The organism is Marivivens niveibacter, assembly GCF_002150005.2.
Classification (GTDB): Bacteria; Pseudomonadota; Alphaproteobacteria; order Rhodobacterales; family Rhodobacteraceae; genus Marivivens; species Marivivens niveibacter.
Genome location: NZ_MSPP01000004.1, coordinates 115,343 through 226,179 on the forward strand (window position 1 = coordinate 115,343; position 110,837 = coordinate 226,179).

A 110,837-nucleotide genomic window follows, 5' to 3' on the forward strand; every position below is an offset into this window, starting at 1 on the left:
CAATGCCGAACAGGTTGATGATACCAACCAGCATGATCGCTGCCGATGCCATCATAATGCCCCATGCAACTGGCGACATTTTGCTGTCCATTTTGTCGGAGTCTTCGCCAAAGAACATGTAGTAAACGACGCGCAGGTAGTAGAACGCACCGATAACCGACGCGATACCAGCGGCAACCGTCAGCCAGACCAGACCAGCGTCCAGTGCAGCGCGGAACACGCCCAGTTTACCAAAGAAACCAACGAACGGTGGAACACCAGCAAGGCTGAAGAACAGCGCCAGCAGAGCGTAAGCTTTCAGCGGCTCGCGTTTCGACAGCATGCCCATCGAACGGATGTCGGTGACTGGCTTGCCGTCTTTTTCCATCGACAGGATGAACGCAAAGGTACCGATGTTCATGGTGACGTAGATTGCCATGTAGACCAGCATCGCTTCGACACCCAGAGCGGTGCCCGCTGCCAGACCCATCAGAGCAAAGCCCATGTGCGCGATCGACGAATAGGCCATCAGACGTTTGATGTTGGTCTGGCCAATAGCAGCGATTGCACCAACGAACATCGACAGGATCGCCAGCAATGCGATGATCTGTGTCCAGTCCGAGGTGATGCCGCCGAACGCGTCGAATGCAACGCGCGCGAACAAACCCATCGCAGCAACCTTTGGCGCGGTTGCAAACAGCGCGGTCACTGGGGTTGGCGAACCTTCATAAACGTCAGGCGTCCACATGTGGAAAGGCGCGGCCGATACTTTGAATGCGAAACCTGCGAACAGGAACACCAGACCGAACAGCAGACCGATCGAAATGTCGTGGCCAACAGCATCATAGATGCCCGAGAACAGCGTGGTGCCGGTGAAACCGTAGACCAGTGATGCGCCATACAGCATCAGACCAGACGACAGTGCGCCCAGAACGAAATACTTCAGGCCTGCTTCGGTCGATTTCACGCTGTCACGGCGCAGCGATGCCACGACGTATAGCGCCAGCGATTGCAGTTCCAGACCCATGTACAGCGCCATCAGGTCGCCAGCCGAAACCATGACCATCATGCCGACAACGGCCAGCACGACCAGCATTGGATATTCGAAACGCAGCAGATCGCGGCGCGACAGGAACTCTTGGCTTAGAACCAGAACAGCTGCGGTCGACAGCAGGATGGTCACTTTGGCGAAACGGGCGAACCCGTCGTTGGTGAACATGCCGTCAAATGCTGTCGCGTCCGAACCGCTTAGGCCGATCCAAGCAGCCAGTACGACGAACACCGCCGCAGTCACCCACATCAGCATCGGGGCCAGTTTATCTTTGCCGGTGTATACCGCGAACAGCAGGCCACCCATCGCATAGAGTGCGAGGATGATTTCCGGCAAGACGATTTGGATATCGTTCGAGATCATTAATCCGGCTCCTTAGTGTGCGGCAGCAGGTGCTGCGACAGCGACGGTCAGGTCGCTTGCGTCAACAGCGGTGTGGTAGTTTTCGACCAGCGCGGAAACGCTAGGCCCAATGATGTCGGTCACGACCGATGGGTAGATACCCAACAGCAGGGTCATGAATACCAGAGGTGCAAAGATCATCTTTTCGCGGCTGGTCATGTCGGTGATCGACTTCAGGCTTTCCTTGATCAGTTCGCCCATGACAACGCGGCGGTACAGCCACAGCGCATAAGCCGCCGAGAAGATAACGCCCAGAGCCGCAACAGCAGCAACCCAAGTGTTGACTTTGAACACGCCCATCAGGGTCAGGAATTCACCAACAAAGCCCGAGGTGCCAGGCAGACCAACGTTCGCCATCGTGAAGAACATAAAGATCAGCGCGTAACCCGGCATACGGTTCACCAGACCGCCATAAGCGTCGATGTCACGTGTGTGCATACGGTCGTAGATCACGCCAACGCAAAGGAACAATGCGCCAGAGATGAAGCCGTGCGAAATCATCTGGAAGATCGCACCGTCGATACCTTGCTGGTTCGCAGCAAAGATACCCATGGTAACGTAGCCCATGTGAGCAACCGACGAATAAGCGATCAGCTTTTTCATGTCTTCTTGGACCAGCGCGACCAACGATGTGTAGACGATCGCGATTGCGGACATCCACAGAACCAGATCGGTCAGAACCGCGGTGCCAACAGGGAACATCGGCAGCGAGAAACGCAAGAAGCCGTAGCCGCCCATTTTCAGCAGAATTGCAGCCAGAACAACCGAACCAGCGGTCGGCGCCTGAACGTGCGCGTCAGGCAACCAAGTGTGGACAGGCCACATTGGCATTTTCACTGCGAACGACCCAAAGAACGCCAGGAACAGCATGGTCTGCAAACCGCCAACCACTGTGATCCCCAGAACCGAGAACGACGAAGTCGAGAAGGTGTGGGTCATCAGGGTTGGAATATCGGTGGTGCCAGCGTCTGCATACATCAGAACCATGGCGACCAGCATCAGGACCGAACCCAAGAAGGTATAGAGGAAGAATTTGAACGACGCGTAGATGCGGTTCTTACCCCCCCAGATACCAATGATCAGGAACATCGGGATCAGGCCTGCTTCGAAGAAGATGTAGAACAGAACCAGATCCAGTGCCATGAACACGCCCAGCATCAGCGTTTCCAGCATCAGGAACGCGATCATGTATTCTTTGGTGCGGACTTTGACATCCCATGCCGACCAGATCACCAGCGGCATCAGGAATGTGGTCAGCATCACGAATAGGATCGAAATACCGTCGACGCCCATTTTGTAGTGCAGACCAAACAGCCATTCAGCGTCTTCGACGAACTGCATGTCTGTGTTTGATGCATCAAAGCCGAACAGGATGAACAGCGATACAAAGAAGGTTGCGACGGTGGCGATAATTGCCACCCATTTCGCGTTGCGCTGTGCACCTTCGTCATTTCCGCGCAGGAAAACAGCCAGAATGATAGCCGCAAGCGCAGGAATAAAGGTTACGATGGAAAGAAGGTTATCCATTAGTGCGATCCCCCGGTGAGCGTGACCCAGGTTAGGATGCCTACGATGCCCAGAACCATCGCGAAGGCGTAAGTAAAGACGTAGCCGGACTGGGCGCGGCCTGCGAGTTTGGTCAGGAAGGGTACAACACCCAGTGCCAGACCGTTGATCCCGCCATCGATTGTGTTTTCGTCACCGCGTTTCCAAAGGAAACGACCAATGGCCAGCGACGGACGGACGAAAATAGCGTCATAGAGTTCGTCAAAGTACCATTTGTTCAGCAGGAAGTTGTACAGCGGGCGCTGGTTCTCGGCCAGCTTGGCAGGGAACGCAGGGTTGCGGATGTACATGTACCATGCGGTGATGAAACCGATCAGCATTGCGATGAACGGGCTTGCCTTGACCCAAGCAGGGCTGTGGTGCGCGTCGTCCAAGATCTGTTCGGATTCTGCGGACATATAAATGGCACCGATTTCAGCTGCGTGATCGTCTGCCACAATGTGGCCTTCGTCTGCGGCAACAGCGTGGTCATCCATCGCAGCAACGTCGCCATGATCATCAGCCGCGCCGTGACCGTCAGCTTCTGCATGGCCATCAACCGATGCTTCGACGTGATGAGGCATGCCAAAGAAGTCGACCATTTTGTCGTGATCGCCAAAGAATGGTTTGTACCAGATCATACCGGCGAAAATCGCACCCAGAGCCAGGACACCCAAAGGTAGTGTCATGACCAGCGGGCTTTCGTGTGCGTGTTCGTGTGCGTGGTGATCACCGCGTTCCTCACCAAAGAAGGTCAGGAAAATCAGGCGCCACGAATAGAACGACGTGAACAGAGCCGCGATAACCAGCGCCCAGAAGGCAAAGCCATTACCAGATGCGAATGCGGATTCGATGATCGCGTCTTTGGACAAGAAGCCAGCGAAACCAAAGTAGGTCAGCGGAATACCAACGCCTGTGATCGCCAACGTACCGATGATCATCGCCCAGAATGTCAGAGGGATCTTCTTACGCAGACCGCCATAGTTACGCATGTCTTGTTCGTGGTGCATCGCGTGGATTACGGAACCCGCGCCCAAGAACAACATCGCCTTAAAGAAAGCGTGCGTGAACAGGTGGAACATCGCTGCGCCGTAGACGCCTGCACCAGCAGCAACGAACATATAGCCCAGCTGCGAACAGGTCGAATACGCGATCACGCGTTTGATGTCGTTCTGTACCAGACCAACGGTCGCCGCAAAGAATGCAGTCGCTGCGCCCAAGTACATGATGAAGTTTTTGGTTTCTGGCGCGTATTCGAACAGCGGCGACATACGGCAGACCAGGAAAACACCCGCGGTAACCATGGTCGCGGCGTGGATCAGAGCCGACACAGGTGTCGGGCCTTCCATCGCGTCAGGCAGCCATGTGTGCAGGATCAACTGTGCCGATTTACCCATAGCACCGACAAACAACAGGAATGCCAGCAAATTCGCCGCGTTCCATTCCGTCCATAGGAAATGCAGTTGGGTCTCAGCCAGATGCGATGCTTCGCCAAAGATCACGTCGAACTGGATGCTGTCGGTCAGCATGAACAGACCAAAGATACCCAGTGCGAAACCAAAGTCACCAACACGGTTCACAACGAATGCTTTCATCGCAGCCGCGTTCGCCGAAGGTTTTTTGTAGTAGAAACCGATCAGTAGGTAAGATGCGACACCTACGCCTTCCCAGCCAAAGAACATTTGAACCAGGTTGTCCGAGGTCACCAGCATCAACATCGCAAAAGTGAAGAACGACAGGTACGCAAAGAAACGTGCGCGGTAGCTTTCTTTTTCGGTCCAGTTTTCGTCATGTGCCATGTAGCCCATCGAATACAGGTGAACCAAAGCCGAAACCGAGGTCACTACGATCAGCATGATCGCGGTCAGACGGTCCAGACGGATACCCCACTGGGTTTCCAGAACGCCCGATTCAATCCAGTCCAGCAACGGAATGTATTGTGTGTGGCCGTCAAAGCTAAGGAATGTAATCCAGCTGAACAGCGCACAAACGAACAGGATGCCGGTGGTCAACCATTGCGCGGTTTTTTCACCGATCAGGCGCCAGCCAAAGCCGCCAATGATCGCGCCGACAAGCGGCGCAAGGAGGATGAACTTAACCATGTCGGATTAGCCTTTCATCACGTTGACGTCTTCAACGTCGATGGTACCGCGGTTGCGGAAGAAACATACGAGGATCGCCAGACCGATCGCCGCCTCTGCTGCTGCCACCGTCAGGACGAACAGGGTGAACACCTGACCGACCATGTCGTTCAGGAACGACGAGAAAGCGACGAAGTTGATGTTCACCGACAGCAAGATCAGTTCGATCGACATCAGCAGGATGATGATGTTCTTGCGGTTCAGGAACAGCCCGAAGATTCCGATGACGAACAGCGCTGCCGCCACCACGAGATAATGTTCAATTCCGATCATGTGTTCCGTCCCTCGCTATATTCTTTTGCGAATAGTGGCATTACAGACCCTGCCCCGGTTTAACGTCCTTAAGCTCCATTGCTTTGGCCGGATCGCGGTACATCTGTGCCAGAATGTCCTGGCGTTTGATGTTCTGGCGATGGCGAAGGGTCAGAACGATGGCACCAACCATCGCGACCAACAGAACCAGACCAGCCAATTGGAAGAGCATGATATATTTGTCGTAGATCAGATAACCCAGACCTTGTGTGTTGTGGATGCCGCCTTCGACTGGTGCGGCCAGACGGGCATCAACACCGTCCGAGAAGTTCCAAGCGCCATAAGCCATTGCCAATTGCAGCAGCAGAACCACACCGATCAGCAAGGCCAGCGGCATGTAGCGCGACATTTCCGCCTTAAGCTCGGCGAAATCGATGTCCAGCATCATAACAACGAACAGGAACAACACCGCGACCGCGCCGACGTAGACGATGATCAGCAGCATCGCGATGAATTCTGCGCCCAGCAGAACGAACAGGCCAGCCGACGACAGGAACGCCAAGATCAGCCAGAGTACAGAGTGTACCGGGTTGCGCCCGATTACGGTGAATAGACCACCCGCTACGGTCGTCAGTGCAAAGCAATAAAAGGCGATATCTGCTACACTCATACGTCGCTGTCCTTGTTGCTGTCCTCTTCCATAACCTCGTTTGCTAGGGTCATGGCTTTGGTCATTGCTGGGACGCCTCCGAACATTGCCGCTTGGGCGATGGTCTCGGCGACCTCTTGTTTCGTTGCCCCGGCTTCGCGTGCGTGGCGAACCGTTAGGCGGATCTGTGTTTCCGCCTGCGCGCCCATGATAGTCAAACCAGTCAGGGTCAGTAGCAGGCGGGTTTTGGCATCCAGACCTTCAGGATTAAAGGTCTTGCCCATTGTCGCTTCCATCATGTCGGCCGACAGGGTCGGCCACATGCCTTCGAACCCTTTGGGCATGAACGATTCCAGCGCAGGATTCATGGATTTGGCCCATTCCTGTCCGGCACGCATCATAGCGTCAAAAGGGTTCTTCGGATCGGTCATCGGTATGGTGCGTCCAGTTCAAGGTTACGCGCGATTTCAGCTTCCCAACGTTCGCCGTTCGAAAGCAGCTTTTCTTTGTTGTAGAAAAGCTCTTCGCGGGTTTCGGTCGAGAATTCGAAATTCGGCCCCTCGACAATCGCGTCTACTGGGCAGGCTTCTTGGCAGAAACCGCAGTAGATGCATTTGGTCATGTCGATGTCGTAACGCGTGGTGCGGCGCGAACCGTCCTCGCGTGGCTCTGCGTCGATGGTGATCGCCTGTGCAGGGCAGATCGCCTCGCACAGTTTACACGCGATGCAACGCTCTTCGCCGTTTGGATACCTACGCAGGGCGTGTTCACCACGGAAACGTGGGGACAGTGGGCCCTTTTCGTGCGGGTAGTTCAGCGTTGCTTTGGGCGCGAAGAAGTATTTCAGACCCAGCTGGAAACCTTTGATAAAGTCAGCCAGCAGGAAATATTTCGCGGCGCGGCCGTAATCGATCTGCGTCATGATCAGCCTCCAATTACCCAGCGAGCCCAGAAGCCGCCAAGCACTTCGAATTTAGCAAGGAACGATACCAATACGACCCAAGCCAGCGACAGTGGCAGGAAGACTTTCCAACCCAGACGCATCAGTTGGTCATAGCGGTAACGAGGGGTGATTGCTTTGACCATCGCGAAGATGAAGAAGCAGAACACCATTTTGATGAACATCCAGAAGAAACCATCCGGCAGGAATTCAACTGGCGACAGCCAACCGCCTAAGAACAGCAGCGATACCAGCGCGCACATCAGAACGACTGCGGTCAGTTCGCCGATCATAAACAACAGGAACGGTGTGGACGAATATTCAACCTGATAACCAGCAACCAGTTCGGATTCAGCTTCGGGCAAATCGAACGGAGGACGGTTGGTTTCAGCCAAGGCCGAGATGAAGAACAAGAACAACATCGGGAAGTGCGGCAGGAAATACCACGACAGGATGCCGTGACCATTTTGCGCAGCGACAATGTCACCAAAGTTCATCGAACCGGTCGAGATGATCACACCGATGATGATCAGACCGATAGATACTTCATACGAAATCATCTGAGCCGCCGAACGCAACGACCCAAGGAACGGGTATTTGGAGTTGGAAGCCCAACCGCCCATGATCACGCCGTATACTTCAAGCGAGGAGATCGCGAAGACATACAGGATGGCCACGTTGATGTCTGCCAGAACCCAGCCATCGTTGAACGGGATTACCGCCCAAGCGATCACAGCCATGATGAACGAAATCATCGGCGCCAGGAAAAACACGAATTTATCAGCACCGGCAGGTACAACGACCTCTTTTACGATGTATTTGATAAAGTCAGCAAAGGATTGCAGCAGGCCAAAAGCACCAACGATGTTTGGACCTTTGCGCATCTGGACCGCAGCCCAGACTTTGCGGTCAGCGTACATCAGAAATGCCAGTGCGACCAAAAGCGGAACCAGAACCAAAAGGCACTGCCCCAGCGTCAGCAGCAAGATCCCTAGGTTGGTTGTGGTGAAGAATTCAACCATATTCGTTCCCTCAAACCGTCGGTATGCCAGATACGCCGCAATCGGCGACCGTGACTTCGGCGTCTATTGTTCTTAGCCCACGCGGCAGCGCAGGCGAGATTGTGTAAACAGCATCCGCAGTCCAAACACCACCATTCTGGTCGGTCAGTGTGCGAATGTGCCTCGCGAACCCGTATCCACGGATCAGCGCGTATTGTGCTGCGGCGCATCGGGCGTAACGTTCAACGTCCTCTGCACTGCTGGCCCCTGTCATCGCGACCTTGAATCCAACAAGGTCACCATCCAACAGCCGTGTTTCGACCCCTAGGTATTCGGGGTTGCCCCCTGCCCCTGTTGTGGTCGGGGATGCCATGCACCCCGAAAGAGCCACCGCCAAGATAATGACGAAGGCTCTCATGGTTCTTACTCTGCCGCGACCTTGTTCGATTCGGCGCGTGCTTTGGCGTTAGCGGATAGTTCCGCCATCAAAGCCGAAGCGCGAGCGATCGGGTTGGTCAGGTAGAAATCGCGGAACGCAGGACGGAACGTCGCGTTGCCCATTTTTTCTGCCGGCAGCGGGGTCCATTCGTTCGATGGAACCTCGTCGATCTGTGCCAGATGCGGAACAGCTGCAACCAGTGCCTGACGCAGTTGGGCAAGGCTATCCCATGGCAGCGCGTTACCCAGTTCAGCCGACAGTGCACGCTGAACGGCCCAGTTTTCTTTCGCGTCACCTGGTGCGAATGCCGCACGCATCGCCAACTGAGGGCGACCTTCGGTGTTTACGAACAGACCGTTTTCTTCGGTGTAGGCTGCCGATGGCAGGATCACGTCAGCGCGCATTGCACCGCGGTCACCGTGCGAACCTTGGTAGATCACGAATGGGCCTTCGCCGATTTCGACTTCGTCCGCGCCTAGGTTATAGATGACCTCTGCGCCGTTGGTTGCTGCCTCTACCCCGCCTTCGGTGACTGCGTTTACGTCCAATGCGCCAACGCGGCCGGCTGCGGTGTGCAGAACCATGAATTTCGAATTCGAGTTTTCAGCCAATTGCATCGCGTGGCCCAGAACAGCCAGACCGTCAGCTTCGTTCAGCGCGCCCTGACCGATGATCACAACGGTTTTCAGGTCTTTCGCTTCGCCAATGGTTTTCGACGACAGTTCAGCCAGTGCCGCGCGGTCGGTGCCAACGTGTGCATAGTCGTATGTCAGATCAGCAGCTTCGCCGACCAGACCAACAGTCGCGCCGCGCAGCCAAGCTTTGCGGATACGAGCGTTCAGAACTGGCGCTTCGATGCGTGGGTTCGAACCGATGATTTGGATCATGTCCGCATCATCCAGATCTTCGATCGACGCGGTGCCAACATATGCCGAACGGTTGTCAGCTGGCAGACGCGATTTGTCGGTACGGCATTCAACGTTGCCGCCCAGACCTTCGATCAACTGTTTCAGGCTGAATGCCGATTCTACGTTGACCAAATCACCGATCAGACCAGCGACTTTTTTGCCTTTCATCGCTGCGGCAGCCGCGCTTAGCGCCTCGCCCCACGATGCTTTACGCAGTTTACCGTTTTCACGGATGTATGGAGTGTCCAGACGCTGGCGGCTTAGGCCGTCCCAAACGTAACGGGATTTATCGGAAATCCACTCTTCGTTCACGCCGTCGTGGTTGCGCGGCAGGATACGCATAACCTTGCGGCCTTTGGTGTCCACGCGGATGTTCGAACCCAGCGCGTCCATGACGTCGATGGTTTCGGTCTTGGTCAGTTCCCAAGGACGCGCAGTGAACGAGTAAGGTTTCGAAACCAGCGCACCAACTGGGCACAGGTCAACGATGTTACCTTGCAGGTTCGAATCAAGCGTTTCGTTCAGGTAGCTTGTGATCTCTGCATCTTCACCGCGGCCCGTTTGACCCATCTGAGTGATACCGGCGACTTCGGTGGTGAAACGAACACAGCGCGTGCAGCTAATGCAGCGGGTCATGTGGGTTTCAACCAACGGTCCTAGGTCCAGATCGTCTACAGCGCGCTTTGGTTCACGGAAACGGCTGAAGTCGACGCCATAGGCCATCGCTTGGTCTTGCAAGTCACATTCACCGCCCTGGTCGCAAATTGGGCAATCCAGCGGGTGGTTGATCAGCATGAATTCCATCACGCCTTCGCGTGCTTTTTTGACCATAGGCGAAGTGGTCTTTACGACAGGCGCCTGACCTTCTGGGCCAGGGCGAAGGTCTTTGACCTGCATCGCACAGGATGCGGCTGGCTTGGGCGGGCCACCTACGACTTCGACCAGACACATACGGCAGTTGCCTGCGATGGACAGTCGTTCGTGGTAACAGAAGCGAGGCACCTCGATTCCGGCTTCTTCACAAGCCTGAATCAGCGTCATGGCGCCGGGTACTTCCAGTTCAATCCCGTCGATGATGATTTTCTTAAGATCGGACATGGCCAGCCTTTTGGTTCTTGTCGCAACGACGTTTCGTTCCACGCAGATATAGCACGCAGTTACGTATAGTCGCGGGCGTTCTAACGCGGCTTTTCGTTTGATACCAGCGCGAACGACACCAAAAGTCACGGATTTTTCAGGTTTTAAACCTGACAGTTTTTGTCAAAAATATCAAACCCGCAAGATCCAAAAGATGACGGGCACCACAATGACAACCGGCATCAATGCGATGATCAGAACTGACGCAAATGGCGGAAAAGGCGCTATTTGTGCGTTAACAACGCATTTGTCACAGATTTCTTGCCCCTGCGACAACGCTCCACAGTCCGTGCAAATCGACTTTCCACCCGCTGTCATCTGAGTAACCGCCCAATTTCGGTATTCGCGGAAATTTCGGTCTGTCCGACAGCACAATATGAATCAGCATTCCCGACGACCGCACCCATTTGCGCAAGCTGCGCCCGAGCTAAACGCTCCAAGCGCTTCTTTTCATCGGAATCATGGATGTATTCGTCGATCTCAGTTTCCGAATATCCCATGGAAGCGGCTTTTTGTTCTAAGCTACGCAGATACAACGCCCCGCGGATCATACGTACGTCGACTGAATCGCACTGGGTTGCGATTTCAATGGCGATTCCTGCATTGATCAAACCACCCGAAATTTCAGGCTCGGACGCCAAATCACCCGCCGCGCTGGACGCGCCTGCAATCAGGACGGCAAAAGTTGTCATTCCGACAAAAGGATATTTCACGACCTGTTCCTTTGTTCTGCTCTGCCCCGCAGTTATGGCGGCGCGTTGGATCAGATGTGGAAAGTGTGGCGCCGTTATTCAATAACAACTAGGGGGAATTGCGGAAAATACGACGCGCCCAAGGCTATTACGACCTTGAGCGCGCAAAATGTGACCAAGTCGGGTTACAGCTGTTCATAGAGTGACAGCATTCCGTGAGTGGCGACCAAAGTCACATGAGGCGCACCAAACTTGGCAAGCCTATTTCAACTTCTGCCTAACACCGTCCAATGCGCTTTGGATATGGAAAAATGGACCATCAACGACCAATAGCCGCCTAATCGCCCAAAGGTTTATACAAAAAGACAGCCCCGAGGGGCTGCCTAATCAAAGTCAATTGTAAGGTAGAAACCTTACTCAGCCGCAATCGAACGCGATTTGATTCGTTCTTCGATTTCTGGGCGGAAGTTGCGGATCAGGCCCTGAATTGGCCATGCTGCCGCATCACCTAGTGCACAGATGGTGTGGCCTTCGACCTGTTTGGTCACATCCCACAGCATATCGATTTCTTCGACCGATGCGTTGCCCTGAACCAAACGATCCATCACGCGCATCATCCAGCCTGTACCTTCGCGGCAGGGCGTACACTGACCACAGGATTCGTGTTTGTAGAACTTCGACAGACGCCAGATCGCTTTGACGATATCGACAGATTTATCCATGACGATGACTGCCGCAGTACCCAGGCCGGAGCCCAGTTCACCGCGCAGGTAATCGAAGTCCATGATCGCGTCTTTCATCAGTTCACCGCGCACACATGGAACGGACGAACCGCCTGGGATAACAGCCAACAGATTGTCCCAACCGCCGCGAATACCGCCGCAATGTTTTTCAATCAGTTCTTCGAAGGAAATCGACATTTCTTCTTCGACGACGCACGGGTTGTTTACGTGACCCGAAATCGCGAACAGCTTGGTGCCCGCGTTGTTCTGGCGGCCGAAACCTGCAAACCACGATGCTCCGCGACGCAAGATGGTTGGAACAACAGCGATCGATTCGACGTTGTTCACGGTGGTCGGGCAGCCATACAAACCCGCGCCAGCAGGGAATGGCGGCTTCATGCGCGGCATACCCTTTTTGCCTTCTAGGCTTTCGATCAGTGCGGTTTCTTCGCCGCAGATATATGCGCCTGCACCGTGGTGCAGATACAGATCAAAATCCCAGCCCGAGCCAGCAGCGTTTTTGCCCAGCAGACCATTGTCATATGCTTCGTCAATTGCGGCCTGCAGCGCTTCGCGTTCGCGGATGTATTCGCCGCGCAGGTAGATATAGCAGGTGTGCGCATTCATAGCGAAAGACGCAATCAACGCACCTTCAATTAGCGTGTGCGGATCGTGGCGCATGATTTCGCGGTCTTTACAGGTACCTGGCTCCGATTCGTCGGCGTTGATAACCAGATAAGCCGGACGACCGTCCGATTCTTTTGGCATGAACGACCATTTCAGACCGGTGGGGAAACCCGCACCACCGCGTCCGCGTAGGCCCGAAGCCTTCATTTCATCAATGATCCAATCACGGCCCTTTTTGATGATATCGCCCGTGCCATCCCAGTGGCCGCGTGCCTTAGCGCCCGCAAGTGTGCGTTCGTGCATACCGTAAAGGTTGGTGAAAATCCGGTCCTGATCCTTGAGCATGGCTCACCTTTCATCATTCTGGCGTGACCGCCAGATGCCATAAGTCATCCATAAAGCCCAGCCAAAACCGGCAAGGGCGATTAGATCAAACAGGGCGCGGGTCCGCATGGACAGGCCCAGTTGACCTCCGATCCATGTCGCAACGACCCAAAACACACCAACACCAGCTAGGAACAGCGCAGGGCGCCGACCATCCGTTTGGCTATTTGGCTTTGGATCGTTGGTCATAGTATCTCTTATTTACCGCTGTTTTTGGCGCGTTCTGCGTAAACGTCAACGCCTACTTCAACGATTTCTTTAGCTTGGGCCACCCAATTATCACGGGTTACGCGGCCTTTAAAGCGTGGCAAATTGCTGTCCATCCACGCTACTTCATTTGCCCCCCAGCCGGCAATCTGATCGAAATGATAGATACCCAGCGAATGGCACAGTTCTTCTAGTTTTGGCCCGATCCCCTGAATGACCTTTAGATCATCAGGCTGTCCGCCACGTGCCGCAGCCATTGCGACGGGTTTTTCACCGCCTTCGACGGATGGCGCAACAGGCGCGGGCGCAGCTTCAACAGGCTTTTCTGGAGCTGGCTCTGCCACGGGTTCGGCTACTGCTGGTTCGGCCTCTTGCGCTACAGGTGTTTCGATCGGCTTTGCCGCAGGCTCCGTCACAATTGGCTCTGGCGCAGTAACTGGCGCAACGGCAGGCGCAGGATCAGTAGCAGGTGCCGCAGTAACGGTTTCGCTAACGTCCGCTTCTTTGCAAAAGAAATTCAGCAGGATTAGCCCCACCAAAACCGCAACGACAACGCCGCCCAAAACGGCCAAGAGCCACGCCCAATCCGCGCTAACGCCCAGAATAATCGCAGCTACTAGGCCAATAATACCAGCGGCCAACCATGATGTTTCGCGGCATCCCCAACCATCGTTTTTATTTGTCATAATCTTAACTCCTTCAATGTCCCGTGAAATTGTCCCTTTTTTACGCCAGAGACTTCACTGCCCTTCTGTGAGTTAGACTACAAAAAATTGTACCGATGGTGCGTTTTTCGTGGGTTCAGGGGCCAAATGCGCAAAAACAACGCAAGTTTTTGGCCCCTGTGGCGATTTGATTACGATTTTTTGGCCAATTCAGCAGCCTGAGCGATCCAACCGTCACGCTCGATACGGCCTTTGAATTTCAAACGCGCATCGACCCAAGCAACCTCTGCATCGGTCCATTTCGCGATTTGATCAAAGTGATAGAAGCCCAATTCGTTCAGAACACCTTCGAGTTTCGGACCGACGCCCGAAATCTGTTTCAGGTCGTCCGCGCCGCCATCACGTGCAGCGGTTAGAACTTCGGGTTGTTTCTCTTCAACAGCTGCTGCTGGTTCTTCCTTCGCAGCAGGTTTCGCGGCTGGCTCAGTCTTTGGCTTCGCCTTGGATACAGCTTTTGCGGCTTTGTCCTGCTGAACAGCAGACTTTGGACGTGCTTTTTCCGCTGGCGGCTTTGGCGCCGATGCGGACGCACCCGATTTCAACCATGGCGTCAGCAATGGCACTTCGGTGCCGTCAATGCGTTTGATGCTGTCGCCGATGTCGGTCGCCAGCTGAGCGCTTGCGTTGTACTGCTGCTTGCCGCTTTCATGATCGGTCAACGATGTCAGACCGGACAGAGGCTCGGCTGCGTAGCGGCCGTTTTGAGGGCCAGGTACAGGCACCTGCCCTGCTGCCATGTCAGCCAGCATTTTGCGCAGACCATCAGCGGTCAGGTCTTCGTAATAGTCTTTGCCGATTTGTGCCATTGGCGCGTTTGTACAAGCGCCCAGACATTCGACTTCTTCCCATGTGAATTTGCCGTCAGCCGACAGTTCAAATGGTTTTTCGTTAATCACGTCTTTGCAGACAGCAACCAGATCTTCGGCGCCGCAGATCATGCACGACAGGGTGCCACAAATCTGGATATGCGCAACAGAACCAGTCGGTTTCAGCTGGAACATGAAATAGAACGATGCAACCTCTAGAGCGCGAATGTAGGCCATGCCCAACATGTCAGCGACGGTTTCGATCGCAGGACGCGACAACCAACCCTCTTGTTCTTGCGCACGCCACAGCAGTGGAATGATCGCCGAAGCCTGACGGCCTTCGGGATATTTGGTGATCTGCGCTTCGGCCCAAGCCTGGTTTGCAGGCGTAAAGGCGAAGGATTCGGGCTGTTCGTGGTGCAAACGGCGCAGCATCGGCGTCAAGCTCCGGTCTTATGCGGCTGGGGTTTCCCTGGCCGAGGTTTCAATTCGTTTCGGCTTGCAAGCAAGCGTCGGTCTGGAGCGTCATGCTCCCGTCTGGTTCAAGAACGGCAAGCCCAGCCTCGTAAAGGGATTGCACTGCGGCAAACACCTCTTCTTCGGACAGACCCGAAGCGGCCAGAACGGCGTCGCCGTTTTCTGTGTCCACCACGCAACCCGCATCTTCGATGGCTTGGATCAGCGCAGCGTTTTGATCATGTGCATCGGCAAAAGCCGATACAGGAGAAAGTAAAAGAGCAACAAAACAACATACTCGAAAACGCATTACTTACTCCGTTACGTGCTTTAGCGGTCTACCTCGCCAAACACGATGTCCATGGTACCGATGATCGCGGCAACGTCAGCCAACTGGTGACCGCCTGCGACGTGATCCATCGCTTGCAAGTGCAGATAGCCAGGTGCGCGCAGTTTTGCACGGTATGGTTTGTTCGAACCGTCCGATTTCAGATACACGCCGAATTCACCTTTTGGTGCCTCAACAGCCGCGTAAACTTCGCCCTCAGGAACGTGGAAACCTTCGGTGTACAGTTTGAAGTGATGGATCAGCGATTCCATCGAGGTTTTCATGTCACCACGTTTCGGAGGCGTCAGTTTACCACGAGCCAGAACATCGCCGCCTTCTACGCGCAGCTTTGCAATCGCTTGTTTGATGATCGAAATCGATTGACGCATTTCTTCCATGCGGACCAGATAACGGTCGTAGCAGTCGCCGTTTTTGCCGACAGGAACTTGGAAATCAAATTCGTCGTAGCATTCGTACGGCTGCGCACGGCGCAGGTCCCATGCCAAACCGGAACCACGGACCATAACGCCCGAGAAACCGTACTTCTGAATGTCGTCTTCGGAAACAACGCCGATATCAACGTTACGCTGTTTAAAGATGCGGTTTTCGGTCAGCAGACCGTCACAGTCCTCTAGGAACTGCGGGAATTCGTTTGCCCACTGTTCGATATCGTCGATCAGCGCATCAGGCAGATCCTGGTGAACACCGCCTGGACGGAAATAGGCCGCGTGCAAACGTGCACCACATGCGCGTTCATAGAACACCATCAGCTTTTCACGCTCTTCAAAGCCCCACAGTGGCGGCGTCAGCGCGCCAACGTCCATCGCCTGAGTGGTAACGTTCAGCAGGTGGTTCAGAACACGGCCAATTTCCGAATACAGAACACGGATCAGCGATGCGCGGCGCGGGACCTCAACACCGGTTAGGCGTTCGATCGCCAGACACCAAGCGTGTTCTTGGTTCATCGGCGCAACGTAGTCCAGACGGTCAAAGTACGGCAGGTTTTGCAGATACGTACGCGATTCCATCAGCTTTTCGGTACCGCGGTGCAGCAGGCCGATGTGCGGGTCGCAGCGTTCCACAATTTCGCCGTCCAGTTCCAGAACCAGACGCAAAACGCCGTGGGCCGCAGGGTGCTGCGGGCCGAAGTTGATGTTAAAGTTGCGGATCTTTTGTTCGCCGGTCAGTGCGTCCTCGAACCCTTTGCCACCATCCATCATGCGTGTGCCCTCAATAGGTTAGCCTGCCATCTATCCGGCAGAGGGCCGACGTTTCCGGCGACCCAGTCGTATTGATCTTTCAAAAACCGAACGGCTTTCGCCGCTAGATCTTCGTCCATTTTGGCTTTGGCGCCTTCGTGGACTTTACGTTCGTCGTTGGCATCCTTGTGTTGGATACCCAGAAAAGCACAGATGCCTTTCCAACCGGCGGATGTCATCATCCGTTCGGTAAATTCGATCAACAGGTTCGCGGGCGCGATCACCTGTTGTAGTTTTTGCACAGCCGCACGGTAATCACCGCGCGGCAGAATGTTGCCACCACCCTGCCCCGACACGATCTGATCCAAACGCGCATTAGCGTTGGCCTCTAGATCGGCTTCGCCGCTTTCGCGGGCGACATCCATGCGGATGTGGCTCCATAGGCGGTCCAGCGGGTCGCGCATCAAATAGACCATTTTGGTCATAGGACGCAGTGCGGCCATGCGTTGCAGCAGATCAACATCCAACAGCGAATACGCCGGTGTCATCTCTGCCACCACTTTGGCGTCTGCGCTACCCTGCGACAGCCAGTTCCAATAGGCAACGTCGCCGGTGCGGTCAGACTTTAGCACATCAATCAGGCCAACCATATCATCAATCTGGCGTGTCAGATTGCCAACGCGGCGCTGATTTCCGTTCTGCAGTGCCTGTGCGCGTTGGCGAACCAGCGCGCTCAAGCGGTTTTCAAATGCGGTGACCTGACGATCACAACGCTTTGGGCCGAAGGTGTCCCAATAATGGGCCTCTTTCACCGCGCGGACGTGGCAGTCGTCATGATCATGCAACATACGATAAAGCCAGGACGTACCCGCCTTTGTCGCACCCACACAATACAAGAGCGTCTGCCCAGTCATCGCTTAGCCTTTGGCCTCTGCCTTGTCGTCACCAGGCAGGATGTATTCAGCACCTTCCCATGGGGACATGAAATCGAACTGACGGTATTCTTGGGTCAGTTTGACAGGCTCGTATACAACGCGCTTTTCGGCTTCGTCATAGCGGACTTCGGTGTAACCGGTGGTCGGGAAATCCTTGCGCAGCGGGTGACCACGGAAACCATAGTCAGTCAAAATGCGGCGCAGGTCTGGGTGACCCGAGAAGATGATGCCGAACATGTCGAACACTTCGCGTTCAAACCAGTTTGCCGATGGGTGAATTTCAATGATCGACGGGACCATTTCGTCTTCGCGTACAGCCACGCGCAGACGAATGCGGTGGTTTTGATACATCGACAGGAAATGGTACACGACGTCGAAACGTTTCGCGCGGCCTGGGTAATCGACGGCGGTCACATCAACCAGCGAAGAAAACTGGCAGGACTGATCGTTTTTCAGGAATTCAACGAACGACGCGATTTGCGGCAGCGCCACATCAACAGTCAGTTCGCCAAAAGCCACTTCGTAGCCCAGAACAGCGTCCGCTTGTTTCAGCTCTAGCAGAGCACCGAGTTCTTTGAGTGCGTCAGACATAAGGCCCCCTTAGCGAACGATTGTGCCGGTGCGGCGGATTTTACGCTGCAACTGTAGCAAACCGTATAGCAGCGCCTCAGCAGTTGGAGGGCAGCCCGGAATGTACACGTCCACAGGAACGATACGGTCACAACCACGCACAACCGAATAGGAATAGTGATAGTAACCACCACCGTTCGCGCAGGATCCCATCGAAATCACGTAACGAGGCTCTGGCATCTGGTCATAAACCTTGCGCAGCGCAGGTGCCATTTTGTTGGTCAGCGTGCCCGCAACGATCATCAGGTCAGACTGGCGCGGGGATGCACGTGGTGCAGTACCAAAACGTTCCACGTCGTAGCGCGGCATCGAGGTGTGCATCATCTCAACCGCGCAGCACGCCAGACCAAAGGTCATCCAGTGCAGCGAACCAGTACGCGCCCAGTTAATGATGTCCGCGGTCGAGGTCACAAGGAAACCCTTGTCCTGCAGTTCCGCGTTGATCGCTTGGGTTACGACTTCTTTATCAACACCAGCGGTGTTGGAACCGGTCATCATTCCCATTCCAGAGCGCCTTTCTTCCATTCGTATGCAAAGCCTGCGGTCAGAACCGCAAGGAACACCATCATCGACCAGAAACCGACCATGCTTAGGTCTTTGAATGCCACGGCCCATGGGAACAGGAACGCGACCTCAAGGTCGAAGATGATGAACAGGATCGACACCAGATAGAAACGCACATCAAATTTCATACGCGCATCGTCAAAGGCGTTAAAACCACATTCATATGCCGACACTTTTTCAGGGTCCGGGTTACGTACAGCGACGATCACCGCAGCCAGAACAAGAATCAGGCCCAGAACAATGGCCAATCCCAGAAAAACAATGATGGGGAGGTATTCGCGAAGCATTTCTTCCACGACAGTTCCTTTCCTACAGGACTCAACCGTCTTTGTGACAGGTCCGTTGGTTTGTCATGGCTTTACCCCTGCCACGTCAAAGGGTCAACCGAACGTAAGGTTTCCAGATGCGGTTTTTACGTTCAAATCAGCCAGACGGATGTGTTTTTTGCCCCAAGACGCTGAATGATGATGTGCACGGCGGCGTTTATCTGTCCAGCATTGGTTGGCAAACATACCCTTTCGGGTCTTAGTTTTCAGTTCTTTTCGCAAAACTACGGTAGCGATGACGATAGATCAGGTTCGGGCGATCCCCTTCGAACAAATAAAACAAAGATAACGCCGAAAAGATCAAGAAACCCAAAGTAAACAGAGAATCGGCAGGGCCGCTCACCGACAATGTTTTCATCGCGCCACCAGTGACCGTGAAAAATAGCGATAGCAGCAACTGACCGCCTGCAAAAAACAACGCAATCGGTGCGCGGATCAGCAAGGTCAAAGCGGTCAACAATTGCAACGCACCGCCGAGCAGCAGGGACAAGTAACCGAATTCCAGATACCCCCACACTTTCCAAATGCCTGTGGCCGCAAAAATCAATCCAATGACGATGATCGGAATGTTCACTTTGCCCTGCGGGTGCGCGCGTGCCATTTCAGGGGTCACATGAACCCATTGCGCGCCCGTCTGGCGATCCATTTTGCCGTATTCAAAACGGCCCTCTTTCGGCATTTGTGACAAAGTAGCCTCCGACGATCAGTGGTTTGGGCGCTAATTGCCTGCAACGCGCCCCTGCATGCAACCCATATAGGTCGGTTAATCGATACCGAATTGCGTCAAATCGACCATGCGAGCGTCTGCCCGTTCATCTTTGGTCAGGGGAAATTTTTTCAGCATCATGTCGTATTTCAAACGAACACGCGTCCCCCACCCTTCGTGGATTGCGGACATCAGACGAACGTGCGCATCCATCCAGGTTTTGCGCGAATAGTTATCCAGTCCAGCGCCATATTCACCTTTGGCGCGCAAACGGGTCAATAGTCCTGCTTTCTTGCGGGTACGGGTCTGTTTTTCCACCTGACGCGCCATCGCCATGGTCAGGTGTTCCATCGTCAAAAACACCAGCTCTGGCCCTTCGACGACCCGTTCATCATTCGTTTTACCGTCTATTCGGCGCAGCCATTTGAAATATGGGCCATCGCCTTCGACGAAGGGTAAGTTGTCGTTCTGAAATTCGATCGGCAAACGGAATTCAGGCTGCGGCACGCGCAACATGTCCAGTTTTTGACGAATCTCCTCCTCGACTTCGCCACGTGTCACGGATTTGCGGCCTCCTGCTGCCAAACGGCGCTAACTTCGGATTTGATGATACGAGCGATCAAATCGCAGTCTTCTAAGGTAAAAGTCAGCGGCAAACGCATATCCATGATTCCCGCCAAGATCCTATCAGTCGCAGGCATAGGGGGATGTTCGGCATACTGCCAACTGTCATATTTGGATGTGAACCCAACTGGTTCATCCGCGCCGAACCATTTCAGCTCGACCCCACGCGCTGCACATCTGGCAACGACGTCTTTGATCTGGCTTGGCGCCCAGTCCAACAACAAAAATTGGAAACTAGAGGCGACAAAGCCCTCTTCTTCGGGGCGATCAATCAGCGTCATGCCGGGCGTGTCGCGCAAACCAGCCTCGACCACGCGGTATCGCGCATTCCATTTTCCGCACTGTTCGGACAAGCGGGATAACTGCGGGCGCAAAATCGCCGCTCGCAGATTATCCATTCGGCCAGAGATATTGGGCGTTTCGTATTTGATACGCTTATACGTCGCCGCTGGTGGACCCGCGCGATGACGTTCGAACATCATATAGCTGCCCGACAACATCACGGAGCGCGCCATGATTTCATCGTCATCGGTGACCAGCAAACCGCCTTCGCCCGAATTCATGTGTTTGTATGTCTGCGTCGAATAACAGCCGACATGACCAAAGCGCCCCGAAGGAATCGTGTGCCACGTTGCACCCATGGTGTGTGCGCAGTCTTCGATCACGATGACACCCGCAGCACCGCAGATCCGCATCAATTCGTCCATGTCACAGATGTGGCCGCGCATGTGGGACAGTAGCAAAACCTTGGCCTGCTTCACCTTTGTGCGCAGATCGTTCAAGTCGATGACCAATCCTTCGGTCACGCCAACATAGATCGGCTTTGCGCCAACAGATGCAATCGCACCGGGCACAGGGGCCAATGTAAACGCGTTGGTCAAAACCGGATCACCGGGCTCGACCCCGACCGCCCGCAATGCCGTCGTAATCGCATATCCGCCGGACGCCACAGCAAGGCAGTATTTCGATCCAACGAATTTAGCGAACTCTTCTTCTAATAATGCCGCTTCGGCGATTTCATCACCGACAGTGTTATAACGGTGCAATCGCCCCGTTTGCATAATGCGCACGGCCGCATCGATCGCCTCTTCGGGGATCGGTTCCTGTTGCGTGAAAGAGCCTGTGAATTTATCGGTCATGGCAGGACGGTGAACGATCGGCGGTTTAACGTCAATGGGTTACCCCAATAACGAATGCGCAACATCGGGCAAGTCGTTGAAATGCTGAATGATTGCATCTGGTTGCAGGTCCGCCACAGCATTTCCAGCAGGTCCGAAACCAACCATCACAGATGGCACCCCCAACGCGCGGGACGTATTCAGGTCAGTGACACTATCCCCGACCAGCAGGCAACGTTCTGGATTTCCGCCCGCACGCAGCGCGGCCTGCACCAATGGCTCTGGATCAGGCTTGCGAACCGGCAGCGTATCCGCACCGATCAAAGACCCGAAAGCATCTAGAACACCCAACTGGCTCAACACCATCCGAGCCAGCTTTTCCGGCTTATTCGTGCAAATACCGACCGCAAACCCGTTGGTTTTCAACGTCTCCACAGCATCCATGGCGCCGTCGTACAAATAGGTATGCGTTGCCACATCCTGCTCGTAGGCAGACAACAGATGGGGATATTGTCGATCAATCTCTGCGGCATCTTCCCACCCGACGCGATCAAAGCCGGTGGTCAGCATCATTCGTCCGCCGCGCACAGCCACGGCCGCATCAGCAACAGGATCCAGCACTTCACCCAACCCCAGCGATCTGAAACAACTGTTGGCGGCGTTGATCAAATCGACGCTTGTATCTGCCAAAGTTCCATCCAGATCGAATATCACGGTGCGCATGGGGCCTCCAACTGCTTTTTTCCCCGTGTAACGAACCGAAAGGTAATGTGAACCCCTAAAACTTGAGTTATGACCCAGCCAACGACATACAGGCGCAAAAGTATTTAAGAGGCGTATATGAGTATTTCCCATATTATTTTGGCAGCCGGCATGGGCACTCGCATGAATTCGGACATGCCAAAAGTTCTGCATAAAATCGCAGGTGCGCCACTGGTTGTTCACGCGATGAAATCGGGCGAAGCTGTGGGCGTGGATAAATCTGTCGTTGTAGTTGGCCATGGCGGCGAAGCTGTTTCCAAAGCCGTGACCGACTGGAACCCTGATGCGACTGTCGTCACCCAAGAAGAACAGCTAGGCACCGGCCACGCCGCATTGCAGGCACGCGCCGCGTTGGCTGATGTCACAGGCGATGTGTTTGTCGCTTTCGGCGACACCCCGTTTATCCGGCCTGAAACGCTGGAAAAGATGCTGGATGCACGCAAAACGCACGACATTGTCGTGCTGGGTTTTGACGTATTTGATCCTACCGTTCGTTATGGTCGCCTGATAATGGAAGGTGACGACTTAACCGGTATCGTTGAATTCAAAGACGCCAGCGATGAACAGCGCGCGATTTCGTTGTGCAATTCTGGTGTGATATGCGCGGACGTTCAGGTTCTGTTTGAGCTACTGGATCAGGTCGGAAACGAAAACGCGTCTGGCGAATATTACCTGCCTGATATCGTCGCGATTGGCCGCGCGGTTGGCAAAACTGCAACCGTAGTGCGCTGCGACGAAGCTGAAACGCTGGGCGTGAATACTCGCGCCGAATTGGCCCGCGCTGAACAAATGTTCCAAAACGCGATGCGTGCTGAGGCACTGGACAACGGCGTCACGCTGTATGCGCCTGATACAGTCATTTTTGCGCATGACACCGTGATTGGCCGCGATGCGGTCATTGAACCAAACGTGGTGTTTGGCCCGAACGTGACCATCGAATCCGGCGTTACCGTCCGTGCCTTTTCGCACCTAGAAGGTTGCCACGTCAGCCGCGGCGCGACCGTTGGCCCATTCGCCCGTTTGCGCCCCGGCGCTGAACTGGCCGAGGATGTGCACATCGGCAACTTTGTCGAAATCAAAAACGCGACCATCGACGAAGGTGCCAAGGTCAACCACCTGTCTTACATCGGTGACGCCTCTGTGGGCAAAGCCACCAACATCGGTGCGGGCACCATCACCTGCAACTATGACGGCGTTTTCAAACATAAAACAACGATTGGCGCGAATGCCTTTATCGGGTCCAACACGATGCTGGTTGCCCCCGTCACTGTGGGCCACCGCGCCATGACAGCAACAGGCACGGTGGTGACAAAAGACATCGAAAACGATGCAATGGCCATTGGACGGACAAAGCAGGAAAACAAACCGGGCTTTGCGACCAAAATGTTCGAAATGTTAAAGGCTAAAAAGGCCAAACAGGCGAAAGGAGCCTGAAAATGTGCGGTATTGTAGGTGTATTGGGCAATCACGAAGCGGCGCCAATTCTGGTCGAAGCGTTAAAACGGCTGGAATATCGCGGATATGACTCTGCCGGTATTGCAACGGTAAACGATGGCGCGCTGGACCGCCGCCGCGCTGTTGGCAAATTGGTCAACCTGTCGGACCGTTTAGTGCATGAACCTTTGGCTGGTAAGGCTGGCATCGGCCATACCCGATGGGCGACCCACGGCGCAGCGACCGAAACGAACGCGCACCCCCACCGCGCGGGCAAAGTCGCAGTCGTTCACAACGGCATAATCGAAAATTTCCGCGAGCTGCGTCAATTCCTATCGGACAACGGAATTGAACATGTGACCGACACCGATACCGAAACCGTCGCGTTGCTGGCTGGTTACTACGTCGATCAAGGCATGGCTCCGCGTGAAGCCGCGCAAAAAACCATCGCGCAACTGCAGGGCGCTTATGCCCTGTGCCTGCTGTTTGAAGGCGAAGAAGACCTACTGATCGCAGCGCGCAAGGGATCGCCCTTGGCAATTGGTCACGGGCAAGGCGAAATGTTCGTGGGATCAGACGCGATCGCATTGGCACCGCTGACCAACACGATCACCTATCTGGACGAAGGCGACTGGGCCATCATCACCCGCAGCAGTCTGGAAATTCGCGATGAGGCTGGCGAACAAGTCAACCGTGACGTCAAAACCGTAAACATCGACGCGGCGCGCGTGGATAAAGGCGGCTATAAACACTTTATGGCTAAAGAAATCGCAGAACAGCCTGTCGTCATGACCGAAGTTCTGGGCCACTACGTCAAATCAGACGGCATTCAGTTCCCAAACCAAGACATTGATTTCAAATCAATCAATCGCTTGACCATGGTTGCCTGCGGCACGGCCTATTACGCGTGTTTCGTCGCGAAATATTGGTTTGAACAATTGGCAGGTCTGCCTGTCGAAATCGACGTGGCATCCGAATTCCGCTACCGTGAACCACCCATCACATCGGGCACTGCGGCTTTGTTTGTCAGCCAATCGGGCGAAACCGCCGATACCTTGGCCGCGCTGCGCTATTGTGCGGGCAAAGCGGACAAAATCATCGCTGTTGTCAACGTTCCAGAAAGTTCGATCGCGCGTGAAAGCGATGTCGTTTTGCCTATCCTTGCAGGCGTCGAGGTTGGCGTTGCATCGACCAAAGCCTTTACAAACCAGCTGATGACCTTGGCCGTCTTGGCGCTGGAAGCCGCCCATCAACGCGGCCGCCTGACCGATGCAGAACTTGGCGATTATCTGGAAAACCTCCGGTCACTGCCTGGTATCTTGAACACCGCCTTGGGCATCGAAACCCGCTGCGAAGAAATCTCGCTCAAACTGGCCGAAGCACGAGACATTCTGTTCTTGGGCCGTGGGCGCATGTACCCTCTCGCGCTCGAGGGGGCATTAAAGCTCAAGGAAATCAGCTATATCCACGCCGAAGCTTATGCCTCGGGCGAACTAAAGCATGGCCCAATCGCCTTGGTCGACCAACACGTACCCGTGATCGTCATCGCCCCGCGTGATGACCTGTTCGATAAAACGGTCAGCAACATGCAAGAGGTCATGGCACGTGGCGGCCGCGTTCTGTTGGTGACCGATCAAAAAGGCGCAGAAGAGGCCGGGGACGGCGTTTGGGAAACCTTGATCATGCCAGAGGTTGACGCATTTTTTGCACCCATCCTTTATGCGGTCCCTGCGCAAATGCTGGCCTATTACACTGCTGTTGCCAAAGGCACTGATGTCGACCAGCCGCGCAACCTCGCGAAATCGGTCACTGTGGAATGATTTGGCCTGCGCCAGTTACATTGTCAGACAGCGCGGTCACTCTGGCGCCGCTGTCTGCTGATTACGCGGGCCCACTGCAAACCGCCGCCGCAGACGGCGATATGTGGAAACTTTGGTATACGTTCATTCCGCATCCCGACGATGTTGAGGCCGAAATCGAACGGCGTCTTTCGCTTCAAAAAACGGGTTCGATGCTGCCGTTCGTCGTGCTGGATGCGTCTGGCCGCGCGGTGGGCATGACGACCTATATGAATATTGATGCGTCCAACAAACGTGTCGAAATCGGATCTACGTGGATTTGCAAATCGGCGCAGCGCGGACCTTTGAACACACAGGCCAAACGTCTACTGCTCGCACATGCTTTTGATGACTTGGGCTGTATCGCAGTCGAACTGCGCACCCATTTCATGAACCATCAAAGCCGTCGCGCGATTGAACGTTTGGGGGCGAAACTGGACGGTGTGCTGCGTAGTCATATGGTGATGAAAGACGGATCGCTACGCGATACATGCGTCTATTCGATTGTCGAGCACGAATGGCCTATGGTACGGGCTCATCTGGATTGGCAACTGACAAAACCGCGGGACTGATGGACTACACCGATATTATTGCATCGCTAGAGGCACAGGCCGATCCCAAGGCTGCTGTGGACATGGCTGCCTATCACAAAACAACGCGGCGCGTTCTGGGGATCAAAGTCCCTGTTCTGACCGACCTAAGCCGCGACATTCGCCCAGCGGTCGATTTGGACGAACGACTGGCCCTGTGCGATGCGCTTTGGAAAGCGGACATTCATGAAACCCGCATTTTGGCGGCAAAATTACTGGAACAAGCCCGCATTCGACCCGATGATCAGGCCGCGTGGGATTTGATCGTATCATGGGCACCCGATTTTGACGGGTGGGCGATTGCAGACCATGTCTGCAAATCAGGCGAAAAACGTCTGGTCGCGGATCCAAGCCGATTAGACACAGTCGAAAGCTGGACAACGTCGGATCACATGTGGACCCGCAGGGCTGCAATGGTCATCACTCTACCCTGGACCAAAATGGCATTCCCCAAAGACGCCGATATTGCCATCCAAGAACGTGTTATGGGGTGGGCCGCAACCTATGTACCGGATCGCGATTGGTTCATCCAAAAATCCATTGGCTGGTGGCTGCGCGACCTGTCCAAACGCAACCCCGAACGCGTCCGTCAGTTTTTGGACGAACACGGCGCACAGATGAAACCCTTTGCCCGCCGCGAAGCTGCTAGATACCTGAAATAATCAGCCGTTGAATACGTCAATGGTAATCAACCCAGCCAGCGGCGCATTGAGCAGCCGCATCGCAGGCAAGCTGATTTGTGATGCACCGTCGGCTGGGCGCAATTCCACATTGATGGTTGTGCCGTTGTAATCCACCTTGCCCACGGTCACTGCATCAACCAATGGCGTTTTGACCCAAATGCCGGGATCGGTCGGTGATCCCAATGTCGCAGTGACGGTTCCCAGTTTCGCACCGCCCGATGCGGCCTGAACCGCTTGGGCGCGGTCTGTCGCCGATGTGGTGTCAAATTGTTCGGCTGTTCGCGCCATTGGGGGCGGGGCTGGCGCAATTGGATTATCTAACGATTCGACATTCGACGTTGGGGCAGGTTCGGCCAATTCTTCTGGCAATTCGGCGCATCCCACTGCAGCCAGAATAGAAAATGACATAAAAACAACGCGTAGGGACATGCTAAATACCTTTTTGGTTTGTTGGCAATGACACTAGGCCACATCGAACCTCAAACAACCCTATGTGATCCACCTTGCGCGAGTCTTTGCTGCCCCTTAGGTTCGATCCATGACTCAACTTATCGACCCTTTCGCGCGCGCTATTAAATATTTGCGAGTATCTGTCACGGACCGCTGCGATTTTCGTTGTGTGTATTGCATGTCTGAAAACATGCAGTTCCTGCCCAAAAAGGATCTACTGACGCTCGAAGAGTTGGATCGCATGTGCAGCGCGTTCATACGGCTTGGTGTCGAAAAGCTGCGCATCACAGGAGGCGAGCCACTGGTACGCCGTGGGATTATGACCTTTTTTGACGCGATGACCCGTCATTTAGACAGCGGAGCGTTAAAGGAACTGACACTTACGACGAACGGCAGTCAGTTAGCCAAATATGCTGATGATTTATACGCTGCAGGCGTGCGCCGTGTGAATGTATCGCTAGATACGCTGGACGATCAGAAATTCGCGGACATTACGCGTTGGGGGCGCCTACCCCAAGTTATTAAAGGTATCGATGCTGCACAGCGCGCTGGTCTGCGGGTCAAGATCAACACAGTCGCCCTGAAAGGCTTTAACGAAAACGAGCTGTTCACATTACAAAGTTGGTGTGCAGATCGCGATATGGACCTGACCTTTATCGAGGTCATGCCCATGGGCGACATCGGCAATGAAGACAGGTTAGGGCAATATTGGTCCCTATCTGATCTACGTGCGCGATTGGCAGAACAATTTAACGTTTCGGATCTAGCCGAACGCAGCGGCGGCCCTGCGCGTTATGTTCAACTGGCTGAAACGGGTCAGAAAATCGGTTTCATCACGCCGATGTCCCATAATTTCTGCGAAAGCTGTAATCGCGTCCGCATCACGTGCACCGGCGAAATTTTCACCTGCCTAGGCCAAGAAGGTCATTCCGATCTGCGCGCGCCGCTACGCGCGTCAGACGACGATGCGGTTTTGGAACAAGCGATCCACAAAGCAATCGGCCTAAAACCCAAAGGCCATGATTTCGATTATTCGCGGCAATCTGTTGATGGCCGCGTTAGTCGCCACATGAGCCATACTGGCGGTTAAAGATACGCTTTTATGGCAGCAATAACCCGTTCGGTTGCGGTGCCGTCTAATCGTGTCGATTCCAATGCGCGTTGCACCATCTGATCCCGTTCATCAGGGTTATTTATCAGCGCCTGAACAGCGTACCCCAATTCGGATGGATCTGCGATCGACACATAACCATGCGCACGATCAAGACGTTCATAAACGGCATCAAAGTTGAAAACTTTGGTTCCCGAAATCACAGCTGATCCCAACGCCACCGGTTCAAACGGGTTGTGCCCCCCCACTGGCGCAAGCGATCCCCCCACAAACGAATATTTCGCAATACGATACCACAGCCCCATTTCGCCGACGGTATCCGCGACATAAACCTGCACATCATCATCGATCGGTTCGGATTTCGACCTTTGCGCCACTGCGAAACCTGCAGCACGGAACATTTCGGTGACTTCATCCCCACGTTCAGGATGACGCGGCGCAACGATCAAAAACGGCGCGCCCTGCCCCAAAAATTGCTGGGCCGATACAACATGTTCTTCTTCGGTTTGATGGGTAGATGCCGCCAGCCAAACATCACGATCACCAATGCTATGTTGGATCGCGTTTAAAACATCAGCATCCACAGGCAACGGCGCAGCGTCTTGTTTGGTCGAACCGATTGCGCGGGCTTTTGTGACGCCAATGGCTCGGATCGTTTCAGCGACCGGTTCTTCTTGGGTCAGCACAATGTCGAATAGATTTAACAACGACGCGATGCTGCGTGGGAATTTCTGCCATTGCCGCGCGGTTTTGTCAGACACCCGCGCGTTGATCAGCGCCATGGGCACTTTCGCACGGTGGGTTTCGACAATCATGCGTGGCCAAATTTCGCTTTCGGTCCAAATCGCCAAATCCGGTTTCCAGTGTTTAAGGAACCGTCGCATAGCGCTAGGCGTATCGATCGGCGCAAACTGATGAAACGCTTTGGCCGGCAACGTCTCGGCCAACACCTTGGCCGAGGTTAATGTACCAGACGTCACCAGAACCGAAACATCATCCCACTCAGCCAAGATTTCTTTGATGACAGGTTCTAGCGATAGGCTTTCACCGACAGACGCAGCATGAAACCAAATCAAACGGCCCTCAGGACGACTGCGACCGGCGTAGCCGAACCTTTCACCCAATCGCTGTTTGTCTTCTTTGCCCTGATCCGCGCGGCGATCCATGACGCGCCCGTAAATCGGGCTTAATACATGCGTTAAGGCCAAATACCCCTGAACAATCGGCGGAAACATAAATGTTGGGCCTCACAATTTGATGCGCTGCCAAAACCCCATTTTATCAAAGGCTTCTTGCGCTGCGTCTTGATCGTATTCTGTAGCGACCCAGTCGCGAAATGAAATATCGCCCTGCTTTAGCCGCTGGGCATAACTATCGATAACGTAATCTAAAATACCCGTTTTGGTGAAGTTAAGATGCACAAACCGAACCGACAACTGTTTTTGCGCCTCTTGTACGGGGCGACCTTCGATTGCCAAAAGATAGATCGCAGCCATAAGGCCCGTCCGATCTGCCCCTGATTTACAGTGCATCAAAAACGGTTTTTGAATCGAGCCCATCACTTCGATAATTTCCAGCAACCGTTCTTTGCGCGGCGCTTTGCGGGCGGTGAAAGGTTGGTCGATCAACGTCAGACCCAACGCATCACAGGCTTCTTTTTCGAATTTATAGGGCGATAGACGATTAGCGCCGCGCAAATTCAGGATCGTTTTGATCCCAATATTTGCGTAATCTTCGAAACGGGCGCGATTAGGGTGGTTCGACCGGTAAACGCCGTCTGCGACTTTGGCAAAGTTATGCCATTTATATCGCAAAATACCGTGGTCGACCCAATCGAAATACCGCTGTGACAGCTTGCGCTGATCGGGGTCTGTCAAATCATGGGTGTATTTTTCACGCTGTTTGCGTTCCCAATCCTTAACCCATTTATGCAGCCTCGACGCCATAGCGGTTCCTTTGAAAATGGCCTTTGGTCGGCCGAAATAGAACGGGGCCAATCAGGCCCCGCGTGTGTTAACCACTATCGACAATATTTCGCAACCTTGGCTCAGGCCGCAGGCATGCGCTGTTCAACGATTTCGGCCCACCAGCTACAGCCAGCCAATATCGCGTCATCATTAAAGTTATATTCGGGATGGTGCACTGGTGCGCTCTCGCCGTTACCCACCAAAATATAAGCACCTGGGCGTTCTTCTAGCATATAGGCGAAATCTTCGCCGCCCATGATCAACGGTGCCTCGTCACACGCGCCAGATACGGATCGCGCGACATCTGCCGCAAATTCCGTCTGAGCGTCATGGTTAATCATCACCGGATACCCATGGTGATATTTCACGTTGGCCGAGGTCCCCATGGCGCGGGCAGTCAGTTCGGTAATTTCCGTCAACCGCTGTTCGGCCAATTTGCGCACGTCTTTGGAAAGCGTCCGCACCGTTCCACGCAGTTCGACCGAAGACGGGATCACGTTATAAGCCTTGGACGATGTTTCCACTGATGTCACGGATACAACAACCTGATCTACGGGATCGACGTTGCGCGATGAAATCGACTGGAGCGCTGCAATAATCTGCGCCGAGGCAACAACGGGATCAGCCGTTTCTTGGGGTTTTGCAGCGTGCCCACCACGTCCATTAATCTGAATGGTGAATTGATCTGTTGCCGCGAAAAATGAACCCGAACGGATGGCAAATCGACCCGTTTCGACACCTGGCCAATTGTGCATGCCATAGACTTCTTGGATGTTCCAACGGTCCATCAAACCATCTTCGCACATTTCGCGTCCACCGCCGCCGCCCTCTTCGGCGGGTTGGAAAATGACCACGACAGTGCCATCGAAATTGCGGGTTTCTGCCAGATAGCGGGCAGCCCCTAGCAACATTGCGGTATGCCCATCGTGACCACAGGCGTGCATAGCGCCTTTGGTTTTGGACGCATATGGTAGGCCGGTTTCTTCAAGGATCGGCAGTGCATCCATGTCAGCACGCAGACCAACGACCATACCTTTGGTATCGGTTTGGCCTTTAATCACGCCAACAACGCCGGTGCGGCCAATACCTGTCACGATTTCATCGCAACCGAATTCGGCCAGTTTTTCAGCCACCACTTTGGCGGTCCGATGCGTTTCAAACAGAATTTCAGGGTGTTCATGCAGATCGCGGCGCCAAGATGTAATATCGCGGTGCATTTCGGAAAATCTGTTTTTTACAGGCATAATCAGGCTCGGGTTATCGCGTCATTTTCCAGCAGGCTGACCGAAAGGCCAGCCAAGGGCAAGCCCAATCAGTGCATCGATTTTTGAATGCGACGCAACATCAGCCAAACGCAGATTACGACCACAGGCGTGACACCCGCAGCCAGCCAATATTTGGCGATACCAAATACCTTTTCCGCTGGCCCAACCACATACAGAACCAACGACACGGCGTAATAGCTGATCGCGACAACGGACAAACCTTCGACGGTGCGCTGTAGGCGCAACTGAACATCAGACCGTTCATCCATGCTTTTTAGCAGCGCTTGGTTCTGTGCGGATCGTTCAACATCAACTCGGGTACGTAGTAGTTCGCCCGCACGAATTGCACGCGCCGACAGACTGTGCAGTCGCGCTTCGGTCGATTTGACGGTGCGCATCGCAGGGTCAAAGCGGCGCATCATGAATTCGCTAAACGTCTGCCGCCCGCCAAAGCGTTCTTCGCGCAGAATACCGATGCGCTGATGAACGATGGTTTCATAGGCCCCCGTCGCCCCAAAACGGAACGATGTTTCAGCGACCATACGTTCCAAACCGGCAGAGACCTCTAACAATTCTTGCAAGGTGTCAGCGGCGTCGATTTCTTCATTTGCCATGCCAGTCACCAGTTCGGACAAACGTACTTCTTGGCGGCCCAGTTCGCCACTGATCTGACGGGCGCGCGCCAGACCCAACATCGACATCGTTTTATAGGTTTCGATTTCGCACAGACGCTGCATCACGCGACCAATGCGGCGTGCCCCGCATTCAGGATCTGCAAAGATCGCAAATCGCATGTGACCCGCAGAATCGATCCTAAAATCGGCCGCGATCACCAATTCGCCGTCCAAAACGCGGCTTAGGGCAAGGCTTTCGGGTACGAACCATTCATCCGTTTTCGCGGCGATTTCATCGTCGGATTTCATCGGTTCAATGCGGATCAATGCCGACGTGATGCGCGACCCCGGTGCCGACTGTAACCAATCTTCGGGAAACATATTGAACGTCGCCGCGTCATAGGGACGATCTGCAACGCCTTGCCCGAAAATCGTGTAGGTCACGAATTCAGTATGGCTTTCCCATTTCAGCCAATGACGTCCGATCTGCCCGAAATAATGAGTGGCGTCAGGCGCAGGGTGCGCAACGCCGTAGCGGTCCAATAATGCCAATAGATGTGCCCGATCCGCTTCGCGATCGCGGCCAGCTGCATTTTGCGCAGGCTTTAGCGCTAGATAAGCTGCCCGACCGGGGGCTTCGACCACGGGAAACGGACGCGCGTGGAGTTCATTGGCCAGCGCATAGCGCAATGGGTGATCTTGAATCGGGGTATTCATGGGCTGCATTACCTATAGATATAGGCACGCACAGTACCCCACAATCAGGGTCAATCAAGTGTAATAAAGTCGCATTTACAATGGTTTATCGGCACACGGTGGTATACCGCGTGCCGATTTTTCACCACAGTGGTTAGATGCAAACCACGTCCAGCGGAGGAAAGCCGTTAAAGCAGACCGAGCTGTAGGTAGAGGTATATGCGCCCGTGTTGCGGATCAGAACGCGGTCACCCGATTTCAGGGTCATCGGCATTGGCATCGGGCGTTTTTCATACAGTACGTCCGCGCTGTCGCACGATGGGCCCGCCATTATGCATGGACCCATTGGGTCGCCATCACGTTCGGTTTCGAAACGATAGCGGATTGCTTCGCCTTCGGTTTCTGCCAGACCCGAAAAACGGCCGATCGACAGGTACACCCAGCGGTGCATGTCACGGTCGGATTTGCGGGACACCAGCATAACTTCGGAAACGATAACACCTGCTTCGGCAACCATACCGCGGCCTGGCTCTGCCATGATGCGATCAACGTGGCCGAACTTTTCGGTCACCATCTGCATAACAGCAGCAGCATAGTCGGTCGGCGCCTGAATTGGTTCGTCATAGAACGCAGGGAAACCACCGCCGATGTTCAGCAGGGACAGGTCATGACCTGCGTCTTTTGCCGCGTGCCAGATTTTCGCCAGCGCATCCAGTGACGGTGCCCACATTGACGCCTGACGGGTTTGCGAGCCCACGTGGAACGAAAAACCAACAGGGTTCAGGCCCAGCGATTTTGCATAATCCAACAGGCGCAGCGCGGTGTCGCCGTCGCAGCCGAATTTACGGGTCAGAGGCCAGTCAGCTTGGGAAACTTCAACAATCAGGCGGATGTATACGTCCGAATTTGGCGCGTGCTCTGCGATTTTTTCCAGCTCTTCTTCGCTGTCAGCTGCGAACAGGGTGATGCCTGCCTCGTACGCCCATGCGATGTCGGACACACGTTTGATGGTGTTGCCGAACGAAATGGTTTCAGGACGTGCGCCTTGGCCCATGCAGATTTCGATCTCTGCACGCGATGCTGCGTCGAAATGCGAACCGATCTGAACCAGACGGTGGATAACGTCGGTCGCTGGGTTTGCTTTGACAGCATAGTGGATGTCGGCGCGGCCTAGGCCTGCCTTCAACGCGTTGTACTGCAGTTCAACACGGTCGACATCGACGACTAGGGTCGGACGGTCGAATTCGCGCGACGCAACATATGCGTCCAGACGAGCAGGATCATAAATACGGGAAGCCGGCAGAACGCCAGCGAACATTGCAGTCATCGGTCATCTCTCCAAAAGACCCGGTCCCATTCATGGTCCCGACCAGTTTTCCAGGAGACGTTACCGTCGCTACGTAAACACATGAGGATTTACTCATGGCCAGAGGCGCGTGCGTTGGCGTCTATGCGGGGGCATTTGGGGCATTTAGTGAATCGTTTCAAGGATTATTTTCATCCAACCCAAAAATAATTTTCCAGAGTCAGGGTTTGATCAAAAACCCTTGTTTTTAAGGGGCTTGCGCCACGTGATTTGATCAAATCGATTTCTCGCCAATCGCATGGGTTTCGGATACAACCCTGCCATGGCCAAATTGATCCTATTTAACAAACCCTTCGACGTTCTGACGCAATTTACAGATGCGAAAAACCCGACGCCGCGGCGAACGCTGTCGGAGTTTGGATTGCCCCCGCGGGTCTATCCCGCTGGCCGTTTGGACCGCGATAGCGAAGGGTTGTTATTGCTCACTGACAACGGCCCCCTACAGGCCGCGATCAGCAATCCCAAATATAAAGAACCGAAAACATATCTGGCCTTGGTCGAAGGTGCGCCCACGGACGCGGACCTACAACCACTGCGTGACGGGATTACTCTAAAAGACGGACCATGCCGCCCCGCCAAAGCACGCGTGATAGATCCCCCTGCTCTTTGGGAGCGCGACCCGCCCGTGCGATACCGAAAATCCGTGCCCGACACATGGATCGAACTGACCATTACCGAAGGCCGCAACCGTCAGGTCCGGCGCATGACCGCAGCCATTGGTTTCCCGACCTTGCGTTTGGTCCGTTGGTCCATCGCCGACTGGACCGTCACGGGCCTTGGCCTTGGTGAATGGCGCGAGATTGAAGTCCCCGCACCAGCGGCCAAAGTCCGTCGCCCGTTTAAACGCAAATACTGACAGCGCACAGGGTCTGTGAATAGGCGCAAGGTGGCAGAGTTGCGGGTTTGGGTTAACCTTACGGTGTAATTTTCATAACCCGGGTCCCCTCCGATGATTAAAAACTCGACCTCTCACTATGGTAGCGTATCGCGGGCGCTGCACTGGACCATTGCTGTGCTGATAATTATCGCGCTGGCGTTGGGCCTGATTGGTGACAATATCGAACGTTCGGCTGACTCCGCCGAATTCCTACAGCGCTTATACTCAGTTCATAAAACGATCGGCGTAACTGTCCTGTTCTTGGCCATTATTCGCGTGGTCTGGGCGATCAGCCAGCCGAAACCCGCGGCCCTGCACCCTGACCGCACATTAGAAACATTAGCCGCCGAAACCGTTCACTGGGCGCTATACGCCGCGATGTTTGTAATGCCGCTGTCGGGCTGGATCATGCACGCTGCGGAAACAGGTTTCGCTCCGATCTTGTGGCCATTTGGACAAAACCTGCCGTTTGTGCCGAAATCAGAAACCGTCGCACACAGTGCTGGGTTCATTCACATGCTTGCGTCCTATGTTCTGTACGCCAGCCTTGCCGCGCACATCATGGGCGCATTGAAACACGCGATCATTGACCGCGACGCGACGCTGGCGCGCATGGCACATGGTAAATCAGCGGAACCAGCGTCTGGCGCGAAACCAGCGGGATGGATCCACACCGTTTCTGCTGCAGCTACCTTGGCTGTGTTCGCTGCAATCATCGCGATACCATTCGTGACAGCCAAAGAAACCAGCGTTGCGCCTGCCCCAGTAGCCTCCGCCGAAACTGCCGGTGAATGGCAAGTGCAATCGGGCGCAATCGAGTTCACCGTGATTCAAATGGGCGCAGAGGTGACGGGCCAATTGCCTGACTGGACCGCCAGCATCGACTATGACCCAACCACTGGCGAGGGCCAGACCGAAGTGATTATTGATACGTCAACGCTGTCTCTGGGATCTGTCACGGATCAAGCAAAAGGCGCGGAATTCTTTGATACGTCAAACTATCAAACTGCCGTCTTTACCGCTGATATTTCGCGCGTGGACGGGACTACGCATGTGGCAAACGGAACGCTAACTTTGGTTGGTGAAACCGTACCGGTTGAATTGGTATTCGATCTGACCGTCGATGGCGACCAAGCGCAAATGACCGGATCGGCATCGCTGGATCGACGCGATTTTGGCATGGGTGCGGGGTACACTGACGAAGGCACCGTTGGCTTTGCCGTAATTGTCGACGTAACCGTTACAGCAACCCGATAATCAAGACTGGGGCAAGGCGCCGCCGCTTTGCCCCGTCGCTTCTGTACAGGGACAGATCAAGCCGCTAAGGTCCGCGCCAAATGACCGTTTTCTTTGGGCAAACCACCCAAAGTCACTCACCCAAACAGGCGCGACAATGGCCAATATCTCTGACGTTTTATCCCGACTTTTAGAAGCTGGACCATCCATCTGGGCGCTTACCGCGCTGTCGGTCGCCATGGTTACCATCATTCTATGGAAAGTGGCCCAACTGGTCTCGCTCGGCGCGTGGTCGGGCAGCCGGATAACCTCTCAATCGCTGGCCGATATGGAGGCCGGTAAGGTGGATCAAGCTTTGGCAACATTGGCAACGCGCAGCACTTTGCGGGCTCGGATCATCCATTACGCGATGCAAACCCGCCTGTCTGCCGAACTGCCCGAAACAGCCGCCCGCGAAGAAACAGAACGATTTGCCGTTTCCTATCTGGAACGCACCCGTTCGGGCCTGCGCCCGTTGGAATTGATCGCAACGATCGCGCCGTTACTGGGTCTACTAGGTACGGTTGTCGGCATGATCGATGCCTTTCAGGCGCTGCAACAGGCAGGATCATCTGCCGACCCATCCGACCTGGCTGGCGGCATCTGGGAGGCCCTATTGACCACCGCATTCGGTATGGGCATCGCAATTCCCGCGTCCATTTTCCTGACGTGGTTCGAAGGCATCTCTGACCGCATTCGTCATGAAATCGAAGACGGCGCAACGCGCGTCTTTGTCTACGCCAGCAAGTCGGGCAACTAATGTTCGATTTCGCCCAACCCAGACCCCGCAGAAAAATCAGCCTGACACCCATGATTGATGTGGTGTTTTTGCTGCTGATTTTTTTCATGCTGGTGTCGCGGTTCGGGCTGGATATGGCAGTGCCTTTAGGGCTGTCGTCAGGCGGGGCATCATCCTATTCTGGGCCGCCGCGTTTGATTTCGGTCACAAGCAACAGCATCAAATTAAATGGTATCGAGACACCCTTATCTTCGCTAAACAACCAAATCACTGACCTTGTTTCAGCACCAGACGATGTGATCGTGCTGCGCCCCGTTGACGGCGCAAATTTAGAACGCATCATCCAGATCATCGACACCTTGGGGACCGCCAATTTTACCAACGTTGTTTTGGTGGAATAGGCCGATGAAATTTTCCGCACCACAAAAACGCAAGACGTTTGAAAGCGTGATCCCCATGATCAACGTGGTGTTTTTGTTGCTAATCTTCTTTCTACTGACAGCCCGCATCGCGCCGCAGCACGTCGTGGACGTGACCCTACCCACTTCGGAAACTGGCGAAAAATCGGCACAAGACCTGACGTTATATATGGATCAAGCCGGCGAAATATATTTTCAAACGTTCATCGGCGCAGAGGCCGAAGCCGCCTATGCAACCTCTTTATGCGCGGGTGACACATGCGGTTCTGGCACACTGCGAGCCGATAAAGATACCGCAGCGGTCAATGTAGCGCGCCTGCTGACACAGCTGGCACAACGCGGCGTACAACAGGTCGAAGTGGTTACGGCACAATGAAAACCGCGGCGCATTTTTTGTTCTGGGGGGCGGCGGCCGTTGGATTGCATCTGGTCGCGGCTACGTGGGTATTTCGTGATAATGTTGGCGGGATGGATGCTGCGGGTGATGGCGGCACGGCGACAATCACGATCGTCTCTGCTGGGCAAAACATTGTTGATTTGGTCGCCGAATGGGAAACCCCGCCTCAGATCGAAATTGCGCCACAATTGCCTGACTTTGCTGCCCCCGTCTTCGAAACGAATACTCCGGTCAATTCGGTCACACCGGCGCCAGTCGCCCCGCCTGCACCAACTGCGCCCGTTAACGCATTGCCGCTTCCGAACACGCCCGACATCGCAACACAGCCCAGCACCCCGCAGCGCCCCTCCGTCAATATGGCAACAGCCGACGATCCACGCCCTGCCGCGCGCCCCACAAATTTAATGGATCGCCCCGATCCCGCGCCCAGTCGGCCAGCGCCTGCCCCGCAGCCACCATCAGCGCCTAATATTTCGCAAACAGCCTCTGGCTCAGGTGGGGGTGCAAATGCGGGGGCAACCGCAAACGATGCACCAGCCGTGTCAAACGCAGAACGGGCAAGCGCAATGGCAAATTGGGGCGCACGTATTCGCAACGCAGTCGAACGCAGAAAACGGGTGCCCAGCAATGCGCGCGGCGTCACTGGTCGCGTTGTGTTGACACTATCGGTGTCTCGAACAGGTACGCTTCAATCGGTTTCGATCAAAGAAAGTTCTGGCAACGCCGCATTGGATCAAGCCGCCGTTTCAGCCGCGCAATCTGCACGCTATCGTGCCGCGCCTGACGCATTGACCGACCCTGTTTATAGTTTCAACCTGCCGATCGCGTTTGAATAAAAAAGGCCGCCCAAAGCGAACGCTTTGAACGGCCTAATGTCAGATGATGGTGGGGTTATTGTGCCGCCATCGCCTCGATCGAAATTGCGACTTCAACTTCGTCGCTGACGTATGGTGCAAAGTTGCCCATGTCGAAATCCGAACGGATCAGGGTGGTGGTTGCATCAAAGCCAACCCATGGAACGTTCTGCATTGGGTGATCAGCCATTTGGGTCATCACGGTGTCCAGAACGACCGATTTGGTGACGCCGTTTACGGTCAGGTCGCCAGTGATCAGGCCAGTGTTTTCACCAGTGACTTCGATGCCAGTCGACACAAAGGTGATCAGTGGGGCAGCTTCGGCACCAAAGAAATCATCGGTCAGGAAATGCGCATCACGTGCGTCCCAACCGGTGATCAGGCTAGCGGCAGGAATTTCAATCGAAACCGACGATGCTGCTGGATCTTCGGCATCAAAATCGATGGTGCCGGTAAAGCCAGAGAACATGCCAGTGGTGGTCGAGAAACCAAGGTGGTTATAGTCGAACACGACCTGCGCGTGGCTGCTGTCGACAGTGTATTCAACGGTTTCAGCGAAGGCTGCAGTGGTCAGGCCAGCAAACACAGCCGAGGTCAGAAGAAGTTTTTTCATTTTACTAATTATCCATTTGGAAGAGGGTATGACCAAAAGATGTATGAAAAGCTTTGTTCACTCAATTGGCTAGAAATAACAAAGTCTGTGGAACAATGCACAACTGCGCGAGCAAAAGTTCATTGCGCAAAAAAAGCCCCGCACTAGGCGGGGCTTTCTAATTTCCGACGATTTACTGAATTTTGGTCAGCAATTCATCCAGCGATTTTTTAGCATCGCCATAGAACATGCGGGTGTTTTCTTTGTAGAACAGCGGGTTTTCGATGCCCGAGTAGCCAGTACCCTGACCACGTTTCGAAACGAACACCTGTTTCGCTTTCCAGCATTCCAGAACCGGCATACCCGCGATTGGGGAGTTCGGATCCTCTTGGGCCGCTGGGTTAACGATGTCGTTCGAACCGATAACGATTGCTACGTCTGTTTCTGGGAAATCTTCGTTGATTTCATCCATTTCCAGCACGATGTCATATGGCACTTTGGCTTCGGCCAGCAGAACGTTCATGTGGCCTGGCAGACGACCCGCAACAGGGTGGATTGCAAAGCGAACGTTTTTGCCTTTGGCGCGCAGACGTTTGGTCAGTTCGGAAACCGACTGCTGAGCCTGAGCAACGGCCATACCATAGCCTGGGATGATGATGATGCTGTCTGCATCGTCCAGAGCCTGCGCTACACCGTCAGAGTCGATTGCAACCTGTTCGCCTTCGACTTCCATTGCTGGGCCAGCGGTACCGCCGAAACCACCAAGGATAACCGAAACGAACGAACGGTTCATCGCCTTACACATGATGTAGGACAGGATCGCACCGGACGAACCAACCAGCGCGCCAACAACGATCAGCAGGTCGTTGCCCAGCGAGAAACCAATCGCAGCCGCAGCCCAACCCGAATACGAGTTCAGCATCGATACAACAACAGGCATGTCAGCGCCGCCGATACCCATGATCAGGTGATAACCGATGAACAGCGCAGCCAAAGTCATGATCGCCAGAGGTAGCATGCCGCCAGTGTTGAAGTACCAAACAAGGCAGACAACCGACAGCGCAGCAGCGCCAGCGTTCAGGATGTGACCACCTGGCAGTTTTTCAGCTTTCGACGTCACTTTGCCAGCCAGTTTGCCATAGGCGATAACCGAACCGGTAAAGGTGACAGCACCGATGAAGATGCCAAGGAACAGTTCAACACGCAGGATGTTGATTTCAACAGCGTCTTTCTTTGCGATCAGCGCTGCGAAACCTTCCAAAGCTTTACGTGCGGTGTCGTCCATCGCCGCAACGCGGCCCAGTTCGATGTGCGCGATAAAGCCAACGAAAACAGCGGCCAGACCAACAAGGCTGTGCATCGCTGCAACCAGTTGCGGCATTTCGGTCATCTGGACCTTTTTCGCAACGTAATAACCGATCACACCACCAGCCGCGATCAGAACGATCGACAGCAGCCACAGGCCGGAACCTGGGCCAACCAGCGTTGCCGCAACGGCCAGCGCCATACCGACGATACCATACCAAACAGCGCGCTTTGCGCTTTCTTGGCCAGACAAACCACCCAAGGAAAGGATGAAAAGAACAGCTGCGACGACGTAGGCCGCAATAGTAAATCCGTAATCCATAGTCCTCTACTCCTTAGGATTTCTGGAACATGGCAAGCATGCGTCGAGTCACAAGGAAGCCGCCAAAGATGTTGATGCCAGCCATAAAGACCGACAGGGCAGCCAAGATAATCACGAGGGCCGAACCCGATCCGATTTGCATCAGGGCGCCCAGAATGATGATCGACGAAATTGCGTTGGTCACAGCCATCAGCGGTGTGTGCAGCGAATGCGCCACGTTCCAAATGACTTGGAAACCGATGAATACCGACAGAACGAACACGATAAAGTGCTGCATGAACGACGCAGGTGCGAACAGACCCGCGATTAGCATCAGCGCGCCGCCAACACCCAGCAGGATCGCCTGCTGTTTGGTCTGCGCTTTGAACGCAGCGGCTTCTTTTGCCTTCAGTTCCTCTGGAGTCAGTTCTTTTGGCTTTTCTTGGGTTTTCGCCGCGATCGCCTGAACTTTCAGAGGAGGCGGTGGGAACGTGATTTCGCCCTGATGGGTCACGGTTGACGAACGGATGACGTCGTCTTCCATGTCGTGGTTCACAACGCCGTCTTTTTCTGGCGTCAGGTCGGACATCATGTGACGAATGTTGGTTGCGTACAGGGTCGATGCCTGTGCAGCCATGCGCGATGGGAAATCGGTGTAGCCAATGATGGTCACGCCATTTTCGGTCACGATCTTTTCGTCTTTGACGGTCAGTTTACAGTTGCCGCCCTTTTCAGCAGCAAGGTCAACAATAACCGAACCAGGTTTCATAGCCTGAACCATGTCTTCGGTCCACAGCTCTGGAGCTTCGCGGTTCGGGATCAGCGCGGTGGTGATCACGATATCGACCTCTGGGGCCAGTTCGCGGAACTTTTTCAGCTGAGCGTTACGGAATTCTTCGGACTGAACCGATGCATAACCGCCAGTCGCTGCGCCGTCCTGCTGTTCTTCTTCGAAGTCCAGATAAACGAATTCAGCGCCCATCGATTCGACTTGTTCGGCCACTTCTGGACGAACGTCAAATGCCAGCGTGATTGCGCCTAGCGATGTCGAGGTACCGATAGCCGCTAGACCAGCAACACCTGCACCAACGATCAGAACCTTGGCTGGTGGAACTTTACCCGCTGCAGTCACCTGACCGGTGAAAAAACGACCAAAGTTGTTACCAGCCTCGATTACAGCGCGATAGCCAGCGATGTTTGCCATGGACGACAGTGCGTCCATTTTCTGCGCACGCGAAATACGTGGAACCATTTCCATCGCGATAACGCTTGCGCCTTTTTCGGCAGCCAGTTTCAGGCCTTCTTCGTTCGCGCCAGGGTTGAAGAACGTGATCAACGTCTGGTCTTTGCGCAGGCGTTTCAGTTCTGCGTCGGTCGGAATACGAACCTTTGCAACAATGTCTGCCGCCTTGAACAAAGCCGCGGCAGTCTTAACGACTTCTACGCCAGCAGCTTCGTACATTGCGTCCGCAAAGCCGGCTTTTGCGCCTGCTCCGGATTCAATAACACATTCATATCCAAGCTTTTGGAGATCTTTGGCCGAGGCTGGTGTCATTGCGACACGGTTTTCGCCTTCGAGTATCTCTTTAGGTGCGCCGATTTTCACGGACAATCCCCCTTAAAATTTCCTCATCCAGAACCGCATACCCAAAGCAATAATATTTCACAAGCACCCTATTTAACGTATGCATTTGTATACAGTGGACATTTAGCGCTCACATAGGATGCGTTACCGCTCACAACCAGCGGCGGACTTTAGTGCAATATGCTGCATATGCAGCACGAAATTTTCTGCGTAGGCGCTCTTCTTCCTTCAAAATAAAACGTTTTTCTATGAACAAAGCGAAAAGCGGAACGATCGGCATCGCCACGACCGCGTCAAAACGTAACGTAATTCCAAGCAAGACCAAAGTATCCCCCAAATAAATGGGGTTTCGGCTACGTCGGAATATTCCATTTTGTACCAAAGCCTCTGGTTGCCCGTGCGGCATAAAGGTTGTTTTGTGTTTCCGCATCTCGATCAGCGCCAAAATGATCAGGATCAGCCCCGCGCCAATGCATAGGCCAGCGATCAGATCAGTTACGGGATGTTTGATCGACAAATCATCAGGATCAAAACGGGCGATGGTTGCTACAATCGCGATCGCGATGGCCAACCAGACGGGCGGAATATCTATCTGTTTAATCATATCCAACGATTGTCCGCAGATGACGCGGGTGTCACGTATTTTCCGATACCTGATGGGTTGTCTTTTTGACGCGGGCGATATTTCCATTCGGTATGACTGATTTCTCACGCACCCGCGACATGTTCGATCTGCCCAAAGGCGTCATCTATCTGGATGGCAATTCATTGGGCCCCCTACCACGCGCCGCGACCGACCGAATGGCCCATCGTTTGCAAAACGAATGGGGGCAGATGTTAATCACAGGCTGGAACAAAGCAGGCTGGTTTATAGAACCGCGCAAGGTAGGCGACCGCGTAGGCAAATTGATCGGTGCGCCAGCGGGTTCGGTTGTTATGGGTGACACCCTATCGATCAAAGTGCATCAGGCGCTGGCATCGGCCCTTGCCCTGCGCCCAGACCGCCGCGTGATCTTATCGGACAGCGGAAATTTCCCGTCCGATCTGTACATGGCTCAAGGGATCATCGACACCCTGAACCAAGACCACCGTTTGGAAACGCCCAACCCGACGGACGTCTTGGACCGTATCGACACCGATGTTGCCGTCGTTATGGTGACCGAGGTGGATTACCGTTCAGGCCGCCGCCACGACATGGCTGCAATTGTAGAGCGCGCCCACCAAAAAGGCGCCTTGGTCATTTGGGATCTGGCTCATTCGGCGGGTGCCGTACCTGTTGATGTCACAGCCATTCCTGCCGATTTCGCGGTGGGCTGCACGTACAAATTTCTGAACGGCGGCCCCGGCGCGCCCGCCTTTATATATGTACGCCCCGATTTAGCCGAAAACTGCCGCCCTGCCCTGTCGGGATGGATGGGCCATGAATCGCCCTTTGCCTTTGACCTTGATTACAGGGCTGGTAGCGGGATTGACCGAATGCGCTGTGGCACGCCGCCCGTGTTGGCGCTGGCGGCATTGGATGCCGCATTAGACGTTTGGGACGACGTCGATATGAACGATCTACGCGCGCGGTCTATTGAATTGTCGCAGCAGTTTATCGACGGCGTTCTGGCCCGTTGCCCCGATCTAACGCTATATAGCCCATCCGACCCGCATCAGCGCGGTAGCCAAGTGTCATTTGCCTTTCAACATGGCTATGCCGCTATTCAGGCTCTGATTGATCGCGGCGTTATCGGTGATTTCCGTGCGCCGAATATCATGCGGTTCGGGATCACTCCGCTGTATATCAACGACACGGATATCGCCGCAGCCATCGATATCATTGCAGATGTCATGAATGCCCACGCTTGGGATGATCCAAAGTATCAAAACAGGGCTGCCGTTACGTGAAACAGGCCGCCAGATTGACGTAACGCGGTCGGCGCACCATCTTTGCCACAGACCTAGGCAACGGAGGCACCGATGGCACGCGCACTGACGATCAATGGCAAAACCCAAACCGTCAACTCACCCGACAACGTTCCACTATTGTGGGTGTTGCGCGATGAACTGAACATGACAGGCACAAAATTTGGCTGCGGCGTCGCATCTTGCGGCGCTTGTACTGTTCACATCGACGGAGAGGCCGTTCGGTCCTGCCAAATCGCTGTTGCCGACGTTTGGGGTGATATCACCACTATCGAAGGCGTCGGAACGCCTGACAACCTTGCGCATATTCAGGCGGCATGGATCGATCATCAGGTCGCGCAGTGCGGATACTGCCAGTCGGGCCAAATCATGCAGGCCGCCAGCCTGTTGGCGCAAATCCCAACCCCAACGGATCAGGATATTGACGATGCCATGCTGGGCAACCTGTGCCGCTGTGGCACCTATCCGCGCATTCGCGCCGCAATCAAAGACGCCGCAGCGCGCATTCAGGAGGCGTAAAATATGGCAAGCATTGGTAAAATCGCCCGCCGCACGTTTCTGTTTGGTGCCGTCGCCGTCGCTGGTGGCGCGGCATTCGGGTTTTATAAACTTACCCAAACGCCGCCAAATCCGCTGAACCCAGATGACGGGGCACTAAACCCGTTTGTGGTCATTAACGCGGATGGCATCACCTTGATCGCGCCGCGTGCCGAAATGGGCCAAGGCGTTCATACGACCTTGCCTGCGCTGGTGGCCGAAGAACTGGACGTCGCCTTGGCTGATATCAAAGTCATCCACGGCCCCGCCGCCAAGGCATATTTCAACCAGGCCCTATTGGGCGCCGCATTCCCGGTGACGGACTACAAACGCAAACCATGGCACGATGATACGGCCCATTTCCTAGGCAATGCCGCGAAATTCCTAGACCTACAGGTCACCGGCGGATCGACCTCTACCCGCGATGGTTTCGTCAAAATGCGCGAAGCAGGCGCAGCCGCCCGCGAGATGCTGAAAGACGCAGCAGCGGAACAGTTGGGCGTTAAATCCGCAGAGCTGGCCACGGAAAACGGCGCGGTCATCGCGCCTGATGGCACGCGCCTACCCTATGCCGACCTTGCGCCAGCGGCGACAAAATTGAAACCGCGCAACGTCACGCTGCGCGATCCGTCGGAATGGAAAACGCTGGGTAAATCACAACCGCGCACCGATATGGTCGGCAAATCCACTGGTACGGCGACCTTTGGAATTGATTTCCGCGCGCCGGGGATGAAATTCGCCACCGTCAAAATGTCCCCGAAACGCAGCAGCATGCGCAGCTTTGATCCCTCGGACGCGATTTTGATGGATGGCGTGGAAAAGATCATTGATCTGGGTGACGGCTTTGCCGTGGTTGCGACGAACACTTGGCTGGCATTTCAGGCCGCTGATGCCGTGCGCGTCGAATGGGACGATGCGCCCTACCCTGCGGACACCGACGCGCAGATGGCCAAAATAGCCGAGGCATTCGATACCTCCCCCAACAGCACGGGCCGTAACGATGGCGATGTAGAAACCGCTTCGGGTGATACGATCAGCGCGGAATATTCAGTCCCGTTTTTGGCCCACGCCACCATGGAGCCGATGACAACCGCCGCTAAATTCACTGGCGACGCGTTAGAGGTTTGGTCCCCAAACCAAGGCCCGATGCTGATCCGCAACTGGTGCGCTGACGCCGTTGGGTTGGACCCCGAACAGGTCACTGTTCACACGATGCTGATGGGCGGCGCGTTTGGCCGCCGCGGCGAAGTTGACTTTGCCGTACTGGCCGCCCGCGTCGCGCGCGAGATGCCCGACACCCCTGTCCTCGTGACATGGAGCCGCGAAGAAGACATGCGCCACGATTTCTATCGCCCTGCCGCGATCGCCCGCATGTCAGGCAAAGTTCAGGACGGTCAGATCACAGCGCTGGATGCACAGGTTGCAGCGCCTTCGCCTTCGCATCAGGCAATGGCGCGTTGGCTGGGCCGCGAAATGGGCGGTCCTGATGCCGAACTGACGGCAGGCGTCGCCGATCAACCCTATGGCATCCCGAACTATCGGACTCGCGGGTATCTGGCCGATCTAGATGTGCCTGTCGGGTTTTGGCGGTCTGTTGGCGCGTCCTATGGCGGATTTTTCTTTGATGGTTTCATTGACGAACTCGCCCACGCGGCAGGTCGTGACCCGCTAGAAGTTAGGTTAGAGCTGGCTCGCCGTGAACATGCGCCCAGCGCATCCGTCATTGAAAAAGTGCGCGACATGTCCGGCTGGACCGGACAAACACCCGCCGGCATCGGTCGCGGCATTGGGTTCACCTACAGCTTTGGCACGCCCGTCGCGCAAGTCATCGAAGTGCGCGATACCGATGCTGGCATCAAAATCGACAAGGCGTGGATCGCTTGCGATCCTGGTACGGCGCTAGATCCCAGTATCATTCACGCACAGATGATGGGCGGCTGCATTTTCGGGCTCTCCGCAGCGACCAATGGCCAGATCACATTCACAGACGGCGAAGTCGATCAGTGGAATTTCCCAGACTACGACGGATTGCGCATGCACAACGCCCCCGAAATTGAAGTCGCGATTCTAGAAAATGCCGACGGCATTAGTGGCGTTGGCGAACCGGGGACGCCTCCTGCCGCGCCAGCATTGGCGAATGCACTGTTTGATTTGACGGGCCAACGCGCCCGCCGATTGCCGCTGGGATTAGATTATTCGCTTTTGATTTAATCCCTGTTTTGGAAACAGTTTATTTACGCCCGCCTGCAATGTTTTAGGATTACCGACTTATTGTCGCCACATTCAGGCGGGCGCTGCCTTAAATTCGCCACTTCAGGCACCAAGTAACGCCCAACCGGATAGGCATACATCACTCTAACGGATAGTAGCGCGAACCGAATCGCGCACAGCTGAAAGAGTGAGAGCGAGATGCCAACAGGTTATTTGGTAAATTTGGGAAACACGTCTCTGGACACAGATGACGGCGTCAATTCCAGTTCTGCTAATTTCACCACAGATCGCACTCTGGGCGCTGGTAGCCTACAGTACACCTACAACACCAGCCGTGGGTCGCGGACGGAAACGGTACAGGGCACCTATCAACTGGGCACTGATGGTCAGGTATATTTCGTACCAGACTCTGGTGTCACGATCCGCAGCGGTGCGTACAACTATAATGTCGCCAATCACCCTGAATTCAGCGTGGTGATGGGCACGACGAACGACGACACGTCGATCAACGGGTCAGACAATGATGACCTGATTTTCGATACCAACACCACGACCGCGACCACGGGCACAGGCAACGATACGATCTATGCCGGCGCAGGCGACGATACCGTTTATGCGCGTGACGGCGATGACGTCATCTATGGCGGTAGCGGCGCTGACTATATCGAAGGCGGCGCAGGCGCAGACAGCATCGATGGTGGCAACGGCAACGACACCATTGATGGCGGTGCTGGCAACGACACGATCCAAGGCGGCGGCGGCAGCGACTCCATCTTAGGCGGCGACGGCGCTGACACCATCGTTGGCGACAACGACAACAGCGGTGTCACCACAACAAACGAAACGTTTAGCTGGACTGGCAACGGATCGATTGCATCCGGCACTGACCTGACCAACGGCCTGACCCAAGACACGGGCACGATGACCGTTTCGTTCACGCAGCAGAACGACGGCGCGTTGTCCCAGACGGTTGCGACCACCACGGAAAACTACAACGGCACATCGCAAACCTATTCGTCGGTTGGCATCGTCGGTAACGGCAACGCCAACGTATCCACGTCGACCATTGAATTTAACGCGAACGAAGGTACCGGCCTGTCCGACACCGTTACCGACGTTTCGTTCCGTATCAACGATATCGACGCTGGTTCGTGGCGCGATAACGTCATTGTTCGTGCATATGATATCAACGGCAACTTGGTCGATGTTGACCTGACTGCCGCAGGTGCCGACAACGTTACCGATGGCACCAATGCAACCATCACCGCAGCTGACGGCAGCAACTCTCAGGTTGATGCCGAAGGTTCGATCCTGGTTCAGATCAGCGGCGAAGTTCACAGCATCGAAATCGAATTCAACCAGACATCGGGTCAGGTTGCGCAAAACGTTATCTACATCACCGACATTTCGTTTACGACTGTTGTTGATACGGGCAGTTCTGACACGATCGACGGCGGTGCGGGCAACGACAACATCGACGGCGCTGGCGGCAACGATTTTCTATACGGCGGCACAGGCGACGACACCATCACGGGTGGCGACGGCAATGATTCCATGTACGGCGGCGAAGGCGCGGACACCATGTATGGTGGCGCTGGCGACGACTACATCGAATATGGTGAAGGCGCAGACGTCGTTTATGGCGGCGATGGTAACGATGTTATCGACGACATTGGCGGCACGGCTTTCCTGACAGGTTCGACCATCTACGCAGGCGACGGCAACGACGTGGCCTATGGTACATCCGGCAACGACCTGATCGAAGGCGGCGCGGGCAACGACAACTTGTTCGGCGAAATCGGCGACGATACCATGTGGGGCGGCAGCGGCACCGATAACCTGTACGGCGGCGAAGGCACCGATTGGTTCAACGTCGATGGTGACGATGACAACACCAACGTTGTTGGTGGCGAAAGTGAAGGCGACTGGGACGCGCTGTACCTAGGCAACGACGCATCTGGCCAAGGTGCGACTGTTACCTTTACCGGCGACGAAACCGGTACCTTTGATTTCGGCACGGGCACATCGACCGGTAATTTCTACGAAATCGAAGCCGTCGGCATGACAAACGCCGACGATGTTGTGGACGCAAGCGCCGCGACGACGACGCAATATATCTATACATTCTCTGGCGACGACAGCGTCATTGGTACCCAAGGCGACGACTATATCTGGCTGTACGACGGCGCGGATACGGTTGAGGGCGGCACAGGCAACGATGCCATCGCTCTGGGCGCGGATACAGACGTTGATACCGTTGTCATGTCGGACGGTGACGGCAACGACGTTGTCTACGAATTCGCCGAACCGACCCTGAACCCAGACGGCAGCTATACCGCGATTGACCAGCTGGACGTTTCGGGTCTGACCGATGCATCCGGCAACCCTGTCAACGTACACGACGTTGTCGTATCCGATGACGGCGCAGGTAATGCTGTTCTGACCTTCCCAGATGGCACATCGGTGACTTTGGACGGTGTTAGCCCAACGGTTATGACCGACCCACTGGCGCTGATCGCTGTTGGTGTTCCGGCATCCGACGGCACGGTTTCTGGTACTGCGGGCAACGATGTCATCGACAGCACCTACACTGGCGATCCTGACGGCGACATGATCGATGACGCCGACAACGTCATCGTCGGCAACCAGGCCAACGACGACATCGTCGAAGCAGGCGCTGGCGACGACACCATCATTTCGGGCGTTGGCAACGACACCATCGACGCGGGCGCTGGCATCGACCAAATCTACGGCGGCACTGGCGACGACGTCATGTACGGCGGCGACGGTTCGGATACGTTCAATCTGGAATCCGGTTTCGGCAATGACACCATTGTTGGCGGCGAAACTGGCGAAACCGGTTATGGCGACGTCCTAAATGCAGCTGGCCTGACCGAAGGCGTTACCGTCACCTACACAGGTGCCGAAGCTGGCACCATTTCCGACGGTACCAGCACTGCAACCTTTAGCGAAATCGAAGCCGTCTCCACCGGTTCGGGCGACGACACCATCATTGGTTCGGACGCGAATGATTTCTTTTCTACGGGCGCTGGCGCAGACACGATCGATGCGGGCGCGGGTGACGACGTTTATGAAATCGGCACCACCGGCACAGGTGCGGCAGATGGCGCCGCAGATACGATCGTATTTGCCGACGGCGACGGCGCCGACACTGTCTATGGCTTTGACGCCCCTACCGCGAACGGCGACGGCACTTACACTGGCATTGATGCTCTGGATGTATCGGGCCTGACCGACGCGCAGGGCAACCCTGTCAACACGCATGACGTCGTAGTCGAAGACACAGGTTCGGGCGCACGACTGGTATTCCCGAACGGCGAATCCATTTTCCTGTCAGGCGTTGATCCTGTTCTACTATCGGATCCACATGCTCTGGCGGCTATCGGCATCCCTCTGCCTGATGGCACTGTTTCGGGCACCGCGGGCAATGACGTTATCGACGGCACCTATATTGGTGATCCTGACGGCGATATAATCGACGGCACCGACAACGTCATCATCGGCAACGCAGACAACGACGATATCGTCGAAGCAGGCGCAGGCGACGACGTTGTTCTGTCCGGCATCGGCAACGACACCGTTTATGGTGGAGACGGCGCGGATCAGCTGAACGGCGGCGCGGGCGACGACACGCTGTACGGCGACGCGGGCAATGACACGTTCAATCTGGACAGCGGCTTTGGCAACGACACAATCGTTGGCGGGGAAACCTCTGAATCGGGCTATGGCGATGTTCTGAACGCATCGACCCTGACCGAAAACCTGACCGTTAACCTGTCGGCACCTGAAACCGGTACGCTGACCGACAGCACCAACACCGCCACATTCAGCGAAATCGAAGCCGTCGTCACAGGCTCTGGCGACGACAGCATCATCGGTTCGTCCGGCAATGACACCTTTGCCACTGGCGCAGGTTCCGACACGATCGACGCGGGCGCTGGCGACGACTTGTACGAACTGGGCACGTTCTACACCGGTACCCCAGACAGCGACGCAGACACGGTTGTGTTCGGCGACGGCGATGGCGCGGATACCGTTTACGGGTTCCAATCGCCTATCGACAACGGCGATGGCACTTGGACTGGCGTTGACGTTCTGGACGTCACCGACCTGCACGACGCCGAAGGCAATTTGGTCAACACCAACGACGTCACCGTTGTTGATACGGGCGACGGCGCACGTCTGGAATTCCCGAACGGCGAATCCATCTTCCTGCATGGCATTAGCGCGTCGACTCTGTCGAACCCTTTGGCGCTGAACGCGATTGGCATCCCGCTGTCGGACGGCACCGTTTCGGGCACCGCTGGCAATGACATCATCGACGGCGCCTACATTGCCGACCCAGATGGCGACATGGTCGACGACAATGACGCACATCTGCCAGGCGACACAGGCAATGACGACCTGATCGAAGCAGGCGCAGGCGACGATTTGATCATCGCTGGCTATGGCGACGACGAAGTATACGGCGGTACTGGTGCAGACCGTATCGACGGCGGCGACGGTAACGACACCATCTACGGCGAAGACGGCGACGACACGATTGCGGTTAGCGCAGGCAATGACACCGTAATCGGTGGCGAAGCTGGCGAAACAAACGGCGATCTGCTGGACGGATCGGCGATGACTGCCGATACCACTGTGACCTTTACCGGCGCAGAGGCTGGCACCCTAACCGACGGCACCAACACCACCACCTTCAGCGAAATCGAACAGGTTCGCACTGGCAGCGGTAACGACACAATCACTGGCGACGCAGGCGATCAATCCATCGACGCAGGCGCAGGTGACGACGTTATTGTTGGCGGCGCGGGTGCAGACACCCTAAACGCTGGCGATGGCAATGACACCGTCACCTTTGCTGAAGGCGACGATGTTTCGGGCGGCGCAGGCGATGATACATTCATCCTAGCTGACTACGCCGAAACCTCGAACGGCACGATCACCATCGATGGCGGCACAGGTTCGGAAACCGGCGGCGACACCCTGCAACTGGGTACGCTGGGCGATTGGTCCACCCTGAACGCGACAGACGACGGCACAGGCAGCTATTCGGGTTCGATCACGCTGGACGACGGCACGATCCTGAACTTTTCGGAAATCGAAAACATCATCTGCTTTACCCCAGGCACGCGTATCGTCACCCCGCAAGGCGCACGTCCAATTGAAACGCTGAAAGTCGGCGATCTGGTCGTCACCCGTGACCACGGCCTTCAACCAATCCGCTGGATCCAACAGCGTACCGTGCCTGCAGTTGACCGCTTTGCACCGATCCGCATCCGTCCGGGTGTGGTAACAGGTCAGGAACGCGATCTGTTGGTATCCCCGCAGCACCGCATGTTGTTCCAAGGGTATCGTTCTGAACTGCTGTTCGGTGATAGCGAAGTTCTGATTTCAGCCAAACACCTGATCGACGACAAACTGGTCACCCGCGAAGAAGGCGGCACGGTCACATACGTGCACATGCTGTTCGACCAGCACGAAATCGTATTTGCCGAAGGTGCTGCATCCGAAAGCTTCCACCCGGGTGATATCGGTCTGTCGGCGATCACGGACGAGGCCCGCGACGAACTGTTCCAGATTTTCCCAGATCTGCGTTCGATGCCAGGCAGCTATGGCGACACCGCGCGCCGCTGTCTGAAAAAACACGAAGCATTGCTGCTGAACGCATAAAAAAGGCGGGGAAATCCCCGCCTTCTTTATTTCAGCCACTTTGCGTAATCGCTGACCAACAAATGGGTTGGGTCGACGTCTTCGTCTATGTCCGCAAATCGGCCGATGGGTTCGCGGAAAATATTGTCTGTTTCATCGTCGTTCACGGTCGACACTTCGCCGATCAGAACATCGCCGCCTTCGCCCCAGAACGCATGCCAATCACCTGGCCGCAGAGTGACGCTTTCGCCCGGGGCCAAAACCAGTTTCTGACCAGGCGCATAATCCACACGGATACCATCGCAGTAGACAGTCCCTCCGCGATCATCGGCAAAATTGCCCTCGTCGTCGGACCCAAACAATTCGATCACCAACATCGCGCCACCGCGGTTAATGATATCTTCGGCCTTAATGACGTGGGTGTGCATTGGCGACAGCTGATCCTGACGGGAAATCAGCAGTTTTTCAGCGTAACACATGCCCCCGCCCCGCTGCAGATCAGACAGCAAACCGTTACGTAGGGTGAACAAGAACAGGCCCATACGGTCGAAATCGCCGTCGCCGTAATCGGTGATATCCCACCCGCAGCGGGCATCGATCACATGCCGCGCGCGGTCAGCGTTTTGCTGAAATTCGCTGGGCGTCCAATAGGCAAAGGGCGGCAACGTGAACCCGAACTTGCGGATCATATCGTCCGCATGCGCCATAATGTCGTTGATCCGTGACCGTTTCATGCGTGTCTCCTCCCACCTTTTAGGGAATGATTACGCTAACAGACTGATTTTGACCATAGGATCAAGCGACCGAACGGCGGCCTTCTTTGGCATCTTTCCATGCACGTGCCGCATCGCCGAATGCGGTGAACAGCGGACGCGACACAGGATCGTTGTCTGCGTTCCATTCTGGGTGCCATTGGACCGACATGGTGAAACCGGGGGCGTCTTTGACATAGATCGCCTCGGGCGTGCCATCGGGGGCGTAGCCGTCAATCACTATACGCTTGCCCGCATCCTTGATCCCTTGGCCGTGCAGCGTGTTCGTCATGACTTGGGTCGTGCCGAACAGTTTGTGAAACGGGCCGCCATCGGACACGGTCACGATGTGGCGCAGGGCAAATTTTTCCTCGATCGTGCCGTCGGGGGGCATGCGGTGGTTATCGCGGCCGGGCAGATCACGGATTTCAGGATACAAGGTGCCGCCCATTGCGACGTTCACCTCTTGGAACCCGCGGCAAATACCGAAAACGGGCTGACCACGTTCAACACAGGCGCGGATCAGTGGCAAAGTCACAGCATCGCGGCATTGGTCGAATTCGCCGTGGGCTGGGGTTGGCTCTTCGCCGTATTCTGTGGGGTGGACGTTCGGGCGACCGCCCGTCAGCAAAAAGCCATCGCAGACGTCCAGCAGGTCTTGCACACGGACATAGTCGGGGTCGGCTGGAATGATCATGGGGATCCCGCCCGATACATTCGCGACCGCACATGAATTCATCGTTCCGCCCGCGTGGGTCGGATAGTTTTCATTCAATATCGCTGGGTTGCCGATAATACCGATTACGGGTCGCGTCATGGGTCACCTTGCCTTTCGTGTCAACGATATGGCGCAGCCTAGGAATTGAAAAGAGCCCGTGAAAGAACAACCGCCTCTGCGTTTTTGCACTTGAGCGGGCAGTGACGCTGTGACCTTCGCTTTACCGTCCATCTGAAATCATCGCGCGCGCAGCAATTCGAAAAATATGCCCTAACGCTTTGATCGACAGCGGTCAGAGCAATATTTGACCTTGTCCCAGACCTTTGCCCATTTTTTACGCCACGTGAATGGTCGCCCACAGGTTGCGCAGGTCTTTTGCGGCAGGTCGGATTTTTTGACGGCTTTGGGCATTAGAGGTCGAAACTCAGCTGGTTTTTATCGGTGGGTTTGCGGCGCGGGCTGCGCATTTTTCTGCTGGCGTGTTTTCGGATTACAGCGGCAGAGTGGTGGCGCGCGTCAGCGCTGCGCCTGACCGACCAGATGCGATCGCGCGCCTCGCGGGCGGCGAGCACGGGATCAACGATCGCATGAGGATAGGTCCGGCCCAGTATACGGCCTGCGTCCGCCCAAAGCCACGGTTCTTGCAGATAGGCATCAGGCACATCACGCAACTCTGGCACCCAGCGGCGGGTAAAGGCGCCCGTTGGATCCTGATCTTTGCCCTGTTTAATCGGGTTATAGATACGGGGCGTATTGATACCCGTCGTGCCCGACTGCATCTGCACCTGCGACCAATGGATCCCCGGTTCATAATCCGTGAACATACGCGCCAAATGCAACGCTGGCGCGCGCCAGTCCATCCATAGGTGATAGGAAGCGATGCTCATCACCATGGATCGCATACGGAAATTGAGCCACCCCGTGGCGTACAGCGACCGCATACAGGCATCGACAAAGGGCAGCCCCGTTTCGCCTGCGGCCCACGCCTGTAACCGTTCTGGATTGGGGTCGCGCAGGCCTTCGAACGCGGGGTTCATGCAACGGGTTTCGATCTCTGGTTCGTCCTCTAGTTTTTGGACGAAATGGTCGCGCCACGCGAGCCGCGACTGGAATGAACGATAGCTATTCGCCCACCCTGCCCCTGCCCCCGCCTGATGACGGGCCGTAGTTTGCACAACTTCGCCGATCGACAGTGTGCCCAGCGCGATGTGGGGCGATAGCCGCGAACAGGCCCATTCACCGTCCAAAGGGCTGCTCATGGCGCGTTGATAGGTACGACCGCGGCGGGTCAGGAAACTGTCCAGCAGATCCAGCCCCGCCTGACGCCCGCCAGATTGGGGGATGCAGGCATCGAATGGGCCATTTGGGATGGGATCGGAACGCAGATTGACCGCGCTGATGGCAGGTTCAGAAATCAAGGGCTGCGCGACGAACCAATCCCGCTGCGATTGCCAGCGTCCCCGTCCGCCCAGCCGCCGTTTGACGCCGCATTGGGTGTATTCGTCGAACTGCACCCCGTTCGCGCGGGCCCAGTCGATCACGCGAAGATCGCGGGCATAGGTCCACGCGTTTCCGGTTTCTTCATGCGCAACGATCCGCGTTGCGCATGTTTCGCGGACCAGCTGCGCCAGTTGGTCGACCGCATCGCCGACGCGGATCACCAGATCGCCGCCGCGCGCGCGCAGGTCGTCGCGCAATTCAATCACGGACTGGACCAAAAACCGAAATTGCCGCCCTGATGTGTCGGGCTGCGTCCAATATTCGGGTTCGAAAATATACGTACAAACAGCATCGGCGCCAGCAAAAGCCAGCGCCGGATGGTCGTGCAATCGCAAGTCGCGCTTAAACCAAACGATTGCGGTCATTGGGGTTAATACGTCGCTACAGCCGCAGGTTCGGCATCTGGGCCTTCGGCATTCGAAAATGCGCCGCCCAAAATGGCGACCAGCATCAAAATACCGACGGCAGCGGCCAGTTTAATACCCCACAGCGATGGTTTGTGTTGACGTTCCTGTTTTTCAATATTGGTGTCAGGAGCGGACATATGTCTTTCCTTTCTTTTAATTTGATCAAAAGCGTTGAAGCCTATTGCTCTTCGACATACCTAGCTAGAACAGTTGCACTGAAATTCAATTCACGACTTTGGAGACGGCGATGAAAGACGACGCGAAGCAGACGATTTATTTAAAGGATTACAAACCTTTCGCTTACGTCGTTGAGGATGTTCACCTGACCTTTGCGCTGCACCCAACGGCAACGCGCGTCGTGTCACGCATTCAATTTGCGCCGACAGAAACCGCTGACGGCGTGATGTTCCTACATGGCGAAGACCTGACGCTGATCAGTGCCGCGATTGATGGCGAACCAGCAAGCTATCGCAAGGTATCGGGCGGTATCGAAGTTGACGTGCCCGATGGCCCGTTCACTTGGCAGGCCGAGGTTGAAATCAGCCCATCAACCAACACCGCGCTAGAGGGCCTGTATATGTCCAGCGGCATGTACTGCACCCAATGCGAGGCCGAAGGGTTCCGCAAAATCACCTACTACCCTGACCGTCCCGATGTAATGGCCCCTTTCACCGTGCGTATTGAATCGGACATGCCTGTGCTGTTGTCCAACGGCAACCCGCAGGCATCGGGCGACGGCTGGGCCGAATGGCATGACCCATGGCCAAAACCTGCGTATCTGTTTGCGCTAGTCGCGGGCGAATTGGTCAACCACGCGGGTCAGTTCACCACAATGTCGGGCAAGGACGTGGAATTGAACATCTGGGTCCGCCCCGCTGACATCAACAAATGCGAATTCGGCATGGGCGCCCTGATCCGATCCATGAAATGGGACGAAGAGGTCTATGGCCGCGAATACGATCTGGACGTGTTCAACATCGTCGCCGTTGATGATTTCAACATGGGCGCGATGGAAAACAAGGGTCTGAATATTTTCAATTCGTCCTGCGTTTTGGCATCGCCCGAAACATCGACCGACGCGAATTTCGAACGGATCGAGGCGATCATCGCCCACGAATATTTCCACAACTGGACCGGCAACCGCATCACCTGCCGCGATTGGTTCCAGCTGTGCCTCAAAGAAGGGCTGACCGTTTTCCGCGACCAGACGTTCACTGGCGACATGCGATCCCACGCGGTGAAACGCATCGACGACGTGATCACCCTGCGCGCCCGTCAATTCCGCGAAGATCAAGGGCCTTTGGCACACCCGGTCCGTCCAGAAAGCTTTGTCGAGATCAACAATTTCTACACCGTCACCGTCTATGAAAAAGGCGCTGAAGTGATCGGCATGTTGAAACGCCTGGTCGGCGATGCGGCGTATAAAAAGGCGCTGAACCTGTATTTTGACCGCCACGACGGCGATGCGGCCACGATCGAAGACTGGCTAAAAGTGTTTGAGGATGTCACGGGCCGCGATCTGTCGCAGTTCAAACTGTGGTATTCACAAGCGGGCACGCCGCATCTGCATGTGACCGATAGCTATGACAACGGCACCTATTCGCTGACGCTGCGCCAATCGCACAAACCCAGCCCCAACCAGACCGACAAACAGCCCATGGTGATCCCTGTAGCGGTTGGCCTGCTATCGCCCAACGGGGACGAAGTCGTGCCGACCCAAGTGTTGGAACTGACCGAAGTCGAACAAACGTTCACTTTTGACGGGCTGGCATCCAAACCGATCCCGTCGATCCTGCGCGATTTCTCTGCGCCTGTGGTGCTACATCAGGATCAATCGGATGCGGATCGTGAATTCCTGCTGGCGAATGACACCGACCCGTTCAACAAATGGGAATCGGGCCGCATGCTGGCGCGTGACACTCTGCTGGACATGATCGAAAACGATGCCGCGCCAAATGCCAACTATCTGGCGGCATTGGACCGCGCGCTGAACGACGAAACGACCGATCCTGCGTTCCGCGCCCTGCTGCTGGCGTTGCCAACGATCGACGACCTAAGCCAAGAGATCGCATCCAAAGGCGGCACTCCTGACCCGACTGCGATCTACGATGCCCGCCGCGCTCTACGCGGGGCCATTGCGCGCCACTGCGGCGATACGCTGACTTCGCTGTACAAAACGCATCAGGTCACGGGCGCTTATGTGCCAGACGCCGAAACGGGCGGCAAACGGGCGCTGACCAACGCGGCGCTGTCGCTGATCAGCCTGTTGGACAACGGCGATACCGCCCGCACCCAATATGCCGCCGCCGACAACATGACCCAAGAATTGGCTGCCCTGTCCGCCCTGATCCAAATCGGCGCGGCGGAAACCGAACTGGCCGATTTCGCGGACCGTTGGAAAGACGACCGTTTGGTCATGGACAAATGGTTCAGCCTGCAAACCGCGCTTTGCGAACCGCAAGACGCCGCGAAAATTGCGGACACGCTGACCAAACACCCAGATTTCGATTGGAAAAACCCGAACCGGTTCCGGTCGCTGTTCGGCGGGCTGATTTCCAACACCGCGGGTTTCCACGCCGCGGATGGCAGCGCCTATATCCTGTTGACCGACTGGCTGATCAAACTGGATGCGGCTAACCCGCAGACTGCGGCGCGCGTGTCGTCCGCATTTGATACTTGGACCCGCTATGACGAAGGCCGCAAGCTGATCATTAAAACTCAGCTGGACAGAATTTTGGCAACCGAAGGCATCAGCCCCGACATGGCCGAAATGGTCGGTCGCATGGCCAAAGCGTAAAACGAAAGGCGCCCAATCGGGCGCCTTTTTTTCATCCTTGGCAGTAGGGTTGGCTACTGGTCCAATCGACCATGTCCTGCCGTTTTCTATCGCTGACAAATGGGCCCCAATCGGCAGCCAAACCTTTGCGTCCGGTACCGACATATCCATCACGCGGAACGGTCACTGCGGCGATACGAACGGCACAGGACAGGTTGGCTGAACCGTCTTTCAACTCCTCGACCGTTTGCGCGTTGCACCCGTATCCGCGCGCCGTGCGCGGGTCGATCTGGACCAACCCGATCCACGCGCCGCCGCCGCCCGATGCGCGAGGGTTCCAAGTGCTTTCGTGTTTTGCCAGCGACGACAAAAGCCCAGCCCAGAATGCCGCGCGCTCTGGCTCTGTTGCCTCTGGATAATTGGGACACCATTCATCGATGTCTTCGGGCACTAATTCCAACAGCGGGCTGCCCATCGTGGAAATCGCTGTCAGGGTGGTTTCTGTCCATTCTTCGGCTTCGGGACGGTGGTCCCATTGCATCAGCGGCAACGCGGCCGGCTCCGGCTCTATTTCAATCGTGGGGTTTGCGAACCCTGCACACCCCATCAAAGCCAAGACAGGAACCAGACCAAATAACCGCATCTTTCGACACCAAAACTGTTAAATACTGCCATCGCATTGCCCAAAGCCCTCAAACCTGTCGAGTCATTTTGGATTTACCCCCCTCTTTTCGGCTAACTTGCGCCTACCGCCCCTTGCCGCGCCGCGCCAAAAACCATAACACAGGGCCGTTGCCGAAAAGGGATCTGAATATGCTCGACCTCACTTATGACGCCCCAAAACCCAAAACGATTGCTGGCGCGACTGGCGATTGGGAACTGGTGATTGGCCTCGAAGTGCACGCGCAAGTCGCGACCAAAGCAAAACTGTTTTCCGGTGCCTCGACCCAGTTCGGCGCCGAACCGAATTCCAACGTGGCATTCGTGGACGCAGGCATGCCCGGCATGCTGCCCGTCATCAACGAAGGCTGTATTGAACAGGCCGTTCGCACGGGTCTGGGCCTAAAGGCCGAAATCAACCTGTGGTCCGCCTTTGACCGCAAAAACTATTTCTACCCTGACCTTCCGCAGGGCTATCAGATTTCGCAGCTGTACCACCCCATCGTGGGCGAAGGCGAAGTTCTAGTTGAACTGGGCAACGGCACCGCGCGCCGTGTCCGCATCGAACGCATCCACCTAGAACAGGACGCAGGCAAATCGATCCACGACATGGATCCGAACATGTCGTTTGTTGACCTGAACCGCACCGGCGTTGCGCTGATGGAAATCGTGTCGCGCCCAGACATCCGCGGCCCAGAAGAGGCCGCAGCATACGTCGGCAAACTGCGCCAGATCATGCGTTATTTGGGCACCTGTGACGGCAACATGCAGAACGGCAACCTGCGTGCAGACGTTAACGTGTCTGTCTGCCGTCCGGGCGACTATGAAAAATTCATGGAAACCGGCGATTTCGGCGTTCTGGGAACCCGCTGCGAGATCAAGAACATGAACTCCATGCGTTTCATTCAGGCCGCGATCGATTACGAGGCACGCCGCCAGATCGCTCTGATCGAAGACGGCAAAGAGGTTGTTCAGGAAACCCGTCTGTACGACGCGGACAAAAACGAAACTCGCTCGATGCGTTCCAAAGAAGAAGCGCACGACTATCGTTATTTCCCTGATCCCGACCTGCTGCCTTTGGAAATCGAACAGGCTTGGGTCGATGATATCGCCGCATCCCTGCCCGAACTGCCAGACGACAAGAAAGCCCGTTTCATCAACGACATGGGCTTATCAGACTATGACGCTTCGGTTTTGACCGCTGACGTTGCCAACGCAGACTTTTTCGAAAAAGTCGCCGAAGGCCGCGATGGCAAACTGTCGGCAAACTGGGTGATCAACGAACTGTTCGGCCGTCTGAAAAAAGACGACAAAGACATCACCGACAGCCCTGTTTCGCCTGAACAGCTGGGCAAAATCATCGGCCTAATCCAGTCGGATGCCATTTCGGGCAAGATCGCTAAAGATCTGTTCGAAATCGTCTACACCGAAGGCGGCGACCCAGAAGCCATCGTCGAAGAGCGCGGCATGAAGCAGGTCACAGACACTGGCGCGATTGAAGCCGCCGTTGACGAAGTGATCGCCAACAACCCGGATCAGGTTGAAAAAGCCAAGGCCAACCCGAAACTGGCAGGCTGGTTTGTCGGTCAGGTGATGAAAGCCACCGGCGGTAAGGCAAACCCAAAGGCGGTCAACGAACTGGTTATGAAAAAACTGGCCCAGTAAAACGGACCAACCAACGAAAAAGGCGGCCTTAATCGGCCGCCTTTTTTTGCACCCAGACAATACATAAAATTCTTTTCATCTCTTTCGTATAGGGCCTGCGTCCATTTTCATTCGTTGCGCGTATCATGATTCAGGACGGATAGAATTTGGGGAGAAGTTCATGGAACATTCGTTGCGGTCAATGCGCTTGAAGATGATGGGGATCTGCTTTGTAGGCGTCCACATTCCACTGACAGTGCTGTGTTTCTACGCTGTTTTAAACGGCCTAGCTGGGCTGGAAACCGTGTTGGTCACCACGTTAATTTCAACAATTGTTGGAACACTGGGCGCGCTATACGGCGTCAATGCAGTCTTTAACCGATTGTCGGCCGCACTTTAGTCGCCGACCAAAAACAATAGACCTAACTTTAATGCAATCAGTCCAGTGATGATTATTCCGATCCACTGGACTGGTGTCAGTAGTGGCAGTCCAAATTTTCGATACCACGGCTCTGCAAACAACCGTTTTTCTATTTTGTCAAATGCAGCCAAGGGCGGCGGGCATGCCGTGAATTGGGTATCCATGCGCGCCAGTCTGCATTCCCACGACTGTATTTCGACCCTCAGACGATAATCATACAAAGACCGTAAAGCCACGAGCCGCCGTTTCGCAGGCGAATGCATCCGCAATACATGTTCAGCAGCAATTACTGATAGGTCATCGTGCATAATCTAAAGTCCCGCAGTAAAGAAAAGCCGTCCGCGGCAAAAGATGGGTGGGGGCACCGCGGACGGAGTTGGGTGTAAGCGAAGTTACAACCATGGATACGCGGGCTATGTGGATTAGTTGCAGTGACGCGAGGTTTTTTAATTTAGCGTGATAAGCAGTATCGCTTTGACCAATACCAAAGCCAGCACACCAAGCAGCGCCAATTTCCATAGCGCAACACCCGCGAATAGCCGTTCCAGCAGCGGCCTGCGGGTTTGCCCGAACAATTGTTGTTCGATTTGCGGCATAACGTTGGGCGCCTGCACGGTTTCAAATTCGCCATTCAGTTCGGAAAATTGCGCGTCCCAATCATCAACCATTGCGGCTAGGGTCGGGTCACTAGAAATCCGCGCCGCAAATGCATCGCGTGCGTTGCCATCTAACAGGCCCAAAGAATATTCAGCGGCTAGCGCGATATCATCAGTTTGATCTGTCATTCTTTGGTATCCATACAATCCCGCAGCCGCTTTAGCGACCGACGTAGCCAAGACCGTACCGTGTTAAGTGGTGTCCCCAAAGCGTCGGACAGTTCTTGATAACTATAACCATCCAAATACGCTTTGCGCACAGCCCAACTATGTTTGTCATCCAAAAGTGATAAGCAATGGGCCAGATTCCGCCCAAGGTCGGCATTCAGCGCAATATCTTCGGACGATGTGGTCGTACCGCCATTTCGTTCATCGATAAGGTCGGTTTGCGGGCGCCGGCTTTGTTTGCGGATGTTATCAATCGCTGTATTTCGGGCGATCGAAATCAACCACGTTGATGCCTTGGCTTTTGACGCATCGAAAGATGGCGCATACCGCCAAACTTTGACGAACACTTCCTGCAACAAATCTTCGGCTAGGGAACGGTCGCGGGTGATGCGTAACAAAACGCCGAAAACCAATGACGAATGGTGTTCATAGAACAGCTTGAAAGCGGCGCGTGATCCTGCCGCTACGTCTCCCAAAAGCTTGTCGGACTCTTGGTCCTGTCCATTCGGCATCTTTGTCCTCCGAACGTTTCTTTATGCGTTGATTGACCTTAGGTCCAGCGCCTTAAAACAAATCTGTTCGGGTGTTGCGCAGCAGTCAAACAGCGATCAGCCAAAAATAGCGTCCTTATGGTCAGCAAGATAAATGCGCAGCCACGGTGTAAATTTTTCAGGCGCTTCCGTAATCGCGCGGTCCAGCTGTTCAAAGGTCATCCACTGTGTCGCTTCGACCTCGTCTGGATTTAGGGTGACAATCGGATCGCCCTGCCCCACGAATACATCAACGCATTCGTGTTCGGTTAATCCGCCCCCAACATCCGCGCGGTATTCGACGTGCTCTCTTAACTCGAGCGTTACGCCAGTGATGCCCAGTTCCTGTTCCAACCGCCGATATGCGCAGTCCAATGACGGCTCGTTCCAATGCGGATGCGTACAACAGGTGTTCGCCCATAACCCGGGCGTATGGTATTTTGACAGCGCACGCTGTTGCAGCAATATGCCTTTGTCGCTGGTGATGAACACGCTGACAGCCGGATGGCGCAATCCCCGCTGGTGGACTTCTAATTTGTCCACGGGCGTCAACACACCATCAATCCATGCAGGTATTAAATTATCCATGGCGGCCATGTGCCAAATTTCAGCGTAATGATCCATAGGGCATTGGCCCCCGTATACGTTTGACGCGACGGATTGGCGCGGGGGGCTTCTCCCTTTCGCAATATAGGACTAATGTCGCCCTCAGCAGCCAAACCCGCACAAACAGCGGGCACAGCAAAAGGAGCTAACCTTATGAAATTCCTTAAAGTGGCATCGATCCTTGCCCTATCAGGCACTGCCGCAGTGGCAGAAGGCCATGCAGACGCAACCGCAGGCGAAACCGCATTCGGTCGCCAATGTGTGTCGTGCCATGTCATCGCAGACGCAGATGGCAACGTTTTGGCAGGTCGCGCGGCAAGAACCGGCCCGAATCTGTATGGCATGATCGGTCAAACCCCAGGAACCGTTGACGGGTTCCGTTATGGCCCAGATCTGGTCGCCGCAGGCGAAGCATCCGGCCCGTGGACCGAAGAATCGCTGGCGCAATACATCATGGACCCAACCGCATGGGTTCGCGAAGCCTCTGGTGATGGCGGCGCACGGTCGCGCATGTCGTTCAAAGTGCGCAACCCTGAGGACGCCGCAAACATCGCAGCGTTCATTGCAACCTTCACCGAATAATCGGTTCTAAGAAATTTTTTCCAAAAGGCGGCGATCAGCCGCCTTTTTTGTTGCGTATGGTCCGCGGCTTATTGGACTTGCCTGGGTATCGGGCTATAGTGCTTGCCGACAATTTGGGGGGCCCAGATGCCTGTTTATGAATACCGTGTGATCCCTGCACCATCCAAGGGGATCAAAGTTAAAGGCGTGAAAACCGCACACGATCGTTTTGCCCACACTTTGCAAGACATTATGAATGAAATGGGTCTTGAAGGTTGGGAATACCAACGCACCGACACCCTGCCTGCCGAAGAACGGTCTGGCCTTGCCAAAAAAACCATCGTTCAACGGTCTGTTTTGGTGTTTCGCCGCGAAAAAGAAGCGACCGCATCGTCCGGTCAGCCCACAATCACAGCGACACCCCAAACGTCCGCCCCGAACGATCCGGATGTCGCTGCTGAATAGTCAACGAATGTCGATGGCCAAGGCGTGGATTTTACCAATAATATCCGCGCCAATGGCGGAATGGATAGCGCGATGACGGGCAACACGCGTCAAATCATCCAAAGCCGAGGCTTTGATAATTACGCGCCAATGGCTTTCTCCGCCGTCCTGATAACCTGCATGACCGATGTGCTGTTCGCTTTCGTCGATCACTTCGACCGACTCGGGGTTCAGACCGGTTTCAAGACGAGATTTGATTTGCTCTGCAAGCGACATATTTTTTTACGACCCCCTTCAATCTGTCGTTCTACGATTTAAACTGCCACGTCCGAGTCGGAAAGATAAGGCGATACAATGCCCAAACCAGATCCCTTTGGCTTTGACATGTCTGTGTCAGCCGCAAAAAAGAAAAATCCTCGTGGTCGCCGTGGAATGTCCGGCGCTGTGGAATCATCAAACCGTCAGTGTGACCACGAAGGTTGCGAAGAGGCCGGAAAATACCGCGCGCCCAAATCGCCCGATGTTTTGGATGAATTCCTGTGGTTCTGCAAAGAACACATTCGCGAATATAACCTGAAATGGAATTTCTTTGACGGCACAACCGAAGCCGAGCTGAATGCCCAGATGACCAAAGACAAGGTTTGGGAACGTGACACCAAGCCGTTTAAGAAATCGGTCGAAGAAAAAGCATGGGCCCGTCTGGGTATTGATGACGCGCATCAGGTTCTAGGTGGCAACGCGACCCGCAATCCGGCCAAAAACGGTGGTGCGACCCGCCGTCTGCCTGCGACCGAACGTCGTGCGCTAGAGGTTCTGGACGCCAAAGATACCATGACCAAGGCCGAAATTCGCAAGATTTACAAAGCGTTGATCAAAGTTCTACACCCAGACATGAACGGCGGCGACCGTAGCCAAGAAGAACAGCTGGGCGAAGTTGTCTGGGCATGGGACCAGATCAAAGTCAGCCGCAGTTTCAAAGACAAGTAATTATTGCAGGCGGGCGAACAGGCGATCTTGTTCCGTCCGCCAGCACCGCATCATCAGATGCACAGACCATAGGCCCGCGATCCACATCGACGCCGTCCAGGGTGACCCGATAATCAGCATTACAATGGCAAATGGCCCAAACATTGTACCGAATATCGGTAGCATGAATGATCCCGCGATCAGGCCGACCAGTGCGGTAAACCACAGACCGCCTAAAATCGCCTTTCCCGCGCCCCTTACGCCACAATGACCGAACAGGTCGCTGGATATACGCAGCGCCATGTATCCGCCCGACAACGATACAGCGACGATCCAGATGCGATATTGGACCCATGCGTGATCAGCACCAAAGGTATCAATTGCCTGTAGACCCATGATTGCGCTTAGCGCGACGGACGTGACAAAGGCGCCAACAAGGTTGCGGTCACCTGTTGTCAGCGGAACAAACCCCTGAAGGTTTGAGATGGTCGGGGCGACCCTATGGCGCAAATTCCAGTCCATTTCGCTTTTCAGTGACAGATTGGTCGGTCAACTGCGACCAAAATCTTAGAAACGGACTGTTTCACCTTTGCGACCATTCGCGCAGGATACGGAAAACATGACGATGCCCCCTTTTACTTGGCGCACTTACAGCTATGTTGCTGCCAAGGATATTTGAGACGCAAGGAAGGTTGAAATGCTCGACCAAAACGCAAAGCCGACTGAAGAAATCGATGTTCGCGAAGTCTTTGGCATCGACAGCAATATGAAGATCAAAGGCTTTGCCGAACGTACCGACCGCGTTCCTGCCATCGATCCAACCTATAAATTTGACCGCGACACGACTTTGGCCATTTTGGCTGGTTTCGGCTACAACCGACGCGTGATGGTTCAGGGCTACCACGGCACAGGTAAATCGACTCACATCGAACAGGTCGCTGCCCGCCTGAATTGGCCGACCGTGCGCGTCAACCTGGACAGCCACATTTCCCGTATCGACCTGATCGGCAAAGATGCGATCAAACTGAAAGACGGCAAACAGGTCACTGAATTCCACGAAGGCATCCTGCCTTGGGCGCTGCGCAACCCGACCGCGATCGTGTTTGACGAATACGACGCTGGCCGTGCAGACGTTATGTTTGTGATCCAGCGCGTTCTGGAAACCGATGGTAAACTGACCCTGCTGGATCAGAACGAAATCATCACGCCGAACCCATTCTTCCGCCTGTTCGCCACTGCGAACACCGTTGGTCTGGGCGACACCACCGGCCTGTACCACGGCACCCAGCAAATCAACCAAGCCCAGATGGACCGTTGGTCGCTGGTCGCCACGTTGAACTACCTGTCGCATGACGCAGAATCGGCGATCATCCTGTCCAAGGCGCCGCACTACAACAACGAAGAAGGCCGCAAAACCATCAGCCAGATGGTCACCGTTGCCGATCTGACCCGTACCGCATTCATGAACGGCGACCTGTCGACCGTTATGTCGCCGCGTACCGTGATCGCTTGGGCGCAGAACGCTGAAATCTTCCGTGATGTTGGTTATGCGTTCCGACTCACCTTTATGAACAAATGTGATGAACTGGAACGCCAGACCGTCGCAGAGTTTTTCCAGCGCTGCTTCGATCAGGAACTGCCTGAAAGTGCGGCAAGCATCGCGATCTAAAACACTTGATCAGAACAAAATCTCAGAACGGCCTACACTTTCGGGTGTGGGCCGTTTTCCGTTTGGATCGCCCCACGGGTGCAGGCGGATAGCCACAGCACGTTTACGTTGATTGACATAAAAATGTCATGTTTGCTTAAAACATGACCACTTTGAAAACTCTCTTAGTGACCCTTTTGTGGCTAACAATGACGACCCCATCACAAGCCGCAACCGCGATGTCCGAAGACCCTTTGCGTCTGTTCGCGACCTGCTCTGGTCGGCTATCAGCCCATTGGGAACATCAGTGGTTGGCACAGGATTTGGAACCGCAGATCGAACAATCACAGCGCGACCAAATGAATGCGCTCATTTACACTCTGCTTAGCGACGAAACCGCGTCGGACGTTTTGAACTGGCGGATCAATGCGAAACACGCACATGCCCGCCTGCTGTCCCAAGCAAGTTTTTCATTTGATGCCGAAGCAGCGGAATGGGCGTTAAAACGTGCCCAAGAAGAGGTGGAATCCTGCCTTGGTCTGATGCTGAACTGACATCCCCCACTGGTCATTAGATATATCGCGGTCTAGATTACCCCCGACGACAAAGTTGGACCGTGAAGATGAAGCAATCAGACAACCCCGCCGACCCGTTCAAAAAGGCATTGGTCGAAGCGACCAAGGTCATGGCGGATGATGCCGAATTGTCGGTCAACTTTACCGTTGATCCTCCGGGTTTGACCAAAGATTCCATGCGCCTACCGCAGGTCAGCCGCCGCATGACCAAAGCCGAGGTTCTGCTGGCCCGCGGCACCGCCGATGCGCTGGCGCTGCGCCATAAATTCCACGACCCGTCGGTTGCGGCCCGCTATGCGCCGCAAGGCCAATTGGCGCGCGATATTTTCGACGCCATGGAAATCGCCCGCACCGAAGCCGTCGGCGCAAAATACATGCCAGGCACGGCCAGCAACATCGACGCCAAAATCGACGTCGAGGCATCGCGCAAAGGCTATGACCAGATCACCAACATGAGCGAGGCCCCGCTGGCCGTCGCGGCGGGTTACCTGATCCGTCATTTGGCCACAGGTCGTCCGCTGCCCAAAGGCGCGGACAACGTGATGGAGCTATGGCGCGGCTATATCGAAGATCAGGCTGGCGGCACCTTGGAAAATCTGGCTGAAACGCTGGACGACCAAAAGGAGTTCGCAAAATTCGCTCGCCAAATCATCGACGATCTGGGTTATGGCGATCAGCTGGGCGATGATCCCGATCAAGAAGACGATCAAGATGACGGTGCCGAAGAAGACGCCGAAGAAGAAGAAAACCCAGATTCCACCGGCGAGGATGAACAAGAGGATCAAGAATCCGAAGCATCCCCCGAACAACAACAAGAACAGCAACAGGACCAGCAACAGGCCCAAGTCAGCGCCGATGACATGGCCGAAGACGAGCTGAGCGAAGAGACCGAGATGCCAGAGGGCGAAGCCCCGATGGATCCGCCCCCTCCTCCGCCTGTGTCGGATGCGGACCCTGATTATCAGGTGTTCAATACCGAATTCGACGAAGAGGTCGGCGCAGAAGATTTGGCCGAACCCGCCGAATTGGAACGCCTGCGCGCCTATCTGGACCAGCAGCTAGAACCGCTAAAGGGTGCTGTTTCGCGCCTTGCCAACAAACTGCAACGCCGCCTACAGGCGCAGCAAAGCCGCAGTTGGGAATTCGACCGCGAAGAAGGCATTTTGGACGCGGGCCGATTGGCGCGTGTGGTTGCGAACCCGACGACTCCGCTGTCGTTCAAAATCGAAAAAGACACCGAATTCCGCGATACCGTTGTGACGCTTTTGCTGGATAACTCGGGTTCGATGCGAGGTCGCCCGATTTCCATCGCCGCGATCTGTGCCGACGTTCTGGCCCGCACGCTCGAACGCTGCGCGGTCAAGGTCGAGGTGCTGGGTTTCACCACCAAAGCGTGGAAAGGCGGCCAATCGCGTGAACAATGGCTGAATAACGGACGGCCTTTGCAGCCAGGTCGCCTGAACGACCTGCGCCACATCATTTATAAATCTGCAGACGCCCCAATGCGCCGCACCCGCGATAATCTGGGCCTCATGATGAAAGAGGGCCTGCTAAAAGAAAATATCGATGGCGAGGCTTTGGAATGGGCGCACCGCCGCATCATGGCGCGTCCTGAACAGCGCAAAATCCTGATGGTGATTTCCGATGGCGCGCCCGTTGACGATTCCACCCTATCGGTGAACCCAGCCAACTATCTGGAAAAACACCTGCGCGATGTGATCGACATGGTCGAAAAACGCAAAGCGGTCGAACTGATCGCTATCGGCATCGGCCACGACGTGACCCGCTATTACGACCGCGCGGTCACCATCACAGACGCAGACCAATTGGCTGGTGCGATCACCGAACAATTGGCCAGCCTGTTTGACAGCGACCCGCGCGCCCGTGCCCGAGTGATGGGCATGAAACGCGCCGGTTAATCCCTATTCAGAAAGGAACGCGTAACCGTGTTTCAAACATTTGATGTGCCGTTTTCTGGCGACCAAGGTCCATCGCGTTTGGCGGCGCTGCGTGCACAAATCGTAGATCATGACATAGACGGGTTTCTGGTCCCGCGCAGTGATAAATATATGGGCGAATATGTTGCCCCCTGCGATGAACGTTTGGCGTGGCTGACCGGATTTACAGGGTCTGCAGGTTTCGCTGCGATCCTGCCTGATATTGCCGGCGTGTTCGTGGATGGCCGCTATCGTTTGCAGGTCCGCGATCAGGTTGCCGATGTGTTCACGCCCGTCGACTGGCCAGAGATCACACTGGCAGGTTGGCTGAACGAACATGCGCCGTCTGCGGTGATCGGCATAGACCCTTGGCTGCACACCGTTCGTGATGTCGACGCCCTGCGCCAAACCGCAAAGAATGTGACGTTGAAATACGTGCCGAATTTGGTTGATGCCATTTGGACAGATCGCCCAGATGCACCTATTGCGGCGTTTTTTGCCCAACCACTGGAATATGCTGGCGAAGATCACGCATCCAAACGCACGCGCATCGCCGCAGAGTTGCGGGATTCAAATATTCGAGCAGCCGTGCTGACGCAGCCTGATTCAATCGCATGGCTGTTGAACATTCGTGGCGCAGACATTCACCATAATCCCGTCCCACAAAGCTTTGCCCTGCTATTCGCAGACGGTACATGTCACCTATTCTGTGACCCAGCCAAAACAGCGGAAATAGTGGACCATTTGGGGCCAGACATCGCCGTCCTGCCGCAAAACGGATTTATTGCATCGCTCGCTGATCTGGACGGCCCAGTATTGATCGATCCAGCGACTTGCCCCGACATTGTCCGCAGTAGCTTGGGTGATATTGCGCAGTTTGGCAGCGATCCATGCGTTCTGCCAAAGGCCCGTAAAAACGCTGCTGAATTGCAAGGCGCGCGGGACGCACATTTGCGCGATGCTGTTGCGATGTGCCAGTTCCTGCATTGGTTAGACGGTGCCTCGGGCATCACGGAAATCGATGTGGTCAGCAAACTGGAATCATTCCGCCGCGATACCAACGCGCTGCGCGACATTTCCTTTGATACTATCGCCGGATCGGGCCCGAATGGTGCCGTGATCCACTACCGCGTGACCCATGATACAAACCGCCAACTGCAAGACGGAGATCTGATCGTTGTGGACAGCGGCGGTCAGTATATCGATGGAACAACAGATATCACGCGCACGGTCGCCATTGGCACTGTGGGCGATGACGAACGCGATTGTTACACCCGTGTCCTACAGGGCATGATAGCGGTCAGTCGCGCCCGTTTTCCGCACGGCGTTGGCGGCAATCACTTGGATGCACTAGCGCGAGCGCCGCTTTGGATGGCAGGGCTGGATTACGATCACGGAACCGGACACGGCGTAGGATCGTTCCTCTGCGTTCACGAAGGCCCCCAAGGCCTGTCTCGCCGAGCAGAGACCCCGTTGACCGAAGGAATGATCCTTTCTAACGAACCGGGCTATTATCGCGCTGGCGCCTTTGGTATACGCATCGAGAACCTGATCGCCGTGCACCCAGCGTCGCAGCTAGACACGGGCGATGCACACCGCAGTCAGCTGTGTTTTGAAACGCTGACTTGGGTTCCTTTCGATCGGCGGTTGATTAACACCGCCATGTTGTCCCGCGACGAATTGACGTGGATTAACAGTTATCACGCGACGGTACTGGACAAGGTTGGACCAAACCTGTCACCTGCCGTCAAAGTCTGGCTAGAGGCAGCCTGTGAGCCGCTTTGACGCCTGATTGTCATATGTCGCCGCTATTGTGGCGGCAAAAGTTTTTATAGGAGGAGCCGACATGGCCGATCACATCACCATCCGTCCAGCTGGCGGAACCTGGGTCGTGCGCGCCGGTGGCGCAGTGTTGGGGGAAAGCTCGGACGCGCTAGAATTGATCGAAGGCGACATGGCGCCTGTTATCTATTTCCCGCGTAGCGATATTGCTATGGCATTTCTGGACGCATCGGACGCGACCAGCCACTGCCCATACAAAGGCGATGCCAAATATTTCAACATCGTTGCCAAATCTGGGCCGATCAAAGATGCTGCATGGACCTATGAAACGCCGTCTGAAAATGTCGCGCAGATCAAAGACTATCTGGCGTTCTACACCAGCAAAGTTGCTGTCGAACAAGTCTAAGCGTGTTCTTCGGCCGTGACTGCCGACAGGGCACGGTTAAACGCACGCAACGCATCCACATGAAATAAGGCGCCCTGCACATCTGGTTGGGCGTCTTTTTGCATTTTGACAACGGGAACAAAGCTTTGCCCCGCTGTTTCAAAAAGCGGCATGGCCGTATCCAGCGTGGCATCAATGTCAACATAAACGCCCTGTTGCACCAGTTCCTGACAGGCATCGATATTTGCGGCGCGCGGATGATCGTTTGACCGCATCACCGTGGCAATCGCAAAGGTAGACAACAGATAGGCCTGTGGACCCGCTGCAATCGCGACCCCGCGACGGTTGAGCTGCGTCAGGAAAAACGACCGTGACACTAATCGCGATGTCAGCGCAGTCGATGCCGCAACAGCCACCAAAACCGCCAAACCTGTCTGCCAATCACCCGTAAATTCAAACACAATCACCGCAGTGGAAATTGGTGCGCCCAGCACGGCCGCCGCAACAGCGCCCATACCCGCCAACGCATAGAGCGTCGCGCTACCTGACATGTCTGGAAATAATGCGGTCGCCACCAAACCAAAGGCCAATCCAGATAGTGCGCCAACAACCAAAGAGGGCGAAAAGATTCCCCCGCCCATGCGCCCGCCAAAAGTGACAGCCACGGCGATCACCTTGACCACGGTAAAGGTCACAGCTTGCCAGAAAATCAATTGCCCCGCCAACGCATCAGCAGTGATACCGTAGCCGACCCCGATAATATGCGGAAATTTCAGCGCAATAACACCCAGTAGCGCGCCAGCAATCGCAGGGCGCAGATACCGCGGGAAACCAAGTTTCCTTTGCAGTTCAGATCCGACTGCTTCGGCAAAGAAAATGCTGCGAATGAGGGCGAAACCGACAATACCGGACAAAAGGCCCAGCAAAAGAAAAGCAGGCAGTTCGATATAGAATTCCAGCGCCGTCGTGGTTGGCAATGTATATTCGGTCACATCGCCTAGAATTATGCGGCTCACAACCGTACCCGCGACAGACGCCACCACAATCGGTGCAAAGGCCCGAACTGCGAAATGGCGCAGAACGACCTCTAGCGCGAATAACGCACCAGCGATGGGCACGTTAAAGCTCGCCGATACGCCCGCAGCGACAGCACAGCCCAATAAATCGCGGCCCGTAATTCCATCTGCATTGAGCCATTTGGCCGCCGTTGTCGACATAACTGCGGCAAGGTGCACGACCGGACCTTCGCGGCCCGATGATCCGCCCATGGCCAAGGTTACAAAGCTTGCCACTGCCGAGGCGAGCCCCTCTTTGCGTTCAACGCGGCCGTCGTTCAGGGCAGCGCCCTGAATAACGTCCGCAACGGCGCGCACCCGACCGTCAGGCGTAAATCGATCCAGAACCAATCCCACGATCAGTCCGCCTACGATTGGGATTAAAATAACCCAAAACCATGACAAGCTGGCCGCTGACCGATGCAGTGTTTGAATATGGTCGGTTTGGTACAAAAACGATTGCAGAGACTCGATACCAACCCGAAACCCGACGGCAATCAAACCGCCAGCAATCCCGATGCACAGGGCTACAATCCATAATTTGGCCGCTGTTGGACCACCATGGCGCAATCCACTCCACGCACGCCGAGCGTCATTGACGGATACAGACCAAACGTCACCCCAGAATCGATTGCTGTTTTGCGCCATATCCCTGCCCTTTTGCGCGTTAGTTAACCGATTCACATGGCGAAGATCATGACCAAACCGACAAATGCCTCATCTTTAAACGGCAATTCGCACAGAAATTAATCAAATTGATCCGTATATTTCTATTCCACCGCGAAAATAGGCCATAACTTTAACAAACCGTTACATGTGGATGCTATCGTGAGGGGGTATTGAAGAGAACTATTCCTCCTGACCTTCGGGTCCAAAATGAATACTTCGTTCTGACAAGCGTGAGTGGCTGTTGGTTCATTTTTTCAGAAATATCAGGCGGGCCTTGTGCCCGCCTATTTTCTTTGAACCGTTAGGATGCTGCGGAGATGAGCGCATTTGCAGCGGCGCGTGCCTCGGATGTGATCCGATCACCCGAAATCATCCGCGCGATTTCATCCACGCGCGCATCATCACCCAATGGAACAACGGTCGACAAAGTTTGGGTTTCCGTCTGCCGTTTTTCAACGCGCCAATGATGCTGACCCAAGGCTGCAACTTGCGGCGAATGCGTGACGACCAGTACCTGTCCACCTTTGGCAATGCTGGCCAAACGGCGACCAACTGCATCAGCCGTAGATCCGCCAACGCCGCGGTCGATTTCATCGAAGATCATCGTAACGCTGCTGTCTTCGTCGGTTAGGCAAACCTTTAGCGCCAATAGAAAACGGCTTAGTTCGCCGCCAGACGCAATTTTATTCAGCGGTCCTGCTGGCGCGCCCGGGTTTGTTGCAACGGTAAAGGCGACCTCGTCGCGGCCCTCTGGCCCCTCCTCGGTCGCCGTGACAGTCGTCACGAACACAGCCCGTTCCATTTTCAGGGGCGCCAGTTCTGTGGCCATAGCAGCATCCAGACGCGCCGCTGCCGCAGTGCGTGCAGCAGTCAATTCAGTTGCTGCGGCATCATAAGACGCCTGAGCGGCCTCCATCGCGGTTTTCAAATCCGCAAGGTCGCGTTCCCCACCATCAAGCAGATCAAGTTTTGCCCGCAAACCATTTGCATGTTCGGCCAGATCATCCGGCTGAACATTATATTTACGGGCAAGACCACGAATAGCGAAGAGCCGTTCTTCGGTCATTTCCAGATCGGCCGGATTGAATTCCAAAGCATCAAGACAGTCTTCGACACCGCGTTGGGCGTTACCCAATTCATCCATAGCACGGGCCAATGCCGCAAGTGGATTATCAAGACGACCTTCGGCTTTGTCAGCAGCACCATCGAGCCAGCGCATGGCATTGGACATAGCGCCCTCTGCCCCGTCATAACCCAATGCATTCAGAGCCTGCGCAACGTCATTGCGGATCTTTTCGGCGCCTTGCATGAGGCGGCGTTTTGTATCCAACTCGGCCTCTTCACCCGGTAGTGGGTCAAGTTTATCCAACTCGCCCACAGCATGGCGCAAGAATTCTTCTTCGGCGCGGGTTTCAGCGATCTTGGCTTCGGCTGCCTCTAACGCCTTGCGGGCAGCAGCAACGCCCCGCCATGCTGAACGCGTTGCCGACAATAGGGTGTCGACTTTGGCAAAACTATCCAACAACACGCGGTGACCGCGCGGATTTAACAGCCCACGATCATCGTGCTGTCCGTGCAATTCGATCAACACCTCGGACAATTTGCGCAACACTTCGCCCGATACGCGGCGATCATTTACCCAGGCTGTTTTGCGGCCTTCTGCGGTATTCACCCGCCGCAGAATCAATTCATCGTCTGCTTCTATCCCAGCCTCAGCCAAAATCGCGTTTGCGGGGTGATTGGGGCCTATGTCGAATTCTGCGATGACTTCGCCTTGGGCGGCGCCCTGACGCACCAGATCGGCACGGCCGCGCCAGCCCAAAACGAACCCAAGCGAATCCAGCAGGATCGATTTACCCGCACCGGTTTCACCGGTCAGCACATTCAATCCGGGTTGGAACTCGAGCTCCAACCGGTCGATGATCAACATATCACGAATATCTAGTCCGCGCAGCATGGGTCGCCTATCGGATTATAGCCATTCACCACGGATCATCTGACGATACACGGCAGCCAGCCAGCTATCGCCGATGAGGTTCGGTTGCAGTCCATTTTCAGTCAACAAGGCGTAAGTATCTGCGTACCAATCGGTCGATTGATAGTTATGCCCCAAAATCGCGCCTGCGGTTTGCGCTTCGTCGATAAGACCTAGTGACAGATAGCTTTCGACCAAACGGTGCAACGCTTCTGGTGTGTGGCTGGTCGTTTGGAACGCTTCGACCACGACACGGAAACGGTTAATCGCAGCCTGATAGTGACCACGTTTCAGATAATACCGACCGATTTCCATTTCCTTGGCGGCCAAATGGTCAAACGCCAAATCGAATTTCAGGATGGACGACTGTGCGTAGTCACTGTCTGGATAGAGCTCGATTACTGCGCGTAGCGCCTGCAATGCTTGGAACGTCAAACCCTGATCGCGGCCGATTTCATCAATTTGATCGTAGTACGACAACGCCAACAGATATTGGGCATAGGCCGCATCATCGGACGCAGGATAAACATCCAGATACCGTTGTGCAGCCGCACGGCTGTTTTCGTAATCTTTGTCTTTGTGGTATGAATAGGCCTGCATGATCAGCGCACGTTTTGCCCATTCAGAGTAGGGATATAGCCGTTCAATTTCACCGAAATAAAACGCCGCGTCATCCGCCTGATTGCGGTCTAGTTCGAATTCACCGCGCTGAAAGATTTCTTCGGCTGTATAGGTTTCCAGCGCACCTTCGGCGCGCGGATCATAGCCCGAACATCCAGCAATCGCTGTCACTGACAGAACCGCCAATCCAAAAATGGTCCGCTTCAATGGGCCCGTTTTCAGCTGTGCCATGACGATCCTCGACGTTATTGCTCGACATTGGAACGGTGTTGAACCCGTCCTTCGCACATGGTCTAGCATAGAAAAATGCGGTGCAAAATGCCTTTTGGAGGTGACGTGGTCACAGTTCAGGCAACAACCGACAGATCGGCAATATTCACGCCCACGCCTGGCAAACGCGCTGCGATGGATGCATCACAGTTGACCCATCGCCATGCGGTTGGCGTATCAAACAGCGCGCACAGCAATTTGTTGGTCAGCGCATGCCCTGCGCGATGCCCTGTATAGCGCCCTAAAATGGGTGCCCCAGCGGTATACAAATCGCCCAATGCGTCTAGCATTTTATGACGCACGGCTTCGTCGCTGTGGCGCAAACCACCTGGTGATAAAACGCGGTCCCCATCAACGACAACGGCGTTTTCATATGTTCCGCCCAAAGCCAAACCAGCCTTGTGCATCGCATCAACATCCGAATTGCGACAGAACGTACGGCTATCGCACAGTTCGCGAACAAACGCGCCATTCGCCATGTTCAGCGTTTTTTCCTGATGACCAATAGCGGCATCTGGGAAATCAATTTCAAAATCGATCTGCAAAGATGTTGCAGGAGACAACCGCGCAAAGGCGTCGCCGTGCGATACCTCGACCGTTTCGCGAACTTCAATGGCACGCAGTGGTGCGCCTAGGCGGCGCAAACCTGTCGTCACAATCTTGCGTACAAATTCAACCGAACTGCCGTCCAGAATGGGAACCTCTGGGCCGTCGATATCACAAATTACATTGTGAACCCCAGTACCGGCCAATGCCGCCATAACATGTTCGATCGTTGAAACACTAACGCCAGCGCCGTTTTCAAGACGTGTGTTCAGTGGTTCCTGAATGACGTTTGACCAGATCGCAGGGATGGTAGTGTCGCCGGACAGATCAACGCGGCGGAACACAATACCCGTTCCCGCACTCGCAGGACGCAGCACCAAACGGGCGGGTCGGCCAGAATGAAGCCCCACACCATCAAACGCAATTTGAGTGTTCAGAGTTGTCTGCACGTACGTCACCTTTCGTTACAGATTAAGTAAAATCTTGGAACGAAACCCTCAACTCACTCTTTGCAACGGACTGAAACATTCGAAACACATCCTTTAAAACGCTGTATACAAAGCAAAAAGGCCGCCCAAACGGACGGCCTTTTGTTTAATTTATCAGCAAAGTTAGTTCGCTTGACGACGCAGGAACGCGGGAATCTCGATCTTTTCCTGCTCCGGGTCAGTCTGATGCGACTCTTCTTGCGATGGCTGAACCTGTGGCTGCGCTTGGGTGCGCGGCGCTGGCTGTTCGGCCTCTTGTGCGCCACCGGTCATACGACCGATCAGCGAATTCAGGCCGAAACCGCGGCGTTGTTCAGGCTCTGCTGCTGGGCGGGTCGCCGCTGGAGCAGTAGGCTGTGCAGGCGCGGATGGTGTTTTGTTTACAGCCGCTTGCAGACGTGCCAGTGCCTCTTGGCTTGGTGTGCCTGGCGCTGGTGCGCGCGGAGCAACGAACGATTCAGCAGGAGCCATTGTTGGCTCTGGGCGCGGTGTATACGCAGGCGGAGGCAGATCATCCGAAGTTTCTTCGAATGCGTCGAATTCCTCTTCCACAGCTTCTGGCGCTTGGAACTGGTCGTCGAACAATGTGCGTTCTTGCGGAGCTGGAGCAGGCGCAGCGACAGGTGTCGCAGCAACTGCGGCTGGAGCCGGCGCTGGTGCTGGCTCTGCAGCAGGTGCTGGTACTTCTGCAGATACAGTGTTGGTTAATGGTGCAGACATCGAACGGCGTGGCAGCGGGGTATCCGCAACGCCAACGGACGCATCAATACCAGTTGCAACAACCGACACACGCATGTTGCCTTCCATGTTCGGATCCAGCGTGGAACCAACGATGATGTTTGCGTCTGGGTCGACTTTTTCGCGGATTTTGTTCGCTGCTTCGTCCAGTTCGAACAAGGTCAGATCGTAACCACCGGTGATGTTGATCAGAACGCCGCGTGCACCCTCTAGGCTGATTTCGTCCAGCAGTGGGTTAGCGATGGCCTGTTCGGCGGCCTCGACTGCGCGATCTTCGCCAGCTGCTTCGCCTGTACCCATCATCGCTTTGCCCATCTCGTCCATGACGGAACGAACGTCAGCAAAGTCTAGGTTGATCAGACCAGGGCGAACCATCAGGTCGGTCACGCCTTTAACACCTTGGTACAGAACGTCATCCGCCATTGCGAAAGCTTCAGTAAAGGTGGTTTTTTCGGTCGCCAGACGGAACAGGTTCTGGTTTGGAATGATGATCAGCGTATCAACAACCTTTTGCAGGGCTTCGACACCTGCTTCGGCTTGCTTCATGCGCTTGCCGCCTTCAAACTGGAACGGCTTGGTCACAACACCAACGGTCAGAACGCCCAATTCACGCGCTGCCTGCGCGATGATCGGAGCCGCACCGGTACCGGTGCCACCGCCCATACCAGCGGTGATGAAGCACATGTGTGCGCCCGCCAGATGATCGACGATCTGTTCGATGCTTTCTTCAGCTGCCGCCGAACCAACGGATGGACGCGCGCCTGCGCCCAAACCTTCGGTAACTTTGATGCCCATCTGAATTTTCGATGTGGCTTGCGACTGCTGCAGAGCTTGAGCGTCGGTGTTCGCGACAACGAAATCAACGCCTTCTAGCTGCTGTTCAATCATGTTGTTGACGGCATTGCCGCCAGCGCCGCCTACACCGAAAACGGTGATCCGGGGTTTTAACTCTTCATTCCCGGGCATGGAGAGATTCAATGCCATACTCTGTCCGCCTGTATGTTATGGGGCCCGTCCCATCGGGCACTCTTCACTAATTACCCCCCACAGTAACGTGCCATAAAGGCAACGTCATCAGAAAAACGTCAAAAACCCGCAAAATATCGACGATTTGCGGGCCTAGATCGCTGGATGTGGGGTGATCGGCGAAATCTTGCGTATTACCAGTTGTCTTTAAACCACTTGAACGCGCGTCGCAGCGATCTGGACGGGTAGCTGTCCATTGGAACTTCGAAATCCCACCATTCGTCTTGCGGGTTCGCTGCGAACAGCGACAGGCCCACGGCGGCAGCGAAAGCAGCGCCCGTTGCGGCCTGCGGCAGACCCTGAACGCGCATCGGGCGACCCAGACGCACCTGTTGACCCAAAATGCGCGATGCCAGACCGTCTAGCCCTGGGATCAGCGATGCGCCACCCGTCAATACGATTTGTTGGTTCGGTAGGTATTCGAAACCTGCGCCATCCAAACGTTCGCGCACGTCCTCTAGGATCTCTTCGACGCGTGGTCGCATGATGCCGATCAGTTCGGCGCGGGTAACGGTGCGGCGGTCATGTTCCCAATCGCCGGTGTTGCCGCCGATTTCGATCATCTCGCGGTCGTCTTTGCCCGTTGCGACAACGCCGCCATGCACAGTTTTGATCCGTTCGGCCAAGGTCTGCGGAATTTGCAGCCCCATCGAAATGTCTGATGTCACATGCTGCCCGCCCATACGAACGCTATCGGCAAAGATCATGTGCTTTTTCATGAAAATCGACACGCCCGTCGAACCAGCGCCCATATCGATACAGGCCGCGCCCAGCTCCTGTTCATCTTCGACCAGCGACGAAATACCCGACGCATAGGCAGAGGACGCGATACCAGCCAGTTCCAGATCGCAACGGCGGATGCAGTGGAACAGGTTTTGTAGCGCCGATTGTTCGACCGTCAGCAGGTGCAAATCGGTCGATAAACTATTGCCCGCGTGGCCACGCGGATCGGTCATGCCGGTGCGGTGGTCCAGATTGAAATTGATGGGCTGTGCGTGCAGTGCCTCGCGGCCTTCGCCGATGTCAGGTACATCGCAGGCCGCCAGAACGCGGCCGATGTCCGCATCCGTCACGGTATCGCCATTGATCGCAACTTCGCCCGCGACGCCGTAGGACCGTGGGCGCGCGCCAGACAAACAAGCAATCACATGATCCACACGTTCGCCCGCCATTTTCTGTGCCGCCTGAACAGCCGTGCGGACCGAGCGTTCGGTTTCTTGCATTGCATCGACTTCGCCGAAACGCACGCCGCGCGATTGGGTTGTCGCTGCGCCGATGACACGGAAAGACGATTGGCCAGCCAGCGACCCAACACCGTCAGCTCCACGGAACCGTTCGGGGCCATCGAACCGCAACACCAGACACGTCACCTTGTGCGTTCCGATGTCCAAGATCGCGATCAAACCACGCTGAAGCGCTGCTTTGCGCATATTCCGCATGGCGCGTTGAGTTTCGTACAACTGCTTCATTACCTACCTGCCCCTGCTACGACAGCGTTGATCCGGCGCATTTCGGCTGCACCGGTTTCGCCCAGCCGCAATGTCGGCCGGTCGTCATTTCGCATGTCTACAACTGCTACATCACGCTGCAACAAATCCTGCGATTGCTGCATAACGATTACTCTTTCAAATGCCGTGACCGCGTTGTCGGTCGGCAGCAAAATCCGTTGGTCATGATCCATAATCACATCCCAACGGCGTTCCCCCATACGGACAAGCCCTCGCATACGGGTCGTCAGCGGACCAGCCGCCGCGAAAATTTCCATCGCTTCGTCCAGCGCGTCTTTGGCACCATCACCCGCTATCAGCGGTAGATCGGGGCGGTCCGCCCTGCTGGCGACTTCGTCAATGACCATCCCGTCCCCGTCGATCAGGAACAGGTTTTCATTTTGACGCCACACAGCGACGGGATTGCGCGCAACGATTGATACCTCAATCACACCTCCAGGTTTGATCCGCAGCGTGGCATCTTGAACAGCTGGGATCGCTTCGACGCGTGCTCGGCCATCCTCTAGATCGACATCAAAGGATGACAGCGGGAAATCATAGGGCAGAACGGCACGCACTTCGGCCGCGAGTTCCGCCGAAACACCATCAACGGCCATCGCCGATAACATAAATTCAGGGCGCTGTTGGAATTCGCGTTTGGTATTTGCGTAAAGATCAGCAACCGATTGGCGACGCGCATCGTCGGAAAAAACGATTGCGACAGCCGTTGCGCCGATCGCGAGCGGGATACCTTTGCGGATCAGGGTCCGATACAGCGGCGTCAGCATCCAGCGTTCGTAACGGTAGTCCCATTTTTCGATCCAATGATCGCGGCCCATGCCTCGCAGGATAAACCGAATTACCGACCGCATGAGGCATCCTCCACCAACCATGCGCAAAGCGCCGGGAAATCGATGCCCGCAAATGCGGCCTGCTCAGGGGCCAACGACGTTGGCGTCATGCCTGGCTGGGTGTTTGTTTCCAGCAGGATCAAACCATCCAAACCGCGGCTTTCGTCCCAGCGGAAATCGGTGCGCGACATACCGCGGCACCCCAGCGCCTGATGCGCACGCAGGGCATATTCCATGCAGGCATCATAAATGTCTTGGGGCAATTCGGCGGGGATCACATGGCGCGATCCGCCAGTTTTGTACTTGGCGTCGTAGTCGTACCAGCCGTCAGTCAGAATATCCGTCACTGCCAGCGCGCGGTCACCCATCACGGCGCAGGTCAGTTCCCGGCCCGGCACAAAGGTTTCGACCATCACTGTGTCTGGCATATCATCAGACAAATGTGGCGGCGAATTCGCGGACTCGTGCACCAGATAGACGCCAACGGATGACCCTTCGTTGTACGGTTTCACAACGTAGGGCGGGGGTAAAATGTGGCGCTTAGCGACTTCGGATTTTGTTGCTAGAACCGAAGAAGCGACAGGCAGACCAGCGGCGCGATACGCCTCTTTGGTCTTTTCTTTGTCCATAGCCAGCGCCGAAGCTAGGACACCTGAATGAGTATAAGGCAGGCAGTGCCATTCCAGCAGACCCTGAACACAGCCGTCTTCGCCCCAACGGCCATGCAGCGCGTTGAACACGACGTCGGGTCTTGCCTCTGCCAATTTCGCAGCCAGATCCGCACCTGCGTCGATTTCGACAACAGCAAAACCTGCGGTGCGCAGCGCATTCGCGCATTCACGCCCCGAGGATAGCGATACCTCGCGCTCTGCAGATGGACCGCCCATCAATACAGCAACTGTGGGATGTGTCCCGCTCGACATTCCCTAGCCTCAAATTGCGCACCTTATTTAGTAGTGCGTCAGTTTTATTATTATGATCTGCCCCGATTTTATGGGTGCTAGACCGCCTGTTATTTTTATTTGCTCGATGCAGCCAGTTCACCGACCCGCATGATTTCCCATTCTAGCGTGATCCCGCTGGAATCGTAAACCTTTTTCCGCACGTCTTCGCCCAAACCTTCTAAATCTTCGGCAGTTGCCCCGCCTGCATTGGTCAAAAAGTTCGAATGTTTGACGTTCATCACCGCCCCGCCCCGCGTTGCGCCGCGCATCCCTGCGTCATCAATGACCTTCCACGCCTTTAGTTCGTGGGTATCATCGGCCTGCCCTGTGCTGGAAAACCCAGCGGGGTTGCGGAAGGTCGATCCGGCCGTGCGGTCTTTGGTCGGTTGGGTTTCATCGCGTTTTTGCAGCTGCGCGTCCATCTTTGCGACCAGTTCGGCAGGATCGCCTGCCGATGCGGCAAATTCGGCACCAATAATTACAGCGCCATCAGGCAAATCGGATTGACGATAGCGCAGGTTCAGCGACGCCGCAGGCAGCGTTTCGCGGCGGCCATCGCGGTGGATCACGTCAACACTGACCAGCGTATCGGCAACATATTCACCATAGCAGCCCGCGTTCATACGAACCGCCCCGCCGATGGACCCTGGAATGGTACGCAGAAACGTCAGGTTCACGCCCTGATCCGCCGCGCGGCGGGCCACATGCGCATCCAGCGCCGCCGCCCCTGCCCGCACGGTCGTGCCGTCGATTTCAATGCCGTTGAAACCACGCCCCAAACGGATCACCACGCCGCGAATACCGCCATCACGCACGATCAGGTTGGATCCAACGCCCATCGTGAATACAGGCACCGAAGCGTCCAATGCGGCCAAAAAATCGGCCAGATCATCGACGTCAGCCGGTTGGAACAATACATCTGCAGGGCCGCCCACGCGCATCCACGTCAGGTTATCCAGCGGACGATCCATCGTTAGGGTGCCGCGCACTTTGGGTAGGGTAAAATCAACAGTCATAGCGTGCGTTTAATCCGTCTTCGCGTCAGAGCCAACAGCGCGTCCGCGCAACCATCGACCCAGATACACAACAGGCCAGCGCAGGATAGACACAGCCCCAACAAAAAAACCTGCGGCAACCAAATATTGCGCATCCCAAATCAGCCAGATCAGAATTGGAACGCCCGTTGCGATCAGACCATAGGCACGCATCCAGTGGTTATCGCGGCTGGGCAATAGCCCCGCAACATTCGCGACAACCAACCAGATAAGTGCAGCCCAGATCGATCCCGTCATTGATCAGTCTTTGATCCGTTTTGGTAGGTTATTGGCCCAAGCGCTGATCGTACCTGCGCCCAGACAAACGACCATATCACCGGGGCGGGCCTGTTCGCGGACCAGACGTTCCAGATCATCCTCGGAAATAATCGCGCGGGCATGGCGGTGACCGTGGCGGATCAGACCCGCGACCAGATCATCGCGCGTTGCGCCCGGAATAACGTCTTCGCCTGCTGCGAAAACTTCGGCGATGGCAACCACGTCTGCCTCGTTAAAACACGCGCAGAAATCATCGAACAGCGAATGCAGGCGGCTATAGCGGTGCGGTTGATGCACGGCGATCACGCGGCCTTCGGAGGCTTGGCGCGCGGCCTTTAGGACAGCAGCGATTTCGACAGGGTGGTGACCGTAATCGTCGATGATGGTCACGCCGCCCAGAACCTCGCCCACTTTGGTGAAACGACGGTTCACGCCGCCGAATTTTGCCAAAGCTTCGCGGATTTCATCCTTTTTCATGCCCAGATGGCGGGCAACGGCAACAGCCGACAATGCGTTCGATACGTTGTGATCGCCCGGCATCGGCAAGGTGCAGCCTTCGATCACGTCTTCTTCGGCTTGCAGCGCTACATCGAAATGCGCCACGCCTTTTTTGTAGGTCAGGTTCACAGCACGCACATCAGCCTGCGCGTTGAAACCATAGGTGATCACGCGGCGATCGGTGATTTTACCGACAAGCGACTGCACTTCTGGGTGGTCGGTGCAGCAGACCGCGACGCCGTAGAACGGGATGTTCGATACGAAATCATAGAACCCTTGGCGCAGGTTTTCGATGCTGCCCCAGTGTTCCATATGTTCGGGGTCGATGTTGGTGACGATCGCGATGGTCGCAGGCAGACGATTGAACGTGCCGTCGGATTCGTCCGCCTCGACCACCATCCATTCGCCTTCACCAACGCGCGCGTTCGATCCATAGGCGTGAATGATGCCGCCGTTTACAACGGTCGGGTCCAACTGGCCGTGATCCAGCAGCGCCGACACCATCGTTGTGGTTGTCGTTTTACCATGCGTCCCCGCAACAGCCACATTGGATTTCAGGCGCATCAGTTCGGCCAGCATTTCCGCGCGGCGCACAATAGGCAGGCCGCGGCGGCGGGCTTCGTCTAGTTCGGGGTTCCCCGGTTTGATGGCCGACGAAATCACGACAACCTGCGCATCGTTCAGGTTTTGCGACGACTGGCCTTCGAAAATGGTGACGCCCATTGCGGCCAGACGATCGGTGATTTTCGATGTTTTCGCGTCAGATCCCTGAACGGTGTAGCCAAAGTTCACCAGAACCTCGGCAATGCCCGACATACCGATACCGCCAATGCCGACGAAATGGATGGCACCCACATCGGTGGGCAGTTTGGTACGTGCTGCGTTCATGACTGTACTTTCTTTTTATTGGCCAGCTCTTCGACAAGGCTGACAAGTCTTTCTGTGGCGTCGGGCATACCGCATGACAATGCCGCGACGGCCATTTGCGATGCACCTTGCGAGTTCGACAGAACCAACTCGATCTGTTCGCGCAGGCTATCGGTGGTTAGCTGGCTTTCAGGCATCAAAATTGCGCCACCAGATTCGACCAATGCGCGGGCGTTTGCCGTCTGGTGATCAGCTGTCGCAGCGGCATAGGGCACCAAAATCGCGGGGCGACCAATCACGGAAATATCCGCGACCGAAGACGCGCCAGAGCGACTGATAACCAACTGCGCTTCGGCCATTTTTTCTGGAACATCGTGGATAAATGGTTCGACGTCGGCCTGCATGCCTGCCTCTGCATAGGCCGCGGTGACGCGATCCATATCTTCAGGACGGGCCTGTTGGATGACGCGCACGTATTGGCGTAGATTTTCGGGCAGCGAAGTGATCGCCGCAGGAACGTGATCGGACAGAACGCGCGCACCTTGCGATCCGCCCATGATCAGGATCGACATCGGGTATTCACCCGGTTCGATATACCCTGCCCCTGCGCGGTCCAAAACGGCGCTGCGCACTGGGTTACCTGTGTGCTGGCCCTCGACGCCTTCAGGCAGGGTCGTGGGCCATGTACCACACGCAATCGCATCAACGCGTTTGGCAAAAATCTGGTTCACGCGACCCAGAACACCGTTTTGTTCGTGGATCATGCGCGGTTTGCCCAGCAAGGTCGCCGCCGCAATCGCGGGGATCGACGGATACCCGCCAAATCCAACAACGACGGCGGGTTTGCTGCGCATCATGCGGAACGCAGCCGAAATAACCCCGCCCGCAATCTGGAACGGAACCATCAGTTTCGCAGCCGCGCCGCCACGGGCAAAGGTGCCGGATTTGAGTTCGATAATTTCGACCGCATCAGGGAAACCACCCGCATATCGTGCGCCCCGCGCATCGGTGGTCAGCTGTACCCGCCAGCCTTTGGCCAGCATCGCTTCGGCTAGGGCTTGGGCAGGGAACATGTGGCCGCCGGTGCCTCCGGCGGCGATGACCAATAGTGGTGCCATACTTAGCGGCCCCTTCTCATCAGAATATCACCAATCTGTCCTTGCGGACGGCTGCGGGTAAACGCCAAAAGCATGCCGCAGACAATACCCGATGCGATCACGGACGACCCGCCGTAGGACACAAATGGCAAAGTCATGCCTTTCGCGGGCAGCAAACGCACCGCAACGCCCATGTTAATCATCGCCTGAACGGCAAACATGCACGCCAGACCAGTGCCCGCCAGACGGATGAACGGATCGCGTTCTTTGGTCAGGCGATACAGCGAACGGATCACGATCACCGCATACAGCGCGACAATCGCAAGGACGAGGATCATTCCGTACTCTTCGGCTGCAACGGCAATGATGAAATCGGTATGCGCGTCAGGCAGGCTCATCTTCACCTGACCCTCGCCAACGCCAACGCCGAACAATCCGCCTTCGCGGATGGCGTTGGTCGCGTAACCCAGCTGGGTGCGCGGGTCGACTTCGGGGTTCAGGAACCCGTCGATACGGCGCGCAAAGTGTTCGGAATTCATATAGGCAAAGCTGCCCGCAACGACCGTCGCACCAGCCACGCCCACCAGCAATAGCATCGGTGCACCCGCGACAAAGAACATGACGCACCAGCCAAACAAGATCAGGCAGGCCTGACCGAAATCAGGCTGCAGCGCGAGGATCAGACAGATCACCGCCGTCAGAATGAACGAATATTGTTTACCTGGAGGGCCAGCCACCTCGGTCGAGGCAGCCATGAGCCACGCGGCAACGATAATAAACCCTGGCTTCAGGAATTCAGATGGCTGCACCGACATACCGCCCAGCGACAGCCAGCGCGTTGCGCCTTTGCCAAAATCGGTGCCGATAAAGGGCAGCAAAAGGATCGCAATGAACGCCGCGATGAACCCCAATGTCGCCAATCGGCGCACCAATTTGGGCGACATCATCGACGTGATAAACATCACGATCATCGCCAAACCGCCAAATTGGGCCTGTTTCATCACATAATAGAACGGGTCGAGATTGTTGCGTGCGGCCAGTGGTGGCGACGCGGCAAAGCCCAAAAGCAGGCCAACACCAAACAACATCATCACACAGGTCAGCGTCCATTTATCAATGGTACGCCACCAACGAGGAAGGATCGGATCACCAGTTTGCACTGGGATCGACCCATAAACCATCTCTGTCATGGACCTAACTACCGCTAATTGCCTCAAAATCGTCCGTTTGCCGGATCTGGGGGTGATTCTAGCAACGCAGCACTACAAACGCTAGGGAAAATAACGGGGAAATCGGCGCTTGATTTGGCGAGCAATTCGCGCGACTTGACGATCATGAAAGTTAAAACGCTGATATTGGGTGCTGGCGCTGCCGGCATGTTCTGTGCAGCCCACGCGGGCGACGACGTGCTGGTGGTGGATCATTCCAAAACCGCAGGCGACAAAATCCGTATTTCGGGCGGCGGTCGATGCAATTTTACGCATCTGGAAACCACCGCGAAAAACTATCTGTCGCAGAACCCCCATTTCTGCAAATCGGCGCTGGCGCGCTACACGCCATGGGATTTCGTCGGGCTGGTATCGGGCTATGGCATTGCATGGCATGAAAAGACCCAAGGCCAGCTATTCTGTGACAATTCCGCCAAAGAAATCATCGACATGCTGCGGTCGGAAATGGACAAGGCAGGCGCAAAATTGTGGCTAAAAACCGCCGTGATCGACGTTACGTTCGACGGTCAATATCGCACGCGCGTCACTCGCGACGGACAGGACATGGTCATCATGTCCGACAATCTGGTCGTGGCGACGGGCGGAAAATCTATCCCGAAAATGGGCGCGACGGGCATCGGATATAAAATCGCCGAAGATTTTGGAATTCCCGTTACACAAACGCGGCCCGCGCTGGTTCCCTTTACCTTTTCCGATGCGCGGTTTGCGGGCGTTTCGGGTATTTCAGCGCCCGTTCTAGCCCGCGCAAACGATGGGCCGGAATTCGCTGATGCACTGCTATGCACGCACCGCGGGCTGTCCGGCCCTGCTATGTTGCAGGTGTCCAGCTATTGGCACAAAGGCGAAGAGATCACGATCAACCTGATCCCGTCGATCGATATCGTGGCCCATTTGAAAAAGGCCCGCACCGATCACCCGCGCAAGGCCGTCACCACGGTTTTGGGCAGTGTCCTGCCATCCCGCCTGATCAATCATCTGGCCGAGGACTTCGCCCTAACGGACGTTTGCGCGCAGTGGTCCGACAAACGCATCGACGATCTGGCAACCGCCCTGCGCCAATGGCAGGTCAAACCATCCGGCACCGAAGGCTACCGCACCGCCGAGGTTACCTTGGGCGGCGTCGATACCGATTACCTGTCATCGAAAACGATGGAATCCAAAACCCACAAGGGCCTGTATTTCATCGGCGAATGCGTCGATGTAACAGGCTGGCTAGGCGGGTATAATTTCCAATGGGCGTGGGCATCGGCCTATGCGGCAGGAACGGCGATCAGCGGCTAATTTAACCTTTATTCGCCAGCACGTCGTTCACCGCGTCCACAAACGCATCGCCCCGTTTTTCGAAATTGTCGTATTGGTCGAAACTTGCGCAGGCTGGAGCCAATAGGACTGTGTCGCCCTCTTGCGCCTCGGCCAAGGCGATGGCTACGGCGCGGTCCATTGTGGTGCAGATTTCCGCATCTACGCCTGTCAGCTGACGCGCGAAGTCTTCGGCTTCGCGACCAATGACGTAGGCTTTGGCGACGTGGTCCAGATGCGGGATTATCGCATCCAATCCACCCTCTTTCTGCAGACCACCGCAGATCCAGCGGATGTTTCTGAACGCTTGTAGAGCCTTGGCCGCGCTGTCCACATTTGTCGCCTTGGAATCGTTGATTACGCGCACGCCGTTCCGTTCGGCGATTAACTGGCTGCGGTGCGCAAGGCCCGGATAGGACTGCATCGCGTTTTCAATCACGCGCGGCGCAATGCCAAGCGTCCGGCACGCAGCATAAGCCGCGCAAGCATTCTGATGGTTATGCGCACCAGGCAGGCCAGCAATCGGGCGCAGGTCAATGTTCGCGACCTGACGGCCCTTGCGGTATTCGCTTAGGAACCCTTTGCGCGCGAAAACGTTCCAGCCTTCGCCGTCCAGTTTCTGGCCCGAGGAAATGCGGATCACGCGGTCATCCGACATTGCAGTGGACAATTGGTTCGCCAGATATCGGCCTTCGTTTTCGTCAACGCCGACGATGGCGCGGTCTGGGCCGCCTTCGGCGAACAGGCGTCGCTTGGCTGCGAAATAGCCGCCCAAACCGCCGTGACGGTCCAAATGGTCAGGCGATAAATTGGTCAAGATCGCCACGTCAGGAGTCAGCGACCGCGCCAGATCGGTTTGGTAGGAGGATAGTTCCAGCACCACGACTTCGCCGTCAATCGCAGGATCAATATCCAGCACCCCGCGACCAATGTTGCCCGCCAATTGAGTCGGACGACCCACGGTCGTCAGGATGTGATGGATCAGGGCCGAGGTGGTCGATTTCCCGTTCGATCCGGTGACCGCGATGACCTTGGGCGTGATGTCGAACCCGTCCCAATCGTCTGTCGCGTAGGATTGGAAAAACAGGCCGATGTCGTTGTCGACGGGAACGCCTGCATCCCATGCCGCCGCAACCGCAGGGTTCGGCGCTGGGTACAGATGCGGAATACCGGGCGATACAATCAATGCCGACACGCCGTCATAGGCGCCGTTGCGGGTTAGATCGCGGATTTCGATGCCTTCGGCCTCTGCCGCGTCGCGGCCTGTGGCGCTGTCATCCCATGCGATAACCTGCGCGCCGCCTGCGACCAAAGCCTTGGCCGTGGCGCGGCCCGAACGGCCCAGCCCCAGAACTGCAACTGTTTGTCCGCCGTATCCCGAAACTGGTATCATGCCGCATCCCCTGATTAGTTACCGATGCAATTACCGCCCCGCCCCTGCCCACGCAAGGACAACAAAAAGGCGACCCAAAGGCCGCCCAAAAGTTTTAGCGAATTTTCAGTGTCGCAAGGCCGATCATCGCGAGGATCAGCGAGATGATCCAGAACCGGATCACGATCTGCGGCTCGCTCCAGCCTTTCTTTTCGTAGTGGTGGTGGATCGGGGCCATCAGGAACACGCGTTTGCCCGTGCGTTTGAAATACGCCACCTGAATGATCACGGACAAGGTTTCCATCACGAACAGACCGCCAACAATCGCCAGAACGATTTCATGTTTCGTGGCAACGGCAATTGCACCCAACGCGCCGCCCAGCGCCAGCGATCCAGTGTCGCCCATGAACACAGCCGCAGGCGGAGCGTTATACCACAGGAACCCCAAACCGCCGCCGATCAGCGCGGCACAGAAAATCGTAATCTCGCCCGTGCCATCGACGTAGTGCACGTCCAGATATTCGGTAAAGTCAGCGCGGCCAACGAAATACGCGATGATACCAAAGGTCGCCGCAGCGATCATCACAGGCATAACCGCCAGACCATCCAAACCATCGGTAAAGTTCACAGCATTCGCAGCCCCCACGATGACCAACATCGCGAATGGCACGAACAGGAACGATAGGTTCAGCAACATGTCTTTGAAAACTGGGAAGGCCAGCTGATTGGACAGACCTTCGGGGTGGTAGCTAGCCGCCCAGAACCCAGCGATGGCTGCGACCAGAAACCCAGCGGCCAATCGCGCCTTGCCCGACAGGCCATCGGTCGATTGTTTTGTCACCTTGGCATAGTCATCAGTGAACCCGATCGCCGCGTAGCACAGAGTCACAAACAGCACCATCAGGACAAACGGGTTGTCCATGCGGGCCCACAAAACAGTGGAAAACGTCAACGCGCCAACGATCAATAGACCGCCCATGGTTGGCGTGCCTGCCTTGGCAAAGTGGCCTTCGGGGCCGTCTTCGCGGATTGGCTGACCTTTGCCCTGTTTGCGGCGCAATGCGTTGATCAATGGTTTGCCAAAGACAAAACCAAAAATCAGCGCCGTCATAAACGCGCCACCAGCGCGGAACGTGATGTACCGAAACAGGTTAAAAAAATCACCGCCATCAGAAAGCGCCGTTAGCAGGTACAACATATCTCAGCCCTCGTTTTCGTCTTTGGATTTGCGTTGCCCCAAATTGCGCAGCGCGTCAACGAGAGTGCTGACTTTGCTGCCTTTGGACCCTTTGACTAGGACAACATCGCCACTATCGACGATACGGGACAGGTCTTTGACTAATTTTTCGGGCTTTTCGACCCAATGTCCGCGCTGTTCATCGGGCAGCGCATCAAAGAGGCTGCGCATCCGCGGACCGACGCAATGGACAACGTCGATTTCGCTCATCGACGGATCATCAGATAGCGCCGCATGTAATTTCAATTCGTCTGCACCCAATTCCAACATGTCGCCCAGGATGGCAATGCGTCGGCCTTTGGAAATGCGGCCGATACCGTGACGCGGATCGCGAGAGGCCAGAACCTCTAGACTAGCGGTCATGGAAGTTGGGTTTGCATTGAACGCGTCATCTATCAGATCGAAATATTCACCGCTGCGGGCGGTGTCCAAATGGATTTCTTCGGCTGTTCCGCGTCCTTCGGGCGGGGTCCATTGTCCGATATCCAGCATCGCGCGTACGCGATCAGCCCCCAGCGCCCCGACGACAGCGACAACACCCATGGCGTTGGTTGCGAAATGGCGGCCTTCGGTCCCGACTTTTAAAATAATCGGCGTACGCCAAGCGCGGCCCTGCGCAACGGTTGCGCCGCCGCGAATACGCACATCTGTTAAACGGTGGTGGTTTGCGGCCATCTCACCGAACGAGATAATTTTTGCGCCCTGCGCATGTGCAGCCGCACGCAGGATCGGCGTGGTTTCCAGATCGCCGTTGATTACAGCAACACCTTTCCGTTCCAGACCATCGAAAATCGCCGCCTTTTCCCGCGCGATACCGTTGATATCGTCGAACGCCTCTAGATGGGCGGCGGCAACGGTCGTGACCATCGCCACATGCGGACGCGCCATTTTCGCCAAAGGTGAAATTTCACCGGGGTGGTTCATGCCAATTTCGATAACTGCGTATTCGGTATCGGCAGGCATACGCGCCAACGTTAGTGGCACGCCCCAATGGTTGTTATACGACGCCTCTGCTGCGTGGGTTTTGCCCTGCGGAGACAACGCGTCACGCAACATTTCTTTGGTCGAGGTTTTGCCCACTGACCCCGTGATCGCAACGACGCGCGCTTTGGTCCGTGCACGGGCAGCTATGCCCAGCTTTTCCAACGCTGGCAGCACATCATCGACAATCAACAGCGGGGCGTCATCGCCAACATTGTCTGGACGATGCGTGACCATGGCGGCAGCAGCGCCTTTTTCCAGCGCTTGCGCCACAAAATCATGACCATCACGCGCCGCGGCCAGAGCGACAAACAAGTCACCTTTTTTAATCGTACGCGTGTCAATCGACACACCATAGGCCGACCAATCGGTTGTCGCTGTCCCGCCTGTTGCCTGTGCGGCATCGGCTGCTGTCCATAACGGCGTCATTAAATTTTTCCGTCCAAAGCGAGAACGCATTGGGATGCGACCTCGACATCATCAAAATCCAAAATATCGGTGCCGATGATCTGGCCTGTTTCATGCCCTTTGCCGGCAACCAACAAAGCGTCGCCAGGTTCCAACATATCAACGGCGCGCAAAATCGCCTCGGCCCGATCACCAATATTGTGAATGTCGTTGCTGCGCACTGACAAAGCACCCTGCAACACGGCATCACGGATCGTTGCGGGGTCTTCGGAACGGGGATTGTCGTCAGTAATGATTACGACATCAGCGTTTTCTGCTGCAGCCTGCCCCATCAACGGACGTTTGGTTGTATCGCGATCACCGCCCGCGCCCACGATGGCAATAATGCGGCCAATCACATGAGGGCGGATGGCCTGCAACGCCGTTTCAACAGCGTCGGGCGTGTGGGCATAATCCACGTAAACAGCCGCGCCATTGTCGCGCGTCGCCGCCAGCTGCATCCGTCCGCGCACGGTCGTCAGATGCGGCAAAACATCGAACACATCGTCAGGATCCGCGCCAGCGCCAATGACCAAACCTGCCGCAAGCATAACGTTTTCGGCCTGAAAACCACCGATCAAACTCAGACGAGTCAAATGCGTTTTGCCTTGCCACGAAAACCGTAGATCCTGCCCCGTTGCGTCAAATCGTTGCGACAACAGCTGCAATCGCGCCATCGGCCCACGCCCGACGCCCAAAATCTCCAATCCGCGCATTTCGCAGATTTCCATAACATCGACGCCTTTGGGATCATCTAGGTTGATTACCGCCACGGCCTCGGGTGGTAAAACACGTGTAAACAGGCCCATTTTGGCATCGAAATAGGCTTCGAATGTTTTGTGATAATCCAAATGGTCTTGGGTGAAATTGGTGAAACCAGCAGCCGACAACACCACGCCATCCAGACGTTTTTGGTCCAAACCGTGACTGGACGCTTCCATTGCCACATGGGTCACACCGTTTTTCGCCGCCTCGGCCAAAACGCGCTGCAATGTGATTGGATCGGGCGTCGTGTGCCGTAGGGGATGCGACCAGACACCTTCGACACCGGTGGTGCCTAGGTTGACCGCAGCCAAATCCAGTTCACCCCAAATTTGGCGACAGAATGTCGACACGGATGTTTTTCCATTGGTTCCGGTGACTGCAACGGCCGTTTCAGGTTGCGGCCCGAAAAACAACGCGGCGGCGCGCGACAATGCCTGACGAGGGCCTTCGGTCAAAACGACTACGGTGTTTGTACCTTCGGCGGCTTCCCGCGCAAGAGCTTCGCCCGCACGGTCAGTCAGAATCGCGGCGGCTCCATTTTCAACAGCCTTTTGTGCAAATTCGGCCCCGTGGACATTGCTGCCAGGCATCGCACCGAACAAAAATCCGGGCATCACTTCGCGGCTATCTAGCGTAATTCCAGTGATTTCCGTCTGGAATGCTGACTGCCCCGCAAGCCCAAGATCGGCCAAAGTTACCATAGCTATCGCAGCCCCCTATTAGTTGGCTTCTAGCGATACACCAGTAAGCTGAGGAGTTTCAACAATCGGACGCAGCCCCAACAGCGGCGCAACGCGGCGGATCATTTCGGCAGCCACCGGAACGGCGGTCCAACCTGCCGTGCGGCGCGGTTCGCTGCCGGATGTGTCTTCGGGTTCATCCAAGGTGACGATCAGCGCATATTGCGGGTTCGACGCTGGGAACACAGACGCAAAGGTCGCGATCACCTTATCGTCATAATATCCGCCCTGCGGGCGCACCTTATCCGCGGTGCCCGTCTTACCGGCGACCTCGTATCCGGCCACTTCGCCAAAGGACGCGGTGCCGCGCGTCACAACCTGACGCAGCATGTCGATTGATGCTTCTGCTGCGGCTTCGGTCATAACGCGTTCGCCGGGTTGATTGTTCGGGTCATGGATTAATGTCGGCGTCACCAGACGGCCGCCGTTACCAATCGTGGCATAAGCCGCGGCCAAATGCAGCGGAGATGCCGCGATACCATGACCATAGGAAATGGTCATCGTGTTGAGCATCGTCCAGTCGCGCGGGTACTGCGGACGCCCTGCGGATGCTTCGATCAGCTCAACAGGCGACATTTCCAGAAAACCCAGCGATTGCATGTAATCTTGCTGGCGTTCTGGGCCAATCATTTCCGCGATGCGTGCCGTACCAATATTCGACGATTTCACGATCACATCCGTGACTGTATTTTCACGACCATAATGATGGAAATCGTTGATCGTATGGCCACCCGTGCGAATTGCGGGCGCTGTTTCGATCATCGTTTCAGGGTTCACCAGCCCCAAATCCAAAGCCTGCGCAACGGCAAGGATTTTGAACGTCGATCCCAATTCATAAACGCCCTGAACAGCGCGATTGAACAACGGGCTGTCTGATTGGTCCCCTGTCGTCAAAACAGTCGGGCGATCATTGGGATCAAAGTCTGGCAAAGACACCAACGACAGGATTTCACCTGTATGCACGTCCATCAAAATAGCGGCTGCGCCTTTGGCATTCATCAACGTCATGCCACCAGCCAGCACACGTTCCGCGGCGGCCTGAACGGACAGGTCAATTGACAACTGTAGCGGCGCACCTTCGTTTGAAGGGTCACGCAAAAATTCGTCAAAGACGCGCTCGACGCCCGCAACACCGACGATTTCCGCCGATGCCACACCTTCGCGGCCATAGCTTGCGCCGCCCAAAATATGCGATGCGACAGGGCCATTTGGATAAAGACGCATTTCGCGCGGCCCAAACAACAAACCAGGTTCGCCAATATCATGGACCGCTTGCATTTGTTCAGGGCTGATCTGTCGGCGCACCCATACAAACGCACGGTCACCTGTAAAATCTTTGATCAGGCGTTCATGATCCAGCTCTGGAAAAATTTCAGCTAGTCGATCCGCAGCGTTTACAGGGTCGATCATATCGCGCGGATGAGCGTAAACCGAATAGGTGTCAAAATTCGTCGCCAACACGCGGCCCTGACGGTCGGTGATATCAGCACGCATCGACAGGATCGGATCACTGCCTCGCGAAACCTGCGGTTCTTCGGGCGCAGTTGTCGCGATGCCCGCCATTTTGACCAAAATCGCGGCAAAAGCGCATAGGAAAAAGCCGGACAAAACGATCAACCGGCTTTCCGCGCGAATTTTGTCTGTGTCGCGAACGGCTTCGTTACGGATGCGTTTGTTTTCAGCTTCGATCGCGTCAGGGTTTTGCCCTAGCTGACGCGCGTTTAGAATCCGAGCCAAGGGACGCAGCGGCGTGCGGATCATGACTCGCCTCCGTCTGACGACACCTCGATGATGCGGCCAGTCACTGGCAGAATGTCTTCGATCGGGTAAGCGACCTGATCAACGCGCCCAAACCCATCTGGCATCAACGGCAACAAACCCAAACGATCAAAGTTCAGGTTCACAAGATCGCGCAAACGGTCTGGGCGGTTCTGATAGGCCCATTCCGCATTGAGCGTCCGCAAACGCGATGTCGCTGTTGCGATGTCACGGTTCAACTCGCGTACGTGTTTAATGGAATCTTGGGTTCGATAATTTTCCTGATAGGCCCAAAACGCGGACCCAATCACGGCCAAGGCGGCCAATACATATAACAAACTACGCATTAACGTTCCCCTTTGAGCATCGGCATGCCCAATGATTTGCGATCCACGTCACCTGATGGCGCATCCGTGCGGCGAGCAACACGCAACTTAGCCGAACGAGAGCGCGGATTATCCTCTAGCTCTTCTGCATCGGGGCCAATTGCCTTTTTCTCGATCATGTCAAAGGCAGGTTTTTCACGCTGCATTTCAGGGGCATAGCGGTTGGCATTCGCCGTGCGGCCTGACCGTGCCTGAAAGAACCGTTTGGTCATGCGGTCTTCGACGGAATGGAATGTCACTACGGCCAGCAATCCACCCGGACGCAAGGCGCGTTCGGCGGCCATCAAACCTTCGGCCAATTCGCCGTATTCGTCGTTCACGGCAATGCGTAGCGCTTGGAATGTGCGGGTCGCGGGATGGCTCTGCCCCGGTTTTTGTCGTGGCAGACAGGATTCAACAACCTTGGCCAATTCCAGAGTCGTGGTCAGTGGACGCGCCGCAACGATCGCTTTGGCAATACGGCGGGATGCGCGTTCTTCGCCATATAGATAGATGATATTGGCCAGATCGGCTTCGTCCATTTCGTTGCACAGATCCGCGGCCGACGTGCCAGACTGGCTCATCCGCATGTCCAGGGGGCCGTCTTTCATAAACGAAAAGCCGCGCTCGGCCTGATCCAGCTGCATGGACGATACGCCCAGATCCAAAACAATGCCGTCTAGACCCGATGCATATTGGTCCAGTTTCGAAAACGTGCCCTGCACCATTTCAATGCGGTCGCCGTATTCGCCAACCCATGGCGCAGCCATTTCAAAGGCCAGCGGATCGCGATCAACGCCAATCACTTTATCCGCGCCCGCCTTTAGCAATTCGCGCGTGTAGCCCCCTGCCCCGAACGTGCCATCAAGCCAGACACCCGAAACAGGAGAGACCGCCCGAATGAGCGGCCTGATCAAAACTGGAATATGTGGCTTACCCGGCGCAGACATCAGACACCGCCCAACAGCGACAACGGGTCGAAATCATCGCCCATATCGCCCAACCAATCGTCAATGTCCGCATTAACAGTGGATTTAAAGATATCGTCGTTCCACATTTCAAAATTGGAAATAAGGCCACGGAAATACACGTCGCCTTCTTCGATTTCCAATTTTTCGCGGATCGATTTGGGCAGGATCACGCGGCCGTCTTTATCGGCCTCTAGGGTCTGCGACTGGGTCACATATAGATGTGCCATGCGTTTTTGATCCAACGCCTTTTCGCGCGGCATCGCATAGATATCGTCAACAATGCGCTGATGTTCGTCCATGGTATAGACCTGAACGTGTCGCTTTAGATGCTGACCGTAAACGATTTTCATACGTGGGTTTTGACGGGATGCGGATTCTGGATCGCCAGCCAGCAGGATGCGACGGAAATCGGCGGGGATCGACATGCGTCCCTTTTTATCCACCTTCTGGAGGTGTTCGCCTTCAAACGCCTGAACCACTGCCCTGCGGTCCTTTCCCTGCCCCCGTTAAAAACCAAACCCCTGAAAAGGGCACGGCGGATTGAACTGCTGCCACTGTTCAATCCGCCGCCACCGTCCCTTTCGGGAAGTCCAGCAACGCGCGCCACCTGGGGGGATGTCTGCTCGCTCGCGCGCCGGATGTTCTATCGAAAAAGCGTGTGCCTGTATGAAACCTGCAATTTCGCCTCTGGGCTCTTTTCAACTTCGGCCCTTGGTATTTTTTATCATCGCTCTTTCGATGGGATGAATATGCAGGACGTTTTGGGCGCTGGCAACAACTTTTTGGAATCTTATGGAACCACCTGGGGTTTTACTGACACTCACGGTTCCATCACGGCGATTCACAGCGGTTAACCAAACCGAAACCTTGCCTAAGACAGCAAAGACATCACTAGATGTAGTTTATGCACCTTGTTTTGGGCGAGGTTCCACAAGATTCAGTTTTTTTCCCAGAAAACTCCATAACCCCGCCGCCGAACGCAGATGTTCCCAAATTGTTCTGAAAATTCACAGAAACTCACGGCGCAGTGATTCGTAACTAGGTCAAAAATGACCTGCAGATTCCAGAAGGTTCCATGCTACCCGACCTGGCATAGATTCTATTCAAAAGAATAGCGCCGCCCAGTTTTCACTGGACGGCGCTAACCATGGAATGTTCGAAAAGTGAAATTTATACAATTCCACCATCGATAAACCGCTGCGCCAAATTCGCGTAGGACTGCGCCATATCACAGTCACCCGCTGCGATCGGGGTGCCACTATCGCCGGCCAAACGCGTGTCCAAATCAATTGGCAAAGCACCCAAGAAAGGTAGCTCCAGCTCTTTGGCTGCATCAGCGACACCGCCGTGACCAAAGATATGCGCCTCGTGACCACAATTCGGGCAATGGAAGGTAGACATATTCTCTACCAATCCCAAAACGGGCGTCTTTAGCGTCTTGAACATATCCAGCGCTTTGCGCGCATCTAATAGAGCGACGTCCTGCGGCGTGGACACAACCACAGCACCCGACAAATTGGTTTTCTGACACAACGACAACTGAATATCGCCTGTTCCGGGTGGCAGGTCGATCAGCAGGACATCCAATTCCCCCCATGCCACCTGCCCCAACAACTGCTGCAGGGCACCCATCAACATAGGGCCACGCCAGATCACTGCCTTATCAGGGTCAACCATCAGACCCAGGGACATAATCGTGACCCCATGGGCAGAAAGAGGTTCGATCATATCGTTGCCGTTTGATTTCGGCTTACCACTGACACCCATCATTCTGGGCTGCGATGGACCGTATAGGTCTGCATCTAACAGACCGACCTTTTTACCTTTGCGCGCCAACGCGACGGCCAAGTTAGATGACACCGTAGATTTCCCGACGCCGCCTTTGCCTGAACCAATTGCAATTATCCGTTTCACACCTGGAACAGACTGTGGGCCTGCTTGCGGCGTCGGGTGGCGACCCACCTTTAGGCTTGGTACGGGTTTAGACGGGCCATGTGCCGTTAATACAGCCGACACCGGCACCGAGGTCTGCGCCTTGAGCGCCTCAACGGCCGCTTGACGGACTGGCTCTAGCGCCTGAGCCTCTTCGGGCGTTGCGGCTTCGATCACGAAACGGATGGCATCAGAATCGACCGTTAACGCTCGCACCAGATCCGAATCTATCAACCCTTGTCCGCTGGGCGACTTCACCTGATTCAGAATCGCGCGAACATTAGCATTACTTAGGGTCATCTTGGCTCCTATTCTTCAAAACGCCCAAATCATGGGCGAAATCTGGTCCCGACCTAGAAAATCACAAGGTAAAGTTGCTGAACAGCACCCTTTGATACGCTTTTGCGACAATAGGTCAGTCTTTCGTATGCATTTGCTGCATGGCGGCAATGACGAAAACCACAATTGTGCGATTGCAGCAAAAACATCAAATTGAACTCAACGGCAACACAGCCAACCCCGACACGGGGATCACGATTAAGACTGCCACTAGGCAACGATACGAAGAGAGTTATGTAATGGCTTACGCACACGAAGTACGCAACGGTTTCGCAGGCACCGCAAACGCTGGTCTGGTCGCAAAACTGGCAGAACGTTTTGCACAGTACAAAACATACCGCGCAACGATCAATGAACTGTCGGACCTGAACGACCGTGAACTATCTGATCTGGGCATCTCGCGTTCGATGATCAAACGCATCGCAATCGAAACCGCCTACGGCGCATAAGAATAGAAAACGAAGGTTCTTCTCCTCCTCCCTAGAACCTTCGCCCACGGTCCGCTCTCTCCTCCTCCCTGAGCTGGACCGTAACAAAAGCGGCAGCACCTCTCCTCCTCCCTGGTGCTGCCGCATTGACATAACCGGTTTTGAACCTTCTCTCCTCCTCCCTGAAGGTTCAGAAGCTAGCGGCGGGATCTCTCCTCCTCCCTGATCCCGCCGCATACAGAATTACGAGACCCTCTCTCCTCCTCCCTGAGGGTCTTGTGACAGAAACGATCTGGTCTCTCCTCCTCCCTGACCACTTCGTTTCGCACATAGCGAATGCTCTCTCCTCCTCCCTGAGCGTTCGCACAAATAGCACGGCGGCACCCCTCCTCCTCCCTGGGTGCCGCCGTTTGCTTTTTCTGGAATGTGGGAATTTAGGCGCGCAGGTCCTTGGGCGATCCCATCACCATATAACTGGTGATCGACCGCACATGCGGGACGGTGCCCAACGTGTCTGTATGGAAAGCCTTGTAGGCGGCCAAATCCGCGCATTCGACACGCAGCAGATATTCAAACGCACCCGCCACGTTATGGCATTCCGTGACTTCGTCTGCGCGATCCATAGCGCGTTCGAAATTCAGCTGTGCCTCTTTCGTGTGTTCAGACAGACCAACAGTCACATAAACCACGAAACCTCGCCCGATCTGAGCCGGCGCTAGTTGCGCGCGATAACCCGTGATCACCCCGCGGGATTCCAAATCCTGAACGCGGCGCAAACAGGCGGAGGGCGACAGACCAACCTTTTCCGCCAGAGCAAGGTTGCTGATCCGCCCATCACGCGTCAGTTCGCGCAATATCTTTTGGTTTATTTGATCTTCTTTCGCCATTAATTGCAAAAATAGTGCGCATTACCACAACAAAGCAATCACATTGCGCAGGTTTCAGGCGATTAATCGCGTCATGACGATAGAATTGATCCTTGCCCTTGTTGGCTTCGCCTTTGTTAGCTCGATCACTCCGGGCCCGAATAACATGATGCTGATGGCGTCCGGAGCCAACTTTGGCCTGCGCCGATCCCTGCCCCATATGCTGGGCGTTGGGATTGGGCATTCGTTCATGATCCTGATTATCGGCGCGGGGCTGATAACCCTTTTCGAACGGTTCCCTATGACGCTGGTCGCGATGAAATGGGGATCGGTGGCGTATCTGCTATATCTGTCGTGGAAAATCGCAAACGCGGCGCCAAAAACGCCCGACCCTGCGCAGCCAGAATCGAAACCATTCACGTTTTTTCAGGCGGCCGCATTTCAGTGGGTCAATCCAAAGGGTTGGTTCATGGCCCTAACCGCCATCAGCGCTTACACCGTAGATCAGTCACTGACCCAAGTCGCAGTGGTCGCACTGATTTTCATACTGACCAACTTGCCGTCGATTTCAGTCTGGACCGTTCTGGGCCAACAGGCGCGCCGTTTCCTAAACAGCACTGCCCGTTTGCGTGCGTTCAACATCACAATGGCCGTGCTGCTGGTGCTGACCCTAATCCCGATTATCCGCGGGCATTAAAACGGCACATCGTTGGCGTTTTCGGCGGGGACGATGAATTTGGCGACTACCTTTTTCGATCCGGCCTTATCAAATTCGATGGCGAGCTTATCGCCTTCGATCTCCATCACTTCGCCGTAACCGAATTTCTGGTGGAACACGCGGTCGCCAATCGTGAAAGACGACGTTGCCGTCGCATCAATCGTCAGCCCGCGCGATTCATTCGGCTGTGCAAAGCCCCGTTTTTGCGACTGGTTTTGCATCCGCTTCCAGCCGGGAGAGTTGTAAACATCCGCCTTTTGGACGCGCTGTTCGATCGTATTGGCCGATCTCATTGCATAGGCAGGTGACGCCGACGCGGACATACCCGCCGCGCCATATCCGCCGCCGTACAAACCGGGCGGGGTTAGCACATCTACGTTTTCTTCGGGCAGTTCGTCGATGAAACGGCTGGGCAGCTGGCTTTGCCATTGACCATAAACGCGGCGGTTCGCGGCAAAGGAAATCGTGCAGATCTGTTCCGCGCGGGTGATGCCGACATAGGCTAGACGGCGTTCTTCCTCTAACCCTTTGACACCGCTTTCATCCATCGACCGTTGCGATGGGAACAGGCCATCCTCCCACCCGGGCAAGAACACGGCAGGGAATTCCAAACCTTTGGCCGCGTGCAGGGTCATGATGCTGACCTTTTCTTCGGCATCTTCGGAATCGTTGTCCATGATCAGGGCGATGTGTTCTAAAAAACCTTGAAGGTTATCAAAGTTTTCCAGCGCTTTGATCAGTTCCTTAAGGTTTTCCAACCGCCCCGGTGCCTCTGGCGTTTTGTCGTTCTGCCACATGGTCGTGTAGCCGGATTCGTCCAGAATTTGTTCGGCCACTTCGATATGGGTGTCAGATTCGGCCAGCAATTGGGAATGCCAACGGTCCAGCCCCTGAACCAATTCGCCCAGCGCTTTGCCACCTTTGCCTTTGATCAGGCCAGATTCGACGCACAAACGCGCGCCTTCGATCAGGGAAACGCCGTTGCTGCGGGCCATTTTCTGGATCGTTTGCACTGCTTTGTCGCCCAATCCGCGTTTCGGCGTATTTACGATGCGTTCGAACGCCAGATCATCATCCTGCGACACGGCCAAACGGAAATAGGCCATGGCGTCGCGAATCTCCATCCGTTCATAGAAACGCGGGCCGCCGATGACGCGATATGGCAGGCCGATGGTTAGGAAACGATCCTCAAAGCTGCGCATCTGATGGGAGGCACGCACTAGAATTGCCATGCTGTCCAGCGACATGCGGTCGTTGCCACGGGTGCCGCGCTGCATCGCCTCGATCTCTTCGCCGATCCAGCGGGCTTCTTCTTCGCCGTCCCAATGACCGATCAGGCGAACCTTTTCGCCATCTTGGCTTTCGGTCCATAGGGTTTTGCCCAAACGGCCCTTGTTTCCCGCGATCACGCCAGATGCAGCGGCAAGGATGTGATGGGTCGAACGATAGTTCTGCTCCAGCCTGACCACCTTGGCCCCTGGGAAATCCTTTTCGAACCGCAGGATGTTGCCGACCTCTGCCCCGCGCCAACCGTAGATGGATTGGTCATCGTCACCGACGCAGCAAATGTTTTTGTGCCCCGAGGCCAAAAGGCGCAGCCACAGATACTGCGCGACGTTGGTATCTTGATATTCGTCGACCAAAACGTAGCGGAACCAACGCTGATATTGCGCCAGCACATCGGGGTGCTGTTGGAAAATCGTGACCACATGCAGCAGCAGGTCACCGAAATCCACGGCGTTCAGTTCCAGCAATCGGCGCTGATATTGATCGTATAGCTCGACCCCGCGCCCGTCGAATGCCGAGGCTTCGGACGTTGGAACCTGATGAGGGGTCCACGCGCGGTTTTTCCAGTTATCGATTATCCCCGACAACATCCGCGCGGGCCAACGTTTGACGTCCATCCCGTTCGCTTCGATCAGCTGTTTCATCAGGCGGATCTGGTCGTCCGTATCCAGAATCGTGAAATTCGATTTCAGATGTAGCTGAGGGCGGCCTTCGATGACTTCATTCCGATCAGAGGCCCCGATCAACTCCGCATGGCGGCGCAGCAGTTTCACGCAGATCGAATGGAATGTGCCCATCCACGGCATGCCTTCGACGGTTTCGCCCAGCAGCCGACCAACGCGTTCTTTCATTTCGCGGGCCGCTTTGTTGGTGAATGTCACCGATAGAATTTCGTTTGGGCGCGCTTTGCCCATGACCAACAGATGCGCGATACGCGTTGTCAGCGCTTTGGTTTTGCCTGTTCCCGCGCCTGCCAACATTAGGACAGGACCATCCATCGCCTCGACCGCCTCGCGTTGGGCGGGGTTCAGATCATCCAAATAGGGCGTTGGGCGCGACGCCATCATAGCGCGCTGCGACAGGGACATTTCGGCCGCCTCAAAGGCGTCATCATCGGAATAGCTGGTCATAGACGCACAAATAGCGCAAATCAGTTCGCTGGGAAAGCGTCTGTTCGCATTATGTTCTACTATTCTTTTCCGTGCAGCGCCTTACCCACACCATCAACGTATCGCTGCAAAAGCCGTGAAAAGGCGGCGATATCTTCGGCAGGCCAGTCCTTGTAGACCTCGATCGCTTTGGTCCATTTCAGCGCACGATAGGCCGACAGCAGGTCAATCGCTTCTTGAGTGAACTCTAGGATCGATTTGCGCCCGTCCTCTTGGGATGCGCGCCGACGCACCAGCCCGCGTTTGATCAGGTCACTTGCCACGCGGCTGGCGCGTGACGGATCAATGTTCAATTCTTCGGCCAACAGGCCAATTGTGGCCTCTTGAGGTTCATCGCGGCCGATCCCGTAAATGATCCGCGCGACCGCGGTCATTGAATAGAACTGGCCAATATCGACGTCCGATTCCATTTCAGCCAACAGTTTTCGTGGCACCTCGCCTTTGGACGACATGCGATGCCACTGAAAAATAACTGCATCCAGTTCCAAAAGGTGATCGATAGCATCGGATTCAAATCCGGCAGCAGTCAGCGTTTCAGGAACATCGGCGTGAAAATGGGGCGGTAATTTCATCATAAGCCTTCTTTGCCCGTAAATACGCACATGTCAAATATATGCCATGCACATTTATGTGCTATTGACACATATTTAAGACGCGCTTTATGCATAGACAGCAGTTTCCCCAATCGAATTGATCACCATGACCGATATTCCCGCCCCCACGACAACGACCCACGAAGGATCGACACGATTGATCATCGGATCAATCGGCATCCTTTTGTTATTAGCTGCATTAGACCAGACGATCGTTTCCACCGCCCTTCCAACTATCGTTGCGGACCTAGGCGGATTAGAGCATCTAAGCTGGGTCGTGACAGCCTACATGCTTGCGTCCACCATTGTTGCGCCACTCTATGGCAAAATCGGCGATCTTTACGGTCGTCGAAACACCGTATTTGTCTCGGTTGGCCTGTTCTTGTTGGGTTCTGCGCTGTGCGGATTGGCGACCTCTATGACATTCCTGATCCTCGCCCGCGCCCTGCAGGGCTTGGGTGGTGGCGGCCTGTTTGTTCTGGCGCTGTCGGTCATTGGCGATGTTATTCCCCCACGCGAACGCGGCAAAGTGCAGGGCATTTTCGCCGCTGTATTTTCGATGTCATCGGTTATTGGCCCGCTGATCGGCGGCTGGTTCGTCGAAGCATTCAGCTGGCATTGGATTTTCTACATCAACCTGCCTTTCGGCATTTTGGCAGTCATCGGCTTTGCCTCGGCATTCAAACCGACGGGCAAACGCACCAAACACGCGATTGATTGGTGGGGCGCCGCTACGCTGTCAGTCACCTTGGCCACACTGACGCTGGCAACATCGCTGGGCGGCTCGACAATCGCGTGGGATTCGCCCCAATTCTTTGGGCTGATCGCAATCGCTGCAATCGCGCTGATTGCATTCATATTGATCGAACGCCGCGCACAGGAACCAATCATCCCGCTGCACCTGTTCAAAATGAACGTGTTCTGGACGACTTCCGTGATCAGCTTCATCGTCGGTGCTGCGATGTTCGGTTCGGTGACGTTCCTGCCTATCTACCTACAGATCGCACTGGGCGTTACGCCAACCGTATCGGGCCTGATGTTGATCCCTATGACGTTTGGCATTCTGATTGCGTCAACGGCATCGGGACGCATCATGGGCAACACCGGCAAATACCGCATCCTGCCGATCTTTGGCGCCCTGTTTATCGTAGTTGGCATGACGCTTCTGACCACCATCGACCAAACAACGCCAACGCTGACCTTTAGCATCTACCTTGCCATCTTCGGCATGGGCATGGGCACAACGTTCCCTGTTCTAACCACGGCTGTTCAAAACGCAGTTCCACGCGAAACGCTGGGCACTGCCACTGCTGCGGGCCTGATGTTCCGTCAGGTTGGCGGATCGCTTGCAGTTGCGGCATTTGGTGCGCTGTTTGCCGCCCGTCTGGCATCTTCGCTAGGGACCGAAGTCAACATCGGCGGAGAGATCGGACCGCAGATGCTCAAAGGTTTACCAGCCGAAGCCCAAGATATGATCGCAGGCGCTGTGGTGCACGCTATCCACCCTGTTTTCTGGTGCGCCGCGGGTCTGGGCGTCCTTGCACTGCTTATCTCTTTGATTTTGCGCGAGGTTCCTCTGAAAGCCCACAACCATTAAAAACCAGACCAGCGGTAAATAATCGATTATCAATCCAAATATATTTGTTGGCGCTAACATATCGTCAAAAATTGATTTACGCCGCTGGTCAAATCTCCTAGACCGTTTCTGCGACTGCAAAGAGGAGCGGGTTTTTATGGCCGAGTTTAAAAAGATTCTGATCGCCAACCGTGGCGAAATCGCGATCCGCATCATGCGGGCTGCCAACGAAATGGGTAAGAAAACCGTCGCCGTTTTCGCCGAAGAGGACAAACTGGGCCTGCACCGTTTCAAAGCGGACGAAGCCTATCGCATTGGCGAAGGATTGGGACCTGTCGCCGCCTACCTGTCGATCGACGAAATGATCCGGGTTGCGAAAATGTCCGGCGCTGACGCGATCCACCCAGGTTACGGCCTGCTGTCGGAAAACCCTGAATTCGTTGACGCTTGTAAAAAGAACGGCATCACGTTCATCGGCCCCAAAGCGGAAACCATGCGCAAACTGGGCGACAAAGCCAGCGCGCGCCAGGTCGCGATTGAGGCAGGCGTACCCGTAATCCCAGCGACCGAAGTGCTGGGCGAAGATATGGATATCATCCGCGCGCAAGCGTCGGAAGTTGGTTACCCCTTGATGCTCAAGGCCTCTTGGGGCGGTGGCGGGCGCGGCATGCGTCCGATCCTTTCCGAGGAGGAGCTCGAGGAAAAGGTCCGCGAAGGCCGTCGCGAAGCGGAAGCCGCTTTTGGCAACGGCGAAGGTTATCTGGAAAAGATGATCACTCGCGCCCGTCACGTCGAAGTCCAGATTCTGGGCGACAAAAAAGGCAACATCTATCACCTGTGGGAACGCGACTGTTCGGTACAGCGCCGCAACCAAAAGGTCGTAGAACGCGCCCCTGCCCCGTATCTATCCGCCGCGCAGCGTGAAAAACTGTGTAACTTGGGCAAAAAAATCTGTGAACACGTGAATTACGAATGCGCAGGTACGGTCGAATTCCTGATGGATATGGATTCGGGCGAATTCTATTTCATCGAGGTGAACCCACGCGTTCAGGTGGAACACACCGTCACCGAAGAAGTCACCGGCATCGACATCGTCCGTTCGCAAATCTTGATCGCCGAAGGCAAATCCATCGTCGAGGCAACAGGCTGCGCATCGCAATACGACGTTCAACTGGACGGCCACGCACTCCAATGCCGCGTCACGACCGAAGACCCGTCCAACAACTTTATCCCAGACTATGGCCGCATTCAAACATACCGTTCGGCAACGGGTCCGGGCATTCGTCTGGACGGCGGCACCGCCTATTCGGGCGCTGTAATCACCCGCTATTACGATTCCCTGCTGACCAAAATCACCGCGCGCGCCCCTACGCCTGAAATGGCGATTGCGCGTATGGACCGCGCGCTGCGCGAATTCCGTATCCGCGGCGTGTCCACGAACATCGAATTCGTGATCAACTTGCTGAAACACCCGACGTTCTTGAATTACGAATACACAACGAAATTCATCGACACGACGCCGGACCTGTTCCAGTTCCACAAACGCCGCGACCGCGCGACCAAAATTCTGACCTATGTCGCTGACATCACCGTCAACGGCCACCCAGAAACCGCAGGCCGCAACAAGCCGCACGCCGAAGCCAAAGCGCCCAAGCCCCCAGTCCTGCCTGGCAAGGGCGAAGCGCCAAGCGGCACCCGTCAAATTCTGGACCAATTCGGCCCAGAGGCGATTGCCGACTGGATGCACCAGCAAAAACAACTGCTGATCACCGACACCACCATGCGTGACGGTCACCAGTCGCTGCTGGCAACCCGCATGCGTTCGATCGACATGATCAACGCGGCGCCTGCTTATGCGCAAAACATGTCTGGGCTGTTCTCGGTTGAATGCTGGGGCGGCGCGACGTTCGACGTGGCCTATCGTTTCTTGCAGGAATGCCCATGGCAGCGTCTGCGCGACATCCGCGAAAAGATGCCAAACATCATGACGCAAATGTTGCTGCGCGCATCGAACGGCGTTGGCTACACCAACTACCCTGACAACGTCGTGCAAGAATTTGTGCGTCAGGCTGCGGTTTCGGGCGTCGATGTGTTCCGCGTGTTTGATTCCCTGAACTGGGTCGAAAACATGCGCGTCGCCATGGATGCCGTGATCGAAGCAAACAAAGTCTGCGAAGGCACTATTTGTTACACTGGCGACCTGCTGGACCCTGCGCGTTCCAAATACGACCTAAAATACTATGTCGGCATGGCAAAAGAACTAGAGGCCGCTGGCGCCCACGTTCTGGGCCTGAAAGACATGGCAGGTCTGTTGAAACCAGCCGCCGCAACCCAACTGGTCAAAGCGCTGAAAGAAGAGGTCGGCCTGCCCGTCCATTTCCACACGCACGACACATCGGGCGCGTCGATTGCGACCGTTCTGGCGGCATCTGCTGCAGGAGTAGACGTTGTTGATGCTGCAATGGACGCGTTCTCGGGCGGCACTTCGCAGCCGACATTGGGTTCGATCGTCGAAGCCCTGCGCGGTTCGGACCGCGACACCGGTCTGGACATCGCATCGATCCGCGAAATCTCGAACTACTGGGAACAGGTGCGTGGTCAGTACGCGGCATTCGAATCTGGCCTGCAATCGCCAGCATCCGAAGTGTACCTGCACGAAATGCCAGGCGGTCAGTTCACCAACCTCAAGGCACAGGCGCGCAGCCTTGGCCTTGAAGAACGCTGGCACGAGGTCGCACAGGCCTATGCTGACGTGAACATGATGTTCGGTGACATCGTCAAAGTGACCCCATCGTCCAAAGTTGTCGGCGATATGGCCCTGATGATGGTGTCGCAAAACCTGACACCAGATCAGGTCATGGACCCGAAAACCGATGTGGCATTCCCAGATTCGGTCATCGACATGATGAAGGGCAGCCTTGGTCAGCCTCCGGGTGGATGGCCAGCGGATATTCAGGGCAAAGTTCTGAAAGGCGAAAAAGGGTTCACCGATCGCCCAGGCAAACACCTGAAACCTGTCGATCTAGAAGACGTCCGTGCGGACCTGTCCAAACAGCTGGACGGCAAAACCATCGATGACGAGGATCTGAACGGTTACCTTATGTATCCAAAGGTTTTCTTGGATTACATGGGCCGTCACCGCACCTATGGTCCTGTGCGCACTCTGCCGACCAAAACATTCTTCTATGGCATGGAGCCAGGCGAAGAAATCAGCGCAGAAATCGATCCGGGCAAAACGCTCGAGGTTCGTTTGCAGGCTGTGGGCGAGATGGATGAAAACGGCGAAGTCAAAGTGTTCTTTGAACTCAACGGTCAACCACGCACCATCCGCGTTCCAAACCGCGCAGCCACCGCGAACAAAGTCGCCCGACCAAAGGCCGAGGCAGGCAACCCGAACCACATCGGCGCCCCAATGCCGGGCGTTGTGGCCACCGTTGCTGCCGTCGCTGGCAAAGAGGTCAAGGCAGGCGACCTGCTGCTGACCATCGAGGCGATGAAAATGGAAACGGGTATCCATGCAGAACGCGACGCGGTGGTCAAAGCCGTTCACGTCACCGCAGGCGGCCAGATCGACGCCAAAGATCTGATGGTCGAATTCGAATAAACGTTTCAAATTGACGCGATCAAAGGGCGGGACATGTTCCCGCCCTTTCTTTTTGTTGTGCCCCCGTTACGCTGACAAAAACGGAGGAGCCCATGCCACTACACACCACCGCCGCCGAAATGGTGGCCCGCGCCCGCGAACGGATTCGCGAAATCGACACCGCTGATCTAATGAATCGCATGGGCGATTCCGATTTGGTGATCGTCGACATCCGCGATGTGCGCGAAAGACAGCGTTTGGGCTATATTCCGGGGTCATATCACGCCCCGCGCGGCATGATCGAATTCTGGATCGATCCATCAAGCCCCTATCACAAAACAATTTTTGCCGATGAAACGAAAACCTTTGTGTTTCACTGCGCATCGGGCTGGCGGTCGGCGCTGACGGTCGAAACCCTTATGAATATGGGGTTTGACGCGGCACACCTGCGCGATGGTTTCACCGACTGGGTGGCCAAAGGCGGGCCCGTCGAAGGGCTGGAATAAAAAAAACATCACAACCGTGCATTTTCCACTTGCGGCCCCCCGCTACATTTCCTAAATCACGCCCACCGAAACGGAAGCGGGCGTAGCTCAGGGGTAGAGCATAACCTTGCCAAGGTTAGGGTCGGGCGTTCGAATCGCCTCGCCCGCTCCAGT

General features: G+C 55.4%; 104 protein-coding genes and 1 tRNA gene (1 of these 105 cut by a window edge). 34 read left to right on the plus strand and 71 right to left on the minus strand.

Annotated elements, in window-relative coordinates:
- The 25 genes from nuoN to BVC71_RS12285 form a co-directional block, all read right to left on the minus strand.
- A protein-coding gene (nuoN, locus tag BVC71_RS12160) for an NADH-quinone oxidoreductase subunit NuoN (protein WP_086451957.1) crosses the window boundary here: on the minus strand, nt 1–1,393 show its 5' portion. 41 nt of this gene lie to the left of the window's left edge; the window shows 1,393 of its 1,434 coding nt (coding positions 1–1,393); its start codon is at nt 1,391–1,393; its stop codon lies off the left edge, out of view.
- A 12-nt stretch (nt 1,394–1,405) separates the two neighbouring features.
- Nucleotides 1,406–2,959, minus strand: a complete 1,554-nt coding sequence (locus BVC71_RS12165; protein ID WP_086451958.1) for an NADH-quinone oxidoreductase subunit M — start codon at nt 2,957–2,959, stop codon at nt 1,406–1,408.
- Nucleotides 2,959–5,079: an NADH-quinone oxidoreductase subunit L gene (gene nuoL, locus BVC71_RS12170; protein WP_086451959.1), complete on the minus strand. Its 2,121-nt coding sequence runs from the start codon at nt 5,077–5,079 to the stop codon at nt 2,959–2,961. The genes BVC71_RS12165 and nuoL overlap by 1 nt, the downstream gene beginning before the upstream one ends.
- 6 nt (nt 5,080–5,085) lie before the next feature.
- Entirely contained in the window at nt 5,086–5,391 is a 306-nt protein-coding gene (gene nuoK, locus BVC71_RS12175; RefSeq protein WP_086451960.1) for an NADH-quinone oxidoreductase subunit NuoK, read from the minus strand.
- A gap of 40 nt (nt 5,392–5,431) precedes the next feature.
- Nucleotides 5,432–6,040 (minus strand): NADH-quinone oxidoreductase subunit J, encoded by a 609-nt coding sequence (locus BVC71_RS12180; RefSeq protein WP_086451961.1) that lies wholly within the window; start codon nt 6,038–6,040, stop codon nt 5,432–5,434.
- Nucleotides 6,037–6,450, minus strand: coding sequence for a carboxymuconolactone decarboxylase family protein (locus BVC71_RS12185; RefSeq protein WP_086451962.1), 414 nt, complete (start codon nt 6,448–6,450; stop codon nt 6,037–6,039). The genes BVC71_RS12180 and BVC71_RS12185 overlap by 4 nt, the downstream gene beginning before the upstream one ends.
- A complete protein-coding gene (gene nuoI / locus BVC71_RS12190; protein WP_086451963.1) occupies nt 6,447–6,941 on the minus strand; it encodes an NADH-quinone oxidoreductase subunit NuoI in 495 nt (164 codons plus the stop codon). Before nuoI ends, BVC71_RS12185 begins: the two co-directional genes overlap by 4 nt.
- A gap of 2 nt (nt 6,942–6,943) precedes the next feature.
- Complete coding sequence (gene nuoH / locus BVC71_RS12195; protein WP_086451964.1) at nt 6,944–7,981, minus strand: NADH-quinone oxidoreductase subunit NuoH; 1,038 nt, start codon at nt 7,979–7,981, stop codon at nt 6,944–6,946.
- A gap of 10 nt (nt 7,982–7,991) precedes the next feature.
- Nucleotides 7,992–8,333: a hypothetical protein gene (locus BVC71_RS12200; protein WP_086451965.1), complete on the minus strand. Its 342-nt coding sequence runs from the start codon at nt 8,331–8,333 to the stop codon at nt 7,992–7,994.
- A 50-nt stretch (nt 8,334–8,383) separates the two neighbouring features.
- A complete protein-coding gene (gene nuoG / locus BVC71_RS12205) occupies nt 8,384–10,405 on the minus strand; it encodes an NADH-quinone oxidoreductase subunit NuoG (protein ID WP_086452058.1) in 2,022 nt (673 codons plus the stop codon).
- A gap of 353 nt (nt 10,406–10,758) precedes the next feature.
- Complete coding sequence (locus BVC71_RS12215) at nt 10,759–11,157, minus strand: DUF5333 domain-containing protein (protein ID WP_133064530.1); 399 nt, start codon at nt 11,155–11,157, stop codon at nt 10,759–10,761.
- A gap of 392 nt (nt 11,158–11,549) precedes the next feature.
- Entirely contained in the window at nt 11,550–12,830 is a 1,281-nt protein-coding gene (gene nuoF / locus BVC71_RS12220; protein ID WP_086451968.1) for an NADH-quinone oxidoreductase subunit NuoF, read from the minus strand.
- Nucleotides 12,831–12,833: 3 nt separating this feature from the next.
- The gene (locus tag BVC71_RS12225) at nt 12,834–13,058 is read right to left on the minus strand and encodes a DUF5337 domain-containing protein (protein WP_086451969.1); all 225 of its coding nucleotides are present in this window, start codon (nt 13,056–13,058) and stop codon (nt 12,834–12,836) included.
- Between the two features lie 8 nt (nt 13,059–13,066).
- On the minus strand, nt 13,067–13,762 hold the full coding sequence (locus tag BVC71_RS12230; protein ID WP_086451970.1) for a hypothetical protein: 696 nt from the start codon (nt 13,760–13,762) through the stop codon (nt 13,067–13,069).
- A 170-nt stretch (nt 13,763–13,932) separates the two neighbouring features.
- Complete coding sequence (locus BVC71_RS12235; protein ID WP_086451971.1) at nt 13,933–15,042, minus strand: NADH-quinone oxidoreductase subunit E; 1,110 nt, start codon at nt 15,040–15,042, stop codon at nt 13,933–13,935.
- A 49-nt stretch (nt 15,043–15,091) separates the two neighbouring features.
- Nucleotides 15,092–15,373 (minus strand): hypothetical protein, encoded by a 282-nt coding sequence (locus tag BVC71_RS12240; protein ID WP_086451972.1) that lies wholly within the window; start codon nt 15,371–15,373, stop codon nt 15,092–15,094.
- Nucleotides 15,374–15,393: 20 nt separating this feature from the next.
- Complete coding sequence (locus tag BVC71_RS12245; RefSeq protein ID WP_086452059.1) at nt 15,394–16,608, minus strand: NADH-quinone oxidoreductase subunit D; 1,215 nt, start codon at nt 16,606–16,608, stop codon at nt 15,394–15,396.
- Nucleotides 16,608–17,504, minus strand: a complete 897-nt coding sequence (locus BVC71_RS12250; RefSeq protein WP_086451973.1) for a sulfotransferase — start codon at nt 17,502–17,504, stop codon at nt 16,608–16,610. Before BVC71_RS12250 ends, BVC71_RS12245 begins: the two co-directional genes overlap by 1 nt.
- Before the next feature lie 3 nt (nt 17,505–17,507).
- On the minus strand, nt 17,508–18,116 hold the full coding sequence (locus BVC71_RS12255; RefSeq protein WP_086451974.1) for an NADH-quinone oxidoreductase subunit C: 609 nt from the start codon (nt 18,114–18,116) through the stop codon (nt 17,508–17,510).
- A 9-nt stretch (nt 18,117–18,125) separates the two neighbouring features.
- Nucleotides 18,126–18,650, minus strand: coding sequence for a NuoB/complex I 20 kDa subunit family protein (locus tag BVC71_RS12260; protein ID WP_086452060.1), 525 nt, complete (start codon nt 18,648–18,650; stop codon nt 18,126–18,128).
- The gene (locus BVC71_RS12265; RefSeq protein ID WP_086451975.1) at nt 18,650–19,015 is read right to left on the minus strand and encodes an NADH-quinone oxidoreductase subunit A; all 366 of its coding nucleotides are present in this window, start codon (nt 19,013–19,015) and stop codon (nt 18,650–18,652) included. The genes BVC71_RS12260 and BVC71_RS12265 overlap by 1 nt, the downstream gene beginning before the upstream one ends.
- 229 nt (nt 19,016–19,244) lie before the next feature.
- Nucleotides 19,245–19,733 (minus strand): hypothetical protein, encoded by a 489-nt coding sequence (locus tag BVC71_RS12270; protein WP_133064531.1) that lies wholly within the window; start codon nt 19,731–19,733, stop codon nt 19,245–19,247.
- A gap of 75 nt (nt 19,734–19,808) precedes the next feature.
- Nucleotides 19,809–20,312 (minus strand): hypothetical protein, encoded by a 504-nt coding sequence (locus BVC71_RS12275; RefSeq protein WP_133064532.1) that lies wholly within the window; start codon nt 20,310–20,312, stop codon nt 19,809–19,811.
- Nucleotides 20,309–21,514 (minus strand): DegT/DnrJ/EryC1/StrS family aminotransferase, encoded by a 1,206-nt coding sequence (locus tag BVC71_RS12280; RefSeq protein ID WP_086451978.1) that lies wholly within the window; start codon nt 21,512–21,514, stop codon nt 20,309–20,311. Before BVC71_RS12280 ends, BVC71_RS12275 begins: the two co-directional genes overlap by 4 nt.
- A 39-nt stretch (nt 21,515–21,553) precedes the next feature.
- A complete protein-coding gene (locus BVC71_RS12285) occupies nt 21,554–22,216 on the minus strand; it encodes an HAD-IA family hydrolase (protein WP_086451979.1) in 663 nt (220 codons plus the stop codon).
- Between the two features lie 117 nt (nt 22,217–22,333).
- Between BVC71_RS12285 and glmU the strand changes: the two genes are divergently transcribed.
- Genes glmU through BVC71_RS12305 form a run of 4 tightly spaced genes read left to right on the plus strand, consistent with a single transcriptional unit; the run spans nt 22,334 to nt 26,779 of the window.
- Nucleotides 22,334–23,689, plus strand: coding sequence for a bifunctional UDP-N-acetylglucosamine diphosphorylase/glucosamine-1-phosphate N-acetyltransferase GlmU (glmU, locus tag BVC71_RS12290; RefSeq protein ID WP_086451980.1), 1,356 nt, complete (start codon nt 22,334–22,336; stop codon nt 23,687–23,689).
- A 2-nt stretch (nt 23,690–23,691) separates the two neighbouring features.
- Entirely contained in the window at nt 23,692–25,509 is a 1,818-nt protein-coding gene (gene glmS, locus BVC71_RS12295; protein WP_086451981.1) for a glutamine--fructose-6-phosphate transaminase (isomerizing), read from the plus strand.
- Nucleotides 25,506–26,099 (plus strand): GNAT family N-acetyltransferase, encoded by a 594-nt coding sequence (locus tag BVC71_RS12300; RefSeq protein WP_086451982.1) that lies wholly within the window; start codon nt 25,506–25,508, stop codon nt 26,097–26,099. The genes glmS and BVC71_RS12300 overlap by 4 nt, the downstream gene beginning before the upstream one ends.
- Complete coding sequence (locus BVC71_RS12305) at nt 26,099–26,779, plus strand: DNA alkylation repair protein (RefSeq protein ID WP_086451983.1); 681 nt, start codon at nt 26,099–26,101, stop codon at nt 26,777–26,779. The genes BVC71_RS12300 and BVC71_RS12305 overlap by 1 nt, the downstream gene beginning before the upstream one ends.
- On the opposite strand, the gene BVC71_RS12310 is transcribed toward BVC71_RS12305, so the two are convergent.
- Nucleotides 26,780–27,229 (minus strand): D-galactarate dehydratase, encoded by a 450-nt coding sequence (locus tag BVC71_RS12310; protein WP_240516848.1) that lies wholly within the window; start codon nt 27,227–27,229, stop codon nt 26,780–26,782.
- A gap of 109 nt (nt 27,230–27,338) precedes the next feature.
- Here BVC71_RS12310 and moaA point away from each other — a divergent pair, with 109 nt between their 5' ends.
- Nucleotides 27,339–28,340 (plus strand): GTP 3',8-cyclase MoaA, encoded by a 1,002-nt coding sequence (moaA, locus tag BVC71_RS12315; protein ID WP_086451984.1) that lies wholly within the window; start codon nt 27,339–27,341, stop codon nt 28,338–28,340.
- On the opposite strand, the gene BVC71_RS12320 is transcribed toward moaA, so the two are convergent.
- The 5 genes from BVC71_RS12320 to BVC71_RS12340 form a co-directional block, all read right to left on the minus strand.
- Nucleotides 28,337–29,596: a 3-deoxy-D-manno-octulosonic acid transferase gene (locus BVC71_RS12320; protein ID WP_086451985.1), complete on the minus strand. Its 1,260-nt coding sequence runs from the start codon at nt 29,594–29,596 to the stop codon at nt 28,337–28,339. The two genes, moaA and BVC71_RS12320, sit on opposite strands and share 4 nt — an antisense overlap.
- Nucleotides 29,597–29,608: 12 nt before the next feature.
- Nucleotides 29,609–30,307, minus strand: coding sequence for a phosphatase domain-containing putative toxin (locus BVC71_RS12325; protein ID WP_086451986.1), 699 nt, complete (start codon nt 30,305–30,307; stop codon nt 29,609–29,611).
- A 101-nt stretch (nt 30,308–30,408) separates the two neighbouring features.
- Nucleotides 30,409–31,572 (minus strand): M20 aminoacylase family protein, encoded by a 1,164-nt coding sequence (locus tag BVC71_RS12330; protein WP_086451987.1) that lies wholly within the window; start codon nt 31,570–31,572, stop codon nt 30,409–30,411.
- A gap of 68 nt (nt 31,573–31,640) precedes the next feature.
- The gene (locus tag BVC71_RS12335) at nt 31,641–32,924 is read right to left on the minus strand and encodes a DUF3422 family protein (protein ID WP_086452062.1); all 1,284 of its coding nucleotides are present in this window, start codon (nt 32,922–32,924) and stop codon (nt 31,641–31,643) included.
- 133 nt (nt 32,925–33,057) lie between these two features.
- Nucleotides 33,058–34,230 carry a type III PLP-dependent enzyme gene (locus tag BVC71_RS12340; RefSeq protein ID WP_086451988.1) on the minus strand — a complete coding sequence of 391 codons (1,173 nt, stop codon included), beginning with the start codon at nt 34,228–34,230 and terminating at the stop codon, nt 33,058–33,060.
- 301 nt (nt 34,231–34,531) lie between these two features.
- On the opposite strand from BVC71_RS12340, the gene BVC71_RS12345 reads away from it, so the two are divergent.
- From BVC71_RS12345 to BVC71_RS12370, 6 genes are all read left to right on the plus strand, one after another.
- Nucleotides 34,532–35,125 carry a pseudouridine synthase gene (locus BVC71_RS12345; protein ID WP_086452063.1) on the plus strand — a complete coding sequence of 198 codons (594 nt, stop codon included), beginning with the start codon at nt 34,532–34,534 and terminating at the stop codon, nt 35,123–35,125.
- Nucleotides 35,126–35,218: 93 nt separating this feature from the next.
- Entirely contained in the window at nt 35,219–36,403 is a 1,185-nt protein-coding gene (locus tag BVC71_RS12350; protein ID WP_086451989.1) for a cytochrome b/b6 domain-containing protein, read from the plus strand.
- Between the two features lie 136 nt (nt 36,404–36,539).
- On the plus strand, nt 36,540–37,181 hold the full coding sequence (locus BVC71_RS12355; RefSeq protein ID WP_086451990.1) for a MotA/TolQ/ExbB proton channel family protein: 642 nt from the start codon (nt 36,540–36,542) through the stop codon (nt 37,179–37,181).
- Nucleotides 37,181–37,561, plus strand: coding sequence for an ExbD/TolR family protein (locus tag BVC71_RS12360; protein WP_086451991.1), 381 nt, complete (start codon nt 37,181–37,183; stop codon nt 37,559–37,561). Before BVC71_RS12355 ends, BVC71_RS12360 begins: the two co-directional genes overlap by 1 nt.
- 4 nt (nt 37,562–37,565) lie before the next feature.
- Nucleotides 37,566–37,955, plus strand: a complete 390-nt coding sequence (locus tag BVC71_RS12365; protein WP_086451992.1) for an ExbD/TolR family protein — start codon at nt 37,566–37,568, stop codon at nt 37,953–37,955.
- The gene (locus BVC71_RS12370) at nt 37,952–38,812 is read left to right on the plus strand and encodes an energy transducer TonB family protein (protein WP_086451993.1); all 861 of its coding nucleotides are present in this window, start codon (nt 37,952–37,954) and stop codon (nt 38,810–38,812) included. The genes BVC71_RS12365 and BVC71_RS12370 overlap by 4 nt, the downstream gene beginning before the upstream one ends.
- Nucleotides 38,813–38,867: 55 nt before the next feature.
- On the opposite strand, the gene BVC71_RS12375 is transcribed toward BVC71_RS12370, so the two are convergent.
- From BVC71_RS12375 to BVC71_RS12390, 4 genes are all read right to left on the minus strand, one after another.
- Nucleotides 38,868–39,443 carry a YceI family protein gene (locus tag BVC71_RS12375; protein WP_086451994.1) on the minus strand — a complete coding sequence of 192 codons (576 nt, stop codon included), beginning with the start codon at nt 39,441–39,443 and terminating at the stop codon, nt 38,868–38,870.
- Between the two features lie 172 nt (nt 39,444–39,615).
- Complete coding sequence (locus BVC71_RS12380) at nt 39,616–41,049, minus strand: NAD(P)(+) transhydrogenase (Re/Si-specific) subunit beta (RefSeq protein WP_086451995.1); 1,434 nt, start codon at nt 41,047–41,049, stop codon at nt 39,616–39,618.
- 13 nt (nt 41,050–41,062) lie between these two features.
- Nucleotides 41,063–42,634, minus strand: a complete 1,572-nt coding sequence (locus tag BVC71_RS12385) for a Re/Si-specific NAD(P)(+) transhydrogenase subunit alpha (RefSeq protein WP_086451996.1) — start codon at nt 42,632–42,634, stop codon at nt 41,063–41,065.
- 130 nt (nt 42,635–42,764) lie between these two features.
- Entirely contained in the window at nt 42,765–43,217 is a 453-nt protein-coding gene (locus tag BVC71_RS12390) for a methyltransferase family protein (protein WP_338036484.1), read from the minus strand.
- Nucleotides 43,218–43,309: 92 nt separating this feature from the next.
- On the opposite strand from BVC71_RS12390, the gene kynU reads away from it, so the two are divergent.
- The 4 genes from kynU (at nt 43,310) to BVC71_RS12415 (ending at nt 52,963) form a co-directional block, all read left to right on the plus strand.
- Nucleotides 43,310–44,503, plus strand: coding sequence for a kynureninase (kynU, locus tag BVC71_RS12395; protein WP_086451997.1), 1,194 nt, complete (start codon nt 43,310–43,312; stop codon nt 44,501–44,503).
- A 72-nt stretch (nt 44,504–44,575) separates the two neighbouring features.
- Entirely contained in the window at nt 44,576–45,040 is a 465-nt protein-coding gene (locus tag BVC71_RS12400; RefSeq protein WP_086451998.1) for a (2Fe-2S)-binding protein, read from the plus strand.
- A gap of 3 nt (nt 45,041–45,043) precedes the next feature.
- Nucleotides 45,044–47,269, plus strand: coding sequence for a xanthine dehydrogenase family protein molybdopterin-binding subunit (locus tag BVC71_RS12405; RefSeq protein WP_086451999.1), 2,226 nt, complete (start codon nt 45,044–45,046; stop codon nt 47,267–47,269).
- A 198-nt stretch (nt 47,270–47,467) separates the two neighbouring features.
- Nucleotides 47,468–52,963 (plus strand): Hint domain-containing protein, encoded by a 5,496-nt coding sequence (locus BVC71_RS12415; protein ID WP_133064533.1) that lies wholly within the window; start codon nt 47,468–47,470, stop codon nt 52,961–52,963.
- Between the two features lie 26 nt (nt 52,964–52,989).
- Here BVC71_RS12415 and BVC71_RS12420 read toward each other — a convergent pair whose 3' ends face one another.
- The 5 genes from BVC71_RS12420 to BVC71_RS15470 form a co-directional block, all read right to left on the minus strand.
- Nucleotides 52,990–53,676 carry a D-lyxose/D-mannose family sugar isomerase gene (locus BVC71_RS12420; protein WP_086452002.1) on the minus strand — a complete coding sequence of 229 codons (687 nt, stop codon included), beginning with the start codon at nt 53,674–53,676 and terminating at the stop codon, nt 52,990–52,992.
- 61 nt (nt 53,677–53,737) lie between these two features.
- Complete coding sequence (locus tag BVC71_RS12425) at nt 53,738–54,511, minus strand: gamma-glutamyl-gamma-aminobutyrate hydrolase family protein (protein ID WP_086452003.1); 774 nt, start codon at nt 54,509–54,511, stop codon at nt 53,738–53,740.
- Nucleotides 54,512–54,682: 171 nt separating this feature from the next.
- Nucleotides 54,683–54,823 (minus strand): DUF2256 domain-containing protein, encoded by a 141-nt coding sequence (locus tag BVC71_RS12430; RefSeq protein WP_086452004.1) that lies wholly within the window; start codon nt 54,821–54,823, stop codon nt 54,683–54,685.
- Nucleotides 54,823–56,277 carry an FAD-binding domain-containing protein gene (locus tag BVC71_RS12435; RefSeq protein ID WP_086452005.1) on the minus strand — a complete coding sequence of 485 codons (1,455 nt, stop codon included), beginning with the start codon at nt 56,275–56,277 and terminating at the stop codon, nt 54,823–54,825. Before BVC71_RS12435 ends, BVC71_RS12430 begins: the two co-directional genes overlap by 1 nt.
- Nucleotides 56,278–56,282: 5 nt before the next feature.
- Nucleotides 56,283–56,456, minus strand: a complete 174-nt coding sequence (locus tag BVC71_RS15470) for a hypothetical protein (RefSeq protein WP_165767770.1) — start codon at nt 56,454–56,456, stop codon at nt 56,283–56,285.
- A 110-nt stretch (nt 56,457–56,566) separates the two neighbouring features.
- On the opposite strand from BVC71_RS15470, the gene pepN reads away from it, so the two are divergent.
- Entirely contained in the window at nt 56,567–59,116 is a 2,550-nt protein-coding gene (gene pepN / locus BVC71_RS12440) for an aminopeptidase N (protein ID WP_086452006.1), read from the plus strand.
- A 31-nt stretch (nt 59,117–59,147) separates the two neighbouring features.
- Here the strand turns inward: pepN and BVC71_RS12445 are convergent, their stop codons facing one another.
- Nucleotides 59,148–59,738: a transglycosylase SLT domain-containing protein gene (locus BVC71_RS12445; protein WP_420845605.1), complete on the minus strand. Its 591-nt coding sequence runs from the start codon at nt 59,736–59,738 to the stop codon at nt 59,148–59,150.
- A gap of 170 nt (nt 59,739–59,908) precedes the next feature.
- Here BVC71_RS12445 and gatB point away from each other — a divergent pair, with 170 nt between their 5' ends.
- Both gatB and BVC71_RS12455 read left to right on the plus strand, forming a co-directional pair.
- Nucleotides 59,909–61,420, plus strand: a complete 1,512-nt coding sequence (gene gatB / locus BVC71_RS12450) for an Asp-tRNA(Asn)/Glu-tRNA(Gln) amidotransferase subunit GatB (protein WP_086452066.1) — start codon at nt 59,909–59,911, stop codon at nt 61,418–61,420.
- A 160-nt stretch (nt 61,421–61,580) separates the two neighbouring features.
- Nucleotides 61,581–61,799, plus strand: coding sequence for a hypothetical protein (locus BVC71_RS12455; protein ID WP_086452007.1), 219 nt, complete (start codon nt 61,581–61,583; stop codon nt 61,797–61,799).
- A gap of 467 nt (nt 61,800–62,266) precedes the next feature.
- Here BVC71_RS12455 and BVC71_RS12465 read toward each other — a convergent pair whose 3' ends face one another.
- The 3 genes from BVC71_RS12465 to idi all read right to left on the minus strand — a co-directional run bounded on the left by BVC71_RS12465 (nt 62,267) and on the right by idi (nt 63,762).
- On the minus strand, nt 62,267–62,605 hold the full coding sequence (locus tag BVC71_RS12465; RefSeq protein ID WP_086452009.1) for a hypothetical protein: 339 nt from the start codon (nt 62,603–62,605) through the stop codon (nt 62,267–62,269).
- Nucleotides 62,602–63,156 (minus strand): sigma-70 family RNA polymerase sigma factor, encoded by a 555-nt coding sequence (locus tag BVC71_RS12470; RefSeq protein WP_086452010.1) that lies wholly within the window; start codon nt 63,154–63,156, stop codon nt 62,602–62,604. Before BVC71_RS12470 ends, BVC71_RS12465 begins: the two co-directional genes overlap by 4 nt.
- Before the next feature lie 96 nt (nt 63,157–63,252).
- Complete coding sequence (gene idi, locus BVC71_RS12475) at nt 63,253–63,762, minus strand: isopentenyl-diphosphate delta-isomerase (protein ID WP_086452067.1); 510 nt, start codon at nt 63,760–63,762, stop codon at nt 63,253–63,255.
- 171 nt (nt 63,763–63,933) lie between these two features.
- Between idi and BVC71_RS12480 the strand changes: the two genes are divergently transcribed.
- Both BVC71_RS12480 and BVC71_RS12485 read left to right on the plus strand, forming a co-directional pair.
- Entirely contained in the window at nt 63,934–64,362 is a 429-nt protein-coding gene (locus BVC71_RS12480) for a c-type cytochrome (protein ID WP_086452068.1), read from the plus strand.
- Nucleotides 64,363–64,488: 126 nt separating this feature from the next.
- Nucleotides 64,489–64,806, plus strand: coding sequence for a DUF4177 domain-containing protein (locus tag BVC71_RS12485; RefSeq protein WP_086452011.1), 318 nt, complete (start codon nt 64,489–64,491; stop codon nt 64,804–64,806).
- On the opposite strand, the gene BVC71_RS12490 is transcribed toward BVC71_RS12485, so the two are convergent.
- Complete coding sequence (locus BVC71_RS12490) at nt 64,807–65,061, minus strand: BolA family protein (RefSeq protein WP_086452012.1); 255 nt, start codon at nt 65,059–65,061, stop codon at nt 64,807–64,809.
- Between the two features lie 78 nt (nt 65,062–65,139).
- Between BVC71_RS12490 and BVC71_RS12495 the strand changes: the two genes are divergently transcribed.
- On the plus strand, nt 65,140–65,772 hold the full coding sequence (locus tag BVC71_RS12495; protein WP_086452013.1) for a J domain-containing protein: 633 nt from the start codon (nt 65,140–65,142) through the stop codon (nt 65,770–65,772).
- On the opposite strand, the gene BVC71_RS12500 is transcribed toward BVC71_RS12495, so the two are convergent.
- Nucleotides 65,773–66,273: a hypothetical protein gene (locus tag BVC71_RS12500; protein ID WP_086452014.1), complete on the minus strand. Its 501-nt coding sequence runs from the start codon at nt 66,271–66,273 to the stop codon at nt 65,773–65,775.
- A 175-nt stretch (nt 66,274–66,448) separates the two neighbouring features.
- Here BVC71_RS12500 and cobS point away from each other — a divergent pair, with 175 nt between their 5' ends.
- The 5 genes from cobS (at nt 66,449) to BVC71_RS12525 (ending at nt 72,099) form a co-directional block, all read left to right on the plus strand.
- Complete coding sequence (cobS, locus tag BVC71_RS12505) at nt 66,449–67,420, plus strand: cobaltochelatase subunit CobS (protein WP_086452015.1); 972 nt, start codon at nt 66,449–66,451, stop codon at nt 67,418–67,420.
- A 188-nt stretch (nt 67,421–67,608) separates the two neighbouring features.
- Nucleotides 67,609–67,953, plus strand: coding sequence for a hypothetical protein (locus BVC71_RS12510; RefSeq protein ID WP_086452016.1), 345 nt, complete (start codon nt 67,609–67,611; stop codon nt 67,951–67,953).
- Between the two features lie 68 nt (nt 67,954–68,021).
- Nucleotides 68,022–69,893, plus strand: coding sequence for a cobaltochelatase subunit CobT (cobT, locus tag BVC71_RS12515; protein ID WP_086452017.1), 1,872 nt, complete (start codon nt 68,022–68,024; stop codon nt 69,891–69,893).
- A 27-nt stretch (nt 69,894–69,920) separates the two neighbouring features.
- Entirely contained in the window at nt 69,921–71,696 is a 1,776-nt protein-coding gene (locus BVC71_RS12520) for an aminopeptidase P family protein (RefSeq protein ID WP_086452018.1), read from the plus strand.
- Nucleotides 71,697–71,757: 61 nt separating this feature from the next.
- Nucleotides 71,758–72,099, plus strand: a complete 342-nt coding sequence (locus BVC71_RS12525; protein ID WP_086452019.1) for a DUF427 domain-containing protein — start codon at nt 71,758–71,760, stop codon at nt 72,097–72,099.
- On the opposite strand, the gene BVC71_RS12530 is transcribed toward BVC71_RS12525, so the two are convergent.
- The 13 genes from BVC71_RS12530 to ftsW all read right to left on the minus strand — a co-directional run bounded on the left by BVC71_RS12530 (nt 72,096) and on the right by ftsW (nt 87,713).
- Complete coding sequence (locus BVC71_RS12530) at nt 72,096–73,781, minus strand: chloride channel protein (RefSeq protein WP_086452020.1); 1,686 nt, start codon at nt 73,779–73,781, stop codon at nt 72,096–72,098. The two genes, BVC71_RS12525 and BVC71_RS12530, sit on opposite strands and share 4 nt — an antisense overlap.
- A 322-nt stretch (nt 73,782–74,103) precedes the next feature.
- On the minus strand, nt 74,104–75,759 hold the full coding sequence (gene recN, locus BVC71_RS12535) for a DNA repair protein RecN (RefSeq protein ID WP_086452021.1): 1,656 nt from the start codon (nt 75,757–75,759) through the stop codon (nt 74,104–74,106).
- A 15-nt stretch (nt 75,760–75,774) separates the two neighbouring features.
- Nucleotides 75,775–76,629, minus strand: a complete 855-nt coding sequence (locus BVC71_RS12540) for an outer membrane protein assembly factor BamD (protein WP_086452022.1) — start codon at nt 76,627–76,629, stop codon at nt 75,775–75,777.
- 116 nt (nt 76,630–76,745) lie between these two features.
- On the minus strand, nt 76,746–77,663 hold the full coding sequence (gene lpxC, locus BVC71_RS12545; protein ID WP_086452023.1) for a UDP-3-O-acyl-N-acetylglucosamine deacetylase: 918 nt from the start codon (nt 77,661–77,663) through the stop codon (nt 76,746–76,748).
- A gap of 162 nt (nt 77,664–77,825) precedes the next feature.
- Nucleotides 77,826–79,424, minus strand: coding sequence for a cell division protein FtsZ (ftsZ, locus tag BVC71_RS12550; RefSeq protein WP_086452024.1), 1,599 nt, complete (start codon nt 79,422–79,424; stop codon nt 77,826–77,828).
- Between the two features lie 176 nt (nt 79,425–79,600).
- Entirely contained in the window at nt 79,601–80,935 is a 1,335-nt protein-coding gene (ftsA, locus tag BVC71_RS12555) for a cell division protein FtsA (protein ID WP_086452025.1), read from the minus strand.
- The gene (locus tag BVC71_RS12560; RefSeq protein ID WP_086452026.1) at nt 80,935–81,825 is read right to left on the minus strand and encodes a cell division protein FtsQ/DivIB; all 891 of its coding nucleotides are present in this window, start codon (nt 81,823–81,825) and stop codon (nt 80,935–80,937) included. The genes ftsA and BVC71_RS12560 overlap by 1 nt, the downstream gene beginning before the upstream one ends.
- Nucleotides 81,813–82,727 (minus strand): D-alanine--D-alanine ligase, encoded by a 915-nt coding sequence (locus BVC71_RS12565; RefSeq protein WP_086452027.1) that lies wholly within the window; start codon nt 82,725–82,727, stop codon nt 81,813–81,815. Before BVC71_RS12565 ends, BVC71_RS12560 begins: the two co-directional genes overlap by 13 nt.
- Before the next feature lie 95 nt (nt 82,728–82,822).
- Nucleotides 82,823–83,764, minus strand: coding sequence for a UDP-N-acetylmuramate dehydrogenase (gene murB / locus BVC71_RS12570; protein WP_086452028.1), 942 nt, complete (start codon nt 83,762–83,764; stop codon nt 82,823–82,825).
- A 9-nt stretch (nt 83,765–83,773) separates the two neighbouring features.
- Nucleotides 83,774–84,040 carry a DUF2484 family protein gene (locus BVC71_RS12575; RefSeq protein WP_086452029.1) on the minus strand — a complete coding sequence of 89 codons (267 nt, stop codon included), beginning with the start codon at nt 84,038–84,040 and terminating at the stop codon, nt 83,774–83,776.
- A gap of 3 nt (nt 84,041–84,043) precedes the next feature.
- Entirely contained in the window at nt 84,044–85,447 is a 1,404-nt protein-coding gene (murC, locus tag BVC71_RS12580; protein WP_086452030.1) for a UDP-N-acetylmuramate--L-alanine ligase, read from the minus strand.
- Nucleotides 85,444–86,544 (minus strand): undecaprenyldiphospho-muramoylpentapeptide beta-N-acetylglucosaminyltransferase, encoded by a 1,101-nt coding sequence (gene murG, locus BVC71_RS12585; RefSeq protein WP_086452031.1) that lies wholly within the window; start codon nt 86,542–86,544, stop codon nt 85,444–85,446. The genes murC and murG overlap by 4 nt, the downstream gene beginning before the upstream one ends.
- A 2-nt stretch (nt 86,545–86,546) precedes the next feature.
- The gene (gene ftsW, locus BVC71_RS12590; RefSeq protein WP_086452032.1) at nt 86,547–87,713 is read right to left on the minus strand and encodes a putative lipid II flippase FtsW; all 1,167 of its coding nucleotides are present in this window, start codon (nt 87,711–87,713) and stop codon (nt 86,547–86,549) included.
- Between the two features lie 144 nt (nt 87,714–87,857).
- Between ftsW and BVC71_RS12595 the strand changes: the two genes are divergently transcribed.
- Nucleotides 87,858–89,033, plus strand: coding sequence for a BaiN/RdsA family NAD(P)/FAD-dependent oxidoreductase (locus tag BVC71_RS12595; RefSeq protein WP_086452033.1), 1,176 nt, complete (start codon nt 87,858–87,860; stop codon nt 89,031–89,033).
- 1 nt (nt 89,034) lies between these two features.
- Here BVC71_RS12595 and murD read toward each other — a convergent pair whose 3' ends face one another.
- From murD to BVC71_RS12635, 8 genes are all read right to left on the minus strand, one after another.
- On the minus strand, nt 89,035–90,444 hold the full coding sequence (gene murD / locus BVC71_RS12600) for a UDP-N-acetylmuramoyl-L-alanine--D-glutamate ligase (RefSeq protein WP_086452034.1): 1,410 nt from the start codon (nt 90,442–90,444) through the stop codon (nt 89,035–89,037).
- A 94-nt stretch (nt 90,445–90,538) separates the two neighbouring features.
- Complete coding sequence (gene mraY / locus BVC71_RS12605; RefSeq protein WP_086452035.1) at nt 90,539–91,621, minus strand: phospho-N-acetylmuramoyl-pentapeptide-transferase; 1,083 nt, start codon at nt 91,619–91,621, stop codon at nt 90,539–90,541.
- 3 nt (nt 91,622–91,624) lie between these two features.
- On the minus strand, nt 91,625–93,070 hold the full coding sequence (locus BVC71_RS12610) for a UDP-N-acetylmuramoyl-tripeptide--D-alanyl-D-alanine ligase (RefSeq protein ID WP_086452036.1): 1,446 nt from the start codon (nt 93,068–93,070) through the stop codon (nt 91,625–91,627).
- The gene (locus BVC71_RS12615) at nt 93,070–94,554 is read right to left on the minus strand and encodes a UDP-N-acetylmuramoyl-L-alanyl-D-glutamate--2,6-diaminopimelate ligase (protein ID WP_086452037.1); all 1,485 of its coding nucleotides are present in this window, start codon (nt 94,552–94,554) and stop codon (nt 93,070–93,072) included. Before BVC71_RS12615 ends, BVC71_RS12610 begins: the two co-directional genes overlap by 1 nt.
- A gap of 18 nt (nt 94,555–94,572) precedes the next feature.
- Nucleotides 94,573–96,354 (minus strand): peptidoglycan D,D-transpeptidase FtsI family protein, encoded by a 1,782-nt coding sequence (locus tag BVC71_RS12620; protein WP_086452038.1) that lies wholly within the window; start codon nt 96,352–96,354, stop codon nt 94,573–94,575.
- Nucleotides 96,351–96,698 carry a cell division protein FtsL gene (gene ftsL, locus BVC71_RS12625; RefSeq protein ID WP_086452039.1) on the minus strand — a complete coding sequence of 116 codons (348 nt, stop codon included), beginning with the start codon at nt 96,696–96,698 and terminating at the stop codon, nt 96,351–96,353. Before ftsL ends, BVC71_RS12620 begins: the two co-directional genes overlap by 4 nt.
- A complete protein-coding gene (rsmH, locus tag BVC71_RS12630; protein WP_086452040.1) occupies nt 96,698–97,666 on the minus strand; it encodes a 16S rRNA (cytosine(1402)-N(4))-methyltransferase RsmH in 969 nt (322 codons plus the stop codon). The genes ftsL and rsmH overlap by 1 nt, the downstream gene beginning before the upstream one ends.
- Nucleotides 97,666–98,112 carry a division/cell wall cluster transcriptional repressor MraZ gene (locus tag BVC71_RS12635; RefSeq protein ID WP_240516849.1) on the minus strand — a complete coding sequence of 149 codons (447 nt, stop codon included), beginning with the start codon at nt 98,110–98,112 and terminating at the stop codon, nt 97,666–97,668. The genes rsmH and BVC71_RS12635 overlap by 1 nt, the downstream gene beginning before the upstream one ends.
- Before the next feature lie 27 nt (nt 98,113–98,139).
- Between BVC71_RS12635 and BVC71_RS15380 the strand changes: the two genes are divergently transcribed.
- Entirely contained in the window at nt 98,140–98,541 is a 402-nt protein-coding gene (locus tag BVC71_RS15380) for a hypothetical protein (protein WP_133064538.1), read from the plus strand.
- A gap of 316 nt (nt 98,542–98,857) precedes the next feature.
- Here BVC71_RS15380 and BVC71_RS12640 read toward each other — a convergent pair whose 3' ends face one another.
- Nucleotides 98,858–99,919: an Mrp/NBP35 family ATP-binding protein gene (locus BVC71_RS12640; protein ID WP_086452042.1), complete on the minus strand. Its 1,062-nt coding sequence runs from the start codon at nt 99,917–99,919 to the stop codon at nt 98,858–98,860.
- 278 nt (nt 99,920–100,197) lie between these two features.
- Here BVC71_RS12640 and BVC71_RS12645 point away from each other — a divergent pair, with 278 nt between their 5' ends.
- Nucleotides 100,198–100,407: a DUF1127 domain-containing protein gene (locus tag BVC71_RS12645; RefSeq protein WP_086452069.1), complete on the plus strand. Its 210-nt coding sequence runs from the start codon at nt 100,198–100,200 to the stop codon at nt 100,405–100,407.
- A 413-nt stretch (nt 100,408–100,820) separates the two neighbouring features.
- Here BVC71_RS12645 and BVC71_RS12650 read toward each other — a convergent pair whose 3' ends face one another.
- On the minus strand, nt 100,821–101,273 hold the full coding sequence (locus BVC71_RS12650; protein ID WP_086452043.1) for an Lrp/AsnC family transcriptional regulator: 453 nt from the start codon (nt 101,271–101,273) through the stop codon (nt 100,821–100,823).
- A 73-nt stretch (nt 101,274–101,346) separates the two neighbouring features.
- On the opposite strand from BVC71_RS12650, the gene BVC71_RS12655 reads away from it, so the two are divergent.
- Nucleotides 101,347–101,949, plus strand: a complete 603-nt coding sequence (locus BVC71_RS12655) for a LysE family translocator (RefSeq protein ID WP_086452044.1) — start codon at nt 101,347–101,349, stop codon at nt 101,947–101,949.
- Here the strand turns inward: BVC71_RS12655 and BVC71_RS12660 are convergent.
- Both BVC71_RS12660 and BVC71_RS12665 read right to left on the minus strand, forming a co-directional pair.
- Nucleotides 101,946–104,387 carry an ATP-dependent helicase gene (locus BVC71_RS12660; protein WP_086452045.1) on the minus strand — a complete coding sequence of 814 codons (2,442 nt, stop codon included), beginning with the start codon at nt 104,385–104,387 and terminating at the stop codon, nt 101,946–101,948. The two genes, BVC71_RS12655 and BVC71_RS12660, sit on opposite strands and share 4 nt — an antisense overlap.
- 59 nt (nt 104,388–104,446) lie before the next feature.
- A complete protein-coding gene (locus BVC71_RS12665) occupies nt 104,447–105,001 on the minus strand; it encodes a MarR family winged helix-turn-helix transcriptional regulator (RefSeq protein WP_240516850.1) in 555 nt (184 codons plus the stop codon).
- Nucleotides 105,002–105,125: 124 nt separating this feature from the next.
- On the opposite strand from BVC71_RS12665, the gene BVC71_RS12670 reads away from it, so the two are divergent.
- From BVC71_RS12670 to BVC71_RS12685, 4 genes are all read left to right on the plus strand, one after another.
- The gene (locus BVC71_RS12670; protein ID WP_086452046.1) at nt 105,126–106,616 is read left to right on the plus strand and encodes an MDR family MFS transporter; all 1,491 of its coding nucleotides are present in this window, start codon (nt 105,126–105,128) and stop codon (nt 106,614–106,616) included.
- Between the two features lie 136 nt (nt 106,617–106,752).
- The gene (locus BVC71_RS12675) at nt 106,753–110,199 is read left to right on the plus strand and encodes a pyruvate carboxylase (protein WP_086452047.1); all 3,447 of its coding nucleotides are present in this window, start codon (nt 106,753–106,755) and stop codon (nt 110,197–110,199) included.
- Between the two features lie 92 nt (nt 110,200–110,291).
- Nucleotides 110,292–110,684, plus strand: a complete 393-nt coding sequence (locus tag BVC71_RS12680; protein WP_086452048.1) for a rhodanese-like domain-containing protein — start codon at nt 110,292–110,294, stop codon at nt 110,682–110,684.
- A gap of 76 nt (nt 110,685–110,760) precedes the next feature.
- Nucleotides 110,761–110,835 (plus strand) — tRNA-Gly (locus tag BVC71_RS12685).
- The last annotated feature ends 2 nt before the right edge of the window (nt 110,836–110,837 follow it).

What these genes read in the sequence shown, in the direction of transcription:
- BVC71_RS12165 (WP_086451958.1), bottom strand. Translation starts at nt 2,959, where the DNA reads ATGGATAACCTTCTTTCCATCGTAACCTTTATTCCTGCGCTTGCGGCT.
- nuoL (WP_086451959.1), bottom strand. Translation starts at nt 5,079, where the DNA reads ATGGTTAAGTTCATCCTCCTTGCGCCGCTTGTCGGCGCGATCATTGGC.
- nuoK (WP_086451960.1), bottom strand. Translation starts at nt 5,391, where the DNA reads ATGATCGGAATTGAACATTATCTCGTGGTGGCGGCAGCGCTGTTCGTC.
- BVC71_RS12180 (WP_086451961.1), bottom strand. Translation starts at nt 6,040, where the DNA reads ATGAGTGTAGCAGATATCGCCTTTTATTGCTTTGCACTGACGACCGTA.
- BVC71_RS12185 (WP_086451962.1), bottom strand. Translation starts at nt 6,450, where the DNA reads ATGACCGATCCGAAGAACCCTTTTGACGCTATGATGCGTGCCGGACAG.
- nuoI (WP_086451963.1), bottom strand. Translation starts at nt 6,941, where the DNA reads ATGACGCAGATCGATTACGGCCGCGCCGCGAAATATTTCCTGCTGGCT.
- nuoH (WP_086451964.1), bottom strand. Translation starts at nt 7,981, where the DNA reads ATGGTTGAATTCTTCACCACAACCAACCTAGGGATCTTGCTGCTGACG.
- BVC71_RS12200 (WP_086451965.1), bottom strand. Translation starts at nt 8,333, where the DNA reads ATGGCATCCCCGACCACAACAGGGGCAGGGGGCAACCCCGAATACCTA.
- nuoG (WP_086452058.1), bottom strand. Translation starts at nt 10,405, where the DNA reads ATGTCCGATCTTAAGAAAATCATCATCGACGGGATTGAACTGGAAGTA.
- nuoF (WP_086451968.1), bottom strand. Translation starts at nt 12,830, where the DNA reads ATGCTCAAGGATCAGGACCGGATTTTCACCAACCTTTACGGTATGCAC.
- BVC71_RS12225 (WP_086451969.1), bottom strand. Translation starts at nt 13,058, where the DNA reads ATGACCAACGATCCAAAGCCAAATAGCCAAACGGATGGTCGGCGCCCT.
- BVC71_RS12230 (WP_086451970.1), bottom strand. Translation starts at nt 13,762, where the DNA reads ATGACAAATAAAAACGATGGTTGGGGATGCCGCGAAACATCATGGTTG.
- BVC71_RS12235 (WP_086451971.1), bottom strand. Translation starts at nt 15,042, where the DNA reads ATGCTGCGCCGTTTGCACCACGAACAGCCCGAATCCTTCGCCTTTACG.
- BVC71_RS12240 (WP_086451972.1), bottom strand. Translation starts at nt 15,373, where the DNA reads ATGCGTTTTCGAGTATGTTGTTTTGTTGCTCTTTTACTTTCTCCTGTA.
- BVC71_RS12245 (WP_086452059.1), bottom strand. Translation starts at nt 16,608, where the DNA reads ATGGATGGTGGCAAAGGGTTCGAGGACGCACTGACCGGCGAACAAAAG.
- BVC71_RS12250 (WP_086451973.1), bottom strand. Translation starts at nt 17,504, where the DNA reads ATGACTGGGCAGACGCTCTTGTATTGTGTGGGTGCGACAAAGGCGGGT.
- BVC71_RS12255 (WP_086451974.1), bottom strand. Translation starts at nt 18,116, where the DNA reads ATGTCTGACGCACTCAAAGAACTCGGTGCTCTGCTAGAGCTGAAACAA.
- BVC71_RS12260 (WP_086452060.1), bottom strand. Translation starts at nt 18,650, where the DNA reads ATGACCGGTTCCAACACCGCTGGTGTTGATAAAGAAGTCGTAACCCAA.
- BVC71_RS12280 (WP_086451978.1), bottom strand. Translation starts at nt 21,514, where the DNA reads ATGACCGATAAATTCACAGGCTCTTTCACGCAACAGGAACCGATCCCC.
- BVC71_RS12285 (WP_086451979.1), bottom strand. Translation starts at nt 22,216, where the DNA reads ATGCGCACCGTGATATTCGATCTGGATGGAACTTTGGCAGATACAAGC.
- glmU (WP_086451980.1), top strand. Translation starts at nt 22,334, where the DNA reads ATGAGTATTTCCCATATTATTTTGGCAGCCGGCATGGGCACTCGCATG.
- glmS (WP_086451981.1), top strand. Translation starts at nt 23,692, where the DNA reads ATGTGCGGTATTGTAGGTGTATTGGGCAATCACGAAGCGGCGCCAATT.
- BVC71_RS12300 (WP_086451982.1), top strand. Translation starts at nt 25,506, where the DNA reads ATGATTTGGCCTGCGCCAGTTACATTGTCAGACAGCGCGGTCACTCTG.
- BVC71_RS12305 (WP_086451983.1), top strand. Translation starts at nt 26,099, where the DNA reads ATGGACTACACCGATATTATTGCATCGCTAGAGGCACAGGCCGATCCC.
- BVC71_RS12310 (WP_240516848.1), bottom strand. Translation starts at nt 27,229, where the DNA reads ATGTCCCTACGCGTTGTTTTTATGTCATTTTCTATTCTGGCTGCAGTG.
- moaA (WP_086451984.1), top strand. Translation starts at nt 27,339, where the DNA reads ATGACTCAACTTATCGACCCTTTCGCGCGCGCTATTAAATATTTGCGA.
- BVC71_RS12320 (WP_086451985.1), bottom strand. Translation starts at nt 29,596, where the DNA reads ATGTTTCCGCCGATTGTTCAGGGGTATTTGGCCTTAACGCATGTATTA.
- BVC71_RS12325 (WP_086451986.1), bottom strand. Translation starts at nt 30,307, where the DNA reads ATGGCGTCGAGGCTGCATAAATGGGTTAAGGATTGGGAACGCAAACAG.
- BVC71_RS12330 (WP_086451987.1), bottom strand. Translation starts at nt 31,572, where the DNA reads ATGCCTGTAAAAAACAGATTTTCCGAAATGCACCGCGATATTACATCT.
- BVC71_RS12335 (WP_086452062.1), bottom strand. Translation starts at nt 32,924, where the DNA reads ATGAATACCCCGATTCAAGATCACCCATTGCGCTATGCGCTGGCCAAT.
- BVC71_RS12340 (WP_086451988.1), bottom strand. Translation starts at nt 34,230, where the DNA reads ATGACTGCAATGTTCGCTGGCGTTCTGCCGGCTTCCCGTATTTATGAT.
- BVC71_RS12345 (WP_086452063.1), top strand. Translation starts at nt 34,532, where the DNA reads ATGGCCAAATTGATCCTATTTAACAAACCCTTCGACGTTCTGACGCAA.
- BVC71_RS12350 (WP_086451989.1), top strand. Translation starts at nt 35,219, where the DNA reads ATGATTAAAAACTCGACCTCTCACTATGGTAGCGTATCGCGGGCGCTG.
- BVC71_RS12355 (WP_086451990.1), top strand. Translation starts at nt 36,540, where the DNA reads ATGGCCAATATCTCTGACGTTTTATCCCGACTTTTAGAAGCTGGACCA.
- BVC71_RS12360 (WP_086451991.1), top strand. Translation starts at nt 37,181, where the DNA reads ATGTTCGATTTCGCCCAACCCAGACCCCGCAGAAAAATCAGCCTGACA.
- BVC71_RS12365 (WP_086451992.1), top strand. Translation starts at nt 37,566, where the DNA reads ATGAAATTTTCCGCACCACAAAAACGCAAGACGTTTGAAAGCGTGATC.
- BVC71_RS12370 (WP_086451993.1), top strand. Translation starts at nt 37,952, where the DNA reads ATGAAAACCGCGGCGCATTTTTTGTTCTGGGGGGCGGCGGCCGTTGGA.
- BVC71_RS12375 (WP_086451994.1), bottom strand. Translation starts at nt 39,443, where the DNA reads ATGAAAAAACTTCTTCTGACCTCGGCTGTGTTTGCTGGCCTGACCACT.
- BVC71_RS12380 (WP_086451995.1), bottom strand. Translation starts at nt 41,049, where the DNA reads ATGGATTACGGATTTACTATTGCGGCCTACGTCGTCGCAGCTGTTCTT.
- BVC71_RS12390 (WP_338036484.1), bottom strand. Translation starts at nt 43,217, where the DNA reads ATGATTAAACAGATAGATATTCCGCCCGTCTGGTTGGCCATCGCGATC.
- kynU (WP_086451997.1), top strand. Translation starts at nt 43,310, where the DNA reads ATGACTGATTTCTCACGCACCCGCGACATGTTCGATCTGCCCAAAGGC.
- BVC71_RS12400 (WP_086451998.1), top strand. Translation starts at nt 44,576, where the DNA reads ATGGCACGCGCACTGACGATCAATGGCAAAACCCAAACCGTCAACTCA.
- BVC71_RS12405 (WP_086451999.1), top strand. Translation starts at nt 45,044, where the DNA reads ATGGCAAGCATTGGTAAAATCGCCCGCCGCACGTTTCTGTTTGGTGCC.
- BVC71_RS12415 (WP_133064533.1), top strand. Translation starts at nt 47,468, where the DNA reads ATGCCAACAGGTTATTTGGTAAATTTGGGAAACACGTCTCTGGACACA.
- BVC71_RS12420 (WP_086452002.1), bottom strand. Translation starts at nt 53,676, where the DNA reads ATGAAACGGTCACGGATCAACGACATTATGGCGCATGCGGACGATATG.
- BVC71_RS12425 (WP_086452003.1), bottom strand. Translation starts at nt 54,511, where the DNA reads ATGACGCGACCCGTAATCGGTATTATCGGCAACCCAGCGATATTGAAT.
- BVC71_RS12430 (WP_086452004.1), bottom strand. Translation starts at nt 54,823, where the DNA reads ATGCCCAAAGCCGTCAAAAAATCCGACCTGCCGCAAAAGACCTGCGCA.
- BVC71_RS12435 (WP_086452005.1), bottom strand. Translation starts at nt 56,277, where the DNA reads ATGACCGCAATCGTTTGGTTTAAGCGCGACTTGCGATTGCACGACCAT.
- BVC71_RS15470 (WP_165767770.1), bottom strand. Translation starts at nt 56,456, where the DNA reads ATGTCCGCTCCTGACACCAATATTGAAAAACAGGAACGTCAACACAAA.
- pepN (WP_086452006.1), top strand. Translation starts at nt 56,567, where the DNA reads ATGAAAGACGACGCGAAGCAGACGATTTATTTAAAGGATTACAAACCT.
- BVC71_RS12445 (WP_420845605.1), bottom strand. Translation starts at nt 59,738, where the DNA reads ATGCGGTTATTTGGTCTGGTTCCTGTCTTGGCTTTGATGGGGTGTGCA.
- gatB (WP_086452066.1), top strand. Translation starts at nt 59,909, where the DNA reads ATGCTCGACCTCACTTATGACGCCCCAAAACCCAAAACGATTGCTGGC.
- BVC71_RS12455 (WP_086452007.1), top strand. Translation starts at nt 61,581, where the DNA reads ATGGAACATTCGTTGCGGTCAATGCGCTTGAAGATGATGGGGATCTGC.
- BVC71_RS12465 (WP_086452009.1), bottom strand. Translation starts at nt 62,605, where the DNA reads ATGACAGATCAAACTGATGATATCGCGCTAGCCGCTGAATATTCTTTG.
- BVC71_RS12470 (WP_086452010.1), bottom strand. Translation starts at nt 63,156, where the DNA reads ATGCCGAATGGACAGGACCAAGAGTCCGACAAGCTTTTGGGAGACGTA.
- idi (WP_086452067.1), bottom strand. Translation starts at nt 63,762, where the DNA reads ATGGATAATTTAATACCTGCATGGATTGATGGTGTGTTGACGCCCGTG.
- BVC71_RS12480 (WP_086452068.1), top strand. Translation starts at nt 63,934, where the DNA reads ATGAAATTCCTTAAAGTGGCATCGATCCTTGCCCTATCAGGCACTGCC.
- BVC71_RS12485 (WP_086452011.1), top strand. Translation starts at nt 64,489, where the DNA reads ATGCCTGTTTATGAATACCGTGTGATCCCTGCACCATCCAAGGGGATC.
- BVC71_RS12490 (WP_086452012.1), bottom strand. Translation starts at nt 65,061, where the DNA reads ATGTCGCTTGCAGAGCAAATCAAATCTCGTCTTGAAACCGGTCTGAAC.
- BVC71_RS12495 (WP_086452013.1), top strand. Translation starts at nt 65,140, where the DNA reads ATGCCCAAACCAGATCCCTTTGGCTTTGACATGTCTGTGTCAGCCGCA.
- BVC71_RS12500 (WP_086452014.1), bottom strand. Translation starts at nt 66,273, where the DNA reads ATGGACTGGAATTTGCGCCATAGGGTCGCCCCGACCATCTCAAACCTT.
- cobS (WP_086452015.1), top strand. Translation starts at nt 66,449, where the DNA reads ATGCTCGACCAAAACGCAAAGCCGACTGAAGAAATCGATGTTCGCGAA.
- BVC71_RS12510 (WP_086452016.1), top strand. Translation starts at nt 67,609, where the DNA reads ATGACGACCCCATCACAAGCCGCAACCGCGATGTCCGAAGACCCTTTG.
- cobT (WP_086452017.1), top strand. Translation starts at nt 68,022, where the DNA reads ATGAAGCAATCAGACAACCCCGCCGACCCGTTCAAAAAGGCATTGGTC.
- BVC71_RS12525 (WP_086452019.1), top strand. Translation starts at nt 71,758, where the DNA reads ATGGCCGATCACATCACCATCCGTCCAGCTGGCGGAACCTGGGTCGTG.
- BVC71_RS12530 (WP_086452020.1), bottom strand. Translation starts at nt 73,781, where the DNA reads ATGGCGCAAAACAGCAATCGATTCTGGGGTGACGTTTGGTCTGTATCC.
- recN (WP_086452021.1), bottom strand. Translation starts at nt 75,759, where the DNA reads ATGCTGCGCGGACTAGATATTCGTGATATGTTGATCATCGACCGGTTG.
- BVC71_RS12540 (WP_086452022.1), bottom strand. Translation starts at nt 76,629, where the DNA reads ATGGCACAGCTGAAAACGGGCCCATTGAAGCGGACCATTTTTGGATTG.
- ftsZ (WP_086452024.1), bottom strand. Translation starts at nt 79,424, where the DNA reads ATGGCATTGAATCTCTCCATGCCCGGGAATGAAGAGTTAAAACCCCGG.
- ftsA (WP_086452025.1), bottom strand. Translation starts at nt 80,935, where the DNA reads ATGAAGCAGTTGTACGAAACTCAACGCGCCATGCGGAATATGCGCAAA.
- BVC71_RS12560 (WP_086452026.1), bottom strand. Translation starts at nt 81,825, where the DNA reads ATGCGGTCGGTAATTCGGTTTATCCTGCGAGGCATGGGCCGCGATCAT.
- BVC71_RS12565 (WP_086452027.1), bottom strand. Translation starts at nt 82,727, where the DNA reads ATGTCGAGCGGGACACATCCCACAGTTGCTGTATTGATGGGCGGTCCA.
- murB (WP_086452028.1), bottom strand. Translation starts at nt 83,764, where the DNA reads ATGACTGTTGATTTTACCCTACCCAAAGTGCGCGGCACCCTAACGATG.
- BVC71_RS12575 (WP_086452029.1), bottom strand. Translation starts at nt 84,040, where the DNA reads ATGACGGGATCGATCTGGGCTGCACTTATCTGGTTGGTTGTCGCGAAT.
- murC (WP_086452030.1), bottom strand. Translation starts at nt 85,447, where the DNA reads ATGAACGCAGCACGTACCAAACTGCCCACCGATGTGGGTGCCATCCAT.
- murG (WP_086452031.1), bottom strand. Translation starts at nt 86,544, where the DNA reads ATGGCACCACTATTGGTCATCGCCGCCGGAGGCACCGGCGGCCACATG.
- ftsW (WP_086452032.1), bottom strand. Translation starts at nt 87,713, where the DNA reads ATGACAGAGATGGTTTATGGGTCGATCCCAGTGCAAACTGGTGATCCG.
- BVC71_RS12595 (WP_086452033.1), top strand. Translation starts at nt 87,858, where the DNA reads ATGAAAGTTAAAACGCTGATATTGGGTGCTGGCGCTGCCGGCATGTTC.
- murD (WP_086452034.1), bottom strand. Translation starts at nt 90,444, where the DNA reads ATGATACCAGTTTCGGGATACGGCGGACAAACAGTTGCAGTTCTGGGG.
- mraY (WP_086452035.1), bottom strand. Translation starts at nt 91,621, where the DNA reads ATGTTGTACCTGCTAACGGCGCTTTCTGATGGCGGTGATTTTTTTAAC.
- BVC71_RS12610 (WP_086452036.1), bottom strand. Translation starts at nt 93,070, where the DNA reads ATGACGCCGTTATGGACAGCAGCCGATGCCGCACAGGCAACAGGCGGG.
- BVC71_RS12615 (WP_086452037.1), bottom strand. Translation starts at nt 94,554, where the DNA reads ATGGTAACTTTGGCCGATCTTGGGCTTGCGGGGCAGTCAGCATTCCAG.
- BVC71_RS12620 (WP_086452038.1), bottom strand. Translation starts at nt 96,354, where the DNA reads ATGATCCGCACGCCGCTGCGTCCCTTGGCTCGGATTCTAAACGCGCGT.
- ftsL (WP_086452039.1), bottom strand. Translation starts at nt 96,698, where the DNA reads ATGCGTAGTTTGTTATATGTATTGGCCGCCTTGGCCGTGATTGGGTCC.
- rsmH (WP_086452040.1), bottom strand. Translation starts at nt 97,666, where the DNA reads ATGTCTGCGCCGGGTAAGCCACATATTCCAGTTTTGATCAGGCCGCTC.
- BVC71_RS12635 (WP_240516849.1), bottom strand. Translation starts at nt 98,112, where the DNA reads ATGTCGATCCCCGCCGATTTCCGTCGCATCCTGCTGGCTGGCGATCCA.
- BVC71_RS12640 (WP_086452042.1), bottom strand. Translation starts at nt 99,919, where the DNA reads ATGACCCTAAGTAATGCTAATGTTCGCGCGATTCTGAATCAGGTGAAG.
- BVC71_RS12645 (WP_086452069.1), top strand. Translation starts at nt 100,198, where the DNA reads ATGGCTTACGCACACGAAGTACGCAACGGTTTCGCAGGCACCGCAAAC.
- BVC71_RS12650 (WP_086452043.1), bottom strand. Translation starts at nt 101,273, where the DNA reads ATGGCGAAAGAAGATCAAATAAACCAAAAGATATTGCGCGAACTGACG.
- BVC71_RS12655 (WP_086452044.1), top strand. Translation starts at nt 101,347, where the DNA reads ATGACGATAGAATTGATCCTTGCCCTTGTTGGCTTCGCCTTTGTTAGC.
- BVC71_RS12660 (WP_086452045.1), bottom strand. Translation starts at nt 104,387, where the DNA reads ATGACCAGCTATTCCGATGATGACGCCTTTGAGGCGGCCGAAATGTCC.
- BVC71_RS12665 (WP_240516850.1), bottom strand. Translation starts at nt 105,001, where the DNA reads ATGATGAAATTACCGCCCCATTTTCACGCCGATGTTCCTGAAACGCTG.
- BVC71_RS12670 (WP_086452046.1), top strand. Translation starts at nt 105,126, where the DNA reads ATGACCGATATTCCCGCCCCCACGACAACGACCCACGAAGGATCGACA.
- BVC71_RS12675 (WP_086452047.1), top strand. Translation starts at nt 106,753, where the DNA reads ATGGCCGAGTTTAAAAAGATTCTGATCGCCAACCGTGGCGAAATCGCG.
- BVC71_RS12680 (WP_086452048.1), top strand. Translation starts at nt 110,292, where the DNA reads ATGCCACTACACACCACCGCCGCCGAAATGGTGGCCCGCGCCCGCGAA.